We start from the raw sequence: 115343 nt of genomic DNA on the forward strand, positions 1-115343 counted from the left end.
GATCTATGTTTTTTGTTGCTTAAAATAAAGATATTTTTCGCTGGTAAATTCACGCCTTCCAATAAGGTTGATGTACAAAACAAATATTTAATTTCTCCTTTTTTAAAAAGTTTCTCAACTTTGTTTCGTATTACTTGGGGTAAACTTCCGAAATGAAAAGCTACTCCGTGAGCTAAACAATCAGCTAAATAATAATCTTTATGTATCATTTTTTTAGTTTCCAGTATTAATTCATCTAGCTCATATTGACTTGGATTAGGTGGTTTCGCCAGGTTATTAGGTAAAAATCTTATAAATTCTTTTGCTTTATTTATTGTATTTTCAACTGAATTGCAATATATAACGTTAGAAGAGGATTGTCCAATATTATGTATTAGTTCAAATGATGAAGAATACTTACTAATGGAAATATCCTCAAAGTCATATTTACGTCCTTCATTGTAGTAACTAACTATCCTACTAATTAAATCTATAAAGAAAACATTTTGTGTAACAGGAGACTCAATAGTACTGAATGTCTTTGTTGCAGATTTCTGAAATAATTCTAAAAAAGTTTCTGGATTTGATACATTAGGAGAAGCAAAGTATATTTTTAAGTCAGAAAATTTCTTCATGCTTTTCTCAATGGCTAAATACATTGTTATGCTTCTATAGTCTTTTTCAGCAGCTAACTTATGTGCTTCATCTACAAATAAATAATGTATTCTCGGATTTTCTTTACTTGAGATGTAGCTCAAAAGTCGTTCTGGAGTTAGAACAAAAATATATCTCTTCCCCTCGTTTTCTTCTTCAACTGTGACTACAGAGTTTGTGGTTACTTTATAATTATTATTGATAATAAGCTCTTTTAAATCCTCTTTAATTTCATAAGAAAATTGATTTATTAAAGCTCTTGTTGGAACAATTACCACAAAGTTCCCTGTATCTTTTTTAGAGATTTTATCACGTATGAATGTCTTTATGATAAATGACTTTCCCATTGAAGTTGGGCCAGAAAAACTATAGAAATTTGATTCTTTTATTTTTTCAAATAAATCAAACTGTGAATCTGTAAAATATTTGTTCTCGGCCCCAGGTATTTGTTGAATCTCTTTTTTCACAACAGTCTCAATTTCTCTTACGAACGGAAGTTCCACATTATGATTAAGATTGTTTATGGCAGGGAAATTTCCTAGTCTACTTAATATTGCCGTAGAATATGTTTTAAAAATAGAATTACCTTTGTAAGTAGGGCTTAGAAAAGCAACAATTCTATATGCCATATTTCTACAGTCATTTAATGTTGAATTAGATAGAATATCACTAAATCTCAATAAGTGAACCAGTTGCTTTTCGCTAATAGTCACGGGACTATCGACCACTAGTTCTATAGAAGCGATATTTTTTAACAATCGTTCGTATAGTTGATTAAAATAATCATCTATCATTACATCTCTAGACAGTTTGTCAAAAATCATTAGTGGCCTCCATTAAGTTTCTAATAATTCGCTTTCTAGTCTTGCTGATTTCAACAAATGGAAAGGCATAAACATAAAATGTTGTTCCATATAATTTATGTTCATCAATCTTCTTCTGTATATAACTGTATTGACTCTCGACTTCTGATTTAATTTTGGCTCGTATCATCTTTCTGAATTCGGAGTTACTTAATTTCCGCGAATCTTCATCAACTGTAATTTCAAATCCAGCAAAGATTCCAAAAGCATTATCTTTGAATATTTCTTCCTCCTTGGCGCTAGGAATAATTATTTTCTTTAAAACGTTATAAAGAGCAGGAGAAATACTTTCTTTTTCTAAATGTGTATTCAACAACCTTATTTCATCATGAATATTATTTGTATTTCTAGTTATGAAATCATTGATTGAATTAAAAGCATCATATAAACATCGTTGAAGTGTTTTTTCTAACTTTGATTCCCCAAATATTAGTTGAAAATTATTTTTATCCACCTGCAAAACATGCACCCCATCAGATCCCTTTACGTAATCATTAGGTGATGTTTTCAACTCCATTTTTGTAAAAATCTTTGGTGCATGTAAATGTGACTCTAAAAAACAATACAGCAGGACTTCGCCTAATTCCCCATCGTTATTTTCCCATTTTCGCAATCTCTGAATTGCTTTTACGTAAATCCCTTTGTTATTTTTATATATTTCAAGTTCCTTTCTTGATAAACAATACGTTACAATACAGTCAAACAGTTTTTCCACTAATTCGGAATATACAAAAATATTATTTTCAATTTTAAGTGTATGGAGATTAATTTTGGTGTTGACCCCATCCAATTCAAAACTTTGGATTTCATGATAAAATAAATCCAAAAAATTCTCATCCACATGGGGACTAAATTGATTAAGCAATACATCTACCTCCACAGTGCTTCTGTTGGATTAATATCAGGTCTGTCCAGAACAGACCCATATTTACAACATTCGCCAAATGACAGTACAATTCCTTCCAAATACCTACATAAAATAAATTATTTTTGAAACTTTTGACCTAATTCTCCTTATTTCAAAACCCTTTGTTTAAAATTCACAAAAGAGCCTCTGGTAACTGTACCCAGAAGCGACTATTGCAATTAATTTAATATTTACCTATAACAAATTACCCAAGATATATCTCGCTCAAGAGCAGCATTTATAATGTCAATTCAGCAATCCTTTATTCCTTTCAGGGATCTTGTTATCCGTTAACCATATCGTGATATGTCCAAAATTGATTCCACTCTAGGGCCCGTTAAACTCACGTTAAAAACCCAAACTCAATAAAAAGAAGCCAATGCATAATGAATATACGCTTTGGCTTCTTTTACCGCAGACTATTCCGAATATATTCCCGCTCCGCTTTTTTCAATTGCTTTAATGAATTCTCGAAAGAATACGGAAACTTACCTCTAAGCTCAATCAGCTTTTCAACCTTTCCCAAAGCAATAGCTTCCTTAATAGCAGGAATCCACTTCTCATGAACAGTGCCCCAACTTTCTGCCTGAAGAAGCTCGTCGATCAGCATAGGCAACTTAGAATTAAAGATATCATAGCTCTCTCCCATCCGACTTTATTTGTTCAAAGCACAACTTCTCCTTAGTCCGTATAAGTTCTTCCTTATGTTCCAATACTTCTACGAGCATCGCAGCTCCCGTTCTGAATCCAAGAGTATAGGCAGAAGCAGATGAGATAGAGGTCAGCAAGCTGTTCAGATCCATTATTTCTTCCAGCATAGTGAAGTCTTCTGGGGATAGGTTTGCTTGCAAGATGTGCATACGTTCCGAGATTAGCTTAGAGTTCTGTGCATACTCAGGATCATTTAAACAGATTTGTTCATTTGGGCAGATTTTTCCGTAATATAGATCTTCTAAAAGACTCACTTTTAACCCCTCCCAAATCATCTTCTTGATTATCTTAGCGAATTTTTCGCTAAAAATCAATAGCGAATAATTCGCTAAGATATGCTTGCGTTGGAGGTGTTCAAATATGTATCAACGTATCCGGGATTTACGTGAAGATAAGGATTTGACGCAAACTCAAATGGCCGAGTATTTGCAATGCAGCCAGCGGATTTATAGCAATTATGAACGCGGAGATGTCGATATTCCCACGGCGATTCTAATCAAGCTGGCAGAATTCCATATGACAAGTACTGACTATTTACTTAACCGAACGAACCAGAAGAAACCTTACCCTAAAAGTTAAAAATAGAATAATACGTAGATGCTATACGATTCAAAATATCCACTCTAAGGCAACACAAATAAGCTCACTGGCGAAGCCATGAGCTTTTTGTTTGTTGAGAGCTCTAATTCAATTTAGCAGTCGAATTTTTCTGTCCCTCTTATTAGTTCCCATATTTGTTTAGCCCTTTTAAAAATTTTCCTCATACCCAAAGGGTTCATCAAAACTGGAAGAGAATATTTCCTGTATGCTTTTTGCTAGTTCGTCGACCGTAGAAGCATGTGTTACAGATAGGAGGACTTTTTCAATTTCAGAATCAAACTCATCTATAGGTGCTAGATTTTATCGACACTAATACGTTTTGCAGTACCGTCAATTACGCTGTATATGTCTTTATAGATAGAATCAAACTCATCATGAACCCACAGTGTGTCTGAGACTATTCCCCCACCCATGCCTCCGGCAATCCCGTCTCCAACATTTTTCCTTTCATAGTAAATCCCTTTACCTTCCCCCTCGTTACATTGCCAAGCAATCTGATCCAGATCATCTAATAAGAGATGCAACGTTTGTTTATCGCATCTCACTAAGTTCATAGGGCATACCAAATAAATTTGTCCTCCCCAATCTCCCTGCATGACTACAACTGCATCTCCAGTTAATTTTGCTTGTTCGTAATTCTCAATAAATTTATGCTCCAGCTTGTAGGCTTCATTAATCATATGTCTTACTGGACTGTGAAACTCAGGGATGACTTCTTTATGTTTTTTATCATTTCCACTCATGGCTATCCCCCCAAATTCTTGTCCCACATTTACACCCGTAACCCTAACTGCAAAGCCAATTCTGCGGTTCCGAATAACTCTTGTATGTGAATACCTCTATTAAAACAGAATTCAACCTCATCTTGTGTGTTCCACTTGGATGCCTGAATGTTAAACACCACAGAGGCATCCTCCAAAAATTCAAATCCCCAAATTCTCATTCACATACAGCTCACTGGGTAGAATTCGATGCTTACCTGTGTGAAGCAGCTCTGGCAAACGCCCTATGCGCTCAGCCAAGCGGGAGAGTTGTTGCTCATGAAAATTAGATAAGCCCGTATGAATCCGGTCCTGGAAAGGTTCAAGCCATCTCGCTTCCAAGCTGTCCGGGCCGAAATACACCCCGAGCAGAGAGCCTGCTGTTGCTCCGAAGCTGTCGGTATCGTTGCCTTGCATGACCTGTTTGCATATCCCGTCACCAGCATTCTCTGCGAAGCGAAATGTATTGATCAAGGTTCCGATTTCCTGATACACCTGACAGTGGGAATGAGTCGCGTACTTCTGATGAATCCCCTGATAAGCTTCCAGCCAGTTATCTGCATCCGCTACGATCTGCAGGCAGTCCGCAGTAATCTCATAGAATCGGCTCCTTCTAGGGACGAACTGCAGTGCAGTCCTTATGATTTCAAGCGGATCGCGCAGCACGTGTGCGGCTGCAATTGCAGCGGCAATGAACATCGTGGCACAGATTCCCGTCCGCCGATGTGTAAAACTGGCATCACGCCAAGCCAGCTCGGCCGCAAGCGCAGGTTGACCAGGGCAGGCATAGCCGTAAGCATCTGCACGAATTGCCGCCCCGCATAGTTCGGTATCTTGCACCAGGAAGTCGGGCCAAGACTCTATTTCAGAATGATTAAAGGGTTCCCTGTCATGCTCCAAATAGCTCATCCCCGACCGAACCAGGATGGCCCTCTCCGGCCCCCAGGTTGTACTTATCGGAAGATGATTGATCCATAAATCTCTTAGATTTCTTTTCGTAAAACCCTTACCAAATTGCTCTAACGCCATCATTCCCATTAAGGTGTAGTTGATATCATCGTCAGGTGCCACATAACGAATCCGCCCCCGCGTGGTCTCGAACCAGGACCAATGACGACGATCCAACGCATGGAGAGCTTGTTCCGAAATATAATCATTCAGCGGCCATTCCACTACAGCGGTTAACGCTTGACGTAATTCCGACAAGGTGGGATTGACCTCAATCGGCTTGCCCAGCATTGAACCACAGACTGAAGCGAGGAAGCCTGCCTCTACACGTTTAGCACTGTCCTTCAGATTCAAGACTCCGATCTGGCCTAAAGGTCTATCCGGGTCGCATTCCCTCCATATCTCCTCCAAATCGTCCGGCTCATAGTAGGGCCAGTTGTCCCGCATTGGAATGTCAGCCAAGCTATGGGCGAATTCCAGATAAGCATCATAGCTTGCCGGAAGCTGTTCCAACCGGGCCAAAAAACCGGAGGTTTGATGCCCCTGAGCAAATTTATTACGCAAAATTCCCTCTAATTGATGTTTCAGAAACGTTAGTGATGGCAGCATGTTGTATCTCCTTTATTTTGATTATCACAAAACCCCAGCAACTTAGAAAAATAAACAGATTTCAAAAGTTCACTGTTTATCGCTTGAATCTCCTTAATAAATTCAATAATTCTAGTTCTTATCTCATTAATAAATTCACTTTTGTGTACTCTATTTTCTAGTAGTTCGAGTCGATTTACAGAGCAATTCAGAGCTTTTAAATTTCATTTTTCCGGTCTTCCCTTATCCTTTCTAATGCTCTTTTGGCTGCTATTTTCCCATTATGCATTCCGTTTTTGGAGATCTTCACCAGCTTTTCCTTAGCTGGTATATAAGTATGAAATCCAATAATCTCACATGCTCTTTCTTGAACAAACATATCTTCATCGTCTAGATATTTTATGATGGAATTAAGATTTCCTTTTGGCGTTAATGCCATAATCGAAAAAATATACTGACAGCGAATATCATCGCTTATAAGTTGGTCAGAGCTTATCATTCGATTCAACTCGTCAATACAAGCGAGGTCTTCATTCATTTCAGTTTGACTAACTTCAAATTCTGCTGGATAGTCTTTATTCAAATCATGCCAATCCAGATCAGGATATTCTTCGATTTTCGTTATAAATGAACGTATACTTCTAAAGGCCGGAGATACATCCGTTTCCTCATGATCGATATAACATATCCTGTATTTGCATGCGCCTTGTACGTACAAGCCAATATAGTTTGAATGATCGTCACTCCACAAAGGAATCATATCCCGATAAGCCTCTATTTTGGACATATAATCAACTAATTCAACAATTTCGTCAGCTTCCATTAATCTCAAAAAGTAATTTTGATCCTTTTGTTTCTCCTTGTGCAGCTCCAACTCCTCAACTAATGCAACAGGCAATGTGAGGCCAAGTCTGTGAATAAGATCTGTAAACATGCGACTACTCCTCATAAAATAGTTTTTCACAACCTAGTGTCACTTTCAATCCAAATAGAATGCTTCATTTCATTCACCCTAGCCCCTCCCCAATCCCGCCTCACAAAATAAACACAACCGCAATCACCAGATACGAATACCGCACATTCTTTCTCAACAATATGTATATCGTTCCGTAAAGTAGTGACATAAAGAACGCATAAGCACCCGTCGGACCGCCCTGGAGCAGAATGTGGATCAGGCCCCAAGTGAGTGCGAGGAACATTCCACCGTAGGGCAGACCGTCTCTTTTGAAAAGCATCTCACCGAATTTCTGCCCAAACGCAATCGTCAGCAGGATCAGAGCCGCTTCGAATAAGTAATAGATATTCTGAAAAACGAATCTTACCACATCCTTGTACTCCTGGACCGGCTTAAAGCCCTCCCATACGACAGTTGTCGTTGCAATGGCGATCACCGAAACCACAATCGCGAGCAACCATCCCCGGGAGTCCGGTTTAGCGTTCAACCTCAAGATGTCAAAATCGTGTTTCCGCTTGGAGAGCCTGATCAGAAATACGGCCATACTCCCCCACAACAAGCAGGTAATTCCCCAGTGGATACATTGATGATGGAGTGTATATTCAGAAGCTTTTACCCCGAGTACTGATGGCAATACCATTAACAATACCACTTCAAGTCCAAACCCTGCAAACGCATACAATGCTAAAGACAGATAATCGCTCGCTCCAACCTTCTTCTCTGCCATCCCGGCATCCCCCATCATCCGCATCCTCCAGTTCAACTTAATTCACCTTCATGTGGAAAAATCTCATCCCGCCACGCTCACCAATCTACACCGCTAATCCCCCTCATACTTCCTCATAATCCCCCGCACATATGCCTTGAACCCATTCCGTATCTCGGGCGGACCCAGCACTTCACATTTATCTCCAAAAGCAAGCAGTCGGTCGTAGCCATATTCATTTGCAATAATGGGATACTTGGCCCAGCAGTGGTGTTCATCCACCCGCAGGATATGGTCGGCACCGAACCGTTCGATCACCCGATCCATGACGGAGCGGTCCAGACGGATTGTGACCTCCACCCAGCCCTTGCTTAGCCAATCTCCTCCGTCCATGGGGAGAGGGGTGAACGGTCTCGGAACGAACTGCTCCTTCGTCACTCGGAGACCGCTCATTCTGGCCAGCTTGAAGATGCGGTAGTCCTGCTTATCCAGACAATAGGCTTGCAAGTACCAGCTACTCTCCTTGAAAACCACCTGATACGGCTCCACCCGCCGTTCACTGCTCTGCCCCCGCGCATCCGTATACGCAAAAGCCAGCACAGCGTGCTCATTCATCGCCGTCTCGATCATCCCGAACAGGCTGCGCAGCGATTCATTCCCCCGATTCAAGGACAGATCCATGACGAACGGCGCATTCGGCTGGCCCTCAGCATTGTCCGGGTATAGAGCGTTCAGCTTCTCTGCTGCATACACCATTTCCCGTCTCCCAAAAAGCTGCTTGTAGCTGACCAATCCATTCTTCAGGTTCTGAATTTCTTGAGGGGTGAACAGGGTTTTGCCCACTTTGTAGGACTTCATCAGGCCGACACCACCCCACGCCCCCATCAGCGTATAGATCGGCAGGCCGGCTCTATTCAGCGTATCAATATCCCGGTAAATCGTTCGTCTGCTGACTTCGAGCCGCTCCGCTAACTCGCGCGCACTAATCTGCTCATGCTCCAGCAGGATCATAATGAGCGCAATCAAACGATCCATTTTCATCATGGCCACCTCTAATCAAGTATGCCATACAGGTGTCACAGTTGGTAGATTATGCTGGAGAACGGCTTCATGGCCTCCCTGCGTCCTCTGTCCGAAAGCCCCTACGGCTTCGCCGCGATTGCCCAGGAGGATGGAAAGATCCTGTATATTGCAGGCGTTCAGTCGCCCAGACCCCAGCCGGAGGCTGCGGTTGAAGTGCTTTTTCCGGGAGGAGAGTATTTGGTGTTGTCAGGCCAGGGCGGGTTGTCGCGTCTCGCATTTGACCGGCTGGAGGACGAGGCATTCGGTGATATCCTGAACGATAACTATGAGTATGTGTATACCGGACACCCAATCGCGGAGGTACTAACCAATGGCAACCCAATGGATGCCGAAGTTGAAGTATGGGTGCCGGTGACAAAGCGGAAGGCAAATTGAGGACTCAATTTGAGGAAATAACGTTAGGTTATGGGTAAAAGCAGCTTTGTTGCGATGTAGCGCATTGGATCAGCGGCACTCCGGGTGTGTGCGTGCGGCTGATCCAGCGCTCAATCGTATGCTCATGTAAGGCGGCTTTCGCGCTGACCATTCCAGAACGTTAAGGTGCAGGCGTATAGGATGATAAAGGCTATTATGCTTAGGACAACGGGGATAACAAAATTAATGTTAAGTAGAGAGATCATATTTAGCTGCACTACGGATAACAGGATAACGAACAAGAAGCTTGCTGTAATCATAAAATTGGACCAGGCACGGCGGTAAGTTACGTCTTCTCTAACCTGCTGCTTCCCTCTGCGCATTCTCCAATATTCATATATGAACAGAAGGGTTCCTAACACCTGCATGATCGTAGGTATGAACACGATACTATAAGATTTATCTACATAGCGGTCTACGGTCCAACTGCCGTTGAAATGGACCGGAAGCTGGTCAGGAATCAGATCGTAGTTGCGCAGCACCGTTACAATACTAACAACAATAATAACAGCATGAATGAGGAACCAATGAACGGACAGGCCAACATTTCCTTTGCGCAATCCAGATTCCATCCCCATGACCGATGATTCGGGAGCAGCAGATAGCGTAGGCAGTACGCTTTTCATTTTCAGATGATAGCTAATGTTCATAACCAGGGAGATTACGAGCATTGCAAGTGAATACAAGATAATGACCCAGCTTACTTGCTTCGTATGCTCATCACTGTACATTAAGGCTAGAATGCCAACAATAAATAAGATGATATGTAAAATAGCACTAATCCTGGCATATGACCTCCGCATCTGGCGCAGCGGCTCACTGTGGAAGTGTACGGCACTGACGGTGACTCCGAAACTAATCGTTTCTTTTGTTAAATACGGCATACTCACGATGAGTACAATGGAAGGTACAAACACTAGGATAAATATTATAACAGGCAGTATCGTCATATCATTCACCTCATTCTACATGGATATCATTTCACATAATCCTCGAAAACGATCTTATACTCAGCATACTTTTCCGGAAGGATCTTGTTTCCCTTCATTGATCGCCTTCATCATTTGATCATTAGTTAAGCTATAGATATATCCGTAACCCGATTTTACTGTTGCTTCTATGGCATCTGTTAATCAAACTGTCAATAATATAAATAGGATCTTAACTTTCATTATGTATGCCACCTTCAATTTCTTAACATTATCAATATGACAGTACTAAAAACCCTCCCTTTCATTCCAGATTTAATTCAATAACTCTACCATATTATAGGTTATCTGTCACATGCAAAGAGAGTTTCTTCTACGTAAGCATCGACTATATTTTGGAGAAAAAGGTACCTCCTGTAGAATCAGGTTCCCTTATAAATTAGATTGTTCATTCAGACGCAGCTTGAGATATTGATATAGCTTTTGACTGGCTAATTGCAAGGGGTAGGCCGATGCTTTGCACAGGATTCCGAAAGTCATATATATTAGGTTCCCGCTGAGTAGCCGTATGGTTGTTCCCGCAACAGCGGGCTCCGCTATAATCTTCGGAATTAGTGCGATGCCTAAACCTTTCTCGACAAAAAACTTCAAAGCCGTCATACTCCCGATCTCCATCGTATCAAGCGCCTGATTTCCCGTTTCCTGCATAACCATCTCTAGCCTTCTGCGATATGGACAGGTTGCAGCTGTGATAAGCAGACGATACCCTTGAATATCTTCTGGTGCGAGAATCTCTTTCAGTGCTAGCGGATGGTCTTCAGGGACTAACGCCACAAATTCCTCCTGAAACAAGGGGTCAAAATAAAGATCGTTCCCTATCCCTACATCCGGAGTCGAACACAATGAGAAATCAAGATCTCCGCTGAGGACTCTCTCGGCCAGTGCCGAAGTATTCGCATATTCCAGAGAAATCCGGATGTTCGGATACATAGGCATGAACTCCTTTAAAATACCGGGCAGCCTATAGCTCCCTGTTGGCTCTGTGACGCCGATGCGAATATGGCCCGTCTCCCCCAGTTGCAGATTCGACAAGCTGTTTTGAATTTGCTCCATACTCTTTACAATTTGCATGCTTTGGTCATGAAATAACCTCCCGGCCTCTGTCAGCCGGAACTCCTTACCATGTCCCCGTTCGATCAACTGAACGCCTAAATCCAATTCAAGCTTTTGTATTTGCATCGTAACGGTAGATTGAACATAGTTCATTTCTTTAGCCGCACGGGCAAAACTGCCGTATTTTACGATCAGTTGGAACGTTTTTAACGTCTTAAAATCCATTGTGCACGCTCCTCTATAATTCAAAAGAATTGAACAAACCTTTCATTTTGTTCAATTATACAAATATGACTGCATCATTTACAATGTAAAAGATCAAATTATAACATTTAGGAGTGTAACCATAATGCAGATATATCACAAAGTAGTTCTTGTCACGGGGGGCGGCACAGGGATTGGCAGATTCACAAGTCTCATGCTGGCGAGCCGGGGGGCAACCGTTGTCGTTAACTATTCCCGTTCGCAAGCCGAAGCAGAAGAAACCGTGCGATTGATCAACGAAGAGGGCGGCCATGCGATAGGGGTACAAGCAGACGTATCCAAGGACAAGGAAGTCCGGAGCATGATCGAAACCATTGTTCAGCAATTCGGAACCGTGGATTTGCTCGTCAACAATGCCAGTATTACAAGTCATATTCCGATGGATAGTCTGGAGGAAGTTACCGGAGAAATATGGGATGAATTATTCGCTGTGAATGTTAAAGGTATGTTTCACTGCGCGCGGGCGGTCGCACCATACATGAAGAAAAATAAACAAGGGGCCATTGTAAATGTTGGCAGTATCGCCGGACAAACCGGATTAGGTTCTTCTCTTCCCTATGCCGTATCCAAGGCCGCCGTTCATGGCTTAACAAAATCACTAGCGCGGGCTTTAGCGCCTGATATTCGGGTCAACTGCATCGTACCAGGAGCCGTCGCAACCAGATGGTGGTCCGGAAGAGAAGAAGAAATGCAGAGGTTAGCGCCAAATCTTCTGCTGAAGCGTATTTCGGCACCCGAAGATATTGCCTCCATGATCTGTGCAGCCTTAGAGCAAGAAGCAATGACAGGGCAAATCATTACTGTAGATAGCGGTCAAACGTTGTAGAGGCTCATGCGGATTGGCTATTCCGACCGCTTGCACCTACAGTTACTGTAGGATTTATAATGGTTATAAGGGGGGAGAGGATGATGGACAATACAACGTATACCGTTGGAAAGTTTGCTGAATTAAGCGGTATTCCGGTACGGACGCTTCATTATTATGATGAGGTAGGACTATTGCGTCCGCATCGCCGGGCAAGCGGTCACAGGGTCTATGGTTCGGCGGATCTGATCACCTTGCAGAGAATTATCGGATTGAAGTCGCTCGGTTTTTCTCTGGAGCGTATTCGCAGGTTCATTCATCATGGCGAATCCGAGATGAGTCTGGCGGAAACATTGAGAATGCAGCAGCAAGCTCTGGAAGCAGCCCGCGCTGAACTGGATAAGTCGCTGGAAATCCTCGCCAGAATGACGGCTATCCTGCAACGTGAAGGGGAACTGGAGCATGACATGCTGTTCTTGCTGATTCGCAACATGCTAAATGAGGATAAGCAGCGAAGCTGGGTCGCCGAGCATGTATCGGAGCAAACGGCAAATGCCTTGTTCGATATCTCCTCAGATGCCACAGCGGAACTGGATCGAGAAGTGCTTGCCTTTGCCCAAGCGGTTAAGCGTTTGTCAGCAGGAGCGCCGGATGCTGCTGAAGCAGAGGAAATGCTGGGATTCTATGTCCAACGGATACTGGGCTTTCTGGATGAGAAGGCAATTGCAAACTTTGCCCAAATTCCGGAGGAGCAGCATGAGCAATTAAATCAGTTGATAGATATGCCGTTTGACAAACAGGAGATAGCCTGGCTGGATGAGGCGCTGGCACACTATGTGAGCAAATTCGGACTTCACGGAATAACGTAAACTATATTTAGAGGAGTGACGTTGTGCATTCTTTCCTATTAGCATTGATCTTAATCTCACTTTGCCTACCTGGCATATGGTTAATGAGTCAATTTACAACCAATGATCTTGTTGATAAACCTGATAACAGGTTATCCAGGCATACCTTGTTTATCCTCATCGCCTTACAAACCCTTGTCATCGTCAGTTTAGCCGCTACAGCAGGGATTTATTTCGGTAACAAGATTGGGCTTACTGACCCGTTCCTGGAAGGGCTCAGCCGCGGGGAATTGGACTTAACCAATTTGGTTCAACAAGTGGGGATCGGCATCGTCGCAGGAATCATTTGCGCGTTGGTATGGGTTGTAAGCTATTATTCATTCATTCGACCGAGAATAGATACGGTCTCCATCATAGCCTCCGAGCTAGCTAGGCAACAGCTTGGACTTGCAGCGCGAATGACGTCCGGCGGAATTACCGAAGAGATTATTTTTCGCTGGGGCTTACTGAGCTTAACGATGTGGAGTGTTCTAAAGCTAACGCCTTCCCTAACGGCTGCATTCTGGATTTCCATCGTCACAACCGGTATATTATTTGGATTGGCTCATTTGCCTGGTAACCTTGCAAAGGGTTGTATTCCTTCACCTATGTTAATTGGCTCAATGGTCATTGGGAATCTGTGGGTTTCCATAATATGCGGCTACCTGTTCTGGCAGTATGGAATTATTGCAGCTATTGTAGTCCATATGTTATTTCACATCATATGGTATCCATGGGAACGGCCCCATCCACAACAATAAGGAATAGGGCATCCATAGTTTGATTTGCTTTGGGATGAGGCTGGCACCTTGGATTGGGTCATTGTTTACAACAACTGGTGAAATGGAGGAACGATCCAAGCTATCCGAACCGAAATAAACCCCGAGCAGAGAGCCGGCTGTTGCTCCAATCTGGCTAAATAACCGGAGGTTTGGTGTCCCTGTGCAAATTTATTGCGTAGAATCCCCTCCAATTGATGTTTAAGAAATGCAAGGGATGGCAGCATGTTGTATCTCCTTTGTCCTGGGTTATTGCTCTACATTGGTTGTACTTCTATCGTCAGAGCAATTCTTGAATCGAAACCTGATACAACGTATCATCTGCACAGAACAGCACGCGGTCTTCCCGAAAATCTTGCGTCACGGGTACAAGCGGCTCGGATTTTTCATTCAGGAACTGTATCTTATGCCCTTTGGTCAAGCTTGATTGTTCAAGTTTTTTGATAACATATTCTCCGTGTTTGCCGTAACCGCCATCGAACAAGAAGTGATAACCATCCGTGCAGAACCCGGCCGAACCGGAGATCTCAGGATTCATAAACGTAACCTTGGGCTGACTGGGTCCGCCTGAGATGCAGCCGAGCATAAAGTCTGTATAGTAATAAAACCAGACCTCCTCTTCACGGACAACATTCAAAGCGTAACAATCAGCAATATCCGATACATGATCTTCGTATACTTTGTTGCCATGCTCATCCCAGGCCACCAGACCTTGTGCACCGATTGGATGATCCCACCCGTTATTCCCGAACACCCCTTCGTCAAAATAACTGGTCCAGATGGTGCCTTTTTCCGTCACCTGAACATTCTGAATCCCGTCTCCCAGCAGGAACTCACGGACGGTACGTCCTGTATAGTCACACACTTTGGCGTTCAGATCATATTTACCTGCACCATAATACGAGCAGCGTGCTCCAACCAGCAGCAGATGTCTGCGGAGCGGCTGAACATAATGATAATTGAAATGCTGATCCGGAAATATGATTTCATCGATATAATGTTGACTTTCTACCATTAACACTTTGTAGGTACGCGGTTGCTTCAAGGCGGATTGGACAAACATTCCGCTTGTCCGTTCCGGGACCTGGTTAATCAGCAGAACATATAGGCAGCCATCTCCACCCAACTGAGCCGAGACGATCTTGAACCCTTCAGTATACATCGAAATATCTGCAAAAGGCTGCAGCGTCACTGTTTTATGAAACATGCCATTTCCTCCTTGAGAGCTGGTGTAAACCATCCTCTGTTCTATTACCGTATTATGTCAGAGTAGATGGAACCGGAACATGGCGGAAGTATGGCGAAGCTATCTAAAGAGTGATTTTCAACATGCTGTTTGCTCCCTTTTGAAACTCGTATCCGACCGTTATTTCCTCAGTTGAACAACCCTGTTGATGTAAAAAGGTGAGCAGCTCCTCCAATTGACGATATCTCTCTCCTGTAAGGCCGACTAAAGGAAAAATCCGAATTTCCTGTTTGGTTACCCGAAGTAGCTCTTGGATCGCTTGCCTATGGAAATCAAAATCAAGCCTGTCTGAATACATAAACAAAAAGTGTGCAGACAGTGTCATATCAAATTGCTTATTCTTAAACGGGAGCGAAGGCAGTGCCGATGCAATATAACGCTCGGGATAGTTTTTCATATCAAGTGCACAATCAGTTAATGCGCAGTCTCTATGTTGTTTTAGTTCTTCAACGGATTTGAAATAATCCCATACGTAGTTCATTTGGGCATTTTCCATTTTGGTCATGGCGTGTTCCAAGTCGTTCATACCTTTTGTGTAAAGATCCTCATAGTCATGAAAATAAGCGATATCCGTTGCCGTTACGTCGGCACCTAGTTTATTCGCATAGGCCGTGAACGAACATGCTCCAGCGGGGCAATCCAGAATGGACCGTCCCTTCAATTCCGCTTTTGTTAACTTAAACATGGACATGTATTCATCAAATGTCCTTCCAATAAAAACGATACGGCTTAAATCCAATTTAACCTCTTTACTCATCTCAGCTCACCTTTCCTCTTCTCATCTCATCTATTCTCAGCTCAATCATAAGCATAACTACAAATTGTTTTTTAGTAAAGCTGTTATATCTAACTATTGCGGATGGAGAAGCAAAAATCGTATAACTCCCTTTTAATCGAAAAAAATGGAGTCATCTCATCTAGTCTTCAAGGATTAAGCGGCGACTTTACAATAGATGAGGTTCAGAATCATATTTCTAGTCTCACCCTATCCTCATACAACAGCACCTGGTCATCCGGCAGCTCCGCATTATGATGATAATGCCCGAAGAACCATTTCCCATAGTCCAGTCTGAACTTAATTTCGTTGAAATACGTATGCATGGGATCTGCTTCCACATTCGTACGATAGCGCTCTTTGATCCACTGAAGAGCATCATAGGAGCAGGTATGAGTCAATACATAGTCCACTCTCCACTGGTTCTTGTCCAGATTGCGAATGCCTTCCTGGTACTCTTCCGGGCTTGGCATTTCGCGTTCCCACCAGGATACGCCTACCTTCCTGTACTCCTTATCATGAGAAGCCGCTCCGCCAAAGGTGAAAAAGCTTTTCCCTTCGATCTCAAAGACTTGGCCGCGCATCAGGTGAATGATACTAGGAGTAATGTGATGCACCTGACCGCCATTCCATTCGGAGACTGGATAGGACTCCAGCAGATCAAAGTTCTCGTGATTCCCGTCAATGAACAGGGTGGTCCACGGTTTCTCTGTAAGCCATTTTAGCCAAAAGCGGTCTTCCTTATCATCTGCCCACAACAAGCCGAAATCGCCGACGATAATAACGTAATCCTGCTTCGTCAGCGCCCTGCCTTCAGAAAAGTTTCTGGAGTTAAAGCGGCTGGCCACGCTGATCGAACCGTGAATGTCACCAGTGACATAGATCATGGGATCTGCTCCTTTCAAAGAGCGTTTGATTGGATCGCAAAAGCATACTTCTTCTCCTGCTTCTCCCAGGATGCATTTATGATAAAACCTCTGAATTCCTTTTTATCTTTTTCATAGTAAGAGCTTAAGGAAGAAGCGATGTGCGTGTCTAAATTGAAGCTATACACACCTTTCTTTGTAACATAGGGAACGTCGGTTATTTCTTTGGATGTATATAAATAATCTCCCTTAGCATCAAGTAATCCATCGCTTATGGAAAGTGTGTCAGGCGGATTCGATCCAAAATCAATTGAAATCTCTTCACCATTCTTCAAATATTGAATGTCTGAAGGTTTCCCTTCCTCGAACGCAAAGGAAAATGATTAATAAGGATCATCTCCTTCTCTATAGTCAACGCCAATATCTGCCTGCCAGAATCATGGACAATATGCAGCTAATCGAAGCCAGCCCCATCCACAGCAATACCGAATAGGACATCCATACACTAATCATAGTGTAATTGTAGTTTACCAAAAAAGGCCAGCCTAGCACCAATAGTAACAACAGCGCTCTGATTAGCAGGGTAACACGGGCCTTGATCTTTTGGAGGTGGATTCCCTTCTCTGTGGCAAAATCGCTTCTCCCTCCTGCCAGCCGGATGAGCTTAAAAGCAATCCCAATCACAGTGAACACAACTAACAACGAAGCTACCCCGTCCATTAGGATATAGGTGTCGTCATACTTGAAGGTCTTCATCGGCTGCCCTTGCATCTGGTCATAGATATTCTGGGCAATCAGCGTAGGTGCGGTAGAGTTCAGATTAGCCAGTACGAACACCCCCTCCTTACGTTCTGGATCGATGATCGCCTGGGAAGAATAATTCGGGTTGCTTCCACTATGACGGATCACCCTCGTCTCCCGGTCTTGGCTCCAGCCGAAGGCATAGAATTGGTTCTCAGCTTCATGCCCCGTTGTACGGAGGTCCGGCTCATGTGATTGTTGAATGGCCTTCTGCAGATTATCCGGGATCGCGCTGCTTCCCAGTTGGGCGTTGACCCAGTGCTGCAAATCGTTCAAGTTGGTTACCAGATACCCTGCGGCTATATTTCCGTAGTATCTGGGAGCATCGTAGGCCATATTTTTGCCAAAAAACAACCGATACCCCTGTGCAAGCTTCTCCGGCTTCCATTCCTGTCCTGTCGAGAAATAGCTGTCGTTCATCCCCAACGGCTTCAGAATCTGCTGCGTCACATAATCCTGATAGCTCATCCCTGTCACCCGTTCAATAATCGCTGCCAGAATATCGTAATTCACCGTTGCGTACTGATAGGCACTGCCCGGCTGGGTATCCAGTACAAGACTGGACATTTTATGTATGGTCGCTGCAAGCTGCTCCTTATCTGAACCTTCAGGGATCAGACGGATGCTCCAGGACGGTATTCCGCTGGTATGTGAGAGTAGCTGGTTAATGGTGATTTTAGCCTTTTCACCTTTATAGGTCGGAGCAAACTCTGGTAGGTGATTCGAGACATCGTCGGTAAAAGCCAAGACCCCCTGGTTCTGCAGCATAATCACTGCCAGAGCCGTGAATGCCTTGGTCGTTGAGCCTAGCTCAAACAGCGACTCCGCTGTGACCTCCTTACCCTGCGCTTTATCGGCGTAGCCGTAGGTTTTGAATTCTGTTTTGCCGCCTGTGGCGGATAGAATCGCTACCCCTGCAGTCGCTGTCTTGTCCATGATGCTCTGCACCATAGCAGACTCACTGTCAACCTTTCCTGAGGTCAAAAGAGTTCCAATCTCATGCCGGCATGCAGCCGCAGCAAGGATTAGGATTAGCAGCATGGCAATGCCTTTCAGCAGCATTTCTTTTCTTCGCGTTGTCTTCTTCATGATTAAGCTCCTTCAAGATCTGTCGTCTGGTTCGAGATGTACTTAACTAGTAAGACGTATTGACGCAGCCGTTCCCTGCACAACGAGGGTAAATCCCAAAGCTTCTGAATAAAACGCTACTGCCATATTTAATTTCTCTCCCTGCCTTGACCTTGAAGTATACTTCAATCCTTATAGTGAAATATAGTTAATGGTAGACTTAAAAAACGGGCAAATATGCTTTTAACGAAAGAGGTATATTATGAGAAGTAAATTTAATGGAGAATTGTCGGGGATTGTATTCCTGATTCTAGCGATTGGTGCTTCTGTATTTATCGGGAAAGAAATGTTGTTCGCTGTACTAGCAATAATCGTTCTATTGGCACAATTAGGTATTTATACTTTTCTCCTCAAAAGAAGAGGTAAACTGTTTTGGGTCTATGCAGTGGCCCTGGTAACGGAGATTGTGTTCTTGGTCACTAAGGAGTTTTGGATATTCGCACTTGCTATTCTGCTGCTGATAGTAGCAGGAGTATGGAATGTGTTTTTTGCTGATGAAGTGCGTATGAGCGGGAAGGTTTTTCTAGTGATTCGGAGAGTGTTGTACGGTGTTGTGGCTGTGGTTGCCAGTGTTTTTTGGATCGTTAATATTTATGCCCAGCCGATTACGAGGTCCGTTACTCTGCCTGCTGATTTGACTGCTGAAATCAACAATGACCAGCTTGATTCTCCTACCATCATGTTGGACAATATTGAAAAAATGAATTCCATTGGCAGCCGCACAACCGGATCTGAAGGTCACAATCAGTTCATTGCATGGTTACAGCAGCAGGTGACAGATATGGGCCTTACGGTGTATCGCGACAAGTACACTTTTGATCGCTGGGAAGAGAAGTCAAGCTCTGTGATCATCGGTAACGAGGAGATTCATGTATCCTCAGCGTTCCCTTACTCTGGGGAGACAGATAGCAATGGTGTAACCGGAGAGCTTGTCTACACTAAACCTGGTGAGTATGAGGAAGCCAAGGACAACATAGCGGTCGTTGAAATCAAGAACCTTAAGAATTTCCCTATGGCACTGGTTATGAACATACGCGATACATTTCAAGCGCCGGGTGGAGTTCCTTCAGATGAAGGCGATCTAGTCCTTACCACAGGTCTGAAGCACGCTAAATTGGAGGAAGCCAAGGAACAGGGCGTGAAAGCAGTCATAATCGTCTTGGATGGCGTTTCAGATGAAAAGGCTGAGAAGCAATACCTCCCCTTCACCGAGCATTATTTCGGAATTCCAGCCGTTTGGGTCAATAAAACAGCTGGGCAGAAGGTAATCAACGCAGCTAAGGAACATAAGGCGGGCACAGTGATTTTGGAGGCAGAAGAACAGGAAAATGCGCCGACCGAATCTTTTTATGTGAAAATTGAAGGAAAGAATAAAAAGGAATCGATCATTATAAATACGCATACCGATGGTGTAAATGTGGTAGAAGAAAACGGTGCGATTGGAATGCTCTCCATGATTCGTTACCTGCAGCAGCAGGAGCAGCCAGAACGGACTATGATCTTCACCTTCGTAACAGGACATTTCAGATTGCCCGAATTCAAAGGGACATCGCAGGCAACCTCAACCTGGATGCAGGCTCACCCTGAGCTGTGGGATGGTAACAATGGGCACCTGAAAGCCGTAGCAGGACTCACTGTAGAGCATCTGGGCAGCTTAGAATGGAAGGACAATGCTTCCGGTGAATATGGACCGACTGGAGAAATAAGCACTGAATTCGCCTATGCGGGAAATGAAATCATGGAAGCCATTTGGAAGAAAGCCGTTGAAGATAGAAGTAACACCCGGACAGTTATCTTACGCGGACATAATAAGTTTCAATTCGGTGAGAGTCAGCCCCTGTTCAATGCCGGGATTCCAATGATTGGACTGATCCCCATGCCGGATTATCTCCTGGTAGATAGCGCAAATAGAGAAATGGATAAGTTCGATGTGAACTTGATGCGCGAACAAGTCGGGTCTCTATTGCAGGCATTACAGCTTATTGATCGTACAGAAACTTCTGAGTTGGGGACAGCGGATAGGTATTCGTTTTTCCTGGGACGGACGAAGTAGTTGAATGATAACAGCTAACACTAATGCCACAGGATAATGAGTGTAATTATGGTATTATTATATTCGAGTTTTTGAGTCTATCAATCTTCTTATACCGGAGGGAAACATGGATATCACTGAATTTCAACAATGGGTTAGGGAATATTACAAGAATCGTAACTGGTCGGACTTAGATATATTTGTTCGTATTGGATTTCTTGCTGAAGAAACTGGGGAAGTCGCCCGCGCAATTCGTGCGTTAGAGATTGGCAGGGATCGTCCAGACGAGGTTGCAGGTACATTTCAAGAGAATAAAGCTGAATTAACAGAAGAACTTGGAGATGTTCTAGGGAATCTCATTGTCATCGCCAATAAATATGATATATCGCTTGAAGATATCCTGATAGCACATAAACACAAGCTTCAGGCACGCTATTCAGAAAATTAGAACAAATGTAAGCGTGTTGATTCCCCAAAAAAAGGGACAAAAAAGGCCGCCATTTCGGGTAATGGTAAGTACGACCAAACCAAACCGAAATGAGGCGACCTCATGAATAATAATACCCCATTCTTGGCCGTGTTCAAACAAGTATTAACTTCGGAAGAAGTCCAAAAGGTAACCGGGCAAACGAAGGACTACGAGGATACAGGAACCAAAATGAGCGTCGGTGTGTTGTTCGACTACTTTGTCCAAGCCTGCTACCACCAATGGGATGGCTTTCGTCAAAGTGCTCGGGTGGGCTCGAACTACGGTTTGCCCAAGGATCATTACTCCACCCTTCCGGGCAAAGCCGGTGTAGTGCCTTACGATACCTTCAAGCGTTTGTTTCAAATACTCGTCCAGAAATGTAACCGGCAAACCCGGCGGCACCTGAATCTGCCTAAAGATCTGCTGCTGATTGACTCTACGACGGTTACGGCGGCCAACTCCCGCATGTCTTGGGCTCCGTATAAAAAATTTAGAGGTGGCATTAAACTGCACGTTGCTTTTTCGCAGGGACAGCAGTCACCCGTGAAGGTGGTCGAATCAATTGCCCGGCGTAATGACGGTCCATTTGGAGAAGTCTTGGCCGATAAAGACTACCTTTTAGTCCAGGATCGGGCGTATGGAAAAATCGGTCGATTGGATCAATATGTGCTTATAGCCAATTGTTTGTGGCCCTTACCGCGTATGTGCTTCTGAAATACATTTTTGATGAAATTCATCCGAAGGTACCGGTCTTTGCTAGGCTGACTCTTTGGGGATTTATGCAGTACTGGCGTATATTTAATCTTCCGCTGGAGTGGCAGATTCAGTTGAGTCTGCTCAGGCGTAAAGATCATATAGGCGTTTTTGAAATCCCATAATATGGGTAATCAACACACCTGAAAAATAACAGACATTTTTATTACAGAATAATGATTTATTTCAATGGGGGCCTTTGCCGATTCATAGCAACAGCACACTCCTCTCAAAAGTTAACTTCAATGATAGTTTGTTAGACAATCAAAGGATAGATATATCCCACGATATATAGATGAAAGGTAACTCTCGTGAAACAAAGATTCCGCTACTGGTTGGAAGAGATGATTTTATTTTTTCTCTTTCCGAAGTATTTTGTCACTTTTTAATGCACATATACTCTTAATGACTTGCCCGCTTAATAGATTTAGATGAGCCAGATCATTTCTGCTCTTATAAATAAGGTTGAAAGTATCATTGTCTTCTTTACTTCTGAAACCACCATTGATTTTAAGATAGTAGTATCGAATATGGCGTAATTCCAAATCCTCAGGAAGGTCAATCTTTCTCCCGAATTCATCTGTAACAGGAAGAATATTTAAAAATTCCTGATAATAAGAATCAATTATTTTACGTCTTTCTTGCTCAATTATGGGAAAAACGGTTTGGATTTGTGCTTCCCAAAGAATTTGCTCTACATGTGATTTACTTTCCGAAATAACTGCAACATGTGGACGACTTTGTGCAAGACGGCTTAGTAATCCAAAAACATCGTCTGCGAGTTCTTCAACAGCCAATTCCTTGCAAAGCTCAGGGTTACTATTAGCTAAGTTTGATGCAATTTGTGCAATATAATTTTTCATCATAAACGACAAATTAGAGCGGTCTGAAATACAGTAAGAAGCAAATAACTGCATATCATAGGCGGTGATGTACTTTTTTAGTTCAAGCACTGAGATTTTTTTTTGTTTGTTTATTTGTGGAGTTTTTTCACTAATAGTAAATAAAATTGATCCGCTATTTAATGAGCAATATTTGGCGAATTCAGTTGCAATATCAGCCCAGCGCTTATCCTTCTCTATTTGACGAACTATTAGAACCCTGCCGTTTAATAAATTATTTTTAGCAATAATCCTTGCAGGGGGGCCTTCCATAGGATGATAATTTTGATCGGGTGCATATTTTTGAAGTAGATACCCCCCAATGTCTTCCAAATGAGAAAATTCAATGGAATTGCAGTTGATAATTTGCAATTTGCTATTTTTATAAAGCAATTTGTCTTTAAGTGCAGAGAAGAATTGATCCATGTATGTTGTCTCTTCGAGGATAGTTACTCCACCGTTTGAAACAGCTTCAAAAGCATCCTGCAAGTATCTAGATGGCCCTGATACTTGACCCCACCAAAGAGCTTCCTCATTTAACATTATTGCACTCCTTGTTCGGCATATTTTTCCAATTGTTCCCATACATTTTCGAAACTCCCTAACATTTGAAAGAAGCTATACCGATTAAATATATATTTTTCTGAGCCCATTTGCTCTTGTCTAAGAATATTAAGTTCATCCATTTCTTCAAGAAGAGCTTTCAGATTTTCTTCAGTCATACGGCAAATTTTCTTAATTTCAAAATCTTTGCAAACATTCATAATGTCCTTTACAGAGGCAGCTTTACCTATACCTTCAGAGTAATAGTAATATGCCATAGCATTTGCCAATATATCATAAAGATCGTCTTTATCCAATTGTAGAGTAATGCGGAACCTATCTTCAATCATTTCTAAAAATTCAGATTGACCTAAAAGTGTTTTCAGATGCTTCTCATCAAGTAAATATGGGGGAGTAGAATTTTCATTGTAACTTCCATTTCTGTAACTGTCTACGGTAGCTTCAATCAGTTTTTGACAGTAGAAATGAATTAGTCCAGGGTAGTAATTAGTTTTAGCCAAAATCAGGCTTATCATGTAATCATCGGTTTCATCAATACGAAAACCTAAATATTGCAAAGGTTTTTGCAACAGATCACAGGCATCAGTATATGCAAGAGGACGTATTGTGATATGCCCCATGTGTGCTAGAACACTATTACCGCTTAAGCGACGCTTATTAAAACGAACAACATCGCGAAGTCCAGCTAACACAAATTTAAATTGATCATTAAAAGAATCTTTAAGTTCCTTAAGGATCTCCAGTGGCCTATTATTGTCCTGTTCACAACTTGAAAGGAATCTATCAGCTTCATCTAGTAATAATAACAGCTTATAAATCGGCTTTTCTTTGCTACTAAGACGGATTTTGAGAGCTGTTTTTAATTCCTCCCATGTTGAGTATTCCTGATCTAAAATGTTAGAAAAAACAAGTTCTTCACTGATCTTTTTGGGAGCGGTATGGCAATTATCCTGTTTGAGATCAATAAAAACAGCATAGCTTCCTTTTTCAGGATGATGATCAAGGTTTTTAGCTTGACGGAGCAATGCTGTTTTCCCAAGTTGCCTACCACCATATACCAACACAGGTCCTGTTAAGTTTCGAATTCTATTAAGTTCATCTGTTCGCCCAATAAACATTTCAGGAGGAATAATTCCATTGGGAATATAGGGTTGAACGTTGCTAAAAGGAAGTGCAATTTGCAACATTATATTGCCACGTTCTAGTTGATTATATCCAGCAAGAAAAAGTGCCATTACTCGATCAACAACCACGATAATTTCAGGAATTCCTCTAAGTTTAATAGATTTTGCAAGAAGCGTTCGTTCTGCAAGCGGCAGTGCATAATCTAACAAGACTATTGTCGAAGCTGCTCCACTAGCTCCATACTGTATCATTTCGTCTAATATATTCTCAGCTGACCTAGTTCCAGCCATATGAATAACTCGTAAACCTTTTTGAAATGCTTGTGTTCCAAAAGCAGCAAAAGGATGACTGTACTGACCAAGGGTACCATCAATTGCTTCAGGAAAAATATAAAGTTCTTTATTTTTTCCTGACGTAACTTTTTTGATTTCATGGAATGACAAGTGTTTTATAATAGATTGAATATTTTCAGCATTAGAGAGTTTCGACCATAAACGAATAAATTCATCAGCATTTACTGTATTACGGTTACGTTGATTTGCAAAAAAGTTTGACTTAATTTCTTTTTCATAAATACGATTTAAATCAATACTCTTGTTTGTATTACAAGCAGTATATAGACTTTGGTAGCGTTCATAGAAAAGGTTAAATGGATCAGAAGCATAATTTTGAATTGACGGTATATCTTGTTGTCCATATCCATTATTCGCTAATTGGATATAGTCTTCTGCAACCGTCATATTACGTTTTTCAAGCATTTGATCAATTTTATCAAGAATAGGCCAATTCTTAAATATTACTTCTTTATCTATGTTTTCCGAATCTTTTTCTGCGGCTTGAAGAATATTGTACTTAAGTTCCTCCAGCCTAGCTTGTGTCGCTTCCATTCGTTCCTTAGAATCCTGTTTTATTTGTTTGTTGCACGCATCAAGAAGTCTGTTATAAAAACCACAATTACTCATCTTTTCAGCATGTTGTTCCGCTGCAATGGCAAGACGGAAGTAATTGTCCATAATTCCCTTGCTAGAAATTTGCCCATAGTTCTGTGCAATTTCTACACTGGTCATAAATTCCTCTTTGTAGCGTGTTATCTGGGACGGTGCTTTTTTACGTGTGTTAATTACTGATGATTCATCAATAGAAATTTCCTGACTAAACCGACTGATAATTAAGTCATATCTACCCATATCATAATCACGAAGTGCGTTTAACGCCGCATCTTGCCATGTATAGTTGTGGTCATTACAATGGCGAATTGCTCTTTCCCATAAACGAAAGCCTGCAATGTGGGGTAACTCATACATCCAATTATCTAGTATTGGTAAGTATTGATTATCAAGTTCAATTTCCCCCGTGAGAAGCAAACTTTCGTAAAAATATGATTTCTGTTCAATATCTTCATTCAAAGAATCTTGAAGTTGTTTAAGTACTGCACAAAGAAATGAATAACCTGGATCTCTAATATCATCCTGCTTGTATTGAGAAAGTTGCTGTAAAACTTCCAACATAAGTTCACTTGCTTTGTTACGGTATTTCTTGACAGCCTCTGGACTAACTAAATCCATCATACCTTGCTTTTCCGCGTTAAATCGGTAAATATAGCAATTTATCAATGGTGTAACAGCCTCACGAAGCCAACTACGTTGATGATCACGCTCCTTCCCTAAAAAGGAAACATTTTTACCGAAATTAGATTTGAAATCCATCGTGTCCCAATATGTATCAATGAAATCTTCTAGTTTTTTATCATCGGGATTAGTATTTAGATGAGGGGTAATAGATAGCAAATCTATAGATGTGAATTTTTGACAAAAACCTCTTAATTCATCCAAAGGCATCGATGGGGCTTGTCGCACTTTCTCCGTCATTAACCCATTATTTCCATATAACTCCAAAACCAACTGATGAGCTTTTCTATGACCAATCTTGGCCTTGATGTTACGAGTATTAAAGATACTTAGTGCCTCTATGAGTTGTTGATTAGTTTGATTAAGTTTATTAGTTAGTTCCATTTGAACACGTGCAGTTCCTGAAGTACAGAATTTGAACCCAGTTTGATGACGCTCAAGGAACAACCAAAAATGGCTAATTAGCTGTTTTAGAGCAGGACAGTTTTGTAAAACAGGACTGGAATAATCACTATTGATTTGTCCCCAACGTGATTTTAAGCGATGATCATTAGGATTATCAGGATTGAAAAAGATACGTAGCCACATTGCAATGTTCAAATAATCATTGACCGAATCCACATTTTTCACAGAAAGATTAATTGGGGTGTCACTTAATGTGAATAAATCTTCATATTTGCATAAAGGATCCTCTAGAATAAAAGATATCTTTTCTTTCAATGTTTTTGCTTCAAGCGAAAAGTTAGCTATAGAATGAAGCAAAATCATGGCTTCTGCAAATTTGTTCTCGGCAACCATAAGTAAGGCTTTTTCAATAACTGATTGTAATTGGAATTTCTCAATATATGGCATAATTTCAGCTAGTGGTTCCTCGTTTTTAGACAAATTAATGTCTTCATTTAGGATATCTTCTTCTTGTCCAATTAAATTAACAATTTCAAATTTTCCAATATTATCTAATGTGGCATTAATTTCACTGTCTTTAACGAAATGATTTGTTTCCTCTAGTTCTGTAATACTAGAAACTTTTCTTGTAACCGAGATGGTATTATCGATGACATCAGCACTTTCCGCTTCCTCAGTTCTTTTCTCCGCGATTAAGTTTATTTGATCAAAAATTAAAGAGAAGCAATCCAAACCCTCTTTATCACCCAAAAAAAGTATATTATCTTCATTTGTGAGGAAATATATTGAACTGCTATTCACTGATAAAGCTTGGCTCCAATTGCATCCATCTATTCGAGAGGACGTCCAAATAATCGGCACACAATCTGTTTTTATTTGAATGATCTGTTCAATTAAATTTAATTCATTATTTGAACCTTTATAATTGGAGAATGGTGCTATAAGTACTATACGAATTCCTAACTTTCTGAACTCAAGATCTCTATGTGGCATAGGGATGAGAGTTTTCCAACCATCTAGAATAAAGCTTGTTTTTAAGGCTTTTTCTAATAGTCCCTGCGCTTGATTTATCATACTTAGCTGACGTGCCATTAAAAATGGACTTTCGCAACCTTCTAAACTCCAAGCCTCTTCCCCGGCTTGTCGATAAATAGGTTTGAGTGATGAATATAATAGTAGCTGTTTACGACTAGTTTCTCTTTGAAAAGCTTCAATACCAATAGGACTAAGAGTATAAAAAACAAATTTATCATTTTCTAAACTCACTGTACAAGAAATTAGATATCCTTTCTGGCATAATCCTTGAAGTATCATTCGAAAGAAATTGAGTTTATCTTCTGAAGATGAAGAATTGTCTGAAATGAATAGAGGCAACTCCTCTTCCCCTAATACTCCAAAGTTATTTATGTAGGTTAAAAGAAATGAAGAAGGACGCCGACGGGAAGAAATACGCTTTAAATCCTGTTCAAATTTGCTTACTGAAAATCTTTGCAATTTTTTTCCGGAGTATGATATTTTATATTCGCCTGTTGAGAGAAGATCATCATTAAGGTGGACGTGACTATTATTAGGCAAAACAAGTGTGTTAGGTTCACTTGAAACGCTACTGAATGAGTCAATAGCTGGAGTAGTCTCAGCTGAAGCGGCAACTAAATCATTTACATCTGGAATATTAAATAAACCTTTTCTCAATGCATAGCTCGTAGCAAATCCAATTTCTTTTGTTATTCGACTATAATGATTAGCTTCAGGAATGATTAGTTTGAAGGCAATCTTTATGGCCAAATCATATTTCCCTCCTAATTCGATAAGCATTTCATTTGATGAATAACTTTCAAGCAACTCTTTTGCTGTTGCTTGTTGTTGCTTGATCTCTTCAATAAAGTCTTCATTAACACAATGTAATTTAATGAATTTAGAGATACTTTGTTTCATGTTTTCAACTGTTTCAAAGATTTGTTCGTTAAGTTCAATTTCTTTTATCATTGCATCAATATCTTGTAAAGTGACTAGTTGTTCTTCGCTAATCGATAAATAATCTATTAAATCTTTTTGCTTAATTGAAAGATCGGAAAGTGCTTTAAGTGCATTATTAAGAGCATCTTCAGAGGGGAATTTATTGTTAGTAATATCTGAAACTATCGGCTCAATAATGTTAATTGTATGATGCCTTAAACTAACTAATGAATCTACTTTTTGTTTTAAATATACGGTTTTAGAATATGTAGCGAGTTGATCAGTAGCCAAAATAATACCTCCCTTTATTGATTTGAATTTTCCTGAAATAGCTCCATTAAATCTGAACGTTATAGTAATTTTGCGAATTAATAAATACATTATAAAGTCATTGACCTGTCGTTTACTGTCGCTTTATGCTGTCGAAAGGAGAAGTCACAAAAAAATTAGGTATAATGACTTAATTGGAATAAAAAAACTAGGTTTTTAGACTTGGAAATCCCACAGAAGAGAATAATTGTTCAAGATATATCTTAAAGAACAAGAATAAACCAAAATGAGAAATTTGACGATTTACAGCCCCCTCAACCATTTTGCACTATTCAAAAAAAGTGTTTCTCTTAAGGGTTAAACTCTAATCCAATGCTTCGCATCTTCGGGACCCTGAAGTGAATCTACCTGATCATGCTCTGCTGTTGTATAAAGCAGAGCATGAATGTCATATCCTGGTGAGCAAGCTGGAGAATTGTTATTTGGAAATGGAAACGATGAGGTCTTGCAGGCTCTCCCCTTCCACGGTGAGCTTCTCGTCTCGCCGGCTGGCCTCCAGCGTGAGCAGCATGGCGGCTTCTTCGGCTATGGTCCTTATAATAAGATAATCATGTAATTTAACTAATTGCCAAACATTATCTTATCTTGATATTTTCCAATAAAAAAACCGAAGCTCCCCTACGCCCCGGTTCGTTCACTGCTAATTTATGTCTTTGTGATTAGACTCCCTCTCCCCACCAAAAACCTCAATCATCATTAATGCACCTATTTTGTAGCCTTGAATAAAAGATAATGCCGAATGCAGCGAGCAGGATTCACTATGTAGCTCCAGCAATTCCTCGACCTGATCAAAATCCTCTTGGTGTAGCCTCTCTTTAAGCATCTGTAATGAATCAATAATCCGCTGATTAATCCTTCTCGATTCTGGATCGTTTGGCTTCATCCGCTCATTGGGACGCAAACTCCCATAATAAAAATCCTCCAAAATAATGATCATCAGACCTCCTTCTGTGGACTTTCTCCCTACTATGAATTAATTTTATGCGAAAACCGCATAAAATACAATATGCAATTTTCGCATAAAGTACACTTAGCTTGGGTGATGATCATTGTATTTAAAGATCCGTGACTTACGTGAAGATAAAGATCTAACACAGCAACAAATGGCTGAGTTATTACATATTACACAAACTACCTATTCTCGCTATGAGAATGGGAACTTGGACCTTCCTAGCGCCGTTCTGATTAAGCTAGCTAATTTCCATAATGTTAGTGTTGACTATATTCTAGGACAGACCACCACCCCTACACGTTATCCTCCTGCATATGATTAAACTGGAACAGAAGCGAACTCATATGAATAGCCTCTCCCCACCAACACGTTCGTACTCTAAAACTCAGTCATGCATAATTTTTATGCGAAAATCGCATAAATAACAATATGCAACTTACGCATAACGTAAACTTGGCTTGGGTGATGAGCAATGTACGAAAGAATCCGCGGCTTACGCGAAGACAAAGATCTGACACAACAACAAATGGCTGAACTTTTAAAAATTACACAAGCAACTTATTCCCGATACGAGAATGGGAATTTGGATGTTCCTAGCGCCGTATTGATTACGCTGGCTACTTTCCATAATGTTAGCATCGATTATATCTTGGGGCAGACTGATAGCACTAAGCGTTATCCTACAAAAAAAGAATAATCTGCAATCTAAACAAGTTCATGCTAAGAAGCACATGAACTTGTTTTTATTTTTAGGGAATAGACCTTCATGAAAAGAAGCTATTACCTATATAAATTGAACTTTTTTAAATAAAGACAGGGAAAAGTGATGGAGTGGAATTTTGAAACTGTCGGAGCGGTAAACAGAGATATCTGAGGACAACAGCGGCTGGAAGCCCAAATATTCTCTGTAGTTACAGTCCATCCCGAATATAAAAATCATTAGCAATCTATAAAGGATTTAGATGCCTTCAACGATACGTTTAGAGCGCAGCGACACTTGCTCCAATAACTCGTCTTCATCAATAGTGAGCAGTTGACGGCCTTGCATTAACACTTTTCCGTTAACGATGGTGGTGTCCACGTCCGCACCGTTGGCGCTGTATGCGAGCAGTGAATGGAGGTTGTGTATCGGCTGCAAGTGGGGTTTTCTCATATCAATCAAGATGATATCTGCCTTCTTCCCGATTTCGAGCGTGCCCACCTCATGGGCGATGCGGAGCAACTGCGCACTTCCAGCCGTCGCCATGCGAAGAGCATCCACTGCGGGAAGCTTCGTGGGGTCCCCGTAATCCAACTTTTGCAGCCATGTTGCTGCCCGGATCTCCTCGAACATGTCTAACGTGGTGGCGCTGCCCGCCCCATCCGTGCCTAAACCAATTGTAATCCCTTGGTCAGCCATATCCTTGATCGGCGCTATGCCGCAGCCAAGCTTGAGATTGCTTACTGGATTATGGGACACTCCGCCCCGCATACTCTTCAGATAACCGATATCACGGCGATTTAGATGCACGCTATGTGCGAGGAGCACATGCGCCTGTTCAAACAGACCGAGGTGATACAAATATTCGGTTGGGGTCTGATTATACTTTTCCCGAATCTGAATGACTTCCTCTTTCGTTTCGGCTAAATGAGTATGTAACGGTATGTCCTCCTGCTCCGCTAATTCGATAAGCTCTCTAAATGGCTGCGGAGGAACAGTGTAAGGGGAATGCGGACCTAGCATGGTCGTGATTCTGCCTTCCGCTGCACCGCTCCAGTGACGAACGAGATCAAGCGCCTCGGACATTCGCCGCCCTCCGTCATTTTCGAGGAAGGTGAGCCCCCGTGTTAAAGAAGCCCGCATACCGGCCTCTTCTACCGCTGCCGCGATTTCATTCATGTGAATGTACATGTCGGCGAAGGTTGTCGTACCCGATTTAATCATTTCCGCCATCGCGAGCTTTGCTCCCCAATAAATATCCTCTGGAGTCATGCGTGCTTCAGCAGGGAGCATTTTCTGGTTCAACCAATCCATAAGCTTCAAATCGTCGGAAAATCCCCGCAATAAGCTCATAGACGAGTGTTGGTGGGCGTTGATCAGCCCGGGCATTGCAGCCATACCCCCGCCATGAATGATCACATCTGCCCCAGTAGATATAATGGACTGAATGTCCGCTATGCGGTCCCCGTCGATGAGAATATCCCCGATATAGGGTTCCTCGTTTCCCATGGTTAAGATGGTCGCGCCTTTGATTAACGTCTTCATCGTGACAGCCTCCTTTTCTAGGGTTTATACTAAACCTTGACGTTAAGTGAGGGTCAAGAACATAAAGGGGTCTAGCACATGAAAATAAAAGAAGTCGCTGATATGCTGAAAATATCGCAGCGCGCGATTCGGTTTTACGAAGCCAAAGGTCTCATTGCTCCTTCCAAACAAGCTGACAATCAGTACCGGAGGTTTGACGAAGAAGATATTTGGCGCTTGCAGACGATCATTGCACTCAGGGAATCAGGAATGCCGGTTAGTGAGATTCGGACTGCACTATTGGATATTGAAGCCAAAGGAAACAGTCAATTACGATATTTATTGGAACTCCAGCGATCCGTCATGTTCACCAAGTGGGTCGAAATGCAGCAGATTATCGAGACAACAGACCAAATGATTGAAACCCTCAAGAATGACCATACCCTTCCGCTTGACGACATTTACATTCTGGCGGAGGGTTCGAGAAGACTGAGAGAACAACGGACATGGAAGGATAAGTGGGGGTATGACCGCTTAGCCGGCATTCACGATCAGTTGGTTCAAGAGGACACACGGAAATATGGGGACTATGATGAGGCGCTGCGGCTCGTCGTTCAATGGGTCTCGGCAATCCGTGGGGAACGGGGATTGGACATTGGAACGGGTACGGGAAATTTAGCCGGCCGACTGATCCATGAAGGCGCGGTGATGGCTGGAGTGGATCAGTCCAACGAAATGTTAAAGAAGTGCCAGCTCAAATTTCCAGAGATGGAAACCAAGCTTGGTAATTTCCTGGCACTTCCGTACCTTGACGGGAAATTTGATTTTATTGTTTCAAGCTTTGCCCTGCATCATCTGACGAGCGGCCAAATGCTGCTCGCTATTCAGGAGATGCGCAGGGTATTAAAACCTCACGGAAGGATCTGCATCGCGGATTTGATGATTGACGGGGAAGGAGACACAGCGCATGAAGGTGATGAGGATTCTATTCTACTCCCCAAGCTCATTGATTTATTAGAGGATAGCGGATGCATCACGAAACACCTTAAAGTAAATCGATTGTTACATGTTGTTTTAGCAGTACCTATTCGGTAAAAAAACCTTACCCCTGCGTCAAGGTTCACCGTATTGTATGTGATTTACAACAACGCCCCTTTTTACCAAGCCACAACTCCATGCTCATCAAAAAAGCCGCCAGTTGGACCATCACTAGCTATTGTGGCAAGCTCCACTACAACGGAAGCTGCTTGTTCGACTGAACGATAGCCACTATTACCATTTAGATCGGTAGCTGTAAATCCAGGGCAAACGGAGTTGATTTTAATAGGAGAATCGCTTAATTCTTTAGCAAAGGAAACGGTTAAAGCATTTACAGCCGTTTTAGAACTATTGTAGGCGAGTGAATTCGCCTTATAAAATTCCGACGTTGAGTCTGAATTCAAGGTTAAGGAACCTAATGCGCTGGAAAGATTAACGATTCTTCCGGCAGAAGAATTTCTGAGCAATGGAAGCATTGCTTTAGTGACAGAAAACACACCGAAAACGTTTGTCTCATAGGTACTCTTGAGAACAGACAATTCCAGTTCACTTGGAGTGGTGTTTTCTTCGAAAAACACGCCTGCATTATTAATCAAGATATCAAGCAATCCATACTCTTGCTCAATCCATTCTGCTGCGGAGAGAACGGAGCTGGGGTTCGTGACATCAAGAACCACTGTTTTAGCTTTAATGTTCTCCTTTTCCAATAACGTTACGGCCTCATGTCCTTTATTTTCGCTTCTTGCTCCTATTATAATCTCATACCCCATATTTCCCAATTGTCTTGCTGTCTCAAAACCGATACCTTTGTTTCCACCTGTAATTAATACGATCTTAGATTTATTCATAAAATTGCCTCCTTACATTCTTGTTTTAATACGGCTGCGTTTACCGCATGAGATAAGAATATCAGGGAGACGAATAAATTTCTTTGCCTACAAGCTCATTCTATTTGTTTATTTAGCTCATTTTTAAGCCCCTATAGTCATCCTTCTTCAACCTTAGCTGCCGTCTAAACTCTGACGGTGGAAGTCCGAATCTTTCCTTGAATACTTTGGAAAAGTGAGTGATATTTTCGAATCCGGTCGAAAAACAGATATCCGTAACAGATAACGCTGTTTCCGCTAACAGTTCCTTGGCTTTAACCAGCCTTCGATTGCGAACCCATTTGAGCGGGGAGGTGTTGTATATTGCTTGAAAATCTCTTTTGAACGTCGCCAGGCTTCTGCCGGACAAATAGGCCAGGTCGTTAAGAGAAACGGGATTCATGAAGTTCTCCTCCATGATCTTTGTGATGCTGCCACTGTCCTTGCTTATGGGTTGGATCATTTGATGCAACAAACGATCATTCGAATCTGCTATGTGAAACAGCAATTCCATCAGTTTCACACGAACCAGTCCATCTTTGACTTCGTTAGGGTGCTCGAAATAGGGTTTTAACGACTCGATATAGCTTCCAATGCGGTCATTGATCGGAAAGACTGTTATCGGAACAACCTCATTCACGGGACAAACCGGTTTTAAACCGGCGAATTTGAGGAATTCATCTACTATCTTCTCGTTCAGAAAAAACATCATATAGTCGAGGATGTAATCGGAATCGGGTTCACCCGCTTTCTCGTATTCGACTCCCATTGATTTATGAATAAACATCATTTCGTTGCTCCGCATCGTATATTCTTGATCACCGAAGCGAACTGTATAGACACCCGACTTGATGATTAGCAGAAGATGATCCTGCAAAAAAAAGGTTCCTTTTATGCCTTGCGTGTAAAAGCAGAGTTCGATAACGGACATCCCTTCCAGCTTCAAGCTCCCTTTTTTATTCGGAAACTTTACCAGTTCATTAGGCACCTTGACCATTTTGCTTGATCTCATAGTCATGGACGTCCCGCCCTACTTGTACCTGCGATTGCTCTAGTTTCCAATTCTTGATCATCCTTTCGGTTATGCCAGTCTGCGCTTACGTTTCAACACTTATCCTTTTAGTATAACTGGAACCCGGCGCGAATACTTTGCTGAAAAGCTCAAACGACTTGTTCATTTAGCTCCAAACGAGCAAGTGCTATAATAGAATGAAAATAAAGGATTAGACTGTGAAAATGTGGGTATGTATTGTTATCACTAACCAGCACAAAAGGGGAGAAATAAAGCATGGGAGTTTCTGTTTATTACACTTGTACGAGAAATCATAACCTTACGGGCAGTGAGGAGCAGGAGATCAGGGCCATCATTGATAAATACAATGCGGGTTTTGAATTGAAGGATATTGGAGAAACATTTTATGTTTATGACTATGATCAGGATGAACCAACGGTGATCTTTGCAGGTTCGACAAAGCTGCCCCTTTCAAATGATTTTGAAGATACATTGAATGCGCTGTATTATTGGTTGGCCTGTTTGACGAATATTAGAAGAAGTATTTCTAGTGGGGATTGGCATGTGCATCTAGATGATACGGATGCTGTTTGGGATGAGGAAACAGGTTGGCAAATGCCAGAAGGTTAGTATTCTAAGGTGGAACAATCTTTTATTACCCAATCTTTTCCCCACAGGACTCTATTTAATGATTGTTATCCCATCAATATTTATTGCTACGGAAGCTGGAAGAGTATAATTTATCCCCTTTTCTTAAGAGACGAAATGCGATTGGAGTCAAAATCGTGTTTCGTCTTTTTCGTATGCAATCTTAGATATCCGCATACTGACCGTCACAACATGTCTCACTCCTCAATAGTATAAAACTAAAGGGGGAGTGATTATGACTCGGTGGGTTAGCAGATTCCTCTCAAGCATACTGGCTGTTGCGGTTCTAACATTGGGCATGCATATAGCTGCTGCTTTTGCCGTCAGCAAGGTGTCCATTACATCCATGACTGTCACCAAATCCGGCATTACGGTTAGTCCTTATAACAGTAACCCGGCATTATCCAAGGAGCAGCAAGACAAAGCGTATCGTAATTACAAAAATCTGACACGCGTCGTGATGATAGAAAAGTATGTACTGTCCAGTCAAGGAACCAAGACAAAGATAGGCATTGGTGCAGGCTTTATGTTACCCGGCGGATACATTGTCACTAATAATCACGTGGCCCCCGCCAGCTATAATGGGAAGAAATTACGCTTCCAAATTACCTTTTATGCGCAAAAATCGGACGGGTATCTGCTTGGCTCACTAGTAGCTACAGATGTGAAGGAAGACCTCTCCCTGCTGAAGATTGACGCTACAAAAATCCCCAAGACCTATCAAGACAGCTATTTCAAGGAGTTCAATCTTGTGCCAACAGCCAACGAAAAGGTGACCGTTATCGGGCACCCTACCAAGCCAACAGGAAATTTAGACACTGTGACTACCAAGAGGTACACCTGGACACCACTCTACGGAACATTCACCGCCGATGATGTGGCCGTTATCCGCAAATCGAAAAATGCATCAACACCCGATGTGTACACGCACTCCATGGAATTCAATGTGCAGACCTGGCCCGGAAATAGCGGCAGTGCAGTCATAGATTCGAGCGATAAAATAGTAGGCGTAATCTCCTCCACCATCCTTGGTGAACCCCGGTCCTTTGCCACCAGTTCGAAGCTTATTTTACAGTTCATAGAGAACAACGATTTGTCTGAAGCCATTTTTGGACACGCCGTAGACGGAGGTCAGAGTTAGTTAAATGTATAGATCAAAAGCGGGACTCTTCATGAGCCCCGCCTTCTGTGTTTATAAGTATGTGGCTGTGGAAGACTGCAATGGATGCATTATTTCTTTTTGGGTGTTACGGTGATCTTGCCGGCCGATTTGGAAGGTGTCACAGCTTTGATTACCGTTTTGTGTTTGGCATGTGCGGCTACTGTCTTTACTGCTGCTTTGTGCTTGGTTGGTGTTGTAGCCTTGACCGGACTCTTAGTTGTTGCTGTACTCTTCATAGAGGTTACTGCTTTGGCAGGAGTGGAACCTTTCACAGGAGTTACCTTGGCTGGGGTGGCAGATTTCACCGCTGGTGCAGTCACCTTCACCTCTTTCACTGATTTTACAACAGGGGCCGTTGCTGCGAATGCGCTCGTTGAGCCGCCCACTACACTCACTACTTTACTCTTCTTGTCCATTTGATCATTTCAATCACCTCTTCCTTGAAAGTATCTTCATCTTAGCAGGCGATTGCGGGAATTCTGTGGAACAAGTATGAGTAAAGTATATGAAAATGGCATCATAGAATGTGAACGGTGGCAACGTCCTTTCCTGCCCACAGATTGAAGCTGTAACCTGGTACCCACAAATGCCAAGGTGCGGCGTCAGCAAAAAAGGCCACATCCGCATACGTATCCCAGGTGCCCTCCACTTGACTGATGATCCTGAACAATACGGTCCAGGTATCCCTATGCATGACCCTGTCTATGATCTCTCCATAGTGCACAACGATATCGCGTATCCATTCATCTCTCGAAAAGCTGCTCGGGTCCCGGTACCATGTTATTAGAGCTTGCGCGTGCCTTATGTCGTCCATAGGGTTGCCTCTTTTCTAATCAGTTTCAATTTTCAAATTTATTCAATACATTCCCATCCCATTCATTACATAAGGACGAACGATATCTACAAGCACATCGGTTTGATTCTGTTCCCCGGCATTTAACCAATAATGCGCAGCGCCATAGATGGCTGAACCTGTCATGGCCGCCATGATTTTGATATGATGCCTGTCCACCCCATGGCGGGTATCGCTTTTCAGAAAAATGCTTTCTATGGTTTGCTGCAGCATTTTCTTTATTTTGTCATCGACCAGCTTAGCCATTGGATGGGAATCTATTCTGCAGATCCGATAAAAATCCGTGATATATTGATGCGTCATTATGATCAACTGATCACATATATCGTCCGTGAACTCCTGTGCATTCACCACTAGCTCAGGAATCCTCTCATAAAACGCCATTTCTGTAACTTCGTCCAGCAAAGCATATTTATCTTCAAAATGAGCATAAAAGGTGGCACGGTTAATGGTGGCTTCCTGAGCGATATCTTTGATGGTGATTGCATCAAATCCTTTTTTCTGCAACAAATCTCTGAACGCGGTTCTAATTAACTGTCTTGTACGCAATACTCTAGGATCTTCCTGATTTACCACTTCTATATCTCCTTCTTAAACATCAATGATTACAATGTGTTGCCTATGCAACGTTCCTCTAACTCTGCCGGTTGAACTCTCCAGCACGTAATATTATCATCTTATCAAACAGGTGTTGCTTAAACAATTAGTGTTCAATTTACGAGGAGGATCATCATGAAAGCTATTGCTTTGACAAGCTTTGGAATTCCCGAAGCGCTAGAAGGACTGGAAGTACCCGTTCCCGCACTCACCGACACACAGGTTCTCGTCGAAATGCACACCTCATCCATCAATCCCGCAGATCATCTGTTTCGCAGCGGCGCAATTCTTCAGAGTCCGATGGCTGATAAATTTCCGGATCAATTTCAATTGCCGCTTGTTCTTGGTAATGAAGTAGCCGGCATCGTTAAAGAGGTTGGCAATAAAGTGCGGCATTTCAAGCCCGGGGATCGTGTTATGGGTATGGTTCAGAGGGGTTCCTACATGGACTATGTTGCCGTAGAGGAAGATCTATTGGCCGTAATTCCTGATAGTCTCTCCTTCGAAGAGGCTGGCGCCGCGCCTACGGTTGCTCTGACCGCTTGGCAAGCGTTGTTTGAGCATGGCCAGCTTCAACCGGGACAACGCATCCTTATTCAAGCTGGTGCCGGAGGAGTGGGACATGTGGCGGTCCAGTTGGCTAAGCAACATGGAGCATATGTTATCGCAACCGCGAGGGACTATAATCATAATTTCGTCAAAGGACTTGGTGCAGACGAGGTGATCGATTATACGAAAGCCGACTTCGCCACCCAAATCACAGAGCCTGTTGATATTGTTGTGGATTCCGCTATGGACCCATCCACTTTCGGGACAGGGTTACCGGGAGACATCGGGAAGAAAAACTACTCGGTCATCAAGGATGGCGGCACCTACATTTCAGTGGTGGCCTTCGCGCTTAATCAACAACCGAAGGTCCGCGGCATTAACGCCTATTTCTTCCAGGCAAGACCTAACCGTAGCGATTTTGAATCCATCGTTCGTCAGATGACAGAGAATAAATTGACTATCCATATCAATGAGGCTTACCCCTTTACTGCTCAAGGCCTGCTCAAGGCATATCGCCAAAGCGAAGAGTCAACCAAACGGGGGAAAATCATCATATCGAAAAATCTTGGATAAATGCCATGACTGGTGGAATGGGGAATGTGTAATCTGCATGAAGAAAGCTCTATCCCCTAAGGGTTAGAGCTTTCATATCTCATCCATCGATCAATGATCGGCTGGCCGCTCAGGTGGAGCATGTCATGGTGATCTTCGCAGAGTAGCCAATGAAGCTTTTTGGAGATCAGGTAATATTCATTGAGGCGGCATAACTCAGGGATCACCTGGAGAATCGTCGCCGTCTTCCCCTCATAGAGCCACAGCTTATCATACCGGTCCTCGGCAATGAACCAGATGAATTCTTCTTCGATGATGTCTCTTAGTTTGGAGTAATCCTTGTCCACGAAGCTGGCGCTAATCTCTGCCCGGACAGATAGGGAATCCACATCTGCACCTTATTTCCAGCTGCTCGGATGGACTTCACTAGTACTTTGACCTCCATTCTGTTATCCCTTCTCCCCTCTCATCTGAATCACCTTATATTTGAACAGCAGCGTAATCCCCAGATTCATCAGAAAATGGACAAGGATCGGGACCAGCAAATTATGCGTCTGCACATAGATCCAGCCGAAGACCAGACTTGGGATGGTGATGTTCAGCAGCATTAGCGGCTTGCTGTAGTACTGGACATGCATTCCCACAAACAGCACCGTGGTGATTCCGATGGCGAGCCAGGGCTGGGGAAGGTAGAGATTCAATACATTTTGTATAATTCCCCGGAACAGAAGCTCCTCAAATAAAGCCCCTGCCAATGTAAAGCATACAATCGCAGCGAGCGAATAGTTCTGATAGCTCTTGTTCGTCTCGTCAATGTAGCTGGCAGGCGTAAGCAGGGTCAGGATGATACCGAACAACATCAGACTGATGAATGGAAGGACAACGTACAGCGCCAATTGCAGCGGATTATCAAAAGATAACAGGTCCTGCAGGGTCAGGACATCGTAGATGACAAGGGCAAAGATAACGGCAGCACTGATCAGGGCGAAAGCGAGGAAGACCAGAACAGCGTCTTTCGGCTTGAATTCCTTTTTGGCTTGTTGCGGGGTGTAGGTTGAATGATCCATGACTTCCTCTCTTCTCCTCTTCTTGAATGACTATGTAAGTTACAATCTTCAAAAGCAAAGATAACATAACAGACATTATTACCACAAGAATGAGCCTGTTACGCGCCGCACAGAGGGTAAGATCTTCAAGACTTATCTTCTTCTTCAGCACAAAAAGCTCCCGTGATCGCCACAGGAGCCTCCTTCATCTTTTTGCAGATCATGTTATCCGCCGCTTCACGCTGAACAGCTTATTGCATCCCTTGCATAATGGCATTGATAATGCCTTGCTGGGTGACAGTGTTGTTATAACGGTTGAACAGGGCGAAGCCGTGCTGGCCGTTATAGCCATTGTCCCAATAGACGGGCACGGCCTTGTACTTCTTGGCGGTTGCGGTTACGGCTTTGGCATAGGCGGCGCGGTAGATATTATTGCTTGAATCGTAGGATGATTTGTCAATGGAACCGAATTCTCCGATCACCACCGGATAGCCCTGAGTCGTGAATTTATTGTACATGGATTGGAGCTGCGAGTTCAGGTAATCCTCCTGTCCCCAGGTGGATTTCTTGGCAGGGTTCGTCGCTGACGCTCCCCACTGCGTGATATTCCCTGATTCCTCACCGGCAAAATCCCAAGGGGAATAGTAGTGGGCGGAGATCATGATTCTTTTTTCCGAGCTGGGTATAGTAGATGATCTGTAATTGTCGGTAGGAAGTACGAAGCCGTAATTGCCCGCCGTGTAGTCGATATTCGTATTCCAGCCCGGAATCAGCAGCCATCTGGCACTATTGTTGCCGCCTGTCTGTCTGACCGTATCCACGAAGATCTGATTATAGGCGTTCAAGTTGGCATAGTAAGCCAGATTCGGATTGTTGTAGTTGCCGTCAAACACCTCGTTCATCGATTCCAAAATCAGCCGCTCCCCATAATTAGCGAACTTATTCGCGATCTGCTGCCACACCTTCTGGTACTTCTGCTTAATGGCCGTCTGGTTGCCGCTGTTCACCAAAAGCCAGCTGCCTTGAACGGAATTGAAGCCGTCCCCGTGAATATTAATGACGACATACAGGCCTTCATTGTAGGCGTAATCCACGACTGCTTTCACACGGTCCAGCCATGCTGAGTTAATCGTATAGCCGGGGGCGCTCCCGATATAATTCAGGTAGGAGACGGGGATGCGGATCGTTTTGAAGCCTGCTGCCTTGACTTTTTGAATCAACTGCGGCGTAATGGTTGGGTTATTCCAGGCAGTCTCGCTGGGAATCCCGTTCACCGAAGCTTCGAGCGAGTTGCCCAGATTCCATCCCGCACCCATCTCGCTGACAATCTGCGAAGCCTGCAACGATCTGAAGTCCGAGGTCAGCGCGGCTGACGCCTCTGCCGCAGATGCGCGGGAACCCGTGCTGCCGAGCAAGGTGGAAGCTAGTAATACTAATGCTAGGCTGTAGACTCCGTATTTTTTGATTTTGGCTAACATATTAGAACCTCCGTTCCTTAGATTGAATTCTAACGATCAGGCAAGACACAAGCAGCGCTATGGAAATCCCGAAAATCAAAATGTATCCATTATAAAACAGAGTATTGGTATACTGATTAACCCAGCAGAAACGAAAGACTACGGAATCTTTATCATTTGTGAAGCCGTTTAAGTTTTGTTTTAATGCACTGATTTTGTTTAGTTCACCAAATATCATGAGCACTAAAGTGACAAGCGAAAGAAATGGAATAACTATTGTTGAGAATTTCCTGGGCAGGTTTCTTAGATAGTCAATAGATTTCAAAACCAGGTGTATGAGGAAAATCGCAAGCAATATCAGACTCAGGATCAGAACTACTATTCCGGGATTCCCGTTGCCTGATGTCCCTTTTCCAAGTCTATATTTAATAGTAGTAATATCGACCACAAAAATACAAAGTACGTTTAACGCCAGCAGTATTATTGTTGACCCATACCTTCTTTTCAGAATAACACCTCCGGTAAAATGTATTCCCCGCCAAATTACATCATTTCATTAATTAGCGGAGAATGGGTCAACAACTGCGTTGGAGGGTGCTTAAGGCTCCATCCCCCACACCAGCTGCCCGTTCACATACCCAGTAACCTGCTCGTGATCGGCGAACTGGGTACCGGCGGCGCGGAAGGAGTAATCGTTGGCCTGATTGTAGCCCGACCAGTTGACCTTAGCGAAGCGGGTCTGGATCTCGGCGCTCTGGCCGGGGTTCAGGGTGCCCGCAGCGCTGGTGAAGCCAATCTCCAGAGCATAATCGGCACCGGCAGCCGGGGTGTCCAGCTTCACGAAGGTCCCGGTAACGTTGGCATTTCCGATGCTGGCCCAGTCGGTCCAGAAGCTCTGCTGCTGCTCGCCGTCAATCGTGTAGTAATACCGGAGCTTCACATCGCTGAGCTGAACCGGTTCATTCCCGGTGTTGATTACTTTGAATTTGGGAGCGATTCCGTTGGTCGAGGCACCGGTGCTGCCGTTGTAGGCCTGGATGGTCAGCTCTCCTGACGGCGCAGGGATGTTACTGTCTGTAACATTAATAGTGAGAACCGCATTGCTCCCTCCGCTGAATTGAAAAGTGATCTTCTGCTGGCCGGGCGCCAGCGTGGCAAGATACGCCTGTGATAAGACCACAGCAGTGCCGGTTGCCGTATAATCCTGGCCGGACTGAAGCGTGTAAGTCCCATTCTTCAGGCCTGTCAGCTGATGCCCGTTCAGGGTAAGGGCTACGGTAATGTCCTGGGCAGGATTATCTCCTAAGTCAAAATCAGCATTTACGGGTGAGATCACCGCACTTGGATTCGGCTGGTTCCCGTTCAGATCAGGCAGCTCGTCCAGCGTAATGACATAATCACTCTGGTACAGGGTGGTCAGCGTAGCCGGATAATTGAAGGCCGTACTCATCAGATGCTCACCGTACCATGGGAGGAAGTAGAGCCAGCCTGCTTTTTCATCGGTCAGATTCTGCACACTGGGAACGGTGTCGTTCTCGGTCATGGCTACCATCTTCTTGCCGCCAGTCAGATCCACCAGCTGATAAAAGGTCGAGCTAATCGCGTCCTCATTCGGCACGCCGGACAGTCCGTCATAGCGGTTGTAGATGGTGTTGTATTTATCGTAGCCGACAATATCCACCTGATCATCCCCTGGATACCAGGCCGGAGAAGTGCTGTACACATAACTGTTATAGGTCCAGATCAGATTGTGCAGGCCGTAGGTCTCCGTAAGCTCGGTATAGAGCTGATCCCAGAGCTGCTTGTACACCTCCGCACCTGCCGAAGCCCACCAGAACCACGCGCCTTCCCCGTTCAACCCGCCGTTGCCTTCTGCCTCATGGTAAGGACGGAAGATTACGGGAACATTGTTGTCCTGCAGAATCTGCAGTTGCTCTGCCAGATCCTGAATGGCCAGTTGCAAGTATTGGTACTCTTTGGTCCCTGGAATCACAGCATTAGCGGTATTGAAATTGGTCTCGGTCGGCTTGTAGGTGGCTTCCTTCCAATCGACAAACTCCCCAAGCTGATAGGCGGTGAAGTTACGGGGAACGGTAAGATGCCAGCTATTGGTCGCAATCCCGCCCTTGTTATTCACCCAGTCGATCATGCGGGCGGTAGTGCCGTCCTCCCAGCCATACAGCGGATTATAGTTCATGAGGTCGAACCCGCGGACTGCCGGATATTTGCCGGTCAGGTTGTGAATCCAGTCGAATTCCAGCTCGGAGTTGCCGTCATTCCCTCCGCCGTAGATCTCCTGCTGGCCCGAGAGCATGTGCTTCCCGTACACCTCCGTCAAATAATTCATCAGGAGCTGCGTTTCGGGCGTGGCCTGAGCGTCAGAGAGAACGGGCTGCACAATCAGGGGGTCCAGGTTCGCATGATCCACCGTTAAGGCGTCGAAATAAGCGAATCCCCAGCCTGCTTTGACCTGAATGGTATTGCTGCCTTGATTCAGCTTGTGATAGCCGAAGTTGAAATCCTTCCACGTAGTGGTGTAGGGCAGCATGTACGAACCCTTCGCAGCACCGTTAACGATTAATGCCTGCTGTCTGCCATCCGGGCTCAGCTCCTGCATATAACGGGTCGAGATCGTATACATGCCGGTTGCCGGGACAGTTACAGTGTAGGTTAGCGTACCCGAGTTCTGCATCCAGACAAAACCGCTTCCCGAATAGCCGGGCTTCGGCGTTCCGTAAATCTGGGTCGTCACTTGCAGATCCGGGGTGAGCTGGGCATCCTCGCTTTCGATGGTGATCAGTGCAGGGTCAGCGTGGGCGGTACGCGGCGGTGCCGTCAAGCCTCCAAGCAGCAGTGTGCAAGCGAGCAGCATGGTTCCTGTTCTTTTGAGCCATTTCTTCATTTTCTTCCTTCCTCCCCATGAACAAAATGGTAAAACCTTGGTTAACCTATCAGATCATGGTTGCGCTTTCATAGCAAAGATAGCATGTATTCCATAATTTGTAAATACAAATTAGCAAGTATGCTCAACGGGATGAATTGCAGGAGGAATGGAAGGTTAAGTTCATCGTGCGGTGAGAGAATGAGGAGGGAATCTAGTGGAAAAAGTACAACTAATCGAGCGTCCATGACGTACTTGGGGGTAGCAGTTGGATAAACTACACTTAATTTGTCCAGATTCAGCGGATTTCATAGAATACGTGGAACTAAGTGCCTTTTTTCCAACTGCTTCTTGAAAAGGGAGCGGTTTGGCCGAAACAAGTGCTCTTTATCCAACTGCTATGTTCTCTAGTGTGTCGGTTGCAGGGAGGGCAGCTCTCCGGCAGCTCTCCGCGATTCTAACGAAAGCTTGTCCTACCAGAATCAGCCCTCCCCTGCTCATGGTGCAAAAACCTCCGGGTTATCGCTCCGCCAAGCGCCGATGCAGCCGATTAGGCAGGCGATATAGGTTCGTAGCACTCTACCTTCTCTGCTATACTCGTATTCTAATGCGATGTTTATTCCCTCGCCCCGCCAGGCGATAATGCGGCCGGAAAATCCGGGCCATTCACATTCTTCGTCCAGCTGCGGATGGCCATAGGCCGCGATCGCTTCCTCAGGCGAAGAGTTCATCGTAATGTCCTCAGGTAAAATGACGGGATAAGGCACTTCGTTCTGCTTGCCCGAACCAGGGGGAAGGAAGTGAATAGCGCCGATGATCCATTCATCGGGCTTCGTATACTGTAGTCCGGTCAGCTCATTGATTTTGGGTATACGGTAGAGATCCATCCTCAGAGATGCTTTTGCGCACGGGATCATGGTGTCGTTGAAATAGCTCTTCGGCGCAGGCATTCGCTTAACGCCATAGGGCTTAAGCACGGCTTGGACCCTCTTGGGGTCATACGGCTGGCCCAGCATGCCGATAAGCTGAACGGCCGGCTCTTCCACCCTATCTACATCCACATTCATATTCATATTCATATTCATGTCCTCCTCTTCACCTGACTTGTACTCTGGTCACCCGTTCCCATTATAACAAATAACGCACTCCCCTACATATCTCAAGAAGTGCGTTAACGTTTCATTTTCTGTTCTTTAACACTCAGCTTCCGGTGGACAGTTACTTGGCTTTCTGGAACTTCAGGCCGTCGGCATTCAGCTCGAAGCCGTACTCTTCCTTAGAGCGTTGCCCTCGCGGGAGCTTCTGCCTATCATCAGTTGTACCGCGATCATAAGTACAGTGATCACAGCCATGCCTATCAGCGCGGGCTGGAATGAACCCGAGGCATCGTAGATACGGCCAACCGCGAGCGGTCCCAAAGCTCCGAGAAAATACCCGCCCCCCTGATTAAGCGACGACCAGGAACTGGCCTCTTCCGCCCGCTCCGTCATTAAGAGCGGCAGCATTAGAGCCAGCGGGAATAATCCGCCAGCGCCAATGCCGAGCAGCACTGCGCTCAGCAGCGGTGAGGCTGAGCCCAGAAGGAGCAGCAGTCCGCTTAGCTCGAACAGACTGCACAGCACAAGCCATAACGTGCGCCGCTGGAATCTGGCCACAAGGATGGGCACGAGGATACTTACCGGAATCTGTATCAAGGTGAACAGTGTGAGCAGATTGCCCGCTTCATGCTTGCTATACCCCATGGATGCTGCCACCGGCGCCAGCCAGGCCGTCAGCGAATAGAAGATGCTCGCCATAAGACCGAAGAATATGGTCAGCAGCCAGGCTCTGCCGTTAGCCAAGGGCAGCCGGGCATGTGCAGTCTGCTCCTTCAGCGGCTTGGACCGCGCGGCAATCCTCCACCAGACAGGGAGAGCGGCGAGCGACAAGAATGCCCATACCGCCAGGGACAGCTGCCAGGAATTGTCCAGCCAGGTATAGACCGGAACAGCCAGCCCGGCTGCGAGTGAAGCACCCATCACCATTGAGGCGGAATACACACTGACCATAGCCGAGCGGCCGGGAAAATAACGCTTAATGAAGCCGGACAGCAGCGGTCCGGCAATTCCGATCCCTACGCCTGCTGCCAGCGCCGTCAGAATGAGACCGGCGGATGAAGACAGGAACCCGCGTGCGGCTGTCGCCGCCCCGATCAGCACCATAGCTCCGAAGATCGTGCGCTCCAGACCGAAGCGCCGGCTGATGCTCACGGCAAGGGGTGCGAATATCCCCATACACAGGACTGGCAGTGTTGTCATCAGACTGGCCTGCAGGCTGTTCATCCCCAGATCACTCTGAATGTTACCCAGCAGCGGTGAGACCGAAGTGATTACCGGACGCATATTTAATGAGGCTGCCAGCAAGGCAACGAATAATAGTAAGAAAGGCATTTCCATCACTCCATATCAGTATTTTGTATTTAGCCTGAGTATACGGCGATGTCATATATTGATCAATACTATTGTTTGTATTATTATAATAGCAATTGACTATGATCTTATCCTGAAAGAAGTGAATTTCATGGAAACCCGCCACCTGCACTATTTCATGGCCGTCTGCGAAGAACTGCATTTCACACGTGCTGCTGAGAGGCTGGGCATCAGCCAACCGACACTAAGCCAGCAGATTAAAGTACTGGAAGGTGAAATAGGCATGCCCCTGTTCGACCGGATCGGCAAAAAAATCGCTCTTACCGAAGCGGGGGCCCTCCTAAAGGACTACGCAGCCCGGATGATTCAGAATGAGCAGAATGCCAAGGCAGCGATTAATGAGCTGCGCTCCGACAACCGCGGCATGATCCGGCTTGGGGTGCTGCCCTCTGACCTGGACTACCGCCTAACTCCGATGCTGGTTAAATTTCATTCCGATTTTCCGAATATCCGGCTCCAGGTCTTCGCTTCAACGCTTATTCAGCAGGAGGTGCTGGAGAACAAGCTGGACATCGGCATCTGCCTTCCGGGTCCGCGTGATTCCATGCTGACTCAAGTGGACCTGGGCTGGGAGCCTTATCATCTGATTGTCCGCGAGGATCATCCTTATGCCGCCATGAGCCACATTGAGCTGTCATCACTTGAGCAGATCCAGCTTGTAATGTACCCGCGCACCTACATCGGCAGAGAGCTGGTGGAGAATACCTGCCGGGAGGCAGGCTTCGGACTGGAGCCGATCATGGAGACCGGATCAGCCACCTCGCTGCTTCAGCTGGTCAAGGCCGGGATTGGCGGCACCATACAACCGCGCGGACTGCTTGAGGGCATGGAGAACAGCGGACTTTGCTCCATTCCGATCCTGAATACCGCCCCCTGCCGCAACCTCAGACTGATCTACCGGGCCGACCGCTACATCAGCCATGCCACCCATACCTTCATCAACAGCCTGCGCCGGTTCCTGATCGACAATCTCCGGCTTGAGGACGGGGCTCAGAACCCTTGAAAAATGATATAATAATATTGAATGGAGTTGATGGCCGATGGAATTACTGGACCCGCGTGTGGATTTTGTATTCAAACGGATATTTGGCAGCGAGAACAACAAGGATGTACTGTTGGCATTTCTTAACCGCATTTTTACCGAAGCTGGCGAGCCGCCGTTGACTGAGATTATTTTAATGAATCCATATACGGATAAAGACGATCCATTGGATAAACAATCCATCTTTGATGTTTATGCCAGGACGTCAGATGGTAAACTGATTGATATAGAGATGCAGCTGTTTAATAAGTACGACATAGAGAAAAGAACGCTTTTTTATTGGAGCAAACGTTATGCGAGTCAATTGAGTGAGGGAGAGAAGTATCCAGAGTTGAAGAAATGCGTAACGATCAATATTTTGAATTATTCGTTCTTGAAAAATGAGCAATATCATAACGTATTTCATCTGCGGGAAGACCGGACAGGGATATCCTTGATTGACGACATCGAGGTTCATTTCTTGGAATTACCGAAGCTAGATGAACGTAGTGTTCCATCTGGAGGTGGACTAATCAATTGGCTGTTGTTCCTGAAGGGTGCCGATACATCACACTGGGAGGTGCTGAAGATGAATGAGCCGGGACTGGAGAAGGCGATGGATACCTTGCAATATCTGAGTCAGGATTCAGAGGCCAGACGATTGTATGAAGCGAGACAGAAGTATTTGCATGATGAGGCCTCTATGCTGGGAAGTGCTAAATTGGCAGGTATGAAAGAAGGCATAAAGGAAGGTATAAAGGAAGTAGCGAAGAATATGCTTGACTTGAATCTGGACATAATGACCATTGTTAAGGCCACTGGATTAACAGAGCAGGAGATCAATGCGTTGAGAAAATAAAATATGGGAGCATCCTATGGCGGACACTCCCTTTCTATTTGCTATTTCATAGAGGTATTCATCTGGTTCAACATTAATCATTCAAAACTTCAATCATCTGCCTTGTCTTCGCCAGCTGCTCCACAGTTAAATCATGCTGGGCAGAAGCATATACGCTAAAGACAATATCAAGCACAAATAATTGGGCGAATCTTGAGCTGGTTGCCGCACTGCGAAGTGTGGCTTCCGGGGCACGTGATGTAAATAAAGAAACATCCGCCAGCTGGGAAAGCTTGTTATTTCCAGGTCGGGTAAGGCTGATTGTTCTGATCCCATGCTCCTTGGCCCGCTTGGTTAATTGAATGACCTCGCCCGTTTCCCCGCTATACGAAATCCCCCAGAAGACAGCATTCTCTGATTTCGTAGCCATAGCTGCCGCCAATAAATGACGGTCAGAAATAGCATATACGTTCTTGCCGAGCCGCAGCCATTTCTGTGCCGCATCCTCTGCAATAATGAAAGACGCCCCTATCCCATACACATAAATAACCTCTGCCTGCTGTAACAGGCTCACGGCCTGCTCAATCGAATGCGCGTCCAGTTGACTGGCCGTATTCTGAAAGGTCAATATGGTATTGGACAACATTTTATCAATGATAGAATGCACCGTCTCATTAGATTCAACATCAAAGTAGCCGACATAACTCGTGTTCTCTACTTCAGCGGATAACCGGATTTTGAGCGCGGGGAAGCCCTCGATGCCCAGCGACCGGCAAAAACGGACAACCGCCGCACTGCTCGCCTCCGCTTTAGCCGCTAACTCATGTATGCTCATATGCATCACTTCTTTAGCATTGGCAAGAATGTACTCCGCTACTTTTTTTTCCGATTCCGGCAGTTCATTTAAGACCAGTTCAATTTGAGAAATCATACTTCCTGCTGCCAAGTTCTAAACTCCTCTCCTCAGTCTATTCTCCTTATTGTAACAAAATAGAAGGGAGTAATCATTAAGTAGCAGCCGTGAAGCTAAACCGCCTTCCGCCTTGTCTGACGTAGTCCAATAGAGGAAGGTCCTCTTCTATCACATGACCAATCACATTAACCGCTTCATGTGCCGGCAGATCTCTTAGTGTGATCTGTAGCTCATGTTCATAACGGCCATACAAATAATTATCGACGGTAATCGTCCCTCTGGGCCGCTCGTTCGTATGCATGGGCGCAATACTTGGGCTTATTCCATAACGTTCCTGATCTGTCCGTGCACTCTCAGAGCGAATCACATCACGGGCAGCGTCCAAGCGGTTCCGGTGGACCTTATCCCATAAGGCATAAGGTAATTCTTGGGTTACCCGCAAAGGAATAACCCCTTCCTCATACCGCTGAAATTGAATCTGAGACCCTTCTGAGAGGGTTAAATCGCCAACGAAAATTTTGTCCACGGCACAATCTTGCTCTAATTCCAGGTAGGCCAGAAAAGAAGCTTGATTCCGGTGCTTCTCTAAGGTAGGCAGACTTTGAAATAACGGTTTTCTCTTCAGCCCGTCTCCCGGAATAAAGGCCATCGTCGTAATCCCTTCGGCTTGCAGCCACCTGTTCTTCGCTATGAACGATTCTTTATCCAGACCTGTCTCCGGGCGGGGGTAATAATTATGCCAGGCTTCAATGTTCTCAAGACAAATATGATGCTCTTTTAAGTCAGTCAAGAACTCTGGGGTTAAGGTGCTGGCATTTAAGGCAATTTTCAGTTGTTGTGAGTAGGCTGCAATTTCATCGGCGCTAAATCCAAAATCCATCCGCAAACCTGTAACACCAGCATCCAACAGAAAGGGAAATGAAAATTTCTCCAATGCTTTTCCGGAAATATCTGCCATCAGGTCCATTCCTAACCGCCGGGCAGCCTTTGCGATCTCCAGCAGCTTCTCCTTCAATGCTCCGAACTCATCCTCCGGCATATGAAGAGAGGTGAATATTTCGGTACAGCCTGCAGCCTTCATGTGTTCCATATACTTCACATTGTCTTCTAACGTGCGGTCCGCCGCAAAAATTGAAATTCCGAGCACTGGAATCACCTCAATATCTCAGAGTCGCTTAATCCTGTTCTGCCATAGCCTCTTTGGGTGTACCGAACAGATAAGTGGCAATGAATCCGCCAGCGTATGCTGCAATTAAGCCTATGACGTATTTCAGCCATAATCCATTCGCAATCAAGGGAATTAACGCAACCCCGGAAGGACCAATAGCAATGGCTCCAACGTTGCCGAATAAACCGATGACCGCACCACCAATCCCGCCGCCAATACAAGCTGTAACAAACGGACGGCCCAGCGGTAAAGTAACCCCGTAAATCAAGGGCTCGCCGATTCCCAGAATCCCCACCGGAAGAGCGCCTTTAATCATGTTCGTCAATGATTTATTCTTCTTGCAGCGAATCCATAAGGCGATGGAAGCCCCAACCTGGCCTGCCCCGGCCATAGCCAGCATCGGAAGCAGCAGCGTCATTCCTGAATCATTGATCATCTCAATGTGAATCGGCGTCAACACCTGATGCAGCCCTAACATAACCAGCGGTAGGAACGCTGTTCCTAATACAAAGCCTGAGAATGCTCCGCCCACTTCTAACGTCCAGTTAATCGCTCCGATTAGATTACTGGAGATGAATCCGGCGAACGGCATGATGAAAAAGATTGTAATCAGTCCTACGGCCAGCAAGGCAATTGTAGGGGTAACGATAATATCAACCGCATCAGGAATCACTTTACGCAAATATCTCTCCACGATGGACAGAATCCATACAGCGATGAGAACGCCAATAACCCCGCCTTGACCCGGTGTCAGAGGTGTACCCGTAAATATATTAGTAATGGTCAGGTCCGCTGTTACTCCTGTTAACAGCGTTACCCCGCCAATTACTCCCCCGAGAGCAGGCGTAGCTCCGAATTCTTTGGCAGCGTTAATACCGACATAAATCACCAGGTAACTGAAAATCGCATTTTTGATGACATTTAAGATCGTCACATATTGCTGCCAGGTTGCTGTGTCTAAATTACCCGCTGTCATATTGTTCGTCAGAATGGAGCCAATACCGGCAATTAATCCGGCTCCAACGAATGCAGGGATAAGCGGTATGAATATATTTCCGATCTTCCGCAAAAAGTTTTTGAACGGCGTATCATTCTTCTTTTTTAGCTGCGCTTTCATTTGTGCGCCTTTGGCCTGTAATTGTTCAGCCGAAGTTGACGGATCGCCCTCAGGACTGCTTGCTTCCAACACTTTACCGAATTCTTCAGCGACTTTGGTTACGATTCCCGGTCCGAGAATGACTTGATAGGTTTCATCATCCACTACTCCCAGAACCCCGTCGATTTGCTTCAAGTCCGCTTCAGCGATCCGGCTGCGGTCCACAACGGTTACACGAAGACGAGTCATGCAATGGGTGTACTCGGATACATTTGCACGGCCGCCGATGGCCCCTAATATGTTGACCGCTAAATCATGATATTTACTCATGTTGTAGCCCCCTTCTTCTTATCGTATTATTGAATCGCCTGACGGACGAAGCCTTGTGATGCTTCCAGCCGCTGCACAGCTTCTTCCTTAGTTAGCCCCGCAAGAATCATCACAATGGCAATCTTCGGCTTCTGATCTGCCTGCTTCAGAACACGCTCTGCCGTTTCAGCGTCACACTCTGTCGCATCCATCACAATCCGTTTGGCACGTTCTACAAGCTTTTCATTGGTCAGCTGTACATCCACCATTAAATTTCCATATACTTTGCCCGTACGAATCATCGAAGCGGTGGAAAGCATATTGCAGATTAATTTCTGCGAACTCCCCGCCTTCAAACGTGTTGACCCGGTTAACACTTCCGGTCCGTTTACGACTTCAATCGCAATCCCGGCAATTCTGCCAATCGCTGAATCTTTGTTGCAGCTCACAGCTACAGTGGGTGTTCCAATAGAATTCGCATATTCTAATCCGCCGATCACATAGGGTGTGCGTCCGCTGGCGGCAATGCCGACGACAACATCTTTGGCTGTCAGCTTAATATCCTGTAGATCCTGCACCCCTAATTGTTCATTGTCCTCCGCACCTTCGACGGCTTTGATAAAAGCTCTCTCTCCCCCGGCAATTAGCCCGATGACCTCCTCAGGTGCTGTTCCAAAGGTTGGCGGACATTCAACAGCATCCAGCAGGCCGATACGTCCGCTTGTTCCAGCCCCCATATAAATTAAGCGTCCACCTTGTCTGATCGCCATTGTAATCACTTCCACAGCTTCGGCAATCTGCGGAATGACTTGTTTCACAGCTTGTGCGACCTTGTGATCTTCTTCATTCATCACTTCCAGAAGCTCAAGCGGTGTTAACTCATCCAGGTTCATGGTCTTCTTATTGCGGGTCTCCGTTGTCAAATGCTCTAACATGATTTCCATCATCCTTTTCCGTTTATGAAATCGCTCTCTAAATGCAGAATACCATTACTGAAATATTATTTCAACATAATTATTATTTTATTAAAATTAAATATCAATAAGAAGTTGAACACATACAAAAACAAACCCCTGCGATGCACACAGGAGCTTGTTCATGTATCTTTCTTCTATATTTTCCCCTTTACGCCTCCAGCAAACCCCGCCTAACCGATATCCAACGGATCAATTCCGAATTCCTTATAGAGGATAGCTGATGAACGCTTCACGTTTATTGGCATTCCAGTCCATTGTGCCGCCAATGGCATCATTAACGAACCGCAAAGGTATGTATAGCTGCATATTCACCTGCTGGAAGGCAGCGGAATAGGTGATCTGCTTCCCGTTCACAGTGGCAATCCGGCTGCCGATCTTCATGCTGCCTGTCGTGAACAGGTTGTTAATGGTGATCATCCTCGTATGTTCATCATAACTAATTGTAGCCCCGCTGACATATAGCTTGTCCAGTGAGAGCATCACGGTACCATTCATCAGTGTGGCTCCCCCTGCGGAGGTAGTGATCGGCGAGTTATTCAGATAGATATGAATCGCGGGTAATTGGGCGGATTGGGTGGAACCGGAAGCTGCGGCAGTCGGGGCCGGGGAATGAGCAACACCCGTGACCAGAACGCTAAGACCAATAATCTGCATTATTTTTTTAAAAGTGATCATAAAGTGCCCCCTCCTCTCTCAGAAAATACCATATTCCACATCATAGCATAAAGCGGATGGAACAGCAGAATATTACATGGTAGACTGAGAAAAAAAGCCCGCAATTCATCAGTTGGATGAAAAGCGGACCTGGGAGAGAGCTTCAAATGGCAAAATGGGATAATATGCTGGCTATGCTATGGATGCTGCGGTCCGGCAAAAAACTCACTGCCGCACAGATTGCAGACAGTCTGGAGATCAGCGTCCGTACCGTGTACCGGTATATCGACGCGCTTGGCGCCAGCGGCGTCCCGGTGGTTGCCGAATCCGGACATGACGGCGGAGTCCATATTCTGGAGAGCTTCAGTGAGACGCCCCTGTTCTTCAACACGCTAGAGCTGAGGGCACTGGTAGATGCTTATAAATTCGCGGTAGGCGCAGGTTATCCATATGCGAAGGAGCTGGAGAGCGCCCTCAAGAAGGTGGAGAATGGATTGCACGAAGAACAGCGCCATGACTTGTCGCTGCTAACCAGCGGCCTCGATGTCATTGCCCCGTCCCGTCCGCCGTCTGTCGTCCCTTTGCTGCGGGAGCTGGAGCTGGCAGTGAAGGCGGGACAGACCATTCACCTCACCTACCGGAAAGAGAATGCTGCACAGGATGAAGAGCGCGAAGTCGATCCGTATGGTCTGGCTTACGACCGTTCGGAATGGTATATGGTTGGATTCTGTCACCGGGCACAGGCCATGCGGACCTATCGTGTGGACCGTATTGTCAATCTTGCATTAACGGAAGCCCGCTTCCCTAAGCCGGAGCCCTTCTCGGTATCTGCCTATTTCCGCAGCCAGCTGGAGCCGGAACATGAGGAAAACGCCCTTCTAGTCGTGATCCGCATCGAAGGGGAGCCTGATACGCTGAACAAGCTGTGCAGCAATTGGCATCTGCGGCACTATCTGACGGAACGGACCGACCGGGAGGCGCGGTTCCTGCTCGATGTTCCGTCCATGAACAAGTACCTGCCCAAGTATCTGTTAAGCTTCGGTACTTCCATTCGTATTCTGGAGCCGGTGGAGCTGAAGGAGCAGATTCAGGAATTGGCCTGTGCGATTAGCAGACATTACATGAACGATGCGGATTGAACTTTACTGGCAGCCGTAATTCAAAGCTCCCTTAAGAGGCCCCTGGTAACCTAAAGCAGCTCCTGCGGCATATTCGCTGCAGGAGCTGCTTTTTCACCTTATACACTGAGGATTTATTGCAATTAAGCGCCTGCCAAGGCCGTGACCTGAACCTTAAGTTCATTGACCTGCTTGCGCATGTCTTGAGCTTCCTTCTGCTGCTTCTGGACTACCGTGGTCAGTACGCCGATGATGTCCATCAGCACTACAGACTTATGATCGGCAGTGGAGAAAATCTGCGGCACATCCTCGGCAATGAAGCCGATATTCTGCTTCTTGCCGTTCTCTGTCTTGTAGTTGAAGGTCACCGGCTTCAGCTTGTTCAGCAGCTCCAGCGCCTTCTTCACCGGCAGGCTGGCGATGTTCTCCTTGTAGGTCCGGGAGGAGGTCTGCGCGAAATTCGTTGCCCTCACATTGCCGTCCACATCCAGCTTGTAATCATCGGCCGGAGCTTTGCCAATTCCGATATTGCTGCTGGAATCTACCGTTAATGCACCTGCAACCTGGACCAGCTCATCATAGACGGAATCCTGGGTGACCAGATTCAGCATACTCCCCTCAATGCCCGCCTGCCATACATTTGCGCCAGCATCCCAGAGAATCTGTGCCTTCTTATCCTTGCCGCGGGCAAGCTCGATCCCCTGGGTGACCATCAGGCTTCCGCTGATCATGGCATCCTTCACGTTCAGTGTATCGCTGAGGGTCAGGTCCTTCACTGACAGCGCGCCGCTGACTGTGACGTCCTTAACAGTTAACGATCCAATCACTTCGGCATCCGTTGCTGTTAATAAGGTGTTGATTACAGCTTTCTTTGCATTCAACGTTCCGCTGACCGTAGCCTCCTTCACATCGGCTGTGCCACTCAGCATTGCGTCCTTAGCGGTTAACGAACCGTTCACAACGGCGTCAGTGACCGTTAACTTCCCGGATACTAGGGCATTGCCGTTCACATCCAGCTTGGCGGCTGGTGCGGCGGTGCCTATCCCGATATTACCGGAAGCCACCTTCACCACAGCGTTCAGATCCGTAAGCTCCTGATGCGTATGACCGCTGTAAGCGAGCTGCTTCAGGCTGCCCGCAAGTCCCAGCTGCCATTCAGCCAGTGCTTCGTTCCATACGATCTGCGCCTTGGCGCCTGTGCCCCTGCCCACATCGATCCCCTGGCTAAGAGTCAGGCTGCCCGTAACTGCAGCGTCCTTCGCGGAGAACGTTCCGCTTACCTCGGCATCCGTAGCCGTTAATACGCCGCTAACGTTGGCGCGCTTAGACGTTAACGTTCCGCTGACTGTCGCGTCAGCAACGGTTATACGGCCGGACACAGCCGCATTGCCGATCACCTCAAGCTTGGCTGTTGGCGCTGCGGTGCCGATTCCGACATTTCCGGAGGCGATCTTCAGCACTCCGGTCAGCTCCGACAGCTCCTCGTGCGTATGGCCGCTGTAAGAGAGCTGCTTCATGCTTCCTGCAATACCCGCCGTCCAGACATCCTGGGCTTCATCCCAGAGCAGCTGTGCCTTCTGATCCGTTCCCCTGTCCACTGCAATCCCATGGCCTAGCGTAAGACTTCCGGTGACGGTGGCGTCCTGTGCAGTGAAGTCTCCGCTGACCGTGGCGTCCTGTGCAGTGAAGCCTCCGCTGACCGTGGCATCCTGTGCGGTGAAAGCTCCGCTGACCGTGACATCCTTAAGTGCAGCCAGGCCGCTGATCTTTGCACTTGCTGCTGCCAAGCCGCCGCTTAGCGAAGCCTCTGTAACCGTCAATGATCCGCTGACAACGGCATTCCCTTTGACCTCCAGCTTAGCAGCCCGGGCATCCGTGCCAATCCCGACATTGCCTTCGTCAACAGTGATGGCCCCCGACAGTGAAGCATACTCGGGGTGGGTATGGCCCTTGAACTCAATAGCCTTCAGGGTATTCGAGACTCCGGCCAGCCACTCATCGGCGGTCTCATCCCATAGAAGCTGGGCTGGAAGAACGGTCCCGCCGCGGAATACCTCCAGACCGGCATTTTGGACAATCGGGGTGCTCTGAGGAGCATATTTGTTGACTCTTATGATGTTGTCTTCTACCTCAAGGGTAGCCGCATTGATCGTCACAATGTCGCCATTCACCGTCAGATTGCCGTTCACGGTCAGATCTTTGGATATGGCGGCGCTGACTGCGCTAAGCTCCCCGCGGATTACTGTATTCCCTTGAACATCAAGCTTGGACTTAGGGTCAGGGCTTAAGGTTCCGATGCCGACCTCTCCGTTTTTGGTTACACTGAACAAGCTGTCTCCGCCAGTTGCTCTAACATCCAGCAGCGCCAGCGGAACCGTGGTTCCGATGCCGACATACCCCTTCGCATCCGAGAACAGGGCGATCGTGTTACCGAGCGAATTGAACAGCTTGTTCTGGCCGCCCTTCCCTGTTCCGAATTCAGAGAAGGTGACCCCATCGCCATAGAACCAGGCATTCTGCTCATTATTCCAGTAGATCCGGGCATTCGGCTGAAGAATTCCGTCTTTGTTCAAACCGCGCGGAGCTTCAAACCCTCCGGCAGTAACATTCCCGGAGATAACTGCATCCTTACTAATCACAGCACCAGCTGCATCAATCCCTTTGTTAAAAGAAGCTGACCCTTCAAATACAGCATCACTATGAGCGGTCAGCTTACCTGAGAAGGAAGCCGCTCCAGAGACCTCTGTCTCTGTCCGGAAGACCGCCTTGCCTGCCACATCCAGCACCTCGGTAGGATTATCCGTACCCACTCCCATCTTGCCGCTGCGGGTCAGGCTGAGTACCGTTCTGCCGGCAGTACCCAGCTTCCAGCGGTCCTTGGCCCACTTGATCTGCGCGTTGGTCTCGGTTCCCTGCTGCACCTCGATGCCGTCTCCAACCGTCACTGTTCCGGCAATTGCCGCGCTGGCGGCAGTCACTGCTCCTGTAATCGTGGCACCCGCAGCCTTCACTGCGCCGGAGGCCTGGACATTGCCTGATGTATCCACTACCAATGCCGCACTGTCTGTAGGTGTTGCAAGCTGCCACTGGGACTTGACCTCATCCCAGGCAAGCTTAGCCGGATTCTCATCCGCGCCGCGATAGACCTCAAGTCCGCCACCTGCAAGCGACTTGACCGTACCGGCATCCTTGTTGACAGTAATCCAGGGACTGCCGATGTCCAGCTGATCTGAGGCGATTCTGGCGGAGGCTCCCCGGATTTCCAGATCTCCGGCTACCGTCAGATGACCGCCCACCGTCAGGTCATGGTGAACATTCACATCCCCTTCGGCGCTGGCGCTGAGTGCCAGGATGTCGCTCTTCGGGTTGTACAGCTGACTATGGAGATGCAGAGCATCTGCACTCGCCATCTGTGTCAGCTTGTCCCAGGAGCTGCCGCTGGCGACATTCTCCAGAGAATTCCCGATACCCACCTTCCACTTCCGCTCGCTTTCGTTCCAGAACATTCTGGCAGGCGGCTGCGCTTCTCCCCGGAACACTTCAATACCGCTCTCAGTGGCTGGCGGGGTATCCCCTGCGAATTTGTTGATCTCAATGACGTTATTGGTGACGACCAGATCCTCACGGTTAAGCGTTGTCGTGGTGCCTTTGACGATTAGGTTGCCATCTACCTTAACCAGGCCCGTCACCGCCAGACCACCGCTGACTTCCGCCCCGTTATTGACAGTAAGGGTGCCCTGCACCTCAGCATCATTGATCATTTCAATATCACCATCTGCGGTTACCTGGACAGCCGTGTTACCCGCGCTATCGCTCAGGGAATTGTGCCGGTGCAGGCCATCAGCATCTGAGCTAACGCCTCCGGTCAATGCGTCCCAATTGCTCCCGTAAGCAATATTGGACAGCTCGTCGCCCAATCCCAGCTTCCATCTGCCATCCGTCTCGTCCCAGAGCAGCTTGGCGCTCGGGTTCAGCTTGCCCCGGTAGACCTCAATACTGCTCTGCTTCAGGGAGGAACTGTTCCCCTCGAATTTATTGAGTTCAATCCGGTTGCTGACCACCACCAGATCTTCCTTTTTGACGAAGGTCGTAGTGCCCTTGACCGTCAGATTGCCTTCAATCGTGGCCGATCCTCCCACATTCAGGTCGGATTTCAGAGTGGCGCTGCCTTTGGCCAGCAGGGTGCCGCCAAGCTCCATGTTCCCGGATGCCGACAGCTTTCCCTGCCCGTCAGCCGACAGAACCGTTCCGCCCGACGGTGTGCTCAGTGTGCTGTGCTTGTGGGACGCATCCGCCACAGTCCCGTTCGTCAGCGAGTCCCACTTGGTCCCGTACGGAATGTCGGACATGCTGCCTTCAATGCCGATTCTCCACTTGCGTTCGGCTTCATTCCATTCCACGCGCGCAGCGGGATTCTGGCTGCCCCGGTAGACATCCAGCCCTGCTTTGCTGCCTAGAACAGCATGATTCTCCCCTTTATTCACTGTCAGGAAGCTGTCTGCCACCTCCTGCTCCACTTTGCGGATCACGACCTCCTCTTCCCTGACGATCAGCTTGTTCACCGTGAGGGTCTCGCCAACCATCAGATCATGAGGGACATTCACATTGCCGTCAGCACCGATCTCCAGGGCAAGCAGGCTCTTGTCCTCATTATGGAACTGACTGTGGGTATGCAGGGCATCCGCATTGCTGCTGCCGCCTGTAAGCTCATCCCACTGCTTCCCGTCAGGGATATTGGTCATATCCCCATTGGCTGTGCCGGTCTGCCAGGATTTCGCCTCTTCATTCCAGGCAATTTTGGCATTCGGCAGCGTGGCTCCCCGGAAGACCTCCAGACCGTCCTCCCGGGATACAAGCTTGCCGGACACACTCATCCCCCGGTCAACCAGGACCGTACCTGTATTGTCCGTACGAAGTGCCGGCTTGCCATCTGCAGTATTCAGCTGGCTGTGGCTATGCAGGCTGTCCGCATTGGCGCCGTGATGCAGCTGCTCCCAGTCTGCTCCGTAAGCAACCTTGAACATGCCGCTGGCCTTGTCACCCTCCAGCGCTTCGGTTCCGATCATCCAGCTCTCATTCTTCTCATCCCATTGCAGCTTGGCACTGGAATGATCCTTACGCAGGATCTCAAGGCCCATCCGGTCTTCTTCAGCGGCATTCTGATTCAGGGTAACCTTGCTTCCGCCGATGATAACCTGGGGAACGTCCAGCACCGCCATTCCTCCGCTGACTTCAATCCCTTGCTTCGCGGAGAGGGGCCCCTCCATAGTCGACGCGCCGGAGACCTCCAGATCGCCGGACTCATTCACCTTGAACACCGCTGCGCTGCCCGAGGTTACTGATAGCGTGCCGTCTATATCCACCGCTCCATAAGTGCTGATGGCTCCCGCCTTGATATCGCCAGTGAACTCCGTCAGCGCAGCGTGAACATTGAGCCGGCTCCCTGCCTCACCGTCCAGTTCCTCCGAATTGCTAAGGAAGGGCGTCTCGGGCTTCTTCTCTTTGCCAATAATGATCTGATCTGCCTTAAGTACCGTCCCGCCTGCCGCCCTGGTCACCAGCTGAGACCCGTCTACATCCGTCTCATAGATCCCGCCGATCGTTAAGGACCCATCCTGGGAATGCTTCAGATTCACACGGGCCAGCAGGATATTCTGGTGTACATCTGCGGGCTTCCGGGAGCTTATATCAATGTTCGCCTGCTCCAGCACATGGATGGGGTTGCCTCCTCCCTTGAGCAGATCTGTATCCGTCAGCTTTTCCTTATAGCTGATAGAAATATAGATCTGATCCGAAGTGCTGTACCCGGAGAGATTAATCACCCGATCCGGGTGAGCGTCACTGACCATAATTTCCTGGCTGATCTCCTCATTCTGCTCCGGGTCGGTGACACGGTTGAGGGCAAAGCCCGGAGCGATCTCAACGGTTATCCCGTCCCGCATGGTGACCTTAAGGCCATCCACGACTCCCCAATCATGAAAATGACGGTTGTGCAGCTGCCGCACACGCTTATGGTAATTCTGATCCAGCGTCAGATCCTCTTCCTTCAGCAGCAGCCCGTTGAAATAATTCATGCGTTTCATATCCTTTGGCACAATCCCACTCCTCCCGGCTCTTCATAGTTACAGCTAGCTTAGGCCTGAACGGACTCCTCTTCTGCGGCAGCCAGCTCCTCAAGCACCTGGATTGCCCCGCTGATGCGTGTTAAGGTATATCCCAGATTGGTACGCTTCTCGTCCAGCTCCTGGATCATCTGCCGCCCGGATTCAAGCTCTGCCTTCAGTTCGTTCATGCGTGCTTCTAATTGTTCTTTCATGAGTTCATCCTCCTAAGGTTTAGGCACCCTGCAGGGTGTCGATTTGTTTTTGCATTCTTGTGATCGCTTTCTGCTGATCCTTCATCACGCTGGTCAGCACAGCAATGATATCCATCCCGCTGATCGCCCGCTGATCCGGATCGGCCAGAACAGCCGGTACTTCCTCCGCAATGAAGCCGAGTGTCTTTGGCTTGGTGCCTCCTTTGTATTTAAAAGAGACCGGGTTCAGCCCGTCCAGCAGCTGCTTCGCTTCCTTGACCGGAATGTCGGCAATATTGTCCTTCAGCTCGCGCGAAGACCACCAGTACATGCTGCCGTTGGCATAGACCCCGCCGCTGGCATGAAGATAGATGCGGTCGCCGGCATCATTAGAGACTCCGATGTCCAGCACGCAGTTCTCCCCGCTGGTCGGATAGTACTTGATCCAGGCCGAGTCGCCGCTGCCGCCGCCGGGATCGGACGGGAAGATAATCCCGTTATTGCCACTGCCTGCGCTGGGGATCAGGGCATTTCTCACTTCCAGGCTGCTATGGACAGAAGCATAGGACCAGTCGTTGCCGTAGTTGAGCACCAGATGGCTGCCATTGTCGACCAGCGCCCGGCCGGGAGTCCCTCGGCGTCCGGGATAACCGATGTAGAAATCAGCGCAGCGGACAATGGCGGCGAATTCCTCAGCTACATCCAGCTTTTTGAATTTGCCGGCGAAGTTGAACACCTCTGTCTTGATACTGCCTTTGATCTCAAGGTCGCCGCCAATATATGCGCCCCCCTTCACCTGCAGGGAGCCATTCACATCCAGGTTATCCCAGATGGAGACTCTGCGGACTCCTGATTTCCCGTTTCCCGCGATCATCAATGAATTGTAGTTCGTAGTATCGTTACTGATCTCGGCATGGTTGGGCGATTGACCCGTGAAGCCTGTCCAGCCAGAGGTGAAGCGGACCGGATTCTGGCCGCTCAGGATACGCAGTTCCCCTGCCACATCCAGCTTATCGGCAGGCTCCAGCGTTCCGATGCCCACGTTGCCGGATGCTATCAGGGAGATATGGTCACTCCTGTCATTGGAGGTGCCGATCTCCAGCGTGCAATCCTCGCCTGTACGGGGATAGTACTTGATCCACGCCTGATCCGACCCGCCTCCGCCCGGATTGGCCGGGAATATAATACCGCTGTGCGCCCCGTTCCCCGTGCTTGGAATAATCTCCTGGGAGGCCTGCATTGTCCCGTTCACATACAGAAATCCGTTCACATCCAGCCGGTCCCAGATGGCGACCTTTCGCTTCTGCCCGGCAGAATTGTTGCCGACAATCATCAGCGCCTTGTAATCTGTAGTATCGTTACAGATCTCCGCACCGTTCATCTGCTTGTCGGGAAAGCCCGTCCAAGCGGAGGTGAAGCGGAGCGGGTTCCGGCCGCTGAGCAGGCGTACGCTGCCCTCGACATCCAGCGAATCCTCCAGTACCTTCTGCGGGCCGATGCCGACATAGCCGTTCTTATTCCAGGAGAGCGCCTGCTTGTCTGTGCGGGAGCCGTCGGCGTTAACCGTCCGGGTTCCGAGGGCCCCGCCGCTGCCGCCGAATACTACCGGACCATCCACCTCTGCCGCAGCGAAGGGCTTCCCGGCTCCGAACCAGCCCAGGCCATGCGAATGGTCAACCGTGTCCGGGTTCGTTCCTTTCAGCAGCAGGATTCTGTCGTCCTGCAGGGCAAGATCAGCATCACTGTACAGCTTGCCCGCCCCGGTGAAGCCGAAGCTTTGGCCTGCTGATGAAGACAGCTTACTGTGCCGATGCAGCAGATCAGCGAATTCAGATTTGATCAGGCTGTCCCACTCATTGCCGTAGGCAATGGTCTTAAGATCGTTGCCGAGCCCGGCCTTGAAGCATTTATCCTCCTCCACCCAGACAATCCGTGCATCATGCTTGCCCCCGTCGCCCCGGTATACTTCCAGGCCGCCATCACGCGCACCGGGAAATACATAGTTCGGATCATCCGTGTTGGGGCTGTTCACCTCAACGAAGCTGTTCATAATCCGCATCTCGCTCTGGGCCTTGTCCTTGCTCTTCAGAATCAGCTCGCCCTCAATCGTCAGCGCTCCGGCCACACTCATAGCCCCTGTGAAGCGGGTCTCGGGAGCTCTAATCTCCAGCACTTTACCGGCCTGCAGTGTAGTCATAGACGGCATCGCTGCCAGAACGGCTTCACTCAGCCCCGCGCTGTCCATGCTGTCTTCACTCTGAACCGGGATCACCAGCTTCTCCGTGACCAGCTTTTTGCCGGCGGCACCGGCATAGGTTCTTAAGGGCGTCCGGGCCGCATCACTGTCGTAATCGTAGATACATGTACTGTCGATGGTAATGCCTGCCCCTTCTGTGCGGGGAACCACCCGGGCCAGAAGGATCGTATCGGTACCCTCAGGCTTAGTGGTTCCGTGACTGATTTTTCCCCGCTCCCAGATATGGATCTGTTCCCCTTGACCACGCTCAATGCTGCGTTCGGCCCCCACCTCTTCGTAGCTGACCCAGATGTAGATATTCTCATTGGCGTTATACTCGGAGAGGTTGACCGGATTATCCGGATGTCCTTCATAGATCAGGATTTCCTGGCTGATGCTCTCATACTTGTCGCCGTTCTTGACCAGCACCAGATTCAGGGCCAACCCCTCCGCAATGCTCACCTTCATGGATTCCCCCGGCTTCGCCGAGGGCAGTACCTTGAGCCCGCAGACAATCCCCCAGGTATGCAGATAACGGTTATGCAGCCGCTGCAGGCGCAAGTGAAACTCCTGATCGAGCTTATAATCCTCAGCGTTCAGGAAGAGCCCGTCAAAGTAGCTCATTCTTCTTAATTCTTTTCCCATGATTCGCTTGCCTCCCGGTCTATAATCTCTATTGCTCTGTCATACCCCCGACTAAGGTTTCCATCCCCACACGCCCATAGACCCCCAGACGCATAGACGGGACTTCAATATTCAAGCTGGAATTGGTGTAAAAGGGCCGCTCCTTCCGGATCACCTCCTGCAGATTCCGCACCTTCTGCTGCAGCAGGCTCCGGCTGTACGCCGGGAGGATGATATGGACGGAGAAGTAGCTCGGCTCGGCCGCCCCAACCATCGTATTGATGCCTATACGCCGGGCATCACCGAGACGGACAGGCTCCTCGTAGCTATAGATACGGATGGCCGCCTCTTCACCGGCGTGAACCTGCAAATATTCGGCCAGACCGCCCAGGGTTCCGCGTTTCTTGTAGAGCTGGACGATGCTGCTGATCAGCTTGCGGTTAACGGTGCTGCGTGTGTCCGCAAGCGGAAGAATCTGCGTAGGGGCAAGCGTGCGCTCCAGGTTATCCTCCTCACCGTCATACTCTACGCCTTCGGCCAACTGGAGGCCCACCCAGCCTGCAAGCCAGGGCAGAAACTGTGAGGGAGCCGTCTGCGGATCGAAGTATTGATGCAATCCGTCCAGCAAGGCCTCCATTCCCACAGATTCCGCGCCTGCCGTCCCCGTATTGCCGGAGAGCATGGCTTCGAAGGCCTTCAGGAACCGTCCCAGAAAAAACTGTTCATCGGACTCCCCCGATTTCTGCTGGAACACCCGGGGGAGATACTCCACATAACTGTACCCGTCTGTCTTGCTCATGCTTCCACCTCAATCTTCAGGTCCTTCAGCTTAAATAACTGGAATGGCAGCAGGTCGGGCGAGTCCAGAGTCACGCTGGTGACATGATCAATGCCGGCGATTCCCTCTACCAGATGATACAGATCCGAGGCGTACAGCTTCCTCCCAGGAAGCCAGCCCTGTCCGTGCTCTCCCCCGTTAACCGGGTCCAGGAACTGTACAATACTATCGTTCACGATACTCCCGATGCTCTGATTCCCGGCGGCAACCGTCATTTCGATCACAACGTCCCGGTAATCAGGCTCAACGACATGGACACGGGTCGTCAGCAGCTTGCTCTTCTCCAGGAAGGCCTTAACCTGCTGCTTGATCTCCGTCATGTCTCTGCGCAGATCCTGCTGATTCGCAGTCTGGAGCACCAGAACCACCGACACATGCCCGAAGGCTTCTTTATTCCGCCCGGTGCCGTTCTCCATATCCGTATTAATCAGACAGAGCGTTCGGACCGCAAGGTCGGGATACGTACTCCGAATCCCCGGGATATCCAGCAGGCTCTGCCTCGCCAGCAGCTGGTAATCTTCTGACGTCACAGCCCTATAACATTCGGAGAACTGCTTCGCTCCGCGGGATATTCCGCTGGCCAATGCCTCTCCGTCCTCCAGGGTGATACCCAGCAGCTTGAGGAATTGCTGCTTGCTCTCATCGGTCACCTGGTCAAGCCTGTAGAGGACCATCTCCGTGAAATAGGCGAACAGCTCCACCAGCGTAATGCCGGGATCGGAGGGATTATAGTTCGTCCATTCCGGATCGTAGAGCGGAATCAGCGCAGTGGCGTCAGCCACAAGCTGGTCAAAGCCAAGATCATCCAGCTTCAATACTGGAAGCGTCATAGGTTCTTCCTCCTTTCTGTAGTTACGGCTCCAAGGCATTACAATACGGACACCGCGCCACTGTGTCCGGTATACCGGACAGCCCCGTCAGATACCTCCGCTCTTCCATGCGGATATCCTCCAGCCCGCACGCTGCCGTGGTTGCGGTCAGATCATGAATCAGGTCTGCACGCTTATCCATAAGATACGGAAAAGGATGCTCCTCCGGCTTGTTCACCAGATGCAGCCCGCCGCAGATCAGCTCATCCTCTTCCAGATGAATATTGCCGCTGCCGATGGTGCGGATCTTGAGCGGCGTGGTATTGATGTATTCATCCGTCCGGCTCAGGAAGACAATATCCTTCTCCTCGAATACCGCGGTCTTCACCACAAAGGTTACCAACCCCGAATCCAGCCTATTGAGGATATACGTCCGGACCGTCAGATCATCCGTGAGTTCAAATTCCAGATCGCTGCCCTCAGGATAGCTCTCGGCAAGCGGTTCTTCGTCAAGGGTCTGGCATTCGAGCATATCACCGTCAATGGAGAGAACAATCAGCTCCACCGGCTTCCGGGATCTGTAGCGGAGCCTGATGATTCCGTTCTCCTTGAATCCTCTGAGCACCAGCGATTTCACTTCATCCCCGGCATCCACCGGCTCAGCAAGGGCAAATTGAAGCGCGTTGTCCTCAGAGCGGACCAGGCTGTATTTCGGATAGGCGGCCTGGGGCTTATACGGCCCGTTCTCAAGCGGCTCCAGCTTCAGCGTGAAGCATTGCACTGAAGCCTTGACGAGCACATCCGATACATAGTCAACTCCCGGCGTCTGCTTAATCACGGCATAGACCTCGGAGACATACAGGTTCTGTCCCAGCTCCCAGCCCGTGTTCCCGTCTGCGCCCTTAAGCGGATGAAAGAACTGCTTCAGGTTATCGATGATCCTGCCCTCTGCTACCTTCCGCTGGTCTGGAGAGGTAAATACTACGGTTGCTTCCACAGCCGTGCGGACATAGTCCGGGCCAATGACCTCAATCCCCGGCTCGGCGGTGTTCAGGGGGGCCGAGATCCGTTCGCACAGATAGGCTTCAATCTCACCGCGCAATTCCTGGCTCGGCACCGGCCTCGGATCGTCTGTCTCCGGTACCACGATCAGGGTAGCCCTACCCGGGGTGAATTCCAGCTCCCGGTTCATAGCACTGAGACATTTCACCTTGGCAATCTGGGGCATCGCTTCACGCACCAGCCATTCCATGTCCTCAGCGGTTACGCCCCTGTTCCAGCTCTTCAGCGTATGCGGCCCGCGAAGCTCGGCCTTCTCTGCTTCCTCCTGATCAAAGCCGCCGTCCGCTGCCACCGGATTCGTTACGGAATCCAGCCAGCTGTAGCTGTCCCATATGCGCGATACCGAGCCTGCGGCAACATTCCCGGACGCCCCGCCGCCATGCTTGTAGTCACATAGGATGTTGTCAGTGCCCATAGGCGGAATCATTCCGCTCCGTCCATCCCCGAACATGATCATTCCGGTGCTTCTGTCCAGCATATAGTGCCTTGAATCTGAAGAGGATACGGAGAATGTATCTACTTCCTCCCACGGTATCCATGCCCCCTGACCGGTGGCTTCCCGGACCTTGAGAAGCTGACCGGGCAGCACGGGTATTTTGGACAACTGAACGATCTGATTCTCCTCACCATTGCTGGAGCCCAAAAGCTCTCCTGCAACGGTATTGGAATTGCGGGCCCAGACCGCGTTAGCGAGAATGGCATCCACCTGCGGGACAATCTCGAACCGGCCTTCATCCAGCCGGGCACGTATCCAGTACTGCTCCGTACCGAACAGCGGCCGCTTCGCAATATCTCCCGGCACGGCAAACTGCAGAATCTCCCTGCGGGTGAAGCCTCTGATCTCATCATTCACGCTGAGTGTCAGCCATCTTCTGCCGTCCCAATACTCCCACGCAACCACCGGACGTCCCAGCTGTTCACCGGTTAGCGGGAAGAAGAGGGACACGGGCAGATCGCTGATATCACGGTCAAAGCCCAGATAGAAGGTCGGCTCCGTCTCAGCGCACGGATAGAAGGGCTTGAAATACTCGCCTTCGTTCCGGCAGGCCGCCGACCTGTCGGCGAAGCTGAAGTTATTCTCTGTGAGTACGGTCTGCGGATGCGCCTCCAGCGTGTAGCTGTAGGCAATACTGAGCTTACGGATGGATGGCGGCGCGTAAGTCGCTTGGGTCACCTTGAGCTTGGCTACATTAATGCTTCCCTCCCCCAGCTTGACCTCTTCATCCTGATATTCGTATTTCGCATCCTCGCCGTAATTCCCGCCGGTGATGCGGGCCCGGACCCAGTATTGCTCTTCACCGCCCAGCGTCAGCGGCCGGATACCCGGACAGACGAAGCTCAGCGTTCCGCTGGCAGTAAGGCTACTGACCGCACGGAGAGCAGCGCCGCCATAAGCTGTACCGCCTTCGTCCGCCCTCTCCTCAAGACTGGTGATCGCAAGCCATTCCTGCCCGTTCCAGTATTCCCAGCCGAGTCTCACATACGGTGTGTCCGGCTGCTTGCTGATCTCCGGCTCCGACAGCTCCACCCTCAGCGTAATCCGGGCACCCGGCTTCGAGAAGGCCTCCCCGCAGGCGATATAGAACGTATCGTTGATTCTGGGCTTGTCCCCCAGCGGATAATAATCCTTGCCCATATCCAGCAGGTTTCCGTTATTCACCGTCACATCCGGCGGTAGCGGCTGCGGACTAACCACGTTAAGCTCCAGGCGGATATCTTCGATATCTGGCATTAGCACTCCGGCGGTTATAGGCTTCTTCAGCTCGGCGAAGATCCATTTGCCCGGCCATTCCCGTAGCGTCCCGGACGATCCGTACCCCGCCAGCGTCTTCGTATGCACGCCAGTCAGCCGGTCGAACCGGACCACTGCCCTCCACAGAGCATTCTCTTCCTCTTCCGCTTCGGCTATAGAGGAAGGATACAGCTGCACAGAATTCCCTTCTTCATCGAAACAGAACCAGTCGATATGGTTCAGCAGATCCCCGGTTCTGTCCTGCCCCGGCGCGGCCTTGCTCAGCGCAGCTGCATCAGGCTTGTTGAAATAGACCGATAAGCTGCTGCCCGCTTCCTGGAATCCTAACAGCTCTGTATGCCCCAGATACAATCTGTGGACTACTGTCGAATCGCCCCTGAACAGCCGGGCAGGTCTGCCGGCAGGTCCCCCGGCAACCAGATCATCCTGATTGCTCCACTGGTCCTCCTCCGGATCGAGACTCGCCGCCCGGACCGGCTGTGCCATAATGACGGTCAGATCCTTGTCTGTCTCAAAAACCACCTCCGCCCCCTGCTCCGGCTGGGCGGATACCCGGGTTCCGGCCGGAACCGTGTTATAGCTGCCCGAATCCGGCTTCAGCCGGAAGAGCAGCGGAACTTTGGCAGCACGGGGCGGAGTAGGATGAATGCCGATCAGATTCAGGAAGGAGGTGAAGTTCTTCGCAGGCGCCTGATTCAGCCGGCTGATCACTTTGCCCATCATCCCGGTGAAGATATGGACCAGCGCATCTGCCTTCTTGTCTGCCTCAAGCTCCGGCACATCCGTCCATTCCCGGCTGCAGTATTGGTAGATTAAACGTCGTAGCTCGGGAACCAGGTGTTCCTGATCCCGATTATCAATAATAGGTATTTGCTTTGGCATTATTTCCCCACGCTTTCAAGGAAGAATGGATAGACCAGATTATATTTGCTGTTGCTGGCCCTGATCGAATAGTCAATGGACACCTCAAGCTCGGAGCGGTCTGAGCGCGGGGTGACCGTAATGTCGTCCACTTCAATGCGCGGCTCCCAGTTCTGCAAGGCTTCTTCAATGAAGCTTCGCAGCAAGGTTGCGGTGCTCATGGTATTGGGCGAGAACACCAGCTCATTCAGTCTGCAGCCGAAATCCGGCCGCATGACCCGCTCGCCGCGGGCCGTTGACAGAATCAGAATGATCGATTCCCGGATGGAGTCTTCTCCACCGGAGGATCGGAGACTGCCCCGCTGGACAGCGAGCGGATACGTCCAGCCCCGTCCCAAAAAATCTACAACTTCCATCTCTCAGCCTCCTATTAAGACCGTTCCCGTAGCAGACACTTTCCCTGCCGGTAGGTCGGCCGGATCATTGCAGGTCAGCGCCGGATCACCGTTTCTAGCAGCCTTTTTCCCGTTGATAAATACCGTTGTGCTTCCGGCGCTGATGGTCCCCTTATTGGTTGGAGGCTTCTGAAACGGGCCTCCCTGCGGAACATGGGCCGGCGTATTCGTGGCCGTAGAATCCATGGTGGCTGCCGGCTGCCCCATAATCTTGACATTCGTGCTCAGCGCACCGTCCAGGATTCCCGTGAAGGGATGGGGCAAGGGTGTCGGAACGAGAGCCGATCCGGCTGGAAGCATCACGATATGTGTATCCGTCGCCAGAATCCGGTCGCCTTTTTTCGCTGCAGGCTGTCCCATGAATGAAGCCCCCTCTCTAATTGATGTTGACCGTAGCCCCTTTGATCGTCATACTGGCGGCGGCTTTGACCTCCATCCCGGCCGAGGCTTCGATGGCAGTGCCCGCCGATGATTTCATTTCAATGGATTTGGCGGACAGGGACAGCTTGCCTCCCGCCGAGATTTCAATATCCGCACCGGCGGATACCGATACCTTGTTAGCCTTGGTATCCAGGATGATCCGGTTCTTGCCTGATTTGTCGCTAATCCGGATCTGCTCCGCGCCGCCCTTGTCATCCAGCTTGATTACGTGGCCCTTGGCGGAGGTAAGCGTGATGCTCTCTTCCCCCTTGGTGTCGGCGAACTGCAGAACATGCCCGCTGCGGGATTTGAACAGGCGGATATTATTCTTGCCGTCCTTGTTGGTCTCCGGCGGCAGGTCTTGTCCATTCCACAAGGAGCCAATGATATAAGGGCGGTTGACATCCCCGTTCTCAAAGGCTACCAGTACCTCATCCTCCACCTCCGGCAGGCAAAAGGCTCCCCGCTCCTTCCCGGCCATCCAGGACGCCATACGCGCCCAGTTGGATTCCGGCATCCCCATCAGCGGGATCTTCACCTTCACCCGTCCGGGCCCAGGCTTATCCGCATGGTTCGCCGAGTCATTATTGATGACAATCCCCACCATTACACCGAAAATCCGTCCCTCATTCATGATGCTGTCCATAAAATTGCTAATTCCGGGTCCTTCACTCATAGGCCAGTCCTCTTCACCTTGAACGTCGTGGTATAGCCCTTGCTGTCGATCTTGTGAACTGTAGCTACAATGTAATAAATGCCGCTGAAGCGCTCGCCCAGACCCATCAGCTTCACAGTCTGCCCCGCCCGGAGCTTCGGGTTCCCCCAGCTCATGCCTTCCCCGGCAATGAATTCGCGCAGACGGCTGTTGTAAGCGGCGGCAGCCAGCACCTTGGCTTCGTTCATATCCAGCAGATTCTCGGCCATAATGACAATCGGTGATTCCCCGACCGCTGCGGTGCTGATCGAGAAGCCGCCTTCCTTCCCGCCCATTCTGGTCGTCTCTTCCCCGCTCTTAGCGATGGCCTCAAGCTCCTTCTTCTCCTTCACATCCCAGCCCTTAAGCGTCACTTTACTACCCCGGGTAAGAGCCCTAAGTTCCAGATTCAGCCGTTCAAAATCCTTCTTGAAGCTCATCTCCGGCAGCACCGGGGCCTTCACAGACCGCGACTTGACGAAATGCAGCTTCTTGTCTGCCGCGAACAGCTCATAATCGAGCAGGGCTGCCCGCTCCAGCAGAAATTCGTAGTTGCTCTGATTATTCTGGAAGAGGTAGGGATACACCGTTCCGGTATCCTCCACCACAGGGGTCAGTCCATGCTCCTTGGCGATTTCCGCAGCAATGTCACTATCCTTCTTCTTCAGAAAAGCTTTGCTCCTTGTCCCCATACGCAGCCTGTGCAGCAGATCATATCCGCGGATATCCAGCACCGAATGCTCCGCAAAGTTCAGATCCAGCGAGGTAATCTCCCCGCTGATCATCGGCTCCGGCTGGTCGAGTCCAAGGGAGAGTTTCAGCTGGTCGCCCGGCTTAAGGCTCGTCAGATCCGTTCCCCGCCACATGCCGCTTCCGGCATTCACCATATTCATCTGGATGGAAAATACCGCCGGCAGATTAAGCTCATCCTCCAGCGTGACGCCTTCCACCGCCGCTGTCAGTTCAGCGGACAGCTTGCTTCCGTTCAGCTCGATTTTGTAATTCGCTACACTGGTGCCCATGCAATCCCCGCCTTAATCCGGGATAACCAGAGTTCTCCCGATATCGTTTTTGCCAGGAAAGCCAACCGGATTGACGATCCTGTTCAGCTCGGCAATTCTGCGCCAGGCCAGCGGCTCCTTCAGCGCCTCATTCGCAATGAGGTCGAGCCGGTCCCCGCTTTTGACCACCCACAGCTTCCGGCAGGCATTCAGGCCCTGGCTGTCCTCCACCGACTTGTCCGGCTCATCTGTAATGAAGGTCACATCCAGCAGCGAGCGGACAGGTGTGCCGTTATCCATGAACATCGTGAACTTCTGCTCAATCTTGCTCAGCAGGCCGCGGTAGGTGAAGCCGCCCCAGACGAACATGCAGACCGGCGGTTTTTTCGTGCTTTTGCCGCTGACCTTGGGATCAAGCAGCGAGGTCAGCTGCCGGGTCTTCTTGCGGACATCCTTGCGCTGCTCATAGGTATCGTAGAACAAAGAGACCTTGAACTCCGGTGTCTCTGTAATCTGGAACTGCTTATTGTTCTTCTCACCGGTATATTTGCCTTCAAAAGAAACGGTGTACTCATTGGGGTTAAACATCACCTCAATGGCACCCACGGGCAAATCCAGAGGAATGATCTTCGCTTTCTCCGCCATTATCTTAGCCCCCTCCGATCCTTGCGTATTGCCATTCTCTTCTCCAGCACCTGATATACCCGCTCAGCCAGCTGATTCAGCTCTGCTGCATTCATGGCCGGCGGCGGAACGGCCTTGGTGAAGGCCTGCGCCGGAGCCTGGGCCGCCTGTTCCTGCAGCACACGCTCCAGCTGCTGCTGCATGGGCTCCGGCAGAGCCGCGCGGGGCGCTTCAGGCTTCCGCAGCACCAGGCGGCTATGGCTGGCGGAAGGCTGAAGGTCCGGTTCATAAGCAGGGCCAGCCTTCAGAAGCTGGCTGCCCGGCGACCTTCGCTGCGGGGCGGACGGAAGCTCTGTCCGGTCCGCAGCGTAGATCAGGTCAGCCTCCACCGGAGCCGCAGGCCCAGGCCCTCTTGGAGCTGACCGGCCTCCGGCTGCGGCCATTCGCGCGGAAGCCGCCCGCCTGGCCGCAGCTGGTGCACCTGACGCGTCCCCAAGCGGCAGCAGGATCTGCGGCTGCGCCAGCTGCAATGACTTCATCGGCTGCCTCTGATGAACCGTACTAACGGCTGAGAGCAGCGGGCTCAGAAGCTCCTGCCTGCTCTCCAGCTGTTCAAGCGTTGCCGTCAGCTGCTGACCTAAGCCGAGCTGAAGACTGGTATTTACGCTGGAATGCGGAAGCAGCAGATTATCGGGCTTGAAGCTGAGGGTGGGAGTCTTAAGCTGTGCTTCCACAGCGGTCCCGACTGAGCCCGGGACGGTCTCCCGTTCATGCTTCAATGATTTTGCCCGTACAGAATGCCCAGACTTCTGCCACAAGGGCTGCGCTTCCGCTCCGGTCTCCCTTTCTTGCTTAACGCCATAAGTCCGCAGCAGCTGCATCACCTGCACCAGCTGCTGCTGGTGATGGACTGTATGTGCCGGTCTACCTGTCACCCTGTCCTGCTGCCCTGGAAGGACAGAAGCAGTCGGCAGTTCGCCTCTGTTTTGCCGGTCTCCACCGCTTCTTTCGGCTGTAACGCCTAAAGGCTGCGGCTTCAGAACAGACAACCCGGACGGCGCAGAGACTTGCACCTGTCTTGCTCCGGCTGGATGAGCAGCTACAGGTTCAGCCGGATGAAGCGCTGTATTTCGAATGCGATACTCCGTTGTTAGCTGATGTTGATTGTTTCTATGCTGCGAGACTCTCTCTTGCAGCACCTGTACCGAATCAAATCGTCCGGCTGCTGAATGAAGCCCGCTCCGTAGATCCTCAGCTTGACCAGGAGAAGCAGATTGAGCGCTAAGTCCAGCCGTGCTCCTGCTTTGAGTAATGAGCAGGATGCGGCTTGCCGGTCCGGGATTGTTCTTCCCCGTTACTGCCGGATAATAGAATGACTGATGGATATGGTTGGTCACCAGGTCCGTACGCTGCAATGTCTCCGGTTCCGCAGCATATAGCGGATTGTGCCGCAGGATCAGGTCTTTCAGCTTGCTCCGCCAACGAGTCAGGCCGTATTTTGCCAGAATCGACTGAATGAACTCGGTCTGCTTCTGATTCGCAGGAGCCGCCGTGCTCCGAATGCTCCGGCTCATTACCGGTACCTGTACAGACCGTTATGAGTCAGAACCAGACTCTCGACGGCTACCGCGCTGCTACTGGCGTTGAACGCCGGCCCTTCCCATTTGATGGGACAGGCTTCTATGAAGTTCCACCACACCTTGGGCGTGCCGGAATGATCCAAGAGACAGATGGACCCGCTGCGCCGCCGGATGACCCCATTGACCACATTCTGATACCAGTTCCACAGATATTCATCATTCGTGACCCCGTTTTTCAGCGTCAGATCCGAGTATTTGGTCGGTCCCAGGAACACAAATTCCTTATGATTCTCACCACCGAAGGTTTTGCGCTCCACCTGTGTCTCCACGCTAAGACCTGAGACCTCAGAGAATCCGGCCACGGAGATCCCGTCAATTTCCACGATAAAGTTATAAGCAAGAAAGGGATCTTCCCGGTACCCGGGTACCCAGCTACTTTTCGCGCCGATATTTAGCATATTTGCCTTCATGTTATCCTCTCCTAAGCCTCAAAGAAGTTCTTCTTCTCTTCCCCGCCACTCAGCTTCTGGTTGATCCGGCTGACTTCACTGCACCAGCGGTCCCGTTCAGCATGCTCCAGGTTCAGCACCGCCGTATAGTCCCAGTGCAGATAGTAGGTCAGAAAGGCTACCTCCTCGTAGAGGCGGTCAAGGGGGTAGCCGACTATTCCCCCGGCGGTTCCAGTTCAAGCTCGAAGCGCTGCTCGCATTTGGGGCACTGCGCATGAACCGCATTACTTCCGTTCTGGTTAATCCGGTTATACAGATCCTGCAGATAAGCGAAATCCGAGGTATACAATTCTTCGATGACTCTCGGTGTAATCATGCCCAGCCCGCCCAGTCCGGTGACCACTCTGGAGAGCAGAATGACTGTCAGATACGCAGGGTTCTGCTGAACCCTGGAATCCCGTAGCGGTGTAATCTCATCGGCTGCGGTAGCCAGACGCATGGTCCCCTGCTTATGCAGCGTGCCCGCTTCATCCACGTACCCTTTGGGCAGGGTGAAGCTGAATTCAGTTTGTAATAGTTCCATGATCTCCCTCACTTCCTCCTCTAGACCATCCTCATGTCTTCGCTTCCTTCCGGCATCCCAGCCATGAATATGATGTCCATACCGTCCATCTTATGTTTTGGCGTATCGCATCACATCCACAGTGACGATGACGAAGGGCGGGAAGCTATTTCACTCTGCGTACCCCTTCATGCACCAGCTCCATCGACTCGACAGAGACCTCGTTGCCTTTGGCGCTAAGGGCGCTGACATCATACTTGATCGGCCAGGCTTCGAGGATATCCCACTGCGCCTTGTCATTGCCTTCTTCATCCACCAGGATGATCGACAAGCTCTTGCGGTTCTTCAGCGCGCCTTTATCCTCAATCGACTTGCGCCAGTTGTAGAGCTCCAGGGAGTCGGTCAGACCTTTTTTCAAAGTGATATTCCCGAATTTGGTCAAGCCCGACAGCTTGCGTGCATGCGGGGCATCAATGCCCTCCCGGTAGTCCACAGCCTCTGTGGATGTATCCGGTATCGTTGCGTCTGCGAAGGCTGCGGTCTGAATGCCGTCAATTACAACGCGGAAGCGGTAATTGCGGTAAGGGTCTAATCTTTTGCCGGTTGCCATAGGATAAATCTCCTCTCAATCTCTTATTTGGATAAGGTCTTCTGGCTGACCCGGATGACTACGAATTCAGCCGGTTTGACCGGGGCTACACCCACTTCGATAATCAGCTGGCCGGCATCCCGCACGGCAGGCGGGTTGTTCTCCTCGTCCACTTTGACGAAGAAGGCCTCTTCCTGCGTGGTTCCGTAGAGTGCACCGTCTCTCCATACCCGGGTCAGGAAGGCCGTAAGATTGCGTTTGACCTTGCCCCAGAGGCTTGGATCATTCGGTTCAAACACGACCCACTGGCTGCCCTCATCCAGCGATTCTTCAATGTACATCATCAGCCGCCGGACGTTGACGTAACTCCATTCCGAATCGGCGGACAGCGTTCTGGCTCCCCAGACACAGATGCCTTCCGGCAAGGAGCGGATCACGTTGATGCCGCCGGGATTCAGCAGCTCCTGCTCCGCCTTGGTAATGATCTTCTCAATCCCGACTACAGAATCCAGATAACCGTCGGTGGTGCCTGCCGGTGCTTTGTGGACACCGCGTACGGCATCGACATAGGCATACGTGCCTGCAATCGCCCCGGACGGCGGCACAAGCTTCTGCTTCCCGGTCAGCGGATCGTTGATATAGACCCAAGGATAGTACAGGGCGCCGTAGGACGTATTGAATGAATTGCCCGAATAATCGCCCGCCCCCTCCTTGAAATCCTTGACCTCCAGCGGGCTTAAGCCATGTGGGGGATCTACGATGAAGATGCAGTCTTTTCTCAGCTTGCAATAGTTCAGCATATCCAGGATGGTGCCCCGGCTGTACGCCATATCTGCAAGGTCTGGAGCCGCTACAATGTTGATGCCGTCAATCGTATCGAACGCATGGATACCGGCCCGCTTGACCGCATCCCCCAGGAAATCAATCGGGGACATCCCGTTCACACCGCCGCTGAGGGACAGGGCTGTTTCATTGAACGCCGGCGTTTTCTCCATATTCTCCAGAATGGTCAGGTCCACCAGCGGCTTCACACTGACGAAGGCGGATACCTGATTCACCTTTTCTTCAAAATTGATCAAGAGCATGTTGTCGAAGATTTCGACGATTTTGCCCTCTTCGTCTTCTCCGCTGTATTCATCATTGAAATCACTGTCCAGCAGATACTGCACAATCATCTTGAAGCCAAATTGCTGCTTGTTAGAGGACGGGCTGATCTTGACCGAAATCCGGTTGCCCCACTCCCCTTCCGAACGTGCAACTACTTTGAATAAATCCAGATTATCGGTATCGCGAACCGCAAGCGAAGCCGGCCGGATATCGGTGGATGCCGCTCTCACTACGTAGCAGGAGGTGCCTCCTTCCGCAAAAAAGTTATACACGGCATAAGCCAGATAGCCATTCGGAATAAACTGGCCGAACTCATTGACGAACTGGCTCCAGTTGGTGACCAGTACCGCTTTGCCGATGACCCCTTTTTCTGCGATTCCGACGAAGGCCCCGACTGAGGTGCCCACACCGGCAATCGGCTTGACCCCGCTTGAGACTTCCTCCACATACACGCCTGGCGATAAATAATTTGCCATCTCTTACCCTCCTAAAAAAGTTTAATTAGCTTCTGCTTCTGAGAGAAACCTTCGGCAAAACTGGCTAAGGAAGCATAAACTTAAGGTTGGTCAGCTTACACAATCCGGTTAGGCACAGCTGCCTTTGTCTGCGGAATATCCGCTTGTACGGGTGCCTTGCATGTCATTCCCTCCATGAATCACTCCCTTCACAGAAGCAGTCTCTGCCAGCCTGACTACAGGGGATGAACGCCCAGCTCTTTCACCTCAACCCGTGGGATCAGGATCGTCTTATCCGCAGGCAGCCGTACCGGCGACACCAGATAGGACAGGCTCACCTTAGCCGGCTTCCCGGGGAACACTTCCCACAGCTGCTTGATATCCTGAATCGTCAGGTTGTTATAGGAGATCCGGATTTTCTCATTGCCGCATTCGGCCAGGTTCCCCCGCAGATCGCTGCCGCTAAGCACCGGATGCTCATGGAACAGCTGAAAGATCCGGCCCAGGATCAGCTGCTCAGTCTCCCTGTCCTTGGCATAAGGTGTGAGCAGATAGTACAAATCCAGATAAGCCGGCGGATACATGAACTCATTCTTGCCGCCGGTCTCTTCCTTCTCACTGTTGCGCATACTTGGGCTATGGCTCAGATAATACAAACACATTGAGAGCTTCATCGTTGAGCTGTCAATGTCACTCGGAGAGCCGAAGCTGATGAAGCTGTCATCGTTCAGCTCAGGCACATGCGCCTTCAGTAGCGCCTTCAGGCTGGTGCTGACATCTCTTATTACCGTACCTGTATCCACGGCCATGCTTATTTCACCTCGATCAGTGTGTGATAGGGCGCATAATCCGATTGCAAAAAGGTTCTGCCCAGCTTCAGATACTCCCGCTTGGCCGCCAGCATGATCTGCTTCATCCCGATCGAACAACCCTCATGGGCCGCATAAAAGGCCGCATTCAAGGCAATGTTCTTGATGTTGCCTCCGGCCAGAATGAACTTCTCCGCCATGAAATCGTAATCCAGGCCGGCATCAAGCGGCGCTCCCGCCGGGAACATTCCCTGCCAGATCCGGCCGCGCTGCTGCTCCTCCGGGAACGGGAATTCCAGCTTGAAATGCAGCCTGCGGGCAAAAGCATCGTCCAGATTCTGATTCAGGTTGGTCGCCAGAATCACAATTCCCGTGTACTCCTCCATCTTCTGCAGCAGGTAGCTGATCTCCACATTCGCATACCGGTCATGCGCATCCTTGACCTCAGAGCGCTTGCCGAACAAGGCATCCGCTTCATCGAAGAAGAGAATGGCGTTCGAGGTCTCCGCCTCATCAAAAATCCGTGACAGATTCTTCTCGGTCTCCCCGATATACTTGCTCACAATCTGCGAGACATCGATCTTGTAGATTTCCAGACTCAGCTCAGTCGCAATCACCTCAGCGGCCATTGTCTTCCCGGAGCCCGGCGGCCCCGAGAACAGGATGTTCAGCCCTCTTCCGAGCGACAGCCGTCCCGCAAAGCCCCACTCCCCATAGACGAGTGCGCGGTATTTCACCTGACGGCAGATTTCCTTCAGCTGATTCAGCTGCTCTTCGGGAAGCACCAGCATATCCCAGGTATACATGGCTTGGACTTTCGAGGCCAGTGCCTGGATTCTGCGGCTGGACTGGAAGTAACAGGCTTGGTATAGATCCTTCGTGCTGATCCCCCTCTCCCTGGAGCCATTCCAGACGGCGATGTTCTCACCGCCGTTCAGCGCGGCCCGGATCTGGCTTGAAGTGAAGCGGAAGCTGCCGCTGACTTCATCCAGTTCCATCTGCGGAGACAGCTTATACTTCTGGCCGAAGGCTGTCCACGCCGCCTTGCGGGCCGCTGCATCCGGAAAGGGCAAGTCGATCTGCATGAAGTTCAGCGGAATTCCGGTGAAGCTGATTCCCCACTGCGCTTCTCCAAGGATGAACGTCAGCGGTGCACTGTCTGCCAGCATCTCCATGAGGAGCCGGATCTGCAGGCTGTAGCGGTCATCCTCTGTCACCAGGCTGTCGAAGCCGGTGAAGCAGAGGGCCGTCTTCATCAGCAGCGCATGCCGTCCAAGCAGCCTCAGCATTTCGCTGAAATCAGCCTCAGGGCGCAGCAGCTTCTCCAGATCGGCAACCAGGACAGAGAGTCCCAGGGTGCCGCAGACCTCGCGGATACCTCCGAGCTTCACGGCCTCGTCCGGCCCGCTGACGTATAGCAGGCTGCGAGAGCTACCGGAGCTGCCGGCCCCGCTGCTGCTGTAATGCTTCGCGAACCGCAGCAGCTTCTGCTCTAGCTCAGCCGGGAAACGGGACTGCTGCGGAAGAGGCACCGTGCTAAGCTTCGCCGCCTTCGTCAGACGCTCATCCAGCACCTCATAGCCGAGCAGCAGATTCACCGCCCAATCCTCCAGCTTCAGCGGCCGGGCGATTAGCGGAATGCGGCTGTCGCCGTACTCCCCTCTTCGCTCCAGCAGCAGCTTCATCAGCGGCGCATTCGCATCGAACAGCAGACGGGCCGCCTGCCGCTCCTCCTCTGCCCCGGCGAATACATCCAGGACCCAACCCACCGAAGGGCGTTTGTCCGACATATCATTCTGCAGGTAGGCATAGATTCGTCCATACTTGCCGTCCAGCTCAGGCGCCAGACAAGCGACCAGGATGCTTACCTCCAGCCCCGACAGGTTAAGTGCTGAAGCCACCTCCGGGAGCATGAGCCTGGGTGCGGGACTGGTTACCTCCAGCCCCGGCAGGCTAAGTGCAGAAGCCATTTCTGTGCACGTAAGGCGGAGAGCTGGACTGGGTGACTGACCTGCTGATGGGTGGAAATTAGTCCTCAGTCTGGCAGCAATCTGCCGTTCCAAATGAGCAATTTCCGCTGTTAATAGATTGATGTAACGCTCATCTTCTGGCTGGACATCCAGCAGACTGCGGATCTCCTCGTCCACCAGCTCCAGCTCTGCGTGCGGCTTCGGTCCCGCAAGGTACCTGAGCTTAAGCCGGAGCTCCAGCAGTTGCAGCTCTTCTGCGAGATGTTCTTGGTTGGAGCTGTAGGGCGGAGCGGGTTCGCTGCTCTCCTGTCGGGGAACTGCTTCGGAAGTTGCTTCAGAAGTTGCTTCATGAGCGGAAGCAGGAGCAGCTGTAGCACCTGCGCCAAGCCCGGCTGCTTTAACCCGTTCCACACGGTCAGCAGCCTCCGCTGTTTCCTTTCGATAGCCTCTAGCCAATTTTTTGAATTTCATCGGCAGTTCTGTCCTCACTCTATATTTTCTTGTTCATATATAAAGTAAGTTTTGGGTGGGGGATTACAACTGGGGGGAGGGGGAATGGTTAGTTTTTTTATCAGCTTGGATTTTTCAGTTATATTAAAAAAGCCAAGAAAATGAAGATAACAAAAAACAGGTCAATCATGGTAGTATCTGACCATAATTGACCTGATTGATTTAACGGTTGACAAAATGATGGGGTCATTCGGCACTTGGTAGCCCCTTCACGTTATTAATATACACTTAAAAACATTACCACAAAAAGATTATATTATTAAACTTCATCGTCCTCTTTTAGCAATATTGCATCCAATCGTTCTCTCTCCTGTGCAATTTGGCGTGATAGTTCAAAGCTATTCATGAACATTTCAAGTGGTAACTCTTCTACCCCGTCTTCAGTTTGTTTAAGAATCCTAAATTTTGATTGATGTGTTGATAATACCTGGACTAAATTTTTCATTAACTCCAGTTCCTCTTTGTTTCTACGATTTACAATCATTATCGGTATATGATTCATGCTGTTAAATTTAATTTCATGAAGGGATAAATTCACATGTTTTTTTGTTGTCATTAACAATTTACCGCTTATATTTGAATCCAGTAATAAAGAATATGTGGACAAAATACCTCACCTCAAATATATATTTTATTCTAAAATTCCTCCGGGAATTGCGGATTCATTGGTTTACCAGGTAAACTCTTACGATATGAATTTCCATGCCAACGTTTTAAATGTTCTTTAAACGTTGCCGGATATATAATCTCTCCTTTGTCTGCTAGATGAGGATTCTTAGAAACTGAATAAGCATGATGTCCTGTAATAGTTTTCCCATTAAAAGTGGGTGCTTTATCATTTAAAATATCATTTATTTGTTCTTGCGACCATTCACGAGTTGTTTGCTCACCATTCCTAATTCTTGCTCTTTCCTGATCCCAGAATTTTTGCACCCCTTCATCCCTTCTTGAATCGAGTCTTTTATTCCATTGAAGTCTTTTCCACTCTTCTTTAGTTATCGTTCTATTATCAACCTTTTTATTGAATTTTTTCTTTGTCCTATATCCCAATTGCTTATAAGGGCTAGACTTCGGTGATAAATCAAGTCCTGCTTTCTTCGCCCTTTGGTTAATAACATCACTCGGGTCCTCAAAGCTATCAAAATCAATCTTATCTTTATCCCCATCTGCATTCATAGAGATTTTTTTTAGCTCTGTATCTTCTAGCTTACTGAGTTTGCTATATTCCGCATCACTAAGCTTAACCGGCTTCTTACCCTCTTGCTTTAATTTCAGGATCTTTTGATTGAAATCCTGCTCCTCTATGTCCTGCATAGTTCCGTCAATCAACAACACCCAAGGATTAACCTCGCCGTACAGACGAATATGCTTGCCCTTGCGCACCAGCTTGAACTTCTTGAACTTGAACTTTTGCAGAATCCGGTCCAGCAGGCCCCGGAGATTTTTGGCCCCCTTCATGAGCCCTTTTTGCAGGCTCTTGATCACGATTTTACCATTACGTATAATCATGCTGCCGCTCTTGGAGGCCAGCTTGGCCCCGGATTTCAGCAGGCTCTTGATGCCTTTGGCTCCTGCGCCTACAACGTTCTTCACCCCGCTGGCTGCCGCTCCGACGCCCTTCTTGACAGCTTGTCCGGCTTTCTTGAGGTTGGCTCCGACAGCTTTGAAGCCACCCGCCATCGCCAGCTCAACCAGTCCCATCGCCAGTGCAGTAGCGAGCGCAATTGCGGCAGGTTCGATCATCTTCTGCCAGCCCTGGCTCAGGTAGGTGCCGATGTAGCCGGCGGCTTGCGCTAAGGCTTGTGCAATAGAAACAATTGCCTGAGCCTGCATCGCAACAGTGATAATATTAATAATAGGGGGAATAAGAACAGTAATGGCACCGCCACTGATGGCAAAAGCAGCGCCCACAACAACTAATACTCCAGCTATGCCTGCAAGCAGCTGTAATCCATGGGCCTTCATCCATTTTATTACAAATGATTTAATTTGGTCAAACAACATTTTCGCATTGCCTGCGCGCAGCTTCGCACCGTCTGCGATTTTGCCGCCAAGGCTCTGCTTGGCTGCTCCGGTGTCGAATTCCGCCATAATGCTGTCCATTGTTGCTGGGTCACGGCTGCCGGACATCTCCCTCTCTTCTCCGTCCTTCAAGTTCGCCTCCTGCACCAGTGCAGGGTCCATTTCACCCTGCTCCACCGATTCCATCTCGATATCTTCAGCGGTCAACTTCTCATCCGCTGCCGGACCCTCGCCCTCTGCCTGTTCTGCAACTCCGCCTTCTGCTGCTCCAGCGCCCATTGGCTTGGAGATATCTACCCCAAGCAGATACTCCCACATCTTTCCTTCCAGATGGCTGAAGGAACGCTTCGCCGCCTGGCCGAGCGCTCCAATCCGGGACAACACATCCAGGAACGTGGCAATCAGCAGACTGCCTAGGGTGGAGATCAGCTTGGAATAGAAGTTCTGCACTGCTGCCAGCGCCTGATCCACCTTAGCAGCCAGGAAGTCCATCACCTGAGTGACCTTGGTCTTGAGCTTCTGGGCCAGCTGGTTGACCGCTTTAATGGCCTTATTGACAACTCCGTCAATCTTGCTGCATATCTTGGCCGCAATGCCGGGGAACTTAGCAAATACAACGGACACCAGCTTTTTAAGCAGCACACCCAGTCCCTTGATCAGGGTTGTAATCAGCTTGCGGCCCAGTTCAATGATGCCCAGCACAGCCTGCTTCGCTTTGTCAAAAATAAACTTAACCGCTTTGCGGAGACCCTCAAAAATAAAGTTAACTGCTTTCTTAACGAGTTCGACGACAGCTTCAAGCTTCCCCTTCACCCAGCCGAGGAAGCCGCCCTTCTTCTCTTCCTTGGCCTTCTCCTGTTCATGCTTGCCGTCTGCTTCCTTCTTAGCTTTACTGTAGGCCTGCGTCGCTTCCCGCTCCGCTTCAGACTGCTTCTTCTGAGCTTCCCGCTCTTTGTCTGTGCGGACACTGTTGATCTCCTGCTTCTTCTGCTGGGCGGCTGACCCGGCCTGTTTGGTATAGTCCGTCTCGGCAGCATCCAGCTCCTTTTTCCACTCGCCCTGCAATTGGGTGACTTCTGCTTTGGCTCCAGTCTGCTGGCTGATCTGCTTGTTCTTCGCCTCGGTCTCGGCCTGCCGGATTTGCGCCTGGCTGTCAGCTTTGGAGCTCAGCACTTTACTGTCGAATTTGGCTTGTTCCTTCTTATATTCCGCCTGCTTGGTACCAAGCTGCTTCTTCATCTCTGGAGCCAGACTACGGTTCAGTCCGGCAGTCATATCTGCAGGCAGTGCCAGCGCAGGCAGTTTTTTGGCCCCGGGTGCCTGCCCGCCTTTCAGCCCTGCAGCAGCCTTCACCACGGTGCCATCCGGCTCGGGATAGATCTCATTCTCCCCGAACGGCTGCTTGATCTGGCCCATCTCCGCCTGCTTGGCTGCGCTCACCTGCTGGGAGGCCTCCTGATGAAAACCCTCCATCTGGGAGGGATCTGCCTCCCCGGTCATACTGATTCCCGGCGGCTGGGCGGCTGCGGAGCGGATTTCGCTGAGCATCGCCTCTGGATTGCTCCCGGAACCGGATGCACTAATGTTCATTTTATCCAGCTTCCCTGTACTAACAGCCCCGCCAGTACGCTCGCTTTTGAAGCCTTCCTTCACAGCGTGCTTCAGCGCCGATGGTTTCTTCCGGGCCTGCAGGACCTTCCCTTTCAAGCCGGTCGGCACTGGAACAGCAGGCAGCCCTTGCTTGGTCTTCTGCGTCTGCTTCGTGAAGGCACCGGAGGATACATTCACAGCCTGGGCATAGGCATCCCCCAGCTCTGTCGGCTGAACCTGTGTCAGCTGATCCAGAATCTGCCCCGGATCTTCACCGCTGATCTTCACCGCCTTGCCCTTCGCCGGCTTCTCCTTCCCATCTCCCGCCAAGGCACCTAGTGCTGCTCCGAGCGATGGCTCCTTCGCTGCTTTCTTCGGTGCATCAGCGCCTTTGGAGGCGGCGGACTTCTTGGCTGGCTCCGGCGCTTCCTCTCCCTGAGCTGCTGCTGACTCCTCCGCCTTCCCGGCATGTACCGGTCCCGCAGACGGCTCTTCCCGGGCCTCTTCTGCAGCCGGAGCAGCGGAATCTGATTCTGCCGCTTCAGCTTGCACCTCTACAGCGGCCTCCACTCTCCCCTTTGGCCGGGCAGGCGCTGCCGTCTTCTTGACAGCCCCTGGGCCGAAAGAACTGCCCCCTCCGACAGGCTTAGTTTGTGTAACAGATGCAGCAGCGCTTGCTGCCTGCGCCTCCGACTCCTCCTTACTCTGCATCTTGGTTTCAGCCGGAGCGCTGGCTTGCTCTGCTTCTGCTTGCACCGCTTCCGGTGAATCCGTATGCTCTTCCATCTGGGCTTCTGCGGCCGCGCTCTTACTTGGTCCAGCCGCCTGGGTTCCATGATCTGCCTGCTCTTTCTTCTTCCCATCCTCCTTCAGACTCGATAACAATTGAACCACGGCCCGGTTGCCGAGTGTGCGTTGGAGCGCCAGCTTGTCTTCACGGCTTAAGGAAGCCGGATTCTGGCGGACACGCCGGATAATCTCTACCGGGTCCGGTTGTTTCGTGGCTGCCGGATGAATGAGTACCTGCGGATTGCTGTATGGTTTATGGCCGCCGGATGCTTTATCTTTCTCCTTACTTACGGTTGCTTGGGTCTGCAATGGAGTCCCCCCTCTGTAAAAAATCGATCCTATAGATAAAGTAAAATCCATAGCGCTTTTTACAGCCGGAGTTATAAATAAATCCATTTATTCAATTAATTATGTATATTCTCATGTCAAAAAGGCCGCCCTAAGGCAGCCTGTTAACCATTCTGCGGATTAACGGTTATTCGGGTCTGCCGCTTGGCCCGAGGCTTTGCGCAGCTCATTCGCCAGACGGTGAAATTCTTTTCCAGACTCTGCATTACCTGCAGCCATATAAGCCGCTTGAAGAAAAGCAATGATCTTGCCCGCATCCTCTTTCTTCATCATATAGTCTTTTCCCTCCCCGTTTACATTGCCTGGTGCAGGAACCGCAGCAGACTGTGTGCTCCACCAGCCCGCCTCTCCGCTGGACTGGTTGAGGTCCACATTCACCCCGTGAACCGGCTGACCCAATCCCTTGGGGCCGTTGTCGTATTGATAAATGTGGATACCCTCCGCTTTTCGGCCTTTACTCCAGGCATACGTCTGCCAAAAGCCGGTGCAGGCCTTAGCGGCCATTGCAGCTTCAATAACGGTCACGCTCCCGTAGACACCCGACTGGTAATTCCGGGCGGCTTCTCCTGCTGCCGTAATATACTCTATCACCGTATCCATCTGTTTTGCAGAGGCATCGAAATCAACGGCGAAGTAGATCCGGCTCCCGGCAGGTTGTCCAACCGCAAGGGCCGTCTGTGCGGCAATCGCCCCGTCTGTCAGACCGGCTGCACGGCCTCTCAGCGCACGGCTGGCGGTCGTTTCATACACAGAGACAATTTGCAGCCCCGCAGCGCTGATGGCAACCGCCTCCGCCTGGGTTAACCTTTTCCAGCCGGAGGGCACGAGGTAACGGCATACGAATTCGTAACCATCCTCCTTGAATTTCTTAGCCAGTGTACGTGTTAGCGGTGCTGCGCAATCAAAGCCTTTGGCCATTCCCCCATCTCCTTCTTCCTGTCTGCTACCCGATTAATATTTTCATCAAAAGTCCCGCTGCGGCAATACACATCCCCACGCTGCTAATGATCGTGCCCACCAGCCAGCGCTGATTCTCCCCTTGCCTGAGCTTCAATCTGGACAGCTCATCCCGCATCTCATCCATCCGCAAATGCGCCGATTTGCTGCTCTGCATAGCCTCAAGCGCTATATCCCTTGCACTGTTCATGATGTCAAGCTTGGTCTCTACCCGGGTCAACCGTTGAAGGATTTCATTCATGTCGTCTGGCATATCGTACCCCCGCTAATGGAGCTGGTTGATCTCCCGTTAATGAATAGCTCCAAGCTGCAGCCACTGATCCGGCAACAGCCTGGAAGCCGTGCAATGCTTACTTAGCCGATTACGGTTCCATCCCTGCAATCAGATTGCCGGAGGAGTAGGCCGTAATTTTGCTGGTATCTGTAAAGCCCGTTGCCAGTCCATTGAAGGAATAATCATTAGTCTGATTATAATTAGAGAAATCCGATTTCCAGAATCTGCACTGAATTTCTACAGTTTCTCCCGGCTTCAGACTTCCGGCACTGTTGGTGAAGCCGATTTCCAGATAATAATCACTGCCGGTTTTGCCTGCTGTCTTCTGGAAGCTTCCCGTAACATAGGACTGAATCACCCTGGTATTCGAGCCGGATACTCTGGCATAATCCGTATAGAAACTCTGGAATCTCTCTCCATCGACGGTGTAATAATATCTGAGCTTGATGCTGGAGAGCTGTAAGGTAGACTTACTGGTATTCTCAAAGGATATTCGCGGAAAAATCGTATTCGTCACGCTGCTTCTGCTCGCATTATACGATTGAACCTTGAACGTCTGAGTAACAGTTACATTCTGCACCGCCGTCGATACATTACCGTTAACATCCGTGGCCGTCCAGGTGACCACTGTTATTCCTAACGGGAAGCCGTCAGCCGGAGCATCATTCTTCAGCACAACTCCGAAGATATCGCTCGCTGTAGCTTGGCCCAGGTTCACAAGCGTCTTGGTTCCGGTTGCCGGAGCAGCAACATCTGCCGGAGCTTTCAGCACTGGCTTCGTCGTATCCACCACCGTAATCTTCTGCACGCCCGTGCTGACATTGCCATTCGCATCTGTAGCGGTCCAAGTGACATCTGTGGTTCCCAGCCCATAGCTCTCAGGCGCATTACTGGTTATTGTGACTTTGAAAATATCCGTCCCTGTTGCCACGCCGATCTCCACTGGAGTTTTCAGCGCCGTTGCTTCCACCGTCTTGTCAGCCGGAAGCTTCAGCACCGGCTTCGTGGTATCCACCACCGTAATCTTCTGCACGCCTGTGCTGACATTGCCGTTCGCATCCGTAGCGGTCCAGACCACTTCGGTCACTCCCAGCGCATAGCTCTCAGGCGCATTACTGGTTATTGTTACTTTGAAAATGTCCGTCCCCGTTGCCACTCCGATCTCCACCGGAGTTTTCAGCGCCGTTGCTTCCACCGTCTTGTCAGCCGGAAGCTTCAACACCGGCTTCGTGGTATCCACCACCGTAATCTTCTGCACGCCCGTGCTGACATTCCCGTTCGCATCTGTAGCGGTCCAGACCACTTCCGTCACTCCCAGCGCATAGCTCTCAGGGGCGTTGCTGGTTATTGTGACTTTGAAAATATCTGTCCCTGTTGCCACGCCGATCTCCACTGGCGTTTTCAGCGCCGTTGCTTCCACCGTCTTGTCAGCCGGAAGCTTCAGCACCGGCTTCGTCGTATCCACCACCGTGATTTTCTGCACACCTGTGCTGACATTGCCGTTCGCATCTGTAGCGGTCCAATTGACATCTGTGGTTCCGAGCGCATAGCTCTCAGGGGCGTCGCTGGTTACCGTTACTTTGAAAATATCCGTCCCAGTTGCTACGCCGATCTCCACCGGAGTTTTCAGCGCCGTTGCTTCCACCGTCTTGTCAGCCGGAAGCTTCAGCACCGGCTTCGTCGTATCCACCACCGTGATCTTCTGCACGCCTGTGCTAACATTTCCGTTCGCATCCGTAGCGGTCCAGACCACTTCGGTCACTCCCAGCGCAAAGGCCTCTGGCGCGTTGCTGGTTATTGTTACCTTGAAAATATCCGTAGCCGTGGCCACACCGGTATCCACCGGAGTTTTTAGGGCTGATGCTTCTAGAGTAATATCAGCCGGAAGCTTAAGAGCAGGTTTGACCGTATCGACAATAGTCACCTTCACGATGCCCACTGCGGAATTTCCGCTGCTGTCTATTGCTGTCCATTTTACAATCGTAGTACCGATAGGGAAATTTGCGGTTAGGGTCTTCTCAGAAGTGATCGCGCCATGCTCTCCCGGAGCATCTGTGGTTAGAGTGACCGGGAAGAAATCCAGCGCCGCTGGCACTTCCAGTTCTACCGGGGTTTCCAGAGCCGTTGCTTCCTTGGTCAGCTGCAGTGGTCCTTCGAATTTCAGCAAAGGCTGTGTCGTATCCACTACGGTAATCCGCTGTACCCCGGTTACCTCGTTACCATTGATATCTTTGGCCTTCCAGGTAACTGTCGTTGTTCCCAGCGGATAAGCAGCCGGAGCAGCCGATGTCACCGTCACCTTGAAAATATCCGTGGCCGCTGCTTGACCGATCTGCACCGGAGTCTCTACAGCTGTTGCTTCTACCGTCAGATCTTCCGGTACAGTTAGTGTCGGCTTCGTCGTATCCACGACCTTAATCTTCTGCACCTTCGTTGTCACGTTGCCGTTCGCATCCGTTGCCGTCCAGATCACTTCTGTTACACCCAGCGGATACGCTTCCGGGGCATTATTCTTCATCGTCACCTTGAAAATATCCGTGGCCGCTGCTTGACCGATCTGCACCGGAGTCTCTACAGCTGTTGCTTCTACTGTCAGATCCTCTGGCACAGTTACTGCCGGCTTCGTGGTGTCCACAACCTTAATCTTCTGCACCTTCGTTGTCACGTTGCCATTCGCATCGGTTGCCGTCCAAATCACTTCTGTTACGCCCAGCGCATAAGCTTCCGGGGCATTATTCTTCACCGTCACCTTGAAGATATCCATGGCAGATGCTTGACCGATCTCCACTGGAGTCTCAACAGCTGTTGCTTCCACTGTCTGATCCTCCGGCACGGTAAGCGCCGGTTTCGTCGTGTCCACGACCTTGATCTTCTGCACCTTCGTAGTCACGTTGCCGTTCGCATCCGTTGCCGTCCAGATCACTTCTGTTACGCCCAGCGCATATGCTTCCGGGGCATTATTCTTCACCGTCACCTTGAAGATATCCGTGGCAGACGCTTGACCGATCTCCACTGGAGTCTCAACAGCCATTGCCTCCACTGTCTGATCCTCCGGCACGGTAAGCGCCGGTTTCGTCGTGTCCACGACCTTGATCTTCTGCACCTTCGTAGTCACATTGCCGTTCGCATCAGTTGCCGTCCAGATCACTTCTGTTACGCCCAGCGCATATGCTTCCGGGGCATTATTTTTCACCGTCACCTTGAAGATATCCGTGGCAGACGCTTGACCGATCTCCACCAGAGTCTCTACCGCCGCCGCTTCTACCGTCAGATCCTCAGGCACGGTAAGCATCGGCTTCGTGGTGTCCAAGATAGTAACCTTTTGCTTGCGCGTGGATACGTTGCCGTTCACATCCTTCGCTGTCCAGGTGACTTCAGTCACGCCCAGGGGATAAGAAGCCGGAGCATTGCTGCTCACTGCGGCAACCCCGAAGATATCGGTGACCGCAGGCACCGGCAGCTTAATCTGCATCGTCTGTCCGGTGGCCTCTGCAATGTAGTCCGGAATGTCAGCGATTGCCGGGGCCGTTGTGTCTGTTACCGTAATCGTCTGCGTTCCGGTACTGAAATTGCCGTTCGCATCAGTCGCCTTCCAGGTGACAATGGTCTTGCCGAGCGGGTAGCTGGCCGGAGCATTGCTGACCACCGTGACCGGGAACAGATCCGTAGCCGTAGCCTTGCCGATTTGAACCGGAGTATTTACTGCGGTAGCCTCCACACTGATATCCTGCGGAATCGTCAGGATGGGCAGCGTGGTATCTACTACGGTCACCTTTTGCTTGCCGGTGGTTACCAGACCGTTGGCATCCTTCGCCGTCCAGATTACCTCGGTAACGCCCACGGCATAATTCTCGGGAGCATTGCTCGTTACAATAACCGGAAAAATATCCGTAGCCGTGGCCTCGCCAGTCACAACCGGAGTTCTGATGGCTGTAGCCTCTGCCTTGACGTCTGCCGGGATAGACAGCTTAGGCGCAGTAGTGTCTTCAACCTTCACCTTCTGCTTCGCGATTGCCACATTGCCGCTTGGATCACTGGCCATCCAGGTAACCAGTGTGGTCCCGACCGGGAAATCAACCGGAGCATCGTTAATGATCCCGGTCTCGAACAGATCGAAGACTACCGGCTCGCCCAGAGCAACCTTGGATCTGACCGCCGTGGCCTCCACCGTAAGATCCTCCGGCGCTGTAATGACCGGTTTGGTCGTATCTACGATCTTGACCTCTTGCGTCCCCTTAGTTGCATTGCCATGCTCGTCCGTTATTGTCCATGTTACTTTGGTGGTTCCAAGCGGGAATTCCGCCGGAGCATCATTCTTGACCGTCACGGCAAAAATTTCTGTAACCACAAGCTGGCCGATGTCTACCTTTGTGCTTGCTCCCGTAGCTTCTGCCGTTATACCCCCTGGCAGTGTGACCAGCGGCTTCGTCGTGTCTACGATCTTCACCGTCTGTGTTGTCTTGGTGGTGTTGCCGTTCTCATCTGTAGCCGTCCAGGTAACGACTGTTGTCCCGAAGATGAAGCGTTCCGGGGCGTTGTTGGTCACAGTAACACTGAAAATATCCTTGGCAGACGCTTCCCCCAGCTCCACTGGAGTCTTAATGCCGGTTGCCTCTGCGGTAATGTCTCCAGGCACGGTTAACTGTGGAGGCGTTGTATCTGTAACTGTAATCTTCTGCACTTTCTCGGTGACATTTCCATGCTCATCTGTGGCGGTCCAGGTAACCTTGGTCACGCCCACCGGATAATCCGCCGGGGCATCCTTAGTTAGAAGCACATCGAACAGATCGCTGGCTTCGGCTTGTCCAATATTCACCTTCGTCCGTCTAGCCGTAGCTTCTACGGTAATATCCTTCGGTATTGTCAGTACAGGCTTGGTGGTATCGGTAATGCGGATCAACTGATCTGCTGTAGAGATATTTCCATTCTCATCCTTAGCCGTCCAGCTTACCTTGGTTACGCCCACCGGATAATCCTCAGGCGCATTATTCGTAATATTTACCTTGAAAATATCTGTGGCGGCGGCCTTCCCCGGATCTACCACAGTTCTTCGGCCTACAGCTTCCTTTGTAATATCGGCTGGAACCGTCAGTAACGGCTTAGTTCTGTCTACTACGGTGACCTTCTGGGTTGCTGTAGTCACATTGCTGTTCGCATCGGTCGCCGTCCAGGTGACAGTAGTCGGACCAATGGGGAATTCCTTCGGCGCGTCATTCACCACAATAACCGGGAAGATATCCGTAGCCGACGCTCCGGTGACCACAAGCGGCGTTTTAACCGCTGTAGCTTCCACAACCATATCTCCCTGCACGGTTAGTACCGGCTTTGTCGTATCTTTTACAGTAATTCTCTGCACCTGTGAGGAGGTCAGTCCTACCGGGTCCACCGCTGTCCATTTGACGGTAGTTGTCCCGATCGGATAGTCTGCAGGTGCATCATTTGTCAGGAGAACATCCGGGACCGAGATATCCTGTACGGAGGCTTGTCCAATATCGGCAGGGGTACGTACCGCCTTCGCTTCCATTGTAATATTCGCCGGAACAGTAATGACCGGGATCGTCTTGTCAATCTTCACTTCGGCCTTCTGCACAGCGGTCAGATTGCCTGCATGGTCTACGGCCCAGAACTCCAGAGGGATAATTCCCTCCACCGATACGTCAAAAGCAGCCGAGCTGCCTGCCACACTCTGTTCTTCGCCATCCGTTCCGAGTCTATAATGGATCTCCTTCACTCCGGAATGGGCATCTGACGCGGTAAGAGAGACCGTAACATCCGTGCTGTTCCAGCCCTTCTCATTGGCTTCCGGGCTTAGAATACTGGCAATCAGCGGACCGCTCTTGTCAATTTGCACCACTACCGTCCGGGGAGCTTCTGCATTCCCGGTTCTGTCCACCGCCCAGTAGCTGACAGTAGTCGCTCCTTCCAACTCCAACTCCAGCGCCGCGCTGGAGCCGGCAGTTCTCACTGCTGCATTCTCACCCAGCTTGTAATACACAGCGTCCACACCGGAATATGCATCTTCAGCGGTAAAATGCAGCGCAACCTTCCCCCGGCTCCAGCTGCCGGATTCAGCGCCCGTTACAGCTACTTCTGTAACTGGAGCGCTTTTATCAATATGGATAGGACCGAAGGTTGCGATGGAATAATGGTTCTTATCCTCATCACTGGTAGCCGCACTGTCAACAGCCTTGCCCGTTGCCGTCTGACCTGCTCCTTCAGCGGTGAATTTCTGATCCGGAGTCAGTGATTTGATCGCTGACAACGTATCCTCTGCCGTATAATGTACAGTCACGGATTGACTGGTCCAGGTCCCGGCAATATAAGGCGCACCGTTATCCGTCACCGCCGTGGCCTTAATGGAAGGCGGGGTCGTGTCGATCAGGTTAGAGCCTACGGCACCGACCTCTACCTTGAAGGTGACCGGCTGAAGACCGGGAACGGTAGCTTTTACCTCCATGGTCTTAATGACCCCGGTTCCCTTCGAATAGACCTGATAGCCTTCACCAATATAACCTGTATAGTTGTTAGCCGCAGATGCATATCCGTTTGCATCCGACACCACTGTAATTCCAGTACTGTTAAGCCCGCGCATGACCGCAGTAATTGTACTGTCCTCCGAGACGGTGAAGGTGACGGGAATACCCGGCAGCGGATTACCCGCCAGATCCTTGACCGCTACCACCTGCGGAAGCATAAAGCCGCGCCCCCCTGGAACCACACCCGAGGCCTGCGACAACCGGATCTGCTGCAGCAGCGGCGATACCGGGCTCATCGACCCCTCGACATTACTGAGCGCCATCAGACTCATCTGATAGGCTCCATGATTTAGGATGACTCCCAAGGTAGGATCTATCTCATACACCGATTGATACACGGAGCGATAGACCGAATCCTTAACTGTTGCCCCCCGTTGAATCTGCGGCTCCGGTACTGGCGGCTCTGCCTCATACACTGCTGCAGAGGCAGTGTCCGCTTCAGGCCCCGGAACAATGTTACGGGCTAATATTCCTGACCCGAACACAGCGCCTGGCGCCAGCATCAGAATTAGAAGCGAGAGACACAGCCATCTGCTGATTATGCCCAACCGTCCTTGCTGAACAAGCTTGCATTTCCTTTTCGAATGTTTCATCATACATCCCCTAACTTTTTAGTAATGAGCACAGTGATCATGGTGAAGCCTGGACCTCCTTTACTAATCAAAGGGAAACCCGGACGTGTTTTTACAACTGTTTATTCCGGTTCACACAAACTTCGATTTTCGTTTCGAGCCAGGCTTCGAGGTCGCCGATCACAAGACTCAGCTCCTTCCGTGCGGTTTCTCCCAGGATCGCTATCGCCTTCTCTTTAGCCAGCAGAAAAGATTTCCTCATCGCCTCCGTGTCGAAACTGCCTTGTTGCTTGAGTGTCTCCACGAACGTCTGATTGACGGCGATTACGGCGGATTCAACAGCATCCCCCGCCCGCTGAAGCAGGCTGTTCACTGCCTCATTCTCGATTCTCTGCTCAAGCCCGGCAATTTCCCGCTTGATATAAGCAATTACAGACCTCGCCAGCAGCCCCAGCAGCGGAATAATCAGCGCGGTCATCAGGGTGCTCATCATCTCAGGTGTTACATAGTCACTCATCGCCATCGCCTCCTAAATGGGAATTTCGACAATCTATTGTCTTGTATTCTCGTAATACTAGGTAATCCAGAAATAATTATTACAACTTTCGCAAGAAAAATAGTATTCTTGTAAATTTTTGTTTTTGTCAGTTGTGGAATCTATGGAATATTTTACTTGTTATATGAGAGGATCAGCGATTGGTTAGGTCAGGCCTGGGGGAACAGGCTCCGCTGGACCCTGGAATGAAGGTACTACTGAACATGGGGAGGAAAATTCATGGTTACCTGTGATGACGAATTAGTTGAAACCTGCAGGAAATTATTAAAACGCTCAGCATGGAGAATCCAGTACAAGACTCGCATTCAGCTGATAAAGGAAAGTAATCCGCTCTACGATAATGAATGCTACGACAACAGCTTTGAAAGTATGGTCGTTTCTGAGTTGTTCGTCGATGAGCTTCTGGATATGCTACCATGGGCAAAATGCAGGTATATTATCAAAAGAACAGTCATAGAAGGAATGGCCGAACAAGAAGTAGCAGCCGAGCTGCAAATGACTCAACAGGGGGTTAGCAAATGGAAACGCAAGGGACTGGAAGTCCTGAAGGAAAATCTTATCCATTCATCGAGACCGTAAAAAAAGCACAAAGCGGAGATAAAGCGTCCATGGAGGATATCCTAAGCCTGTTCTCGGTGGACATCGAATATTTATCCCGGTTCATTATGCTGCCGCGGGAAGAAGCCATTCAGACCTTAAAGATTGAACTCATAAATATTGTTTATCAGGATTTGTAAAATCAAAAACAACAGTATTCGCTTCGTACATAAGGGTATAGGAAAGCAGCAGAAAAAGAGGGAATTCATTCGGAGCCAGCCGAATAGATTCCCTCTAGTATCGTAACCGTCACTCATACCTTAAATAACACAATAATCTCAGTAAGCAGAATCAGTCCAGCCGCTGACACGCCTAGCGAATTAATAATGGTCAGCGCATCCGGGTAGTTCTCCTTACGGAACTGGGAGCAGAGTGACACCGTCCATAACACGCTGAAAAAAAGTCCGGTGCTTCCGCAGCCCCTCTCGTTCAGAAGCCGCCTTCTGCGCCGAAAGAATCTGCCGAGCCCGGCAAAGGTAAGCACCATATAAAGGATAAGCTCAGCGGATGAAATCACAATCACCTCACCTGCAGATAAGAGATGCATCAATGCATACTGAAGGCTAAAACCGATAAAGACAAGCATGTTAAAGGAAATCTTGTGGGTACTCAAGCCGTCTTCCTCCCTTTGCGTATAAATGAACACGATCATTAGATAACGCTTACATTATAATTGTAATCGTTTTCCTTTTCTGTGATTTATGACGCTTTCGACCTATAGGAAGATATGCTTTGCGGGTCTTCCCGCCCCCAATATGCACGCAAAAGAACCGGGCTGCTTCGAGAAATAGCCCGGTTTCTTCACTGTATTACACCCATCCCTACTTCAGACTCATAAAGCATTCAGATAATCAATAACGGCCTGCGTTCGCTGATCCCCGTTCTTCTCTACAAGCAGCAGGAAATCATCCAGCTCCGTCAGCAGCCTGCTGCCCTCGATTCTCTCGGGGCCTGCCTCCGACAGTGTATTCTCATAAGCGATGGCTGCCTTTTCAAGAATGACCTGTGTCTTCTTGTCGAACAGCGGTGTCTTGGGCGTGCCGTTGAACACAATCCGCTTGGCCCGCACTAGCGCTTCTGTCATCGCCGCAGCACGGTTAGAGGTCTTATACGTCTGCACAAAATCCTCGTATTGCACGGCCCGCTCTATGACCTGGTACCAGTCCACCAGTAACCTTTCACCAGCCGCCACCGGCTGCTCCGACTCTGTCGCCATCAGGTCGATATAGACCTGCAGATCCTTACTGACATAAGGTTTGAAGACTTTGAAGTTCTTATAAGGAAGGGCGGGCACGAATCCGCCATCCTGCACCAGCTTGTAGCCCATCCCCTCCAGGTCTTGGAGGACCACACGGACCTCGGCCTGTCTCACCTTGGAGCGTGCGAGCGCCATTGGCATCCCGGTCGTATATATGTTCTTGATATTCAGTTGAACGACAGGCGCATTCATACGTTTGGTTGCCGTAGGAAGGTAAGCCTTTAGTGCATTCTCCAGATGCAGTACTGCCAGATTCGCTTCGAGCTGCGTCATCTGGCCGATCCGGTTAACCAGCGTAGCTTGGGCCAGGCCAAGGGACGAAGGCTTTTGCAACCTCTGTTCGAATAAAGCGAAGGCTGTAGTAGGCTTCACCGCCGCTGCCTCGATCTTCTGCGGGAAAGCGCCAAGAACGGTAATTCCGGTACCTGTGAACAACATTGCAGAAGCAAGTACGGCTGCCAGGTTTTTGGTTAATCTCTTCGGCCTCATAGGCACACCCCTTCAATAAATAGACGTAGTGCTTATATTTTACCATACATTAACAACCGGGTTCACGGTCATAGACAACCCTATTATATGATCGCATAATAATAGTATGAAATATTGTCCATGAATAGGAGAATCATCAATGAACTTATCCGAACCTTTTACAACCAGCCGTCTCCACTTCCGCTTACTGAATCAGTCCGACATCGACGCGGTCTACCGACAATTCTCGGACCCGGACATGTGCAGATACTTCAGTGAGCCGCCCTGCGATTATACTGAAGCCATTGAAATCATTGAACATTACGCCCAGCCTGAAGGCAAAGGCCATCACCGCTATGGGATGTTTGACCGGGAGACCGGTTCCTTCATTGGCACCTGCGGCTATCATTATTGGGACGCTGAGCGGAAGCAGGTGGAGATCGGTTATGACATCTGGAAGGACTATTGGGGGCAAGGTTATATGTCGGAGGCCCTGCCCGTACTTCTCGACACGTGCTTCACACAGCTTGATGTGGATTGCATCTATATCCTGACTCATCCGCATAACGCTGCTTCGATGGCAACTGTGCGAAAGTTTGGGTTTGAGGTGTGTGCGCCTTGCAGGGAAGTGGAGGAAGAGCCTCAGGTGTGTATGAAGCTAATGCGGGAGAACGCAGCTGCTGCCAAATAACAAGTGGAAACGGATTTGCCGTCCTTTTAAAGGACGGTACCGTTTCAACGAGAAGGGCTCCCTCCCCCATGGAGCTTTTCCAGATAATCTGTCATTTGATAGGACATATATAGCCTTAGTACCTGATCGATCTGGCGCAAATCAAGCTGAATCAGTTCGTCGATCTGGCGTAAACGGTACCGCAGGGTGTTGCGGTGGACGAATAGTTCGTCGGCGGTTTTTTGCAGCTGCTGGTTGTTCTTCAAATAGCAATAGAGGGTATGATACAAGTCGGCATGATGCTTCTCATCGAATACACGCAGGACCGTAAGCGCCGGATGGGTGACATCCCGGGAATCATGCTGCGCATGCGGGGACAACAGATCATACAGCTGCACATCAGCATACAAGATGCGCGGTTCCGCAGGCCAGACGATCCGCCCGATCTCCAGTGCCTTGAGCGCCTGCAGATAATATTTGCGGCAGTCTGTAAGGTCGGTGAATTCCCGGCTGATTCCCAGACGGATCTGATGGCTGACGAGAAATTCCCGCAAGCTTGGATCATACTCTCTTGACCTAGACGATGCAGTATCACCCTCACTGACCCCCACCATATACTCATGGTAAAAGATCAGCCGCTCCTCCCCGAAACGCAGGTGCAGCTGATCCCTTAAATAACCAGTCTGTTTGCCGGAAGCAGAGGCATCGTACCCCGCAAGCTCCAGCACCAGAATAGACAATCTGCCCTTAGGCAGATGCACTCCGCTCCGCAGGCTCTCCTGAATTAGTTGTGAACCGTTCTCCCCATTCTCCAGCAATTCATAGATCAGCTCTTCATATTCCGCCTGGCTCGAATTCCGGTAAAAGCTGTTCTTCGCCAGCTCCGCTGCCACCAGCCCGGCCGTAAAACCCGCCAGTTCATGATCCTTCTGTTCAATCGGGCGTGTATCGCCCAGCACAATCACATTCCCGACAGGCTTGCTGCCGATCCTAATCCTGGCGACCAGCTTGGTCACCTGGCTTCCGCTACATTCCACTTCGTAAGCCTCCAGCGACTCTATGCCGGTCTGCACACTCTTCAGTTGGTGGACGGCAGCTATGAAATCATAGGAACAGTAGCCTTTGTGCAGATTATCGCTCCAGATGGGATCGCTAACCCCGCTACAATCCGAAGAAGCCAGAACCTTATAGCTTACATCGATGATAATTACCGGATTGCCCATCAGCTCTGCCGCCGCACAGACGATTGCATCCAGTCCTTTGCCGGCGACACAGGCCTCAAGCATTCGGCCCTTAGCCTGCTCCCGTTCAGCCTCTTCCAGGAACAGCCCCCGGATTTGATTATAGAGCTCGAATACATCTTCCCCTGCCCCGAATTCCATACGGTTCTGTCTGCTATATATCTGCTGATGCTGACCTGAAGCTGGCTCCACAGTATCATTAATCAGCATCAGGCTGGCCTGCTCCAACCCTTCTGCGTGATCCGGTAATCCGGACCGGTAGCCTACATAGATATATTCAGGTGCAAAATGCGTCAGGTTCCTCGTAATCAGCATCGTATCTGAATATGCTGTCGTTATTGCTTTGTTCCACTGGATATGTAGGGCTTGCTTACTAAATTGTCTGCTAATCTGTTCAAAGGTTACATTCATCGCTCTCCCCCCTTGATTATTATAGTGCGCCGCGCACAAAATTCCCATTTATTTTTATATTTTCCATATATATAATCACTGGAATAGTCATGTTACATTATTCGTGACCCTATATCACAGGAGGAGATTCAGATGAGCAGCTTCGTAAAAGATGTGAATGAGATTACCAAAAGAATCAATACACCTACGACCTTCTATAATGCCGAGACACTAACTGTCTATTGGGAGACTTCGCCCGAAGTGATCCGCAGCATTCTGCCCGCCCCGCTTACGCCGGGTCCAAGGCCGCTTGTGCACGCTTTTGTAGCTAACTATCCCCGCACCAGCTTCTGTGAGCCTTACCGTGAAGCCGCGGTCTTCGTCCTGGCAGCCTACAACGGGCAACCGGGCACCTACTGCCTGTCCATGCCGATCAGCGATGATATCGCGATGGGGCTAGGGCGTGAAATATACGGCTTCCCCAAGAAGATGGCCGATATCAGTCTCCAGAAGGAGGATCACCATATAGCAGGCAGCGTCTCCCGGCGGGGTACTGAATTCTTCCATGTAGAGGCAGCGCTTAGCGGGAAAATGAATGCCGCAGACGGTGAGAGTATCATCTCCGCACATTACGGTAACGGCCTGCCTGTCTTCAACATGAAGTATTCCAAGTCACCGGATGGCCGCGGATTCGATCTTGGACCGCTGCTGATCCGGCAGACAGCCTCGATGGATATCAGTGTGCGCACGGCGGCAGAAGTAGAGATTCACCTGCATGACTCTCCGCATGATCCTTGGGCCGAGCTGGAAGTCGTTCGTATGCTGGGCGGCATCTACACGGTCAGCAATACCGTCCTTGAACGCGGTGAGGTTCTGACTGCTGTAGATCCTGAACAGTTCCTTCCCTACTCCAACTTGCGCTGGGATTGGTGGAATTAATGGAGGTGTGCCTGTGAGAAATCCATTTGATTTGAGCGGAAAAGTAGCAGTGGTGACAGGCGCAGCCGGGGGAATAGGCGCGGAATTGGTCCAAGCTCTGGCCGGGCAAGGGGCGGATGTTGCCCTGTTGGATGTAAGAGTGGACGAGCCGCAATCGGCGCGGCAACAGATTGAAGCCCAGGGCCGCCGGGCGCTTCCGCTCCAATGTGATGTAACCCGCGGCACGGAGATTGAATCGGCGGTAGCAAGCATTCTGGAGCATTTCGGACAGATTGATATCCTGGTGAATAATGCCGGAGTTGCATCCACAGGCTCTGTCGAGGAACTGGCGGAAGCGGAATGGGACCGGGTGATGGATACCAATGTGAAGAGTATTTATCTCATGTCCAAAGCTGTGATCCCGGCCATGAAGGAACGCAAGGCGGGCCGCATTATCAACCTTGCTTCCATCTGCGGTGTGAAGGGCAGCAAGCTGGCTGCCCTGCATGCCTATAATGCCTCCAAAGGCGCAGTCGTGAATCTGACCCGCGGCATGGGCGCGACCCTTGCTCCTTACGGAATCACAGTGAATGCGATCGGACCCAGCCTGTTCCCCAGCCGGATGACCCGCGCGCTCTACCAGGACCAATTTCTGGAGCAGTATAATTCGCTATGCCCCATGGGCCGGCCCGGCAACCCCGATGAATTGAACGGCGCTGTCCTCTACTTCGCCTCGGATGCTTCCAGCTACACGACAGGCCAGACGCTGTATGTGGACGGGGGCTGGACAGCCGTCTGAGCCAACCGTACCACTGGTACGCTATCCTCTGCGTATCCGCCGCATTATCGCCGGAATTGAATAAGGAGTTGTCTTCATAGCCATGAAATGGCTGTAAGACAACTCCAGCTTTTGCAGGAAGAGATCCTCCTTTATCCAAGGGCCGCTTCAGAACAATTCCAGCAGCCCATCCAGCCGGTCAATCACATAATCATGACTGCTCACTTCACCGAAGCCGTATCTTGCATATACAAAAGGAATCCCCGCGAACCTGGCCGCCTTCCTATCCCCTTCTGTATCGCCTACATAGACAGGACTCATCAGATGATTTCTGTCCATGACCAGCTTAATATTCTCTCCCTTGGACAGTCCGGTTCTCCCCGGATTCTCGTAGTCTGTGAAATACTTCTGCAACCCATGATACGCATAAAAGGCCTCAATGTACCCCGCCTGGCAGTTGCTTACGATGAACAGCTTATATTTAGCCGATAATGCCTGAAGCACCTCTTCCACCCGAGCATACAACCCTCCGCCTTGTTGCGACAGAACGAGACACTCCATATCACAACATTCATCCATAATCTTCTGCCGGATCTCATCATCTGCATCAGGAAACAGCCTTCGGCCAACCTCCGGCACCGGCAGCCCCATAATGCCTTGTAAATTGTCTATCGTTACCTCTTTGGCTGCTCCCTTATAGCTGCTAATCACTTGATTCCATCCACTTACTACGGTCTCCGTCGGGTCCCATAACGTACCGTCCAGATCAAAAATAATACTATCCATTTCGGATTCCCCTCACATTTTACTTTTACTCAGACTTAATAAAGCTCAGAATACTATCAATTGTACTCCGATCAAGTCCCGATAACCAAGCAATGGTATCATTCTCTTCTCTTGTAATGGCCAGAGCTACTATTTTCACCGATATACTGTAAATCTAACGCACTACACTTCCTTACGCATAATTTAGACTTCATCAAATTCCCTCATTAATTTGTAAAAAGTGTTCTTCTTATACCAAGTCTATTCATAAATTCTACAGCCGAAAAATCGTTACTCTTCCAGCTCTCATAATTGGTATCCATTATCTTCTTTGTCCAAAAGTAAGAGTGTTCAAGTTTATTTGCGGCCGCCCCAGGTGCTTCCCTTTTTTCCTTGCTTCAGCGATACCTTCAGCCTACGCCTGCTTAGGACGAATATCTCAAAAAAATATTGTTTAAAAAAAATTTAAAATTCCAAGGAAGCTTTTCCCTTTTTTGGCGTTTATAACTATGAACGGCATTACAAAATATGACAATGGGAGAGTGGCAAATTGAACTTCAAGAAGACTTGGTTGATTGTCGGAACGTTCGCTCTAGGCTTCAGCTTAATGGGAAGTGCTGTTTCCGCAGAGACTAATTCAGAGAAGAATGCTGATATTCAAATTAAAGCTAGTGATATCCAGTTTTATAATGTGCTTCCTGGAAAGTCAGCAGAGGTGAAGGAAAAAGCTCTTATTGAACACAAAGATGCTATCAACTTGGTTGAAAACCAGTTGAATAAAGATGGTATCGCTATCAAAACAGACTTAGACAATGTGGAATATCAAAAATATGTACTCTCGTTAGGAACTTCTTTTGAATTATTCTCTGCAGAGGACATGAAAAAGATAGTTGAATATGTAAAATTTATTGATTGGTATGAAAACTATGAACTTAATGTACAATTGAAAACATATCAAAATAAGCTTAAAAACAACGTAACACTCTCCAATGCAGAACTTACTAAATTAAATGGTCTTTTACCGATTCCTTCAGATGCTCCTTCTACTGCTCCATCTACAGCCAATAACGAAACAACAACTAGTAGCGAAACAAACTTTGATTCTTTCGCAACAGACGAGGTTAGTCCACTAGCCGTTTCCGCAAACGGATATGACAACATAGCAGCCCGTGACTATGCTTATAGTTGGTGGAACAAAAGAAATCCCACGTATTCAACATATTATGCTGAAAAAGCAGGCTGTAATGTAGCGAATTCATCTTGTTGGTCGCAATGGAATGATTGCACTAACTTTGTATCCCAAGCGATTTATGCAGGAGGGATGAAATTTAGAACAGGTTCCCACGTAACTGCTGATGATGCTTGGAGGTTCGGACCTCTTATGCCTACTCACACGTGGGGAGGAGCGCAAAATTTCTATAAACATTGGAGTCAAAGAGCTGGCGTTGCATCAAGTGTGACCGCTCTACAAACAGGTGATGCCGTAAATGCGGACTTTGGAGCTGATGGACATGTCGATCACACTGCTATAATCACAAAAAATACAGGCAACAACAATAATAATAAATTCTTAACCCAACACACAACTGACAAAAAGGAAACTAGCACACTCCAAGATTGGTTTAGCGCTGGCTATACAGTATATGGATACGAAATGGACAAAGCTAGTAACACTGGTAACTAAGCACAACGTAAAACAACGCCCCCTTTACAAAGTAGGGGCGTTGTTTTCTTGTCTAGTCCTCAAGGTTCGCAATTCCAGCATTTAAACTATATATAATATAAAAATGATTCCATTGCTGCATAGTGACTATTTCTTCCCTACCGTCTTTAATAAAAAAATAACCCGATCCCTCCTGTTGAGTATATCCCCACCCTTCTCGTTCCATGCGTGACTTTAACAGTTCCTGTGGATCACCCTCTTCTTTCGTGAGGTAGCGCTCTCGGCCAGGCATATCGCTATCTATCCGAATAACAGATTTACCGGTTGATTCTAAACGATACATATGTTTCACATTATTATATCCAACGTTATTGACGTATAATGCTCCTAACACGACTAAAAGGACAATAGCCCCAATAAAGCTAAATAAAATGATCTTCCATTTCTTCTTCATCCGTTCCCCTTCCCCCTTAAAAAATTGTTTTCATCTTATTTTTAAACGGAAGCGGGCATCACTTAGTTACCAAAAAATTCGATTTGTGCAGAAAGAACGTTCCAGTCTACATCGGGGTCAATAAGAAACCCTCAACGCTCCAAAGCCAGTTTAAAAGCGTCTGAGTTGAAATTTAGCGGCTCATCAGTGTATTTCTGTTTGACCTCCAGCAACGCCCATTTTCTCGGGAAATCAATAATTCCGTTGATAGCTTGAACAGCAATAAACGTATCATAAGTAACGCGAACTTCCGGATATTGTTCTTTATGTTCTATGGAGCTGCGCCCGGCCCGAACCTCAAATATCTTACGAATGCCTACGGTCTTGCCCTCGTATCCAGGTACGTGATCTCTTACCTTTCAGATCATAGTTGTTGTTCCTCTGGCCCCGCCCAGATCAAATGCACCATATTCAGCGAATAGCTCTCCACTCTAGTGATCTGCATCCCCGACTCCCGGACCAGTCCGAGAATATCCCGGGTCTGATGGCATCCATAGATGCGGTACAGGAGCGGATTCAACGCCCGTTGCAGTGTAGTGACCAAGATGTTAGAACCAATTCCATGCTCCAGGAGCAGGATGGTGCCGTCCGGCTTACACCAGCGGTTCAGCTTCACCAGCAGGTTCAGCGGGTTCTTATAGCTGCATAAGGACAGCGTGGAGACAATCGTATCGAACGAATGCGCAGCAAAGCTCATGTCTTCGATATCTGCACATATACAATCAGCTTCCAGTCTGTACTGTCCGGCGGCCCGTCTGGCCTTCTCAACCATGGCTCCGCTGAAGTCCACAGCCGTGATCTTGACGCCTTGAGGATAGAACGGGAAGTTCGCCCCGGCTCCGACGGCAAGCTCCAGCACCTCACCCTTCGCAGAACCGATTAGCTTCTGGCGCCAACGCCGCTGCTTCGGATCATCTCTTTTACGGTCATAATCCGTGGCCTGCCTGTCAAAAATCCGTATCAGCCTCTCTGTATCCATCCCCGCTATTCACTCCCCTTCTTAGTACAGCCGCTTCTCGTAGCTCTCCTCTATACCTCGCCGCACCACTTCCTCCGTGAACTCCGCTGCATTCACATGAGCGGCGATGATGGCCGGAGCAGACGGGAGCAAGGCTTCAGCAGGCCAGGTGCCGGAGTCCCAGACCTGCGACCTTTTGAAGGCCTTGGCACAATGCATATAACATTCCTCCACCTTCACCCCGATCCCCAGCGCAGGCCGCTTGCCTCGGGCTCGCATTCGATCCAGGATAGGCTCATCCTTAATGATATAGGCTTGCCCGTTAACCCGCAGTGTCTCTTCAAGCCCCGGGATAATAAAAATCAGACCGATATGCGGATTAGCCAGGATATTCAGCAAAGAGTCCAATCTGCGGTTCCCCGGACGTTCAGGAATGACCAGATGCCCTTCATCCAGCACCAGCACCGAACCGGGCGCATCCCCGCGCGGAGAGACATCGCAAGAGCCATGTTCATCTGCTGTGGACAGAAATAATAGAGGGGACATCGCTATATAATCACGGCAGTGATGATCCAGCTGATGGATCGATTTGCGCTTCACCACTTCACTCGGATAGCCCAGAAGCTCTCTGAGCTCATTTTCCGACGTCAGCATTTCATGAAAAGGTTTATTCATCCCGCATCCCCGCTTCTGATTATTATATTGACCCCACTCCGCCTAACACCAGACCTGCATCCGTTCATCCAGAGTGGAAGTATGCAGCTCCAGCTGAATTCCATCCGTGTCCAGGAAATTCACTGACCAGCCGGTTCCCCGCTGAACAGGTCCTCTGACGATCTCTATATGATGTTTGTTTAAGATAGCTACGGCTTCCTCGAAATCATCCTCTGCGATATAAAAAGCTACATGATCCATCCCCGCAAGTCCGCCTGTCTGCACCCCGGCTTTCGTCTGTTCCACCAGACATACCCAGGCGCTGCCCCACTCCAGATACGCATCCGACCTCCCGCGGTGTCTAACGCTCATTCCCAGAATCCCCTGATAGAATTCCAATGAAGCCTGAAGGTCGCGTACCTGGAGTGTGATGTGACTGAATCCGGAGACTTTCATTGATTAGTTCCTCCTATTCTCCATCCCTTAGTTAACTACAGCCATCTCACAAACTTCTTATGTACCACTTCGATCTGGTGCCGCTCCGCCCATTCCGTTAGCACCTTTATCCCTTGATCTTCCTGCTCGGGGAATCGAAAACAGTATTTATAAGTAACCAGCAGATTGGCTCTGGGCTTTACTGCGATCACGGGCAGCAAGTAGCCTTTGATGAAAATACACTTAATATTAGAGGCTTCAATCTCTACATTCTTGATCTGCAGGGCTTCCGGCTTAATCTCTATGTTGAACGCCCTGCTAAAGGTAAACAAACGATATACCATAATCCCTGCAACGGCTATTGCAATTCCGATGACGAGATAGGTCACAATCTGCTCCAACAGAGTCGTTTTATCGACCCGAAGGAAAAAGCTTATCCAGAATAACATCAGGGCAATCACGCTTATAGTGGCCGGCAACTCAGCAGGACGTTTGCCTTTGAACCCGATCCTCTCCTCCATCCCATAACCCCCTTCTCATTTATTTTGAAGAACAACAAGCTTCTTCTATCATACAGGGAAATGCTGGAATGAGGAAGGGAGCCCTACTCCTTCATCATTCAACACCTCCCATTGTGATGGTTAATCAAATTTATTCATTAAAATTTTTGACTATCCTGCGGCTACAAGATATTATGGAGGGCATAAGGGCTGACATAGATCAGGAGGACGCACCATGGATGTGTTTGCAGAGTATCTGGCTAAGATCGATAATCCGGTCCATCAGGCAACGGTGGAGGAAGTACTCGCCTGGGTGTTGCAGGAGTTCCCGCAGCTCGAACCGAGAATTGGCTGGAACCAGCCGATGTTCACCGATCACGGAACATACATTATCGGCTTCAGTGTAGCCAAAGGGCATATGGCTGTCGCCCCGGAAAAAGCTGGCATGGATCATTTCGAAGAGATCCTGAAGCAAGGCGGAATAGATCACACCAAGCTGCTGATCCGCATGAAATGGACGAATCCGGTAGATTACGGCCTGCTGAGACAGTTAATCGAGTACAATATTGCCGACAAGGCGGATTGCACAAGCTTTTGGCGGGTATAGCTGCGGCTAATCATCCGCTCCCGGATACAGAAAAGGACATGCGCGGGTAGCATGTCCTTCTTTTTTGTCACCAAATCACGCCACTGACAATCTTGCGGTGATCTGACACATACGCTCTGAATTTATGCTCCTGTGCGGCATCCTCGAACGATTGCTTCGCAACGAACCAATATTCCTGTGGCCCATAGAACAGCAGATAGTAGCTCTGGTTCTCCCATACCCGGGTGAAAGAGCCCCAGGTCATGACGGACGCGTCCTTCTCCGGACTGAAATTGATCCCCTCTGCATCGAAAAGATATTCAAATTCCTTATTGTACCTTGTATCTGCCGACAATATCTTCGGTAAAAGCAAGGTTCGCATCACGATTGACATTCCCATGGTCAGAACCAGCGTAATCGATATGCCGAGCAAAATGACCGACTGGTTCTGAGTATACAGAATCATGCACACCGCTATAAATACCGCTTGAACGCCAATCGATAGTATAGATTTCCACGAGTGGAAATATAATGCCCGCGCCACCTTGGAAATATGCCGTCCATAATGAAAGCTGATTGTCTCCATCCTGCCACCCTCTATCTCTTCACTTCATCACTTATAGTAGTATAGCATCCAACGCGTAGAAAATCCTGCCCCGTTCACACTTCGCGTGTCTCTTCGGGATGATACAGGATTCGCTGGTAATCCCAATCCTTCGTATCCATATCGCTCAGATACATCCGTTCATGCTCCGGCACAAGCTCATATTTGATTCGAAGCTGCTCCCGGTAGTATTCACCCGGATTCTCCAGATAAGCATAATAGGCAGCCCGGCACGCTTCATGCGCCGTTTGCTCGCCGTTCAGCTGCTTGTGGAGGTTATGCAGCTCTTTGAGCTTCTCCTGTGCATCGGCAGAGTATAGGGCTTCGCCTAATGTAACCTCGCCCAATTGCAGAATATGTACCGTTACAGGAGTATCCATTGTCGTGAAGAAGGTCTTATCTGCAACAAGCGCGTCCAGCTGCTCCAGCGTATATTCTGCGTCAGCAGGCAGGTTATAGACCGCTACCTTTCCGTCCTTGTATATCACAACATCGACCAGGTATACTGCGCCGCTATTCTTCATGAACAGATGGACACTTTTGCCCTCCGTCGTCTGGTAGAACATTTCGCTGTTGACATAGAATTCCGTAGAGGAAGGTGAATGCGCAATCCGGCGCGCTTCACTCTGCTCCTGCTCCCGGTCCGAAATCTCATAGATATTCGTATGGTCCGGGTTCAGCAGGCTCACTGTTTCCTGAATATGCTGGTAATAGCTTGCAGCGTTGTAAGTCCACATTGCCGACTCTACCGTATACGCACCCAGTCCATGAATGGACAGCTGCTTCCCGGAGGGGACTGCCGGCGTTAACCAGCCTGAATTTATTTTGCCGGATAAGCCCTTAAGATCTGTAAGCTCCCAGCAGTTGACCATGCCGTCTTTGTACACATCTACATTAATATAGAAGTAACTTCCTCCGTTATGGATGATTCCGGGAATGGAAGTCCCTTCCACCGTCTTGGTTCTTCTAATCTTTCTCATGTGTAATCCCCCTTAGCTAGGATTTGGCAAGTGGTTCGACGACTGGCTCCGGTCCAAGCTTCACGCACAACGTTGCAATCAGGGCTATCAGGAACCCGGTGGTACATGCGATCAGGAAGCCGCCGAACCCTTCCCCCAGATAAGCAGGCAGCGTAGCCAGCCCCGGAAAAGCGAACGAAATCGCAGACGAGCCGAACATCCCGACCATCCCGCCGCCAATCGAGCCTGCACAGCAGACAATAATCATCGGCTTACGCAGCGGCAGATTGACCCCGAACATTGCAGGCTCCGTCACACCAAACAAGGCCGATATCGATGCCGACAGGCTTAAGGTGCGGAACTGCTTGTCTTTGGCTTTGATGAATACTGCCAGCGCTGCTCCCGCTTGGGCAAAGGCAGCAGGACCCATCAGCGCGAGGATCGTGTCTGATCCACCCGTGCTGATGTTGTTGATCGCCAGCGGCACCAGACTCCAGTGCAGGCCGAAGATGACCATCGGCTGAATGATCGCCCCCAGCACCATTCCGGCGCCGACTGAACTGAGATTATACACTGTACGGTACCCGTCTGCCAGGGCGTCACCGGCCAGCGCCCCCATCGGTCCGAATACCAGCAGCGTCACCGACGATACCACGATCACGGAGATCAGCGGAGTGAAGAAGCCGCGAATGACCTCCGGCAATATTTTGACACAGAATCGCTCGACATAGACCAGCAGGCCTACCGCCAGGATGATGGGAATAGCGCTTGCAGGATAATTCACCGGCTTGATGCTCATGCCCATAAACTCAATGACTTCGTTGTTCGCAAATAGTGTAGTCAGACTGGGATATAGCATAACCCCGCCTATAACGACCGCCGTATAAGGATTGGCCCCGAATTTACGGGCTGCCGTAAACGCCAGCAGCAGCGGAAGGTAATGGAACAGGCTGTCCGCCATGGCATTCAGCACCGTATAGGTGCCTTCGGTCTTGCTGATGAGCTCCAGCGCAACCACACCTGCGAGCAGACCCTTCATGATTCCTGCCGCGCTCAATATATTAACTATGGGAAGAAAAATACCAGAAATGCCGTCAATAATGATATTGACCAGACTGCGTTTGGATGGCTTCACGACTGTCTCCTCATTCACAACGTTCATATGATCCCCCTGCATTCTTACTCCACTGTAATACGAATGACCCGTAAGAGTCACTTTTCGCAAAGTACCCTCCTACGGGTCAAGCTCAACACCGGCGTTATTGCCGGTACGGTTCTCTAGAAGACTTTGGTCGTCCATGATTCGCAGTTCCAGGTATCGGTTACGATATCACGGTAGAATTCAGGCTCATGCGAGATCAGCAGAATGCTACCCTTATAGGCCTTGAGTGCACGCTGCAACTCTTCCTTCGCATCGACATCGAGATGGTTGGTAGGCTCATCCAGTACCAGCAGATTGCTCTCCCGGTTAATCAGCTTGCACAGACGGACCTTGGCCTTCTCGCCACCGCTCAGGACAGCAATTTTGCTCTCAATATGCTTGGTGGTCAGGCCGCACTTCGCCAGCGCTGCACGAATCTCGAATTGGGAGTAAGACGGGAATTCGTTCCAGATCTCCTCGATACAGGTGTTATAATTGGATTCCTTCATTTCCTGCTCGAAATACCCGATCTCCAGCAGATCGCCAAGCCGGGCTGTGCCCGAGATAGGCTGGATCTGGCCGAGAATGCTTCGCAGCAGCGTAGTTTTACCGATACCGTTCGCACCGACGAGGGCGATCTTCTGCCCGCGCTCCATGCTGAGGTCCAGCGGACGCGACAATGGGGAATCATACCCGATTACCAGATCCTTGGTCTCAAAAACCATTTTGCCGGAGGTCCGCCCCTGCTTGAAGTTGAACTGCGGCTTCGGCTTCTCCTTGGCAATCTCGATGACCTCCATCTTATCCAGCTTCTTCTGACGGGACATCGCCATATTGCGGGTCGCTACGCTGGCCTTGTTGCGGGCCACGAAGTCCTTCAGATCGGCAATCTCCTGCTGCTGGCGCTTGAACGCGGATTCCAGCTGCGACTTCTTCGCTTCATACACCTGCTGGAAATACTCATAATCGCCCACATAACGCGATAGCGACTGGTTCTCCATATGGTAGATCAGGTTGATCACGCTATTCAGGAACGGAATGTCATGCGAGATCAGAATGAAGGCATTCTCATAATCCAGCAGATAACGCTTCAGCCAGTTGATATGCTGCTCATCCAGATAGTTCGTAGGCTCATCGAGCAGCAGAATGTCCGGCTTCTCCAGCAGCAGCTTCGCCAGCAGCACCTTGGTCCGCTGACCGCCGCTGAGGTCGTTAACATCCTTGTCCAGACCGATGTCGGTCAGACCGAGTCCACGCGCGGTTTCATCGATTTTGGCATCAATCATATAGAAGTCCTGGCTGGTCAGCATGTCCTGAATCGTTCCGACATCCTCCAGCAGCTGCTCCAGCTCCTCAGGGGTCACATCCCCCATCTTGCCGTACATGTCGTTCATCTCCTGTTCCATATCGAACAGATATTGGAAGGCCCCGCGCAGCACATCCCGGATGGATTGCCCTTGCTGAAGCACCGCATGCTGATCCAGATAACCGGCCCGCATCCGTTTCGCCCATTCCACCTTGCCTTCGTCCGGCTGCAGCTTACCGGTAATGATATTCATGAAGGTCGATTTACCTTCACCGTTGGCGCCGATCAGACCGATATGCTCACCCTTCAGCAGGCGGAAGGAGACATCCGTGAAGATGGCCCGGTCGCCGAAGCCGTGACTAAGCTTTTCTACATTTAATATGCTCATGAAGTTACACCTTTTCCTTTATTCTATATTCTCGTCATATTATAAAGGCTAACGCGCCACAACTCCAGAAGGTTTGTAAAAAAAGCCGCTTCATTTGTATCTTTTCTCAACATATCCAGGTAATTTGGCGGAAAATCGTATACCTCCGGTCCCTTTATATGCTTATACTCTACAAGCTCAACTTGCGAAGATGAGATTCTATAAGTGAACAAATCCTCTCCCACACTGATATGCGGTCCCACTGTAGGGAAGGCTCTCAGCGTAATCTGAAAGTCAAAGCCGCGAAAGCCGTTCACCCGCTCCACGTGTTCTACTTGAACGAAATACGGATAAAGGTCAGGACTGGTGGTCAAAAGACTGAAATAGGCTGACTTTAGCCGATCATCCATATAGGGAAGCAATTGGAGGACAAGCATGTCCTGCAGTTGCTGCTCTCGGGAATCTTGCTGCGGATTCTGTAGCTGCGATTGCGGCTCTGCTGCTGTACATAGGACCGGTGAAAGCCAGTCTGTTTTAAGCGCGATAATTAGCAGTATGGTAATGACTCGTAGTGTTCTTTTCACCGGAATCTCCCCTTGGTCAATAGGTATAGTATAAATTTGCCTAAAGGGGGAGGAAGTATGTGATACAGTAATGAAACTATTTTCTTAGCGTTCAATTTACCAAAAAGTAATATTTGGATTATAAACTTACTTTCTCCTATCTTTTGTATTATATTGGTTAGAGAGGTATCGGCTGATTTATAAATCATACATTTGGAGAAGATGCATATGACTTTTAAACCACTCAGAATTCCAACTATACTCTTGATACTTTCAGTCACCTTATTATCGGGGTGCGAAGGCGAAACTTCCAATAGTCTCGCGGCAGCAGATAATGAAGAGTATAATTTGACAATTACTAATAACAGCCCATTATTTTTGAAAAGTGTAGTTGTGACTGTAGATGAAAAAGACGACACACACATTAATTCTCAAATTGATAGTAATATTAATGTTGGTGAAGTCGCAAAGTTCAGGATCAAAAATGGAAATCACAGTTTCAAGATTACACTCAATCCCAAAAAGAACTACTCTGTAAGTAAAGAAGTTAGTGAAAAATTCGAACAAGGCAAAGTAATTAATTATCAAGTAGAAATCGATAGAAATGAAGTCACTATTAATAATAAACAAACCGACAATGAGACATCTGGAGAATAACCCAAGTTAGCGGAGGTAAGAATGTTAGAAATCAAGGGAATAGGAATCAGTGCAGTTAAATACGCACTCCTGAATTTTGTTTTGGTCATAACAAACTTATTGTTATATGCTTCAGGACCAGATGGTGGCGGAACCGGGGACCGGGAGGAAGGGCTGATGTTCTATCAGATGTACTTGATCTGCCTGATTGCGGGATTTGCCATCTATGGGGTATGGTCCATTACAGCAGGTAGATATGAGAAAAAAACAAGAGGTCTAACTGCTATTCCTGTGTTATTATCCTCAGTTTTTATCACCAGTGTATTAATTTATGCTAACCGTAGGTACAAGAACCTGTATGACGGTGCTCTCTTAAATGACAAAGGGTCGAAGGTCTTGGCCCTCTACGCCGACATTTCCCTGTATCTGGTATTCTTCCTTCTGCTCTTTGCTGTTTGCATCAGTGTGCTTGGAATTCTTAAGAGAAACAAATTATCTGTACTGGGGCTGCTGCTGAATCTATCGCTGCTAATACTCTTAAACCTAATACAATTTGTATAAAATAATACTCTCCATTCTCGTGGAAATCATGGCATGTTACGATGAAGCTATGCTGATCTGGAGTCATGGAGGTGTACAAAATGTATATGGAACAAGGAAACTTGGTTATCCGGAATGCAACTGTGGCCGATGCAGAGCTGTTATGCAACTGGTGGAACGACGGAGATGTCATGGCGCATGCCGGATTTCCTGAGGGCTTAGGAATCACTGAACAAGAGGTGTTAACCCAATTGCAGACCGGGACAGACTCTGAACGGAAAGGACGTCTGATTCTTGAAATCGATGGTACTCCCGCAGGTGAAATGAGCTACAGTGCGGTTTCTGGACATGTGGCGGAGATGGGGATTAAAATCTGTGATTACAATCAACAAAACAAAGGGGCAGGCACAGAATGTTTAGGTATGTTGGTCCGTTATTTGTTTGAAACACAGGGGTTTCACAAGATCATACTGGATACGAATCTTAAGAACACCAGAGCACAGCATGTGTATGAGAAACTCGGCTTCCGTAAAATAGCGGTACGAAAGAATGCCTGGGCAGATCAGCATGGGGAATTACAGACTTTTGTTGACTATGAGCTATCCCTAACGGAATGGACTCAAAGTTCCTGAGCCTGACTGGTCATGTTGTGTTCAGTTTTTCGAATGAACAAAATGCCTGCGGCATCCCCATTGTGATCGGTTTTTCGACCACATTCGGCCCACACGCCTCTGCCGCACCGAATGTAGTCGGTTTTTCGACCACATCTGGCCCACATGCCTCTGCCGCACCGAATGTGGTCGGTTTTTCGACCACATCCGGCCCACACGCCTCTGCCGCACCGAATGTGGTCAGTTTTTCGACCATATCCGGCTGTTCGGTGAATTCAGCGAAGTCATTCCTATTACTGATCCAGAATATAGTCATCCTGCCGATGCTCCAAGACACTTCCCCCCAACTTTATGCACAACTTATCCATTTCGGACGTTAATCATAATTTCCTAATCAAGAACAAAATCATCCTAATGGATGAATTAGATTACCTTCGGGCGATCTGAATGTATGCTGTTTTTCACATATATTCAGGCCATGTGCCTGCCTTTGAGCACAATGTATACTCACCTTTTCCAGCGCAGCAGGAAACTATAATTTTCTATACAGCAAAAAACGCCAACAGATGCATCCCTGCATTCGTTGACGTCTTACTGAACCTGACTTATGTCCGGCGCATATACGCACGCACGGTAATCGGAGCGAAGACAGCCACAATCACAGCGGCTCCGATCAGGGAGTAGACCAGATCACTGCCTACCGTTCCATGGTTGACCAGTTCACGGACAGCAGTGACCAGATGCGAGATCGGATTGTTATTCACGAACCACTGAAGCCATTTCGGCATCGTATCAACCGGCACGAAGGCATTCGAGAGGAAGGTTAGCGGGAATAACACAATCATTGAAATCCCCTGTACACTGGAAGCCGTGCGGGCGATCACACCGAAAAAGGCAAAGATCCAGCTGATGGCCCAGGAGCATCCGATGACCAGAACCGCCGCCAGGGCAACCCCTCCGATGCCGCCTTCCGGCCGCAAGCCCATAATGTAGCCCATTACGAAGGTGAGTACCGTAGCAATCGTGTAACGTATAGTATCTGCTAACAGTGCCCCTGCGAGAGGGGCAATCCGGGCAATCGGCAGCGATTTGAAGCGGTCGAACACCCCTTTTTCCATATCCTCCCGTAGCTGGACACCGGTAACGACCGAGGTCGTGATTACGGTCTGTACCAAGATTCCTGGAATAATTACCGGCAGATAACTTGCCACATCCCCGGCAATCGCCCCGCCGAAAATATACGTGAACATCAAGGTGAAAATAATCGGCTGAAACGTGACGTCAAACAATTGCTCCGGTGTACGCCGGATCTTGAGCAGTCCTCTGTAGGCCATCGTAAAGGAATTGCGTACCGCTTGGCCGAAGCTGGTATGGTTTTTCAAATTACGGTCTACACCCGGCTTAATTAAAGTACTCATGCTAATACTCCCTCCTTCTTCTGTGTACTATCCGGGACAAGCCCCGCATCTTCCTTGACGCCATGACCGGTTAGGGTCAGGAATACTTCATCCAGCGTTGGCTTCTGCACACTCATCTCAAGCAGCGGTATGCTTGCTTCACGAAGTGCGATCAGCAGATCGGTTACCCGGTC

At 48.8% G+C, this 115343-nt stretch carries 105 protein-coding genes and 1 pseudogene (2 of these 106 cut by a window edge); 28 read left to right on the forward strand and 78 right to left on the reverse strand.

Translation table 11 applies throughout. The features are described from left to right. The 3 genes from MKY86_RS17735 to MKY86_RS17745 form a co-directional block, all read right to left on the reverse strand. Positions 1-1457, reverse strand: the 5' portion of a protein-coding gene (locus MKY86_RS17735) for a DEAD/DEAH box helicase (protein WP_076078555.1). The gene continues 1111 nt to the left of window position 1, outside the view; 1457 of the gene's 2568 nt are visible here — the first part of the coding sequence; its start codon is at positions 1455-1457; its stop codon lies off the left edge, out of view. After that, on the reverse strand, positions 1447-2361 hold the full coding sequence (locus tag MKY86_RS17740; RefSeq protein WP_340827288.1) for a HamA C-terminal domain-containing protein: 915 nt from the start codon (positions 2359-2361) through the stop codon (positions 1447-1449). Before MKY86_RS17740 ends, MKY86_RS17735 begins: the two co-directional genes overlap by 11 nt. A gap of 674 nt (positions 2362-3035) precedes the next feature. Then, positions 3036-3368, reverse strand: coding sequence for a DUF6809 family protein (locus MKY86_RS17745; RefSeq protein ID WP_083684901.1), 333 nt, complete (start codon positions 3366-3368; stop codon positions 3036-3038). A gap of 106 nt (positions 3369-3474) precedes the next feature. On the opposite strand from MKY86_RS17745, the gene MKY86_RS17750 reads away from it, so the two are divergent. Continuing rightward, entirely contained in the window at positions 3475-3693 is a 219-nt protein-coding gene (locus tag MKY86_RS17750; protein ID WP_076078552.1) for a helix-turn-helix domain-containing protein, read from the forward strand. Between the two features lie 168 nt (positions 3694-3861). Here the strand turns inward: MKY86_RS17750 and MKY86_RS34165 are convergent, their stop codons facing one another. The 6 genes from MKY86_RS34165 to MKY86_RS17775 form a co-directional block, all read right to left on the reverse strand. After that, complete coding sequence (locus MKY86_RS34165; protein WP_083684924.1) at positions 3862-4002, reverse strand: DUF1871 family protein; 141 nt, start codon at positions 4000-4002, stop codon at positions 3862-3864. A gap of 5 nt (positions 4003-4007) precedes the next feature. Continuing rightward, on the reverse strand, positions 4008-4457 hold the full coding sequence (locus tag MKY86_RS17755) for a hypothetical protein (protein WP_076078551.1): 450 nt from the start codon (positions 4455-4457) through the stop codon (positions 4008-4010). A gap of 180 nt (positions 4458-4637) precedes the next feature. Beyond that, entirely contained in the window at positions 4638-6032 is a 1395-nt protein-coding gene (locus MKY86_RS17760) for an ADP-ribosylglycohydrolase family protein (protein WP_076078549.1), read from the reverse strand. 196 nt (positions 6033-6228) lie between these two features. Next, complete coding sequence (locus MKY86_RS17765; protein ID WP_076078548.1) at positions 6229-6945, reverse strand: SMI1/KNR4 family protein; 717 nt, start codon at positions 6943-6945, stop codon at positions 6229-6231. Positions 6946-7045: 100 nt separating this feature from the next. Further along, positions 7046-7693: a hypothetical protein gene (locus tag MKY86_RS17770; protein WP_076078785.1), complete on the reverse strand. Its 648-nt coding sequence runs from the start codon at positions 7691-7693 to the stop codon at positions 7046-7048. 93 nt (positions 7694-7786) lie between these two features. Beyond that, complete coding sequence (locus tag MKY86_RS17775; RefSeq protein WP_340827289.1) at positions 7787-8707, reverse strand: helix-turn-helix transcriptional regulator; 921 nt, start codon at positions 8705-8707, stop codon at positions 7787-7789. 75 nt (positions 8708-8782) lie between these two features. Between MKY86_RS17775 and MKY86_RS17780 the strand changes: the two genes are divergently transcribed. Further along, entirely contained in the window at positions 8783-9130 is a 348-nt protein-coding gene (locus MKY86_RS17780; RefSeq protein ID WP_340827290.1) for a GyrI-like domain-containing protein, read from the forward strand. Positions 9131-9252: 122 nt separating this feature from the next. On the opposite strand, the gene MKY86_RS17785 is transcribed toward MKY86_RS17780, so the two are convergent. Both MKY86_RS17785 and MKY86_RS17790 read right to left on the reverse strand, forming a co-directional pair. Next, on the reverse strand, positions 9253-10119 hold the full coding sequence (locus tag MKY86_RS17785) for a DUF1648 domain-containing protein (protein ID WP_076078543.1): 867 nt from the start codon (positions 10117-10119) through the stop codon (positions 9253-9255). A gap of 411 nt (positions 10120-10530) precedes the next feature. Continuing rightward, a complete protein-coding gene (locus MKY86_RS17790; RefSeq protein ID WP_076078541.1) occupies positions 10531-11436 on the reverse strand; it encodes a LysR family transcriptional regulator in 906 nt (301 codons plus the stop codon). 124 nt (positions 11437-11560) lie between these two features. On the opposite strand from MKY86_RS17790, the gene MKY86_RS17795 reads away from it, so the two are divergent. The 3 genes from MKY86_RS17795 to MKY86_RS17805 all read left to right on the forward strand — a co-directional run bounded on the left by MKY86_RS17795 (position 11561) and on the right by MKY86_RS17805 (position 13928). Further along, on the forward strand, positions 11561-12301 hold the full coding sequence (locus tag MKY86_RS17795; RefSeq protein ID WP_076078539.1) for an SDR family NAD(P)-dependent oxidoreductase: 741 nt from the start codon (positions 11561-11563) through the stop codon (positions 12299-12301). Between the two features lie 80 nt (positions 12302-12381). After that, a complete protein-coding gene (locus MKY86_RS17800; protein WP_076078538.1) occupies positions 12382-13149 on the forward strand; it encodes a MerR family transcriptional regulator in 768 nt (255 codons plus the stop codon). 83 nt (positions 13150-13232) lie between these two features. Beyond that, positions 13233-13928 (forward strand): CPBP family glutamic-type intramembrane protease, encoded by a 696-nt coding sequence (locus MKY86_RS17805; RefSeq protein ID WP_143803683.1) that lies wholly within the window; start codon positions 13233-13235, stop codon positions 13926-13928. 298 nt (positions 13929-14226) lie between these two features. On the opposite strand, the gene MKY86_RS17810 is transcribed toward MKY86_RS17805, so the two are convergent. The 5 genes from MKY86_RS17810 to MKY86_RS17830 all read right to left on the reverse strand — a co-directional run bounded on the left by MKY86_RS17810 (position 14227) and on the right by MKY86_RS17830 (position 18723). Further along, positions 14227-15153, reverse strand: coding sequence for a hypothetical protein (locus MKY86_RS17810; RefSeq protein ID WP_076078533.1), 927 nt, complete (start codon positions 15151-15153; stop codon positions 14227-14229). 103 nt (positions 15154-15256) lie between these two features. Beyond that, a complete protein-coding gene (locus MKY86_RS17815) occupies positions 15257-15949 on the reverse strand; it encodes a class I SAM-dependent methyltransferase (protein ID WP_076078531.1) in 693 nt (230 codons plus the stop codon). Between the two features lie 209 nt (positions 15950-16158). Continuing rightward, on the reverse strand, positions 16159-16854 hold the full coding sequence (locus tag MKY86_RS17820) for a metallophosphoesterase family protein (RefSeq protein ID WP_076078530.1): 696 nt from the start codon (positions 16852-16854) through the stop codon (positions 16159-16161). A gap of 14 nt (positions 16855-16868) precedes the next feature. After that, entirely contained in the window at positions 16869-17168 is a 300-nt protein-coding gene (locus MKY86_RS17825) for a hypothetical protein (protein WP_076078528.1), read from the reverse strand. 76 nt (positions 17169-17244) lie between these two features. Next, positions 17245-18723: a serine hydrolase domain-containing protein gene (locus tag MKY86_RS17830; RefSeq protein WP_076078527.1), complete on the reverse strand. Its 1479-nt coding sequence runs from the start codon at positions 18721-18723 to the stop codon at positions 17245-17247. Between the two features lie 241 nt (positions 18724-18964). Here MKY86_RS17830 and MKY86_RS17835 point away from each other — a divergent pair, with 241 nt between their 5' ends. From MKY86_RS17835 to MKY86_RS17845, 3 genes are all read left to right on the forward strand, one after another. Further along, entirely contained in the window at positions 18965-20815 is a 1851-nt protein-coding gene (locus MKY86_RS17835; protein ID WP_083684889.1) for a PA domain-containing protein, read from the forward strand. A gap of 106 nt (positions 20816-20921) precedes the next feature. Then, positions 20922-21242, forward strand: coding sequence for a MazG nucleotide pyrophosphohydrolase domain-containing protein (locus MKY86_RS17840; protein ID WP_076078525.1), 321 nt, complete (start codon positions 20922-20924; stop codon positions 21240-21242). Between the two features lie 102 nt (positions 21243-21344). Then, the gene (locus tag MKY86_RS17845) at positions 21345-21977 is read left to right on the forward strand and encodes a transposase (protein WP_340827293.1); all 633 of its coding nucleotides are present in this window, start codon (positions 21345-21347) and stop codon (positions 21975-21977) included. Positions 21978-22366: 389 nt separating this feature from the next. Here MKY86_RS17845 and MKY86_RS17850 read toward each other — a convergent pair whose 3' ends face one another. Both MKY86_RS17850 and MKY86_RS17855 read right to left on the reverse strand, forming a co-directional pair. Then, entirely contained in the window at positions 22367-23440 is a 1074-nt protein-coding gene (locus MKY86_RS17850) for a hypothetical protein (RefSeq protein ID WP_076083334.1), read from the reverse strand. Further along, the gene (locus MKY86_RS17855) at positions 23440-28866 is read right to left on the reverse strand and encodes an AAA family ATPase (protein ID WP_340827296.1); all 5427 of its coding nucleotides are present in this window, start codon (positions 28864-28866) and stop codon (positions 23440-23442) included. Before MKY86_RS17855 ends, MKY86_RS17850 begins: the two co-directional genes overlap by 1 nt. Before the next feature lie 424 nt (positions 28867-29290). Here MKY86_RS17855 and MKY86_RS17860 point away from each other — a divergent pair, with 424 nt between their 5' ends. Next, complete coding sequence (locus tag MKY86_RS17860) at positions 29291-29461, forward strand: hypothetical protein (RefSeq protein ID WP_340827297.1); 171 nt, start codon at positions 29291-29293, stop codon at positions 29459-29461. An 84-nt stretch (positions 29462-29545) separates the two neighbouring features. On the opposite strand, the gene MKY86_RS17865 is transcribed toward MKY86_RS17860, so the two are convergent. After that, positions 29546-29842, reverse strand: coding sequence for a DUF6809 family protein (locus MKY86_RS17865; RefSeq protein ID WP_076083331.1), 297 nt, complete (start codon positions 29840-29842; stop codon positions 29546-29548). Between the two features lie 112 nt (positions 29843-29954). Between MKY86_RS17865 and MKY86_RS17870 the strand changes: the two genes are divergently transcribed. Beyond that, positions 29955-30179 (forward strand): helix-turn-helix domain-containing protein, encoded by a 225-nt coding sequence (locus MKY86_RS17870; RefSeq protein ID WP_076083328.1) that lies wholly within the window; start codon positions 29955-29957, stop codon positions 30177-30179. Between the two features lie 150 nt (positions 30180-30329). Beyond that, positions 30330-30554, forward strand: a complete 225-nt coding sequence (locus tag MKY86_RS17875; RefSeq protein ID WP_076083325.1) for a helix-turn-helix domain-containing protein — start codon at positions 30330-30332, stop codon at positions 30552-30554. A 261-nt stretch (positions 30555-30815) separates the two neighbouring features. Here the strand turns inward: MKY86_RS17875 and MKY86_RS17880 are convergent, their stop codons facing one another. Next, entirely contained in the window at positions 30816-32102 is a 1287-nt protein-coding gene (locus MKY86_RS17880; protein WP_076083322.1) for an amidohydrolase, read from the reverse strand. Positions 32103-32180: 78 nt separating this feature from the next. Here MKY86_RS17880 and MKY86_RS17885 point away from each other — a divergent pair, with 78 nt between their 5' ends. Continuing rightward, entirely contained in the window at positions 32181-33176 is a 996-nt protein-coding gene (locus tag MKY86_RS17885; protein ID WP_076083319.1) for a MerR family transcriptional regulator, read from the forward strand. 62 nt (positions 33177-33238) lie between these two features. On the opposite strand, the gene MKY86_RS17890 is transcribed toward MKY86_RS17885, so the two are convergent. Beyond that, on the reverse strand, positions 33239-33967 hold the full coding sequence (locus MKY86_RS17890; RefSeq protein WP_076083316.1) for an SDR family oxidoreductase: 729 nt from the start codon (positions 33965-33967) through the stop codon (positions 33239-33241). A gap of 112 nt (positions 33968-34079) precedes the next feature. After that, the gene (locus MKY86_RS17895; protein WP_076083313.1) at positions 34080-35003 is read right to left on the reverse strand and encodes a helix-turn-helix domain-containing protein; all 924 of its coding nucleotides are present in this window, start codon (positions 35001-35003) and stop codon (positions 34080-34082) included. A 270-nt stretch (positions 35004-35273) separates the two neighbouring features. Between MKY86_RS17895 and MKY86_RS17900 the strand changes: the two genes are divergently transcribed. Then, a complete protein-coding gene (locus tag MKY86_RS17900) occupies positions 35274-35627 on the forward strand; it encodes a hypothetical protein (protein WP_076083310.1) in 354 nt (117 codons plus the stop codon). A gap of 253 nt (positions 35628-35880) precedes the next feature. Beyond that, positions 35881-36786: a S1 family peptidase gene (locus MKY86_RS17905; RefSeq protein WP_076083307.1), complete on the forward strand. Its 906-nt coding sequence runs from the start codon at positions 35881-35883 to the stop codon at positions 36784-36786. Between the two features lie 89 nt (positions 36787-36875). On the opposite strand, the gene MKY86_RS17910 is transcribed toward MKY86_RS17905, so the two are convergent. The 3 genes from MKY86_RS17910 to MKY86_RS17920 form a co-directional block, all read right to left on the reverse strand. Beyond that, positions 36876-37223: a hypothetical protein gene (locus MKY86_RS17910; RefSeq protein ID WP_083685609.1), complete on the reverse strand. Its 348-nt coding sequence runs from the start codon at positions 37221-37223 to the stop codon at positions 36876-36878. A 101-nt stretch (positions 37224-37324) separates the two neighbouring features. Continuing rightward, positions 37325-37621 (reverse strand): hypothetical protein, encoded by a 297-nt coding sequence (locus MKY86_RS17915; RefSeq protein ID WP_076083301.1) that lies wholly within the window; start codon positions 37619-37621, stop codon positions 37325-37327. A 42-nt stretch (positions 37622-37663) separates the two neighbouring features. After that, positions 37664-38236 (reverse strand): TetR/AcrR family transcriptional regulator, encoded by a 573-nt coding sequence (locus tag MKY86_RS17920; RefSeq protein WP_076083298.1) that lies wholly within the window; start codon positions 38234-38236, stop codon positions 37664-37666. Positions 38237-38392: 156 nt separating this feature from the next. Here MKY86_RS17920 and MKY86_RS17925 point away from each other — a divergent pair, with 156 nt between their 5' ends. Continuing rightward, the gene (locus MKY86_RS17925) at positions 38393-39379 is read left to right on the forward strand and encodes an NADP-dependent oxidoreductase (protein ID WP_076083295.1); all 987 of its coding nucleotides are present in this window, start codon (positions 38393-38395) and stop codon (positions 39377-39379) included. 56 nt (positions 39380-39435) lie between these two features. On the opposite strand, the gene MKY86_RS17930 is transcribed toward MKY86_RS17925, so the two are convergent. The 6 genes from MKY86_RS17930 to MKY86_RS17955 all read right to left on the reverse strand — a co-directional run bounded on the left by MKY86_RS17930 (position 39436) and on the right by MKY86_RS17955 (position 47171). Beyond that, entirely contained in the window at positions 39436-39747 is a 312-nt protein-coding gene (locus MKY86_RS17930) for a DUF6756 family protein (protein ID WP_076083292.1), read from the reverse strand. A 60-nt stretch (positions 39748-39807) separates the two neighbouring features. Further along, complete coding sequence (locus MKY86_RS17935) at positions 39808-40425, reverse strand: CPBP family intramembrane glutamic endopeptidase (protein ID WP_076083289.1); 618 nt, start codon at positions 40423-40425, stop codon at positions 39808-39810. Between the two features lie 230 nt (positions 40426-40655). Next, positions 40656-41882, reverse strand: coding sequence for a glycoside hydrolase family 5 protein (locus MKY86_RS17940; RefSeq protein ID WP_076083285.1), 1227 nt, complete (start codon positions 41880-41882; stop codon positions 40656-40658). A gap of 577 nt (positions 41883-42459) precedes the next feature. Next, positions 42460-44763, reverse strand: a complete 2304-nt coding sequence (locus MKY86_RS17945) for a glycosyl hydrolase (protein WP_076083279.1) — start codon at positions 44761-44763, stop codon at positions 42460-42462. Between the two features lie 476 nt (positions 44764-45239). Further along, positions 45240-45821 (reverse strand): hypothetical protein, encoded by a 582-nt coding sequence (locus MKY86_RS17950; protein WP_340827300.1) that lies wholly within the window; start codon positions 45819-45821, stop codon positions 45240-45242. A gap of 174 nt (positions 45822-45995) precedes the next feature. Next, positions 45996-47171, reverse strand: coding sequence for an MFS transporter (locus MKY86_RS17955; protein WP_076083276.1), 1176 nt, complete (start codon positions 47169-47171; stop codon positions 45996-45998). A 130-nt stretch (positions 47172-47301) separates the two neighbouring features. Here MKY86_RS17955 and MKY86_RS17960 point away from each other — a divergent pair, with 130 nt between their 5' ends. Further along, complete coding sequence (locus MKY86_RS17960; protein WP_076083340.1) at positions 47302-48213, forward strand: LysR family transcriptional regulator; 912 nt, start codon at positions 47302-47304, stop codon at positions 48211-48213. A 37-nt stretch (positions 48214-48250) separates the two neighbouring features. After that, entirely contained in the window at positions 48251-49090 is an 840-nt protein-coding gene (locus tag MKY86_RS17965) for an Rpn family recombination-promoting nuclease/putative transposase (RefSeq protein WP_076083273.1), read from the forward strand. Positions 49091-49163: 73 nt separating this feature from the next. On the opposite strand, the gene MKY86_RS17970 is transcribed toward MKY86_RS17965, so the two are convergent. The 5 genes from MKY86_RS17970 to MKY86_RS17990 all read right to left on the reverse strand — a co-directional run bounded on the left by MKY86_RS17970 (position 49164) and on the right by MKY86_RS17990 (position 54207). Beyond that, positions 49164-50015, reverse strand: coding sequence for a MurR/RpiR family transcriptional regulator (locus MKY86_RS17970; protein ID WP_076083270.1), 852 nt, complete (start codon positions 50013-50015; stop codon positions 49164-49166). A gap of 61 nt (positions 50016-50076) precedes the next feature. Next, entirely contained in the window at positions 50077-51138 is a 1062-nt protein-coding gene (locus MKY86_RS17975; protein ID WP_340827303.1) for a DUF871 domain-containing protein, read from the reverse strand. 19 nt (positions 51139-51157) lie between these two features. Further along, complete coding sequence (locus MKY86_RS17980) at positions 51158-52576, reverse strand: PTS transporter subunit EIIC (RefSeq protein ID WP_036733397.1); 1419 nt, start codon at positions 52574-52576, stop codon at positions 51158-51160. 26 nt (positions 52577-52602) lie between these two features. After that, positions 52603-53490 (reverse strand): N-acetylmuramic acid 6-phosphate etherase, encoded by an 888-nt coding sequence (gene murQ / locus MKY86_RS17985; RefSeq protein ID WP_036733394.1) that lies wholly within the window; start codon positions 53488-53490, stop codon positions 52603-52605. Between the two features lie 246 nt (positions 53491-53736). Further along, positions 53737-54207 (reverse strand): copper amine oxidase N-terminal domain-containing protein, encoded by a 471-nt coding sequence (locus MKY86_RS17990; protein WP_076083264.1) that lies wholly within the window; start codon positions 54205-54207, stop codon positions 53737-53739. 146 nt (positions 54208-54353) lie between these two features. Here MKY86_RS17990 and MKY86_RS17995 point away from each other — a divergent pair, with 146 nt between their 5' ends. Further along, positions 54354-55325: a helix-turn-helix transcriptional regulator gene (locus MKY86_RS17995; protein ID WP_076083261.1), complete on the forward strand. Its 972-nt coding sequence runs from the start codon at positions 54354-54356 to the stop codon at positions 55323-55325. 122 nt (positions 55326-55447) lie between these two features. On the opposite strand, the gene MKY86_RS18000 is transcribed toward MKY86_RS17995, so the two are convergent. The 25 genes from MKY86_RS18000 to MKY86_RS18120 form a co-directional block, all read right to left on the reverse strand. After that, the gene (locus MKY86_RS18000; protein WP_076083256.1) at positions 55448-61399 is read right to left on the reverse strand and encodes a tail fiber domain-containing protein; all 5952 of its coding nucleotides are present in this window, start codon (positions 61397-61399) and stop codon (positions 55448-55450) included. Between the two features lie 38 nt (positions 61400-61437). Next, a complete protein-coding gene (locus MKY86_RS18005; protein WP_036701070.1) occupies positions 61438-61620 on the reverse strand; it encodes a hypothetical protein in 183 nt (60 codons plus the stop codon). A gap of 19 nt (positions 61621-61639) precedes the next feature. After that, positions 61640-64480 carry a tail fiber domain-containing protein gene (locus MKY86_RS18010; RefSeq protein WP_076083233.1) on the reverse strand — a complete coding sequence of 947 codons (2841 nt, stop codon included), beginning with the start codon at positions 64478-64480 and terminating at the stop codon, positions 61640-61642. A gap of 28 nt (positions 64481-64508) precedes the next feature. Beyond that, the gene (locus tag MKY86_RS18015) at positions 64509-65258 is read right to left on the reverse strand and encodes a phage tail protein (RefSeq protein WP_076083230.1); all 750 of its coding nucleotides are present in this window, start codon (positions 65256-65258) and stop codon (positions 64509-64511) included. Next, on the reverse strand, positions 65255-66127 hold the full coding sequence (locus MKY86_RS18020) for a hypothetical protein (protein ID WP_076083208.1): 873 nt from the start codon (positions 66125-66127) through the stop codon (positions 65255-65257). Before MKY86_RS18020 ends, MKY86_RS18015 begins: the two co-directional genes overlap by 4 nt. Positions 66128-66149: 22 nt before the next feature. Then, a complete protein-coding gene (locus tag MKY86_RS18025) occupies positions 66150-69803 on the reverse strand; it encodes a putative baseplate assembly protein (RefSeq protein WP_076083205.1) in 3654 nt (1217 codons plus the stop codon). After that, positions 69803-70198 (reverse strand): GPW/gp25 family protein, encoded by a 396-nt coding sequence (locus tag MKY86_RS18030; RefSeq protein WP_036733369.1) that lies wholly within the window; start codon positions 70196-70198, stop codon positions 69803-69805. Before MKY86_RS18030 ends, MKY86_RS18025 begins: the two co-directional genes overlap by 1 nt. A gap of 3 nt (positions 70199-70201) precedes the next feature. Continuing rightward, the gene (locus MKY86_RS18035; protein ID WP_076083201.1) at positions 70202-70597 is read right to left on the reverse strand and encodes a PAAR domain-containing protein; all 396 of its coding nucleotides are present in this window, start codon (positions 70595-70597) and stop codon (positions 70202-70204) included. A gap of 16 nt (positions 70598-70613) precedes the next feature. Then, a complete protein-coding gene (locus MKY86_RS18040) occupies positions 70614-71333 on the reverse strand; it encodes a phage baseplate assembly protein V (protein ID WP_076083198.1) in 720 nt (239 codons plus the stop codon). Next, on the reverse strand, positions 71330-72373 hold the full coding sequence (locus MKY86_RS18045; protein ID WP_076083195.1) for a phage late control D family protein: 1044 nt from the start codon (positions 72371-72373) through the stop codon (positions 71330-71332). Before MKY86_RS18045 ends, MKY86_RS18040 begins: the two co-directional genes overlap by 4 nt. A 12-nt stretch (positions 72374-72385) precedes the next feature. Further along, the gene (locus MKY86_RS18050; RefSeq protein WP_036733360.1) at positions 72386-72997 is read right to left on the reverse strand and encodes a CIS tube protein; all 612 of its coding nucleotides are present in this window, start codon (positions 72995-72997) and stop codon (positions 72386-72388) included. After that, on the reverse strand, positions 72997-74550 hold the full coding sequence (locus MKY86_RS18055) for a hypothetical protein (protein ID WP_076083192.1): 1554 nt from the start codon (positions 74548-74550) through the stop codon (positions 72997-72999). The genes MKY86_RS18050 and MKY86_RS18055 overlap by 1 nt, the downstream gene beginning before the upstream one ends. Then, on the reverse strand, positions 74550-75026 hold the full coding sequence (locus MKY86_RS18060; protein ID WP_036733355.1) for a phage tail protein: 477 nt from the start codon (positions 75024-75026) through the stop codon (positions 74550-74552). Before MKY86_RS18060 ends, MKY86_RS18055 begins: the two co-directional genes overlap by 1 nt. Before the next feature lie 11 nt (positions 75027-75037). After that, positions 75038-75223, reverse strand: a complete 186-nt coding sequence (locus tag MKY86_RS18065) for a DUF6760 family protein (RefSeq protein ID WP_076083189.1) — start codon at positions 75221-75223, stop codon at positions 75038-75040. Beyond that, the gene (locus MKY86_RS18070) at positions 75220-75588 is read right to left on the reverse strand and encodes a hypothetical protein (protein WP_036701224.1); all 369 of its coding nucleotides are present in this window, start codon (positions 75586-75588) and stop codon (positions 75220-75222) included. Before MKY86_RS18070 ends, MKY86_RS18065 begins: the two co-directional genes overlap by 4 nt. A gap of 145 nt (positions 75589-75733) precedes the next feature. Continuing rightward, positions 75734-76177 (reverse strand): phage tail protein, encoded by a 444-nt coding sequence (locus MKY86_RS18075; RefSeq protein WP_019910188.1) that lies wholly within the window; start codon positions 76175-76177, stop codon positions 75734-75736. A 23-nt stretch (positions 76178-76200) separates the two neighbouring features. Further along, the gene (locus MKY86_RS18080) at positions 76201-77739 is read right to left on the reverse strand and encodes a phage tail sheath family protein (protein WP_076083186.1); all 1539 of its coding nucleotides are present in this window, start codon (positions 77737-77739) and stop codon (positions 76201-76203) included. Positions 77740-77954: 215 nt separating this feature from the next. Further along, complete coding sequence (locus MKY86_RS18085) at positions 77955-78527, reverse strand: DUF4255 domain-containing protein (protein ID WP_036733350.1); 573 nt, start codon at positions 78525-78527, stop codon at positions 77955-77957. A 2-nt stretch (positions 78528-78529) separates the two neighbouring features. Then, complete coding sequence (locus MKY86_RS18090; RefSeq protein ID WP_340827314.1) at positions 78530-80908, reverse strand: ATP-binding protein; 2379 nt, start codon at positions 80906-80908, stop codon at positions 78530-78532. Between the two features lie 358 nt (positions 80909-81266). Then, entirely contained in the window at positions 81267-81563 is a 297-nt protein-coding gene (locus MKY86_RS18095) for a hypothetical protein (RefSeq protein WP_076086847.1), read from the reverse strand. Positions 81564-81643: 80 nt separating this feature from the next. Continuing rightward, positions 81644-85717: an HNH endonuclease gene (locus MKY86_RS18100; protein WP_076086844.1), complete on the reverse strand. Its 4074-nt coding sequence runs from the start codon at positions 85715-85717 to the stop codon at positions 81644-81646. A 159-nt stretch (positions 85718-85876) separates the two neighbouring features. Then, complete coding sequence (locus tag MKY86_RS18105; RefSeq protein WP_076086841.1) at positions 85877-86674, reverse strand: DUF1906 domain-containing protein; 798 nt, start codon at positions 86672-86674, stop codon at positions 85877-85879. A 25-nt stretch (positions 86675-86699) separates the two neighbouring features. After that, positions 86700-86966 (reverse strand): hypothetical protein, encoded by a 267-nt coding sequence (locus MKY86_RS18110; RefSeq protein WP_036700963.1) that lies wholly within the window; start codon positions 86964-86966, stop codon positions 86700-86702. A 109-nt stretch (positions 86967-87075) separates the two neighbouring features. Continuing rightward, on the reverse strand, positions 87076-94116 hold the full coding sequence (locus MKY86_RS18115; RefSeq protein WP_340827315.1) for an HYR domain-containing protein: 7041 nt from the start codon (positions 94114-94116) through the stop codon (positions 87076-87078). Between the two features lie 91 nt (positions 94117-94207). Further along, entirely contained in the window at positions 94208-94612 is a 405-nt protein-coding gene (locus tag MKY86_RS18120) for a hypothetical protein (RefSeq protein WP_076086104.1), read from the reverse strand. Positions 94613-94870: 258 nt separating this feature from the next. Between MKY86_RS18120 and MKY86_RS18125 the strand changes: the two genes are divergently transcribed. Beyond that, entirely contained in the window at positions 94871-95230 is a 360-nt protein-coding gene (locus MKY86_RS18125) for a sigma-70 family RNA polymerase sigma factor (RefSeq protein ID WP_076086101.1), read from the forward strand. A gap of 29 nt (positions 95231-95259) precedes the next feature. Next, positions 95260-95388, forward strand: coding sequence for a hypothetical protein (locus tag MKY86_RS18130; protein ID WP_235192101.1), 129 nt, complete (start codon positions 95260-95262; stop codon positions 95386-95388). A 113-nt stretch (positions 95389-95501) separates the two neighbouring features. Here the strand turns inward: MKY86_RS18130 and MKY86_RS18135 are convergent, their stop codons facing one another. Continuing rightward, positions 95502-95861: a hypothetical protein gene (locus tag MKY86_RS18135; RefSeq protein ID WP_340827319.1), complete on the reverse strand. Its 360-nt coding sequence runs from the start codon at positions 95859-95861 to the stop codon at positions 95502-95504. 219 nt (positions 95862-96080) lie between these two features. Beyond that, complete coding sequence (locus tag MKY86_RS18140) at positions 96081-96995, reverse strand: hypothetical protein (RefSeq protein WP_076086095.1); 915 nt, start codon at positions 96993-96995, stop codon at positions 96081-96083. A 139-nt stretch (positions 96996-97134) separates the two neighbouring features. On the opposite strand from MKY86_RS18140, the gene MKY86_RS18145 reads away from it, so the two are divergent. Next, the gene (locus MKY86_RS18145; RefSeq protein ID WP_076086092.1) at positions 97135-97665 is read left to right on the forward strand and encodes a GNAT family N-acetyltransferase; all 531 of its coding nucleotides are present in this window, start codon (positions 97135-97137) and stop codon (positions 97663-97665) included. A gap of 44 nt (positions 97666-97709) precedes the next feature. On the opposite strand, the gene MKY86_RS18150 is transcribed toward MKY86_RS18145, so the two are convergent. Then, the gene (locus MKY86_RS18150) at positions 97710-99296 is read right to left on the reverse strand and encodes a PucR family transcriptional regulator (protein WP_076086089.1); all 1587 of its coding nucleotides are present in this window, start codon (positions 99294-99296) and stop codon (positions 97710-97712) included. Positions 99297-99428: 132 nt separating this feature from the next. On the opposite strand from MKY86_RS18150, the gene MKY86_RS18155 reads away from it, so the two are divergent. Both MKY86_RS18155 and MKY86_RS18160 read left to right on the forward strand, forming a co-directional pair. Further along, on the forward strand, positions 99429-100214 hold the full coding sequence (locus MKY86_RS18155) for an acetoacetate decarboxylase family protein (RefSeq protein WP_083685789.1): 786 nt from the start codon (positions 99429-99431) through the stop codon (positions 100212-100214). Between the two features lie 13 nt (positions 100215-100227). Continuing rightward, positions 100228-100992 (forward strand): SDR family NAD(P)-dependent oxidoreductase, encoded by a 765-nt coding sequence (locus MKY86_RS18160; protein ID WP_076086086.1) that lies wholly within the window; start codon positions 100228-100230, stop codon positions 100990-100992. 147 nt (positions 100993-101139) lie between these two features. Here MKY86_RS18160 and MKY86_RS18165 read toward each other — a convergent pair whose 3' ends face one another. Continuing rightward, positions 101140-101757, reverse strand: a complete 618-nt coding sequence (locus MKY86_RS18165) for an HAD family hydrolase (protein ID WP_076086083.1) — start codon at positions 101755-101757, stop codon at positions 101140-101142. A 529-nt stretch (positions 101758-102286) separates the two neighbouring features. On the opposite strand from MKY86_RS18165, the gene MKY86_RS18170 reads away from it, so the two are divergent. Continuing rightward, positions 102287-103420, forward strand: coding sequence for an amidase domain-containing protein (locus MKY86_RS18170; protein WP_083685787.1), 1134 nt, complete (start codon positions 102287-102289; stop codon positions 103418-103420). A 52-nt stretch (positions 103421-103472) separates the two neighbouring features. Here MKY86_RS18170 and MKY86_RS18175 read toward each other — a convergent pair whose 3' ends face one another. The 5 genes from MKY86_RS18175 to MKY86_RS18195 all read right to left on the reverse strand — a co-directional run bounded on the left by MKY86_RS18175 (position 103473) and on the right by MKY86_RS18195 (position 106460). Further along, on the reverse strand, positions 103473-103853 hold the full coding sequence (locus MKY86_RS18175; RefSeq protein ID WP_076086080.1) for a hypothetical protein: 381 nt from the start codon (positions 103851-103853) through the stop codon (positions 103473-103475). A gap of 403 nt (positions 103854-104256) precedes the next feature. Then, positions 104257-104871 carry a class I SAM-dependent methyltransferase gene (locus MKY86_RS18180; RefSeq protein WP_076086077.1) on the reverse strand — a complete coding sequence of 205 codons (615 nt, stop codon included), beginning with the start codon at positions 104869-104871 and terminating at the stop codon, positions 104257-104259. 21 nt (positions 104872-104892) lie between these two features. Next, the gene (locus tag MKY86_RS18185; protein WP_076086074.1) at positions 104893-105525 is read right to left on the reverse strand and encodes a pyridoxamine 5'-phosphate oxidase family protein; all 633 of its coding nucleotides are present in this window, start codon (positions 105523-105525) and stop codon (positions 104893-104895) included. 42 nt (positions 105526-105567) lie between these two features. Continuing rightward, the gene (locus tag MKY86_RS18190; RefSeq protein ID WP_076086071.1) at positions 105568-105960 is read right to left on the reverse strand and encodes a VOC family protein; all 393 of its coding nucleotides are present in this window, start codon (positions 105958-105960) and stop codon (positions 105568-105570) included. 35 nt (positions 105961-105995) lie between these two features. Beyond that, a complete protein-coding gene (locus tag MKY86_RS18195; RefSeq protein WP_076086068.1) occupies positions 105996-106460 on the reverse strand; it encodes a hypothetical protein in 465 nt (154 codons plus the stop codon). 214 nt (positions 106461-106674) lie between these two features. Here MKY86_RS18195 and MKY86_RS18200 point away from each other — a divergent pair, with 214 nt between their 5' ends. Beyond that, positions 106675-107046 carry an iron chaperone gene (locus MKY86_RS18200; RefSeq protein WP_076086065.1) on the forward strand — a complete coding sequence of 124 codons (372 nt, stop codon included), beginning with the start codon at positions 106675-106677 and terminating at the stop codon, positions 107044-107046. Between the two features lie 67 nt (positions 107047-107113). Here the strand turns inward: MKY86_RS18200 and MKY86_RS18205 are convergent, their stop codons facing one another. The 5 genes from MKY86_RS18205 to MKY86_RS18225 form a co-directional block, all read right to left on the reverse strand. Further along, on the reverse strand, positions 107114-107611 hold the full coding sequence (locus tag MKY86_RS18205; protein ID WP_076086062.1) for a YcxB family protein: 498 nt from the start codon (positions 107609-107611) through the stop codon (positions 107114-107116). Positions 107612-107685: 74 nt separating this feature from the next. Continuing rightward, positions 107686-108609, reverse strand: a complete 924-nt coding sequence (locus tag MKY86_RS18210; protein ID WP_076086059.1) for a DUF7638 domain-containing protein — start codon at positions 108607-108609, stop codon at positions 107686-107688. A 16-nt stretch (positions 108610-108625) separates the two neighbouring features. Then, positions 108626-109750, reverse strand: a complete 1125-nt coding sequence (locus MKY86_RS18215) for a PTS transporter subunit EIIC (protein ID WP_083685785.1) — start codon at positions 109748-109750, stop codon at positions 108626-108628. Between the two features lie 116 nt (positions 109751-109866). Beyond that, positions 109867-111423 carry an ABC-F family ATP-binding cassette domain-containing protein gene (locus MKY86_RS18220; protein ID WP_036733209.1) on the reverse strand — a complete coding sequence of 519 codons (1557 nt, stop codon included), beginning with the start codon at positions 111421-111423 and terminating at the stop codon, positions 109867-109869. 23 nt (positions 111424-111446) lie between these two features. Next, positions 111447-111986, reverse strand: coding sequence for a DUF3888 domain-containing protein (locus MKY86_RS18225; protein WP_076086053.1), 540 nt, complete (start codon positions 111984-111986; stop codon positions 111447-111449). A gap of 207 nt (positions 111987-112193) precedes the next feature. Between MKY86_RS18225 and MKY86_RS18230 the strand changes: the two genes are divergently transcribed. The 3 genes from MKY86_RS18230 to MKY86_RS18240 all read left to right on the forward strand — a co-directional run bounded on the left by MKY86_RS18230 (position 112194) and on the right by MKY86_RS18240 (position 113773). Further along, positions 112194-112622: a hypothetical protein gene (locus MKY86_RS18230; RefSeq protein ID WP_076086050.1), complete on the forward strand. Its 429-nt coding sequence runs from the start codon at positions 112194-112196 to the stop codon at positions 112620-112622. 21 nt (positions 112623-112643) lie between these two features. Further along, positions 112644-113162, forward strand: coding sequence for a hypothetical protein (locus MKY86_RS18235; protein WP_076086047.1), 519 nt, complete (start codon positions 112644-112646; stop codon positions 113160-113162). Positions 113163-113242: 80 nt separating this feature from the next. Beyond that, complete coding sequence (locus MKY86_RS18240) at positions 113243-113773, forward strand: GNAT family N-acetyltransferase (RefSeq protein ID WP_076086044.1); 531 nt, start codon at positions 113243-113245, stop codon at positions 113771-113773. Between the two features lie 10 nt (positions 113774-113783). Here the strand turns inward: MKY86_RS18240 and MKY86_RS18245 are convergent, their stop codons facing one another. The 3 genes and pseudogenes from MKY86_RS18245 to MKY86_RS18255 all read right to left on the reverse strand — a co-directional run. Next, on the reverse strand, positions 113784-114068 hold the full coding sequence (locus tag MKY86_RS18245; RefSeq protein ID WP_340827325.1) for a hypothetical protein: 285 nt from the start codon (positions 114066-114068) through the stop codon (positions 113784-113786). 289 nt (positions 114069-114357) lie between these two features. Continuing rightward, the gene (locus MKY86_RS18250) at positions 114358-115170 is read right to left on the reverse strand and encodes an ABC transporter permease (RefSeq protein ID WP_076081693.1); all 813 of its coding nucleotides are present in this window, start codon (positions 115168-115170) and stop codon (positions 114358-114360) included. Further along, positions 115167-115343, reverse strand: a pseudogene (locus tag MKY86_RS18255) (ATP-binding cassette domain-containing protein) (it continues 846 nt past the right edge of the window). Before MKY86_RS18255 ends, MKY86_RS18250 begins: the two are co-directional and overlap by 4 nt.

It is taken from the genome of Paenibacillus sp. FSL R7-0333 (genome assembly GCF_038000365.1).
GTDB classification, from domain to species: domain Bacteria; phylum Bacillota; class Bacilli; order Paenibacillales; family Paenibacillaceae; genus Paenibacillus_AQ; species Paenibacillus_AQ silagei.

Coding starts and splice junctions, on each gene's coding strand:
- MKY86_RS17750 (WP_076078552.1), top strand. CDS start 3,475: ATGTATCAACGTATCCGGGATTTACGTGAAGATAAGGATTTGACGCAA.
- MKY86_RS17755 (WP_076078551.1), bottom strand. CDS start 4,457: ATGAGTGGAAATGATAAAAAACATAAAGAAGTCATCCCTGAGTTTCAC.
- MKY86_RS17760 (WP_076078549.1), bottom strand. CDS start 6,032: ATGCTGCCATCACTAACGTTTCTGAAACATCAATTAGAGGGAATTTTG.
- MKY86_RS17765 (WP_076078548.1), bottom strand. CDS start 6,945: ATGTTTACAGATCTTATTCACAGACTTGGCCTCACATTGCCTGTTGCA.
- MKY86_RS17770 (WP_076078785.1), bottom strand. CDS start 7,693: ATGGCAGAGAAGAAGGTTGGAGCGAGCGATTATCTGTCTTTAGCATTG.
- MKY86_RS17775 (WP_340827289.1), bottom strand. CDS start 8,707: ATGGATCGTTTGATTGCGCTCATTATGATCCTGCTGGAGCATGAGCAG.
- MKY86_RS17780 (WP_340827290.1), top strand. CDS start 8,783: ATGGCCTCCCTGCGTCCTCTGTCCGAAAGCCCCTACGGCTTCGCCGCG.
- MKY86_RS17785 (WP_076078543.1), bottom strand. CDS start 10,119: ATGACGATACTGCCTGTTATAATATTTATCCTAGTGTTTGTACCTTCC.
- MKY86_RS17790 (WP_076078541.1), bottom strand. CDS start 11,436: ATGGATTTTAAGACGTTAAAAACGTTCCAACTGATCGTAAAATACGGC.
- MKY86_RS17795 (WP_076078539.1), top strand. CDS start 11,561: ATGCAGATATATCACAAAGTAGTTCTTGTCACGGGGGGCGGCACAGGG.
- MKY86_RS17800 (WP_076078538.1), top strand. CDS start 12,382: ATGATGGACAATACAACGTATACCGTTGGAAAGTTTGCTGAATTAAGC.
- MKY86_RS17805 (WP_143803683.1), top strand. CDS start 13,233: ATGAGTCAATTTACAACCAATGATCTTGTTGATAAACCTGATAACAGG.
- MKY86_RS17810 (WP_076078533.1), bottom strand. CDS start 15,153: ATGTTTCATAAAACAGTGACGCTGCAGCCTTTTGCAGATATTTCGATG.
- MKY86_RS17815 (WP_076078531.1), bottom strand. CDS start 15,949: ATGAGTAAAGAGGTTAAATTGGATTTAAGCCGTATCGTTTTTATTGGA.
- MKY86_RS17820 (WP_076078530.1), bottom strand. CDS start 16,854: ATGATCTATGTCACTGGTGACATTCACGGTTCGATCAGCGTGGCCAGC.
- MKY86_RS17830 (WP_076078527.1), bottom strand. CDS start 18,723: ATGAAGAAGACAACGCGAAGAAAAGAAATGCTGCTGAAAGGCATTGCC.
- MKY86_RS17835 (WP_083684889.1), top strand. CDS start 18,965: ATGAGAAGTAAATTTAATGGAGAATTGTCGGGGATTGTATTCCTGATT.
- MKY86_RS17840 (WP_076078525.1), top strand. CDS start 20,922: ATGGATATCACTGAATTTCAACAATGGGTTAGGGAATATTACAAGAAT.
- MKY86_RS17845 (WP_340827293.1), top strand. CDS start 21,345: ATGAATAATAATACCCCATTCTTGGCCGTGTTCAAACAAGTATTAACT.
- MKY86_RS17850 (WP_076083334.1), bottom strand. CDS start 23,440: ATGTTAAATGAGGAAGCTCTTTGGTGGGGTCAAGTATCAGGGCCATCT.
- MKY86_RS17860 (WP_340827297.1), top strand. CDS start 29,291: ATGTCATATCCTGGTGAGCAAGCTGGAGAATTGTTATTTGGAAATGGA.
- MKY86_RS17865 (WP_076083331.1), bottom strand. CDS start 29,842: ATGATCATTATTTTGGAGGATTTTTATTATGGGAGTTTGCGTCCCAAT.
- MKY86_RS17875 (WP_076083325.1), top strand. CDS start 30,330: ATGTACGAAAGAATCCGCGGCTTACGCGAAGACAAAGATCTGACACAA.
- MKY86_RS17880 (WP_076083322.1), bottom strand. CDS start 32,102: ATGAAGACGTTAATCAAAGGCGCGACCATCTTAACCATGGGAAACGAG.
- MKY86_RS17885 (WP_076083319.1), top strand. CDS start 32,181: ATGAAAATAAAAGAAGTCGCTGATATGCTGAAAATATCGCAGCGCGCG.
- MKY86_RS17890 (WP_076083316.1), bottom strand. CDS start 33,967: ATGAATAAATCTAAGATCGTATTAATTACAGGTGGAAACAAAGGTATC.
- MKY86_RS17895 (WP_076083313.1), bottom strand. CDS start 35,003: ATGACTATGAGATCAAGCAAAATGGTCAAGGTGCCTAATGAACTGGTA.
- MKY86_RS17900 (WP_076083310.1), top strand. CDS start 35,274: ATGGGAGTTTCTGTTTATTACACTTGTACGAGAAATCATAACCTTACG.
- MKY86_RS17905 (WP_076083307.1), top strand. CDS start 35,881: ATGACTCGGTGGGTTAGCAGATTCCTCTCAAGCATACTGGCTGTTGCG.
- MKY86_RS17910 (WP_083685609.1), bottom strand. CDS start 37,223: ATGGACAAGAAGAGTAAAGTAGTGAGTGTAGTGGGCGGCTCAACGAGC.
- MKY86_RS17915 (WP_076083301.1), bottom strand. CDS start 37,621: ATGGACGACATAAGGCACGCGCAAGCTCTAATAACATGGTACCGGGAC.
- MKY86_RS17925 (WP_076083295.1), top strand. CDS start 38,393: ATGAAAGCTATTGCTTTGACAAGCTTTGGAATTCCCGAAGCGCTAGAA.
- MKY86_RS17935 (WP_076083289.1), bottom strand. CDS start 40,425: ATGGATCATTCAACCTACACCCCGCAACAAGCCAAAAAGGAATTCAAG.
- MKY86_RS17940 (WP_076083285.1), bottom strand. CDS start 41,882: ATGTTAGCCAAAATCAAAAAATACGGAGTCTACAGCCTAGCATTAGTA.
- MKY86_RS17945 (WP_076083279.1), bottom strand. CDS start 44,763: ATGAAGAAATGGCTCAAAAGAACAGGAACCATGCTGCTCGCTTGCACA.
- MKY86_RS17950 (WP_340827300.1), bottom strand. CDS start 45,821: ATGAATATGAATATGAATGTGGATGTAGATAGGGTGGAAGAGCCGGCC.
- MKY86_RS17955 (WP_076083276.1), bottom strand. CDS start 47,171: ATGCCTTTCTTACTATTATTCGTTGCCTTGCTGGCAGCCTCATTAAAT.
- MKY86_RS17960 (WP_076083340.1), top strand. CDS start 47,302: ATGGAAACCCGCCACCTGCACTATTTCATGGCCGTCTGCGAAGAACTG.
- MKY86_RS17965 (WP_076083273.1), top strand. CDS start 48,251: ATGGAATTACTGGACCCGCGTGTGGATTTTGTATTCAAACGGATATTT.
- MKY86_RS17980 (WP_036733397.1), bottom strand. CDS start 52,576: ATGAGTAAATATCATGATTTAGCGGTCAACATATTAGGGGCCATCGGC.
- murQ (WP_036733394.1), bottom strand. CDS start 53,490: ATGTTAGAGCATTTGACAACGGAGACCCGCAATAAGAAGACCATGAAC.
- MKY86_RS17990 (WP_076083264.1), bottom strand. CDS start 54,207: ATGATCACTTTTAAAAAAATAATGCAGATTATTGGTCTTAGCGTTCTG.
- MKY86_RS17995 (WP_076083261.1), top strand. CDS start 54,354: ATGGCAAAATGGGATAATATGCTGGCTATGCTATGGATGCTGCGGTCC.
- MKY86_RS18005 (WP_036701070.1), bottom strand. CDS start 61,620: ATGAAAGAACAATTAGAAGCACGCATGAACGAACTGAAGGCAGAGCTT.
- MKY86_RS18010 (WP_076083233.1), bottom strand. CDS start 64,480: ATGGGAAAAGAATTAAGAAGAATGAGCTACTTTGACGGGCTCTTCCTG.
- MKY86_RS18015 (WP_076083230.1), bottom strand. CDS start 65,258: ATGAGCAAGACAGACGGGTACAGTTATGTGGAGTATCTCCCCCGGGTG.
- MKY86_RS18020 (WP_076083208.1), bottom strand. CDS start 66,127: ATGACGCTTCCAGTATTGAAGCTGGATGATCTTGGCTTTGACCAGCTT.
- MKY86_RS18025 (WP_076083205.1), bottom strand. CDS start 69,803: ATGCCAAAGCAAATACCTATTATTGATAATCGGGATCAGGAACACCTG.
- MKY86_RS18030 (WP_036733369.1), bottom strand. CDS start 70,198: ATGGAAGTTGTAGATTTTTTGGGACGGGGCTGGACGTATCCGCTCGCT.
- MKY86_RS18035 (WP_076083201.1), bottom strand. CDS start 70,597: ATGGGACAGCCTGCAGCGAAAAAAGGCGACCGGATTCTGGCGACGGAT.
- MKY86_RS18040 (WP_076083198.1), bottom strand. CDS start 71,333: ATGAGTGAAGGACCCGGAATTAGCAATTTTATGGACAGCATCATGAAT.
- MKY86_RS18045 (WP_076083195.1), bottom strand. CDS start 72,373: ATGGGCACCAGTGTAGCGAATTACAAAATCGAGCTGAACGGAAGCAAG.
- MKY86_RS18050 (WP_036733360.1), bottom strand. CDS start 72,997: ATGGCGGAGAAAGCGAAGATCATTCCTCTGGATTTGCCCGTGGGTGCC.
- MKY86_RS18055 (WP_076083192.1), bottom strand. CDS start 74,550: ATGAGCCGGAGCATTCGGAGCACGGCGGCTCCTGCGAATCAGAAGCAG.
- MKY86_RS18060 (WP_036733355.1), bottom strand. CDS start 75,026: ATGAAGGCAAATATGCTAAATATCGGCGCGAAAAGTAGCTGGGTACCC.
- MKY86_RS18070 (WP_036701224.1), bottom strand. CDS start 75,588: ATGGAACTATTACAAACTGAATTCAGCTTCACCCTGCCCAAAGGGTAC.
- MKY86_RS18075 (WP_019910188.1), bottom strand. CDS start 76,177: ATGGCAACCGGCAAAAGATTAGACCCTTACCGCAATTACCGCTTCCGC.
- MKY86_RS18080 (WP_076083186.1), bottom strand. CDS start 77,739: ATGGCAAATTATTTATCGCCAGGCGTGTATGTGGAGGAAGTCTCAAGC.
- MKY86_RS18085 (WP_036733350.1), bottom strand. CDS start 78,527: ATGGCCGTGGATACAGGTACGGTAATAAGAGATGTCAGCACCAGCCTG.
- MKY86_RS18095 (WP_076086847.1), bottom strand. CDS start 81,563: ATGACAACAAAAAAACATGTGAATTTATCCCTTCATGAAATTAAATTT.
- MKY86_RS18105 (WP_076086841.1), bottom strand. CDS start 86,674: ATGGCCAAAGGCTTTGATTGCGCAGCACCGCTAACACGTACACTGGCT.
- MKY86_RS18110 (WP_036700963.1), bottom strand. CDS start 86,966: ATGCCAGACGACATGAATGAAATCCTTCAACGGTTGACCCGGGTAGAG.
- MKY86_RS18115 (WP_340827315.1), bottom strand. CDS start 94,116: ATGAAACATTCGAAAAGGAAATGCAAGCTTGTTCAGCAAGGACGGTTG.
- MKY86_RS18120 (WP_076086104.1), bottom strand. CDS start 94,612: ATGAGTGACTATGTAACACCTGAGATGATGAGCACCCTGATGACCGCG.
- MKY86_RS18125 (WP_076086101.1), top strand. CDS start 94,871: ATGGTTACCTGTGATGACGAATTAGTTGAAACCTGCAGGAAATTATTA.
- MKY86_RS18130 (WP_235192101.1), top strand. CDS start 95,260: ATGGAGGATATCCTAAGCCTGTTCTCGGTGGACATCGAATATTTATCC.
- MKY86_RS18140 (WP_076086095.1), bottom strand. CDS start 96,995: ATGAGGCCGAAGAGATTAACCAAAAACCTGGCAGCCGTACTTGCTTCT.
- MKY86_RS18145 (WP_076086092.1), top strand. CDS start 97,135: ATGAACTTATCCGAACCTTTTACAACCAGCCGTCTCCACTTCCGCTTA.
- MKY86_RS18150 (WP_076086089.1), bottom strand. CDS start 99,296: ATGAATGTAACCTTTGAACAGATTAGCAGACAATTTAGTAAGCAAGCC.
- MKY86_RS18155 (WP_083685789.1), top strand. CDS start 99,429: ATGAGCAGCTTCGTAAAAGATGTGAATGAGATTACCAAAAGAATCAAT.
- MKY86_RS18165 (WP_076086083.1), bottom strand. CDS start 101,757: ATGGATAGTATTATTTTTGATCTGGACGGTACGTTATGGGACCCGACG.
- MKY86_RS18175 (WP_076086080.1), bottom strand. CDS start 103,853: ATGAAGAAGAAATGGAAGATCATTTTATTTAGCTTTATTGGGGCTATT.
- MKY86_RS18180 (WP_076086077.1), bottom strand. CDS start 104,871: ATGGATACAGAGAGGCTGATACGGATTTTTGACAGGCAGGCCACGGAT.
- MKY86_RS18185 (WP_076086074.1), bottom strand. CDS start 105,525: ATGAATAAACCTTTTCATGAAATGCTGACGTCGGAAAATGAGCTCAGA.
- MKY86_RS18190 (WP_076086071.1), bottom strand. CDS start 105,960: ATGAAAGTCTCCGGATTCAGTCACATCACACTCCAGGTACGCGACCTT.
- MKY86_RS18195 (WP_076086068.1), bottom strand. CDS start 106,460: ATGGAGGAGAGGATCGGGTTCAAAGGCAAACGTCCTGCTGAGTTGCCG.
- MKY86_RS18200 (WP_076086065.1), top strand. CDS start 106,675: ATGGATGTGTTTGCAGAGTATCTGGCTAAGATCGATAATCCGGTCCAT.
- MKY86_RS18205 (WP_076086062.1), bottom strand. CDS start 107,611: ATGGAGACAATCAGCTTTCATTATGGACGGCATATTTCCAAGGTGGCG.
- MKY86_RS18210 (WP_076086059.1), bottom strand. CDS start 108,609: ATGAGAAAGATTAGAAGAACCAAGACGGTGGAAGGGACTTCCATTCCC.
- MKY86_RS18215 (WP_083685785.1), bottom strand. CDS start 109,750: ATGAACGTTGTGAATGAGGAGACAGTCGTGAAGCCATCCAAACGCAGT.
- MKY86_RS18220 (WP_036733209.1), bottom strand. CDS start 111,423: ATGAGCATATTAAATGTAGAAAAGCTTAGTCACGGCTTCGGCGACCGG.
- MKY86_RS18230 (WP_076086050.1), top strand. CDS start 112,194: ATGACTTTTAAACCACTCAGAATTCCAACTATACTCTTGATACTTTCA.
- MKY86_RS18235 (WP_076086047.1), top strand. CDS start 112,644: ATGTTAGAAATCAAGGGAATAGGAATCAGTGCAGTTAAATACGCACTC.
- MKY86_RS18240 (WP_076086044.1), top strand. CDS start 113,243: ATGTATATGGAACAAGGAAACTTGGTTATCCGGAATGCAACTGTGGCC.
- MKY86_RS18245 (WP_340827325.1), bottom strand. CDS start 114,068: ATGACTATATTCTGGATCAGTAATAGGAATGACTTCGCTGAATTCACC.
- MKY86_RS18250 (WP_076081693.1), bottom strand. CDS start 115,170: ATGAGTACTTTAATTAAGCCGGGTGTAGACCGTAATTTGAAAAACCAT.